The 114880-nt window shown below is 63.2% G+C and carries 102 protein-coding genes, 1 pseudogene and 1 riboswitch (1 of these 104 cut by a window edge); of the genes and pseudogenes, 49 read left to right on the top strand and 54 right to left on the bottom strand.

Annotated features, from left to right (window positions below; translation table 11 throughout):
- The 7 genes from ACREXZ_RS12275 to ACREXZ_RS12245 form a co-directional block, all read right to left on the bottom strand.
- A protein-coding gene (locus ACREXZ_RS12275) for an ABC transporter ATP-binding protein (protein WP_431764492.1) crosses the window boundary here: on the bottom strand, positions 1–519 show its 5' portion. Its footprint begins 213 nt before the window's first position; the window shows 519 of its 732 coding nt (coding positions 1–519); it begins with the start codon at positions 517–519; the stop codon falls past the left edge of the window.
- Between the two features lie 5 nt (positions 520–524).
- Positions 525–1310, bottom strand: a complete 786-nt coding sequence (locus ACREXZ_RS12270; RefSeq protein WP_431764344.1) for an ABC transporter ATP-binding protein — start codon at positions 1308–1310, stop codon at positions 525–527.
- Positions 1307–3256 carry an ABC transporter permease gene (locus ACREXZ_RS12265; protein WP_431764343.1) on the bottom strand — a complete coding sequence of 650 codons (1950 nt, stop codon included), beginning with the start codon at positions 3254–3256 and terminating at the stop codon, positions 1307–1309. Before ACREXZ_RS12265 ends, ACREXZ_RS12270 begins: the two co-directional genes overlap by 4 nt.
- A 131-nt stretch (positions 3257–3387) precedes the next feature.
- Positions 3388–3972 (bottom strand): amino acid synthesis family protein, encoded by a 585-nt coding sequence (locus tag ACREXZ_RS12260; protein WP_431764342.1) that lies wholly within the window; start codon positions 3970–3972, stop codon positions 3388–3390.
- Positions 3973–4022: 50 nt separating this feature from the next.
- A complete protein-coding gene (locus ACREXZ_RS12255) occupies positions 4023–4613 on the bottom strand; it encodes an amino acid synthesis family protein (RefSeq protein WP_431764341.1) in 591 nt (196 codons plus the stop codon).
- The gene (locus tag ACREXZ_RS12250; protein WP_431764340.1) at positions 4589–5602 is read right to left on the bottom strand and encodes a UPF0280 family protein; all 1014 of its coding nucleotides are present in this window, start codon (positions 5600–5602) and stop codon (positions 4589–4591) included. The genes ACREXZ_RS12255 and ACREXZ_RS12250 overlap by 25 nt, the downstream gene beginning before the upstream one ends.
- Positions 5603–5607: 5 nt before the next feature.
- Positions 5608–7194, bottom strand: a complete 1587-nt coding sequence (locus tag ACREXZ_RS12245; protein WP_431764339.1) for a 6-hydroxynicotinate reductase — start codon at positions 7192–7194, stop codon at positions 5608–5610.
- A 262-nt stretch (positions 7195–7456) separates the two neighbouring features.
- Between ACREXZ_RS12245 and fdxA the strand changes: the two genes are divergently transcribed.
- The 3 genes from fdxA to ACREXZ_RS12230 all read left to right on the top strand — a co-directional run bounded on the left by fdxA (position 7457) and on the right by ACREXZ_RS12230 (position 9739).
- The gene (fdxA, locus tag ACREXZ_RS12240) at positions 7457–7780 is read left to right on the top strand and encodes a ferredoxin FdxA (protein ID WP_431764338.1); all 324 of its coding nucleotides are present in this window, start codon (positions 7457–7459) and stop codon (positions 7778–7780) included.
- Between the two features lie 63 nt (positions 7781–7843).
- The gene (locus ACREXZ_RS12235) at positions 7844–8935 is read left to right on the top strand and encodes an NAD(P)/FAD-dependent oxidoreductase (RefSeq protein ID WP_431764337.1); all 1092 of its coding nucleotides are present in this window, start codon (positions 7844–7846) and stop codon (positions 8933–8935) included.
- A 90-nt stretch (positions 8936–9025) separates the two neighbouring features.
- Complete coding sequence (locus ACREXZ_RS12230; RefSeq protein ID WP_431764336.1) at positions 9026–9739, top strand: TetR/AcrR family transcriptional regulator; 714 nt, start codon at positions 9026–9028, stop codon at positions 9737–9739.
- Between the two features lie 16 nt (positions 9740–9755).
- Here ACREXZ_RS12230 and pcaC read toward each other — a convergent pair whose 3' ends face one another.
- From pcaC to ACREXZ_RS12205, 5 genes are all read right to left on the bottom strand, one after another.
- Positions 9756–10145 (bottom strand): 4-carboxymuconolactone decarboxylase, encoded by a 390-nt coding sequence (gene pcaC, locus ACREXZ_RS12225; protein WP_431764335.1) that lies wholly within the window; start codon positions 10143–10145, stop codon positions 9756–9758.
- Entirely contained in the window at positions 10142–10933 is a 792-nt protein-coding gene (gene pcaD / locus ACREXZ_RS12220; protein WP_431764334.1) for a 3-oxoadipate enol-lactonase, read from the bottom strand. The genes pcaC and pcaD overlap by 4 nt, the downstream gene beginning before the upstream one ends.
- Positions 10934–10937: 4 nt before the next feature.
- The gene (locus tag ACREXZ_RS12215) at positions 10938–12317 is read right to left on the bottom strand and encodes a 3-carboxy-cis,cis-muconate cycloisomerase (RefSeq protein WP_431764333.1); all 1380 of its coding nucleotides are present in this window, start codon (positions 12315–12317) and stop codon (positions 10938–10940) included.
- Between the two features lie 69 nt (positions 12318–12386).
- Positions 12387–13082, bottom strand: coding sequence for a 3-oxoacid CoA-transferase subunit B (locus tag ACREXZ_RS12210; protein ID WP_431764332.1), 696 nt, complete (start codon positions 13080–13082; stop codon positions 12387–12389).
- A gap of 16 nt (positions 13083–13098) precedes the next feature.
- Positions 13099–13794, bottom strand: coding sequence for a 3-oxoacid CoA-transferase subunit A (locus ACREXZ_RS12205; RefSeq protein WP_431764331.1), 696 nt, complete (start codon positions 13792–13794; stop codon positions 13099–13101).
- Positions 13795–14073: 279 nt separating this feature from the next.
- On the opposite strand from ACREXZ_RS12205, the gene ACREXZ_RS12200 reads away from it, so the two are divergent.
- Both ACREXZ_RS12200 and folE read left to right on the top strand, forming a co-directional pair.
- Entirely contained in the window at positions 14074–14997 is a 924-nt protein-coding gene (locus tag ACREXZ_RS12200) for a LysR family transcriptional regulator (RefSeq protein ID WP_431764330.1), read from the top strand.
- 114 nt (positions 14998–15111) lie between these two features.
- Positions 15112–15756, top strand: coding sequence for a GTP cyclohydrolase I FolE (folE, locus tag ACREXZ_RS12195; RefSeq protein WP_431764329.1), 645 nt, complete (start codon positions 15112–15114; stop codon positions 15754–15756).
- A gap of 45 nt (positions 15757–15801) precedes the next feature.
- Here the strand turns inward: folE and ACREXZ_RS12190 are convergent, their stop codons facing one another.
- The 5 genes from ACREXZ_RS12190 to ACREXZ_RS12170 form a co-directional block, all read right to left on the bottom strand.
- Positions 15802–16536 (bottom strand): spherulation-specific family 4 protein, encoded by a 735-nt coding sequence (locus ACREXZ_RS12190; protein ID WP_431764328.1) that lies wholly within the window; start codon positions 16534–16536, stop codon positions 15802–15804.
- 191 nt (positions 16537–16727) lie between these two features.
- A riboswitch (cyclic di-GMP riboswitch) is annotated at positions 16728–16809 on the bottom strand.
- A gap of 60 nt (positions 16810–16869) precedes the next feature.
- Positions 16870–17676, bottom strand: coding sequence for a DMT family transporter (locus tag ACREXZ_RS12185; protein WP_431764327.1), 807 nt, complete (start codon positions 17674–17676; stop codon positions 16870–16872).
- A gap of 95 nt (positions 17677–17771) precedes the next feature.
- On the bottom strand, positions 17772–18572 hold the full coding sequence (locus ACREXZ_RS12180) for an AraC family transcriptional regulator (RefSeq protein ID WP_431764491.1): 801 nt from the start codon (positions 18570–18572) through the stop codon (positions 17772–17774).
- Between the two features lie 79 nt (positions 18573–18651).
- Positions 18652–19581 carry a serine O-acetyltransferase EpsC gene (gene epsC / locus ACREXZ_RS12175; protein WP_431764326.1) on the bottom strand — a complete coding sequence of 310 codons (930 nt, stop codon included), beginning with the start codon at positions 19579–19581 and terminating at the stop codon, positions 18652–18654.
- 98 nt (positions 19582–19679) lie between these two features.
- Positions 19680–19913 (bottom strand): hypothetical protein, encoded by a 234-nt coding sequence (locus ACREXZ_RS12170; protein ID WP_431764325.1) that lies wholly within the window; start codon positions 19911–19913, stop codon positions 19680–19682.
- Positions 19914–20310: 397 nt separating this feature from the next.
- Between ACREXZ_RS12170 and ACREXZ_RS12165 the strand changes: the two genes are divergently transcribed.
- A complete protein-coding gene (locus tag ACREXZ_RS12165) occupies positions 20311–20700 on the top strand; it encodes a DUF3005 domain-containing protein (protein WP_431764324.1) in 390 nt (129 codons plus the stop codon).
- A 229-nt stretch (positions 20701–20929) separates the two neighbouring features.
- Positions 20930–21535, top strand: a complete 606-nt coding sequence (locus tag ACREXZ_RS12160; protein ID WP_431764323.1) for a short chain dehydrogenase — start codon at positions 20930–20932, stop codon at positions 21533–21535.
- A gap of 24 nt (positions 21536–21559) precedes the next feature.
- Here ACREXZ_RS12160 and ACREXZ_RS12155 read toward each other — a convergent pair whose 3' ends face one another.
- The 3 genes from ACREXZ_RS12155 to ACREXZ_RS12145 form a co-directional block, all read right to left on the bottom strand.
- Positions 21560–22501, bottom strand: a complete 942-nt coding sequence (locus ACREXZ_RS12155) for an SMP-30/gluconolactonase/LRE family protein (RefSeq protein WP_431764322.1) — start codon at positions 22499–22501, stop codon at positions 21560–21562.
- A 134-nt stretch (positions 22502–22635) separates the two neighbouring features.
- Entirely contained in the window at positions 22636–24216 is a 1581-nt protein-coding gene (locus ACREXZ_RS12150) for an aldehyde dehydrogenase (NADP(+)) (protein ID WP_431764321.1), read from the bottom strand.
- Positions 24217–24314: 98 nt separating this feature from the next.
- Positions 24315–25256 carry a dihydrodipicolinate synthase family protein gene (locus ACREXZ_RS12145; protein WP_431764320.1) on the bottom strand — a complete coding sequence of 314 codons (942 nt, stop codon included), beginning with the start codon at positions 25254–25256 and terminating at the stop codon, positions 24315–24317.
- A gap of 545 nt (positions 25257–25801) precedes the next feature.
- On the opposite strand from ACREXZ_RS12145, the gene ACREXZ_RS12140 reads away from it, so the two are divergent.
- Positions 25802–26512, top strand: coding sequence for a helix-turn-helix transcriptional regulator (locus tag ACREXZ_RS12140; protein ID WP_431764319.1), 711 nt, complete (start codon positions 25802–25804; stop codon positions 26510–26512).
- Here ACREXZ_RS12140 and ACREXZ_RS12135 read toward each other — a convergent pair.
- On the bottom strand, positions 26496–26807 hold the full coding sequence (locus tag ACREXZ_RS12135) for an XRE family transcriptional regulator (protein WP_431764318.1): 312 nt from the start codon (positions 26805–26807) through the stop codon (positions 26496–26498). The two genes, ACREXZ_RS12140 and ACREXZ_RS12135, sit on opposite strands and share 17 nt — an antisense overlap.
- 184 nt (positions 26808–26991) lie before the next feature.
- On the opposite strand from ACREXZ_RS12135, the gene ACREXZ_RS12130 reads away from it, so the two are divergent.
- The gene (locus tag ACREXZ_RS12130; RefSeq protein WP_431764317.1) at positions 26992–27585 is read left to right on the top strand and encodes an acyl-homoserine-lactone synthase; all 594 of its coding nucleotides are present in this window, start codon (positions 26992–26994) and stop codon (positions 27583–27585) included.
- 258 nt (positions 27586–27843) lie between these two features.
- Here the strand turns inward: ACREXZ_RS12130 and ACREXZ_RS12125 are convergent, their stop codons facing one another.
- A complete protein-coding gene (locus tag ACREXZ_RS12125; RefSeq protein ID WP_431764316.1) occupies positions 27844–28146 on the bottom strand; it encodes a hypothetical protein in 303 nt (100 codons plus the stop codon).
- Positions 28147–28231: 85 nt separating this feature from the next.
- Here ACREXZ_RS12125 and ACREXZ_RS12120 point away from each other — a divergent pair, with 85 nt between their 5' ends.
- On the top strand, positions 28232–28963 hold the full coding sequence (locus ACREXZ_RS12120) for an autoinducer binding domain-containing protein (RefSeq protein WP_431764315.1): 732 nt from the start codon (positions 28232–28234) through the stop codon (positions 28961–28963).
- A 166-nt stretch (positions 28964–29129) separates the two neighbouring features.
- Here the strand turns inward: ACREXZ_RS12120 and ACREXZ_RS12115 are convergent, their stop codons facing one another.
- Together ACREXZ_RS12115 and ACREXZ_RS12110 are read right to left on the bottom strand one after the other, a co-directional pair.
- Entirely contained in the window at positions 29130–30638 is a 1509-nt protein-coding gene (locus ACREXZ_RS12115) for an MFS transporter (RefSeq protein ID WP_431764490.1), read from the bottom strand.
- Between the two features lie 123 nt (positions 30639–30761).
- Positions 30762–31451: a FadR/GntR family transcriptional regulator gene (locus tag ACREXZ_RS12110; RefSeq protein WP_431764314.1), complete on the bottom strand. Its 690-nt coding sequence runs from the start codon at positions 31449–31451 to the stop codon at positions 30762–30764.
- A 267-nt stretch (positions 31452–31718) separates the two neighbouring features.
- On the opposite strand from ACREXZ_RS12110, the gene ACREXZ_RS12105 reads away from it, so the two are divergent.
- Entirely contained in the window at positions 31719–32204 is a 486-nt protein-coding gene (locus tag ACREXZ_RS12105; RefSeq protein WP_431764313.1) for a universal stress protein, read from the top strand.
- A gap of 225 nt (positions 32205–32429) precedes the next feature.
- Complete coding sequence (locus ACREXZ_RS12100; protein WP_431764312.1) at positions 32430–33743, top strand: SUMF1/EgtB/PvdO family nonheme iron enzyme; 1314 nt, start codon at positions 32430–32432, stop codon at positions 33741–33743.
- Between the two features lie 3 nt (positions 33744–33746).
- Here ACREXZ_RS12100 and ACREXZ_RS12095 read toward each other — a convergent pair whose 3' ends face one another.
- A complete protein-coding gene (locus tag ACREXZ_RS12095) occupies positions 33747–34301 on the bottom strand; it encodes a cytochrome b (RefSeq protein WP_431764311.1) in 555 nt (184 codons plus the stop codon).
- A gap of 549 nt (positions 34302–34850) precedes the next feature.
- Here ACREXZ_RS12095 and ACREXZ_RS12090 point away from each other — a divergent pair.
- The 3 genes and pseudogenes from ACREXZ_RS12090 to ACREXZ_RS12080 all read left to right on the top strand — a co-directional run.
- Entirely contained in the window at positions 34851–34979 is a 129-nt protein-coding gene (locus tag ACREXZ_RS12090; protein ID WP_431764310.1) for a hypothetical protein, read from the top strand.
- 65 nt (positions 34980–35044) lie between these two features.
- A complete protein-coding gene (locus ACREXZ_RS12085) occupies positions 35045–35434 on the top strand; it encodes a hypothetical protein (RefSeq protein WP_431764309.1) in 390 nt (129 codons plus the stop codon).
- 115 nt (positions 35435–35549) lie between these two features.
- Positions 35550–36108: pseudogene (locus ACREXZ_RS12080) on the top strand (SUMF1/EgtB/PvdO family nonheme iron enzyme); the annotation flags it as partial.
- A 140-nt stretch (positions 36109–36248) separates the two neighbouring features.
- Here the strand turns inward: ACREXZ_RS12080 and ACREXZ_RS12075 are convergent.
- The 3 genes from ACREXZ_RS12075 to sauS all read right to left on the bottom strand — a co-directional run bounded on the left by ACREXZ_RS12075 (position 36249) and on the right by sauS (position 40836).
- Positions 36249–37634 carry an MFS transporter gene (locus tag ACREXZ_RS12075; RefSeq protein ID WP_431764308.1) on the bottom strand — a complete coding sequence of 462 codons (1386 nt, stop codon included), beginning with the start codon at positions 37632–37634 and terminating at the stop codon, positions 36249–36251.
- 119 nt (positions 37635–37753) lie between these two features.
- The gene (locus ACREXZ_RS12070; protein ID WP_431764307.1) at positions 37754–39394 is read right to left on the bottom strand and encodes an AMP-binding protein; all 1641 of its coding nucleotides are present in this window, start codon (positions 39392–39394) and stop codon (positions 37754–37756) included.
- On the bottom strand, positions 39391–40836 hold the full coding sequence (gene sauS, locus ACREXZ_RS12065) for an acylating sulfoacetaldehyde dehydrogenase (protein ID WP_431764306.1): 1446 nt from the start codon (positions 40834–40836) through the stop codon (positions 39391–39393). The genes ACREXZ_RS12070 and sauS overlap by 4 nt, the downstream gene beginning before the upstream one ends.
- A 204-nt stretch (positions 40837–41040) precedes the next feature.
- Between sauS and ACREXZ_RS12060 the strand changes: the two genes are divergently transcribed.
- Entirely contained in the window at positions 41041–41805 is a 765-nt protein-coding gene (locus tag ACREXZ_RS12060) for an IclR family transcriptional regulator (RefSeq protein WP_431764305.1), read from the top strand.
- An 81-nt stretch (positions 41806–41886) separates the two neighbouring features.
- Here the strand turns inward: ACREXZ_RS12060 and ACREXZ_RS12055 are convergent, their stop codons facing one another.
- Positions 41887–43194 (bottom strand): MFS transporter, encoded by a 1308-nt coding sequence (locus tag ACREXZ_RS12055; protein ID WP_431764304.1) that lies wholly within the window; start codon positions 43192–43194, stop codon positions 41887–41889.
- Positions 43195–43358: 164 nt separating this feature from the next.
- On the bottom strand, positions 43359–45014 hold the full coding sequence (locus tag ACREXZ_RS12050; RefSeq protein ID WP_431764303.1) for a GMC family oxidoreductase: 1656 nt from the start codon (positions 45012–45014) through the stop codon (positions 43359–43361).
- A 206-nt stretch (positions 45015–45220) separates the two neighbouring features.
- On the opposite strand from ACREXZ_RS12050, the gene ACREXZ_RS12045 reads away from it, so the two are divergent.
- Together ACREXZ_RS12045 and ACREXZ_RS12040 are read left to right on the top strand one after the other, a co-directional pair.
- The gene (locus ACREXZ_RS12045) at positions 45221–46057 is read left to right on the top strand and encodes an IclR family transcriptional regulator (protein WP_431764302.1); all 837 of its coding nucleotides are present in this window, start codon (positions 45221–45223) and stop codon (positions 46055–46057) included.
- A gap of 228 nt (positions 46058–46285) precedes the next feature.
- The gene (locus ACREXZ_RS12040; RefSeq protein WP_431764489.1) at positions 46286–47038 is read left to right on the top strand and encodes an IclR family transcriptional regulator; all 753 of its coding nucleotides are present in this window, start codon (positions 46286–46288) and stop codon (positions 47036–47038) included.
- 21 nt (positions 47039–47059) lie between these two features.
- On the opposite strand, the gene ACREXZ_RS12035 is transcribed toward ACREXZ_RS12040, so the two are convergent.
- Positions 47060–48586 carry a PLP-dependent aminotransferase family protein gene (locus tag ACREXZ_RS12035; RefSeq protein WP_431764301.1) on the bottom strand — a complete coding sequence of 509 codons (1527 nt, stop codon included), beginning with the start codon at positions 48584–48586 and terminating at the stop codon, positions 47060–47062.
- Between the two features lie 252 nt (positions 48587–48838).
- Here ACREXZ_RS12035 and tauA point away from each other — a divergent pair, with 252 nt between their 5' ends.
- The 5 genes from tauA (at position 48839) to pta (ending at position 55199) form a co-directional block, all read left to right on the top strand.
- Positions 48839–49897 carry a taurine ABC transporter substrate-binding protein gene (gene tauA, locus ACREXZ_RS12030; protein ID WP_431764488.1) on the top strand — a complete coding sequence of 353 codons (1059 nt, stop codon included), beginning with the start codon at positions 48839–48841 and terminating at the stop codon, positions 49895–49897.
- 32 nt (positions 49898–49929) lie between these two features.
- Positions 49930–50745: a taurine ABC transporter ATP-binding protein gene (locus tag ACREXZ_RS12025; RefSeq protein WP_431764300.1), complete on the top strand. Its 816-nt coding sequence runs from the start codon at positions 49930–49932 to the stop codon at positions 50743–50745.
- On the top strand, positions 50738–51658 hold the full coding sequence (locus ACREXZ_RS12020) for an ABC transporter permease subunit (RefSeq protein ID WP_431764299.1): 921 nt from the start codon (positions 50738–50740) through the stop codon (positions 51656–51658). The genes ACREXZ_RS12025 and ACREXZ_RS12020 overlap by 8 nt, the downstream gene beginning before the upstream one ends.
- Before the next feature lie 541 nt (positions 51659–52199).
- Complete coding sequence (xsc, locus tag ACREXZ_RS12015; protein WP_431764298.1) at positions 52200–54032, top strand: sulfoacetaldehyde acetyltransferase; 1833 nt, start codon at positions 52200–52202, stop codon at positions 54030–54032.
- Between the two features lie 129 nt (positions 54033–54161).
- Positions 54162–55199 carry a phosphate acetyltransferase gene (gene pta, locus ACREXZ_RS12010; RefSeq protein WP_431764297.1) on the top strand — a complete coding sequence of 346 codons (1038 nt, stop codon included), beginning with the start codon at positions 54162–54164 and terminating at the stop codon, positions 55197–55199.
- 101 nt (positions 55200–55300) lie between these two features.
- Here pta and ACREXZ_RS12005 read toward each other — a convergent pair whose 3' ends face one another.
- From ACREXZ_RS12005 to ACREXZ_RS11990, 4 genes are all read right to left on the bottom strand, one after another.
- A complete protein-coding gene (locus tag ACREXZ_RS12005; protein WP_431764296.1) occupies positions 55301–57031 on the bottom strand; it encodes a cobaltochelatase CobT-related protein in 1731 nt (576 codons plus the stop codon).
- Positions 57028–58017: an AAA family ATPase gene (locus ACREXZ_RS12000; protein WP_431764295.1), complete on the bottom strand. Its 990-nt coding sequence runs from the start codon at positions 58015–58017 to the stop codon at positions 57028–57030. Before ACREXZ_RS12000 ends, ACREXZ_RS12005 begins: the two co-directional genes overlap by 4 nt.
- 158 nt (positions 58018–58175) lie before the next feature.
- Positions 58176–59591, bottom strand: a complete 1416-nt coding sequence (locus ACREXZ_RS11995) for an NAD(P)/FAD-dependent oxidoreductase (protein WP_431764294.1) — start codon at positions 59589–59591, stop codon at positions 58176–58178.
- An 18-nt stretch (positions 59592–59609) separates the two neighbouring features.
- Entirely contained in the window at positions 59610–60023 is a 414-nt protein-coding gene (locus tag ACREXZ_RS11990) for a nuclear transport factor 2 family protein (RefSeq protein ID WP_431764293.1), read from the bottom strand.
- Between the two features lie 387 nt (positions 60024–60410).
- On the opposite strand from ACREXZ_RS11990, the gene ACREXZ_RS11985 reads away from it, so the two are divergent.
- From ACREXZ_RS11985 to ACREXZ_RS11970, 4 genes are read left to right on the top strand one after another with little or no spacing between them, the layout of a single operon-like run.
- Positions 60411–60620: a DUF3311 domain-containing protein gene (locus ACREXZ_RS11985; RefSeq protein ID WP_431764292.1), complete on the top strand. Its 210-nt coding sequence runs from the start codon at positions 60411–60413 to the stop codon at positions 60618–60620.
- Positions 60621–60632: 12 nt separating this feature from the next.
- Positions 60633–62018 carry a sodium:solute symporter family protein gene (locus ACREXZ_RS11980; RefSeq protein ID WP_431764291.1) on the top strand — a complete coding sequence of 462 codons (1386 nt, stop codon included), beginning with the start codon at positions 60633–60635 and terminating at the stop codon, positions 62016–62018.
- Between the two features lie 24 nt (positions 62019–62042).
- On the top strand, positions 62043–63701 hold the full coding sequence (locus tag ACREXZ_RS11975) for an amidohydrolase (RefSeq protein ID WP_431764290.1): 1659 nt from the start codon (positions 62043–62045) through the stop codon (positions 63699–63701).
- Entirely contained in the window at positions 63698–64633 is a 936-nt protein-coding gene (locus tag ACREXZ_RS11970) for a CobW family GTP-binding protein (RefSeq protein ID WP_431764289.1), read from the top strand. Before ACREXZ_RS11975 ends, ACREXZ_RS11970 begins: the two co-directional genes overlap by 4 nt.
- Positions 64634–64671: 38 nt before the next feature.
- Here ACREXZ_RS11970 and ACREXZ_RS11965 read toward each other — a convergent pair whose 3' ends face one another.
- The 6 genes from ACREXZ_RS11965 to ACREXZ_RS11940 form a co-directional block, all read right to left on the bottom strand.
- Complete coding sequence (locus ACREXZ_RS11965) at positions 64672–65628, bottom strand: dimethyl sulfoxide reductase anchor subunit family protein (RefSeq protein ID WP_431764288.1); 957 nt, start codon at positions 65626–65628, stop codon at positions 64672–64674.
- 36 nt (positions 65629–65664) lie between these two features.
- Positions 65665–66420 (bottom strand): 4Fe-4S dicluster domain-containing protein, encoded by a 756-nt coding sequence (locus ACREXZ_RS11960; protein ID WP_431764287.1) that lies wholly within the window; start codon positions 66418–66420, stop codon positions 65665–65667.
- A gap of 13 nt (positions 66421–66433) precedes the next feature.
- Positions 66434–69382: a molybdopterin oxidoreductase family protein gene (locus tag ACREXZ_RS11955; RefSeq protein ID WP_431764286.1), complete on the bottom strand. Its 2949-nt coding sequence runs from the start codon at positions 69380–69382 to the stop codon at positions 66434–66436.
- Positions 69383–69716: 334 nt separating this feature from the next.
- Positions 69717–71102: a tetratricopeptide repeat protein gene (locus ACREXZ_RS11950; RefSeq protein ID WP_431764285.1), complete on the bottom strand. Its 1386-nt coding sequence runs from the start codon at positions 71100–71102 to the stop codon at positions 69717–69719.
- A gap of 67 nt (positions 71103–71169) precedes the next feature.
- Complete coding sequence (locus ACREXZ_RS11945) at positions 71170–72264, bottom strand: phosphoserine transaminase (protein ID WP_431764487.1); 1095 nt, start codon at positions 72262–72264, stop codon at positions 71170–71172.
- A gap of 390 nt (positions 72265–72654) precedes the next feature.
- On the bottom strand, positions 72655–73197 hold the full coding sequence (locus tag ACREXZ_RS11940) for a Spy/CpxP family protein refolding chaperone (RefSeq protein ID WP_431764284.1): 543 nt from the start codon (positions 73195–73197) through the stop codon (positions 72655–72657).
- A 1006-nt stretch (positions 73198–74203) separates the two neighbouring features.
- Between ACREXZ_RS11940 and ACREXZ_RS11935 the strand changes: the two genes are divergently transcribed.
- Both ACREXZ_RS11935 and ACREXZ_RS11930 read left to right on the top strand, forming a co-directional pair.
- Positions 74204–75853 (top strand): type III effector HrpK domain-containing protein, encoded by a 1650-nt coding sequence (locus ACREXZ_RS11935; protein ID WP_431764486.1) that lies wholly within the window; start codon positions 74204–74206, stop codon positions 75851–75853.
- Between the two features lie 23 nt (positions 75854–75876).
- Positions 75877–76344, top strand: coding sequence for a GNAT family N-acetyltransferase (locus tag ACREXZ_RS11930; protein WP_431764283.1), 468 nt, complete (start codon positions 75877–75879; stop codon positions 76342–76344).
- Positions 76345–76432: 88 nt separating this feature from the next.
- Here the strand turns inward: ACREXZ_RS11930 and ACREXZ_RS11925 are convergent, their stop codons facing one another.
- Complete coding sequence (locus ACREXZ_RS11925) at positions 76433–77338, bottom strand: LysR family transcriptional regulator (protein WP_431764282.1); 906 nt, start codon at positions 77336–77338, stop codon at positions 76433–76435.
- A 134-nt stretch (positions 77339–77472) separates the two neighbouring features.
- Between ACREXZ_RS11925 and ACREXZ_RS11920 the strand changes: the two genes are divergently transcribed.
- Both ACREXZ_RS11920 and ACREXZ_RS11915 read left to right on the top strand, forming a co-directional pair.
- Entirely contained in the window at positions 77473–78228 is a 756-nt protein-coding gene (locus tag ACREXZ_RS11920; RefSeq protein ID WP_431764281.1) for an SDR family oxidoreductase, read from the top strand.
- Positions 78229–78292: 64 nt separating this feature from the next.
- The gene (locus tag ACREXZ_RS11915) at positions 78293–79192 is read left to right on the top strand and encodes an SDR family oxidoreductase (protein ID WP_431764280.1); all 900 of its coding nucleotides are present in this window, start codon (positions 78293–78295) and stop codon (positions 79190–79192) included.
- Positions 79193–79254: 62 nt separating this feature from the next.
- On the opposite strand, the gene ACREXZ_RS11910 is transcribed toward ACREXZ_RS11915, so the two are convergent.
- Positions 79255–79911 (bottom strand): FadR/GntR family transcriptional regulator, encoded by a 657-nt coding sequence (locus ACREXZ_RS11910; RefSeq protein ID WP_431764279.1) that lies wholly within the window; start codon positions 79909–79911, stop codon positions 79255–79257.
- A gap of 189 nt (positions 79912–80100) precedes the next feature.
- Between ACREXZ_RS11910 and ACREXZ_RS11905 the strand changes: the two genes are divergently transcribed.
- The 4 genes from ACREXZ_RS11905 to ACREXZ_RS11890 are packed head-to-tail and all read left to right on the top strand — an operon-like array spanning position 80101 to position 85246.
- The gene (locus ACREXZ_RS11905) at positions 80101–81885 is read left to right on the top strand and encodes a gamma-glutamyltransferase family protein (protein WP_431764278.1); all 1785 of its coding nucleotides are present in this window, start codon (positions 80101–80103) and stop codon (positions 81883–81885) included.
- 36 nt (positions 81886–81921) lie between these two features.
- Entirely contained in the window at positions 81922–83331 is a 1410-nt protein-coding gene (locus tag ACREXZ_RS11900; RefSeq protein ID WP_431764277.1) for an MFS transporter, read from the top strand.
- Positions 83332–83375: 44 nt separating this feature from the next.
- Entirely contained in the window at positions 83376–83939 is a 564-nt protein-coding gene (locus ACREXZ_RS11895; RefSeq protein WP_431764276.1) for a GAF domain-containing protein, read from the top strand.
- Complete coding sequence (locus ACREXZ_RS11890; protein WP_431764275.1) at positions 83936–85246, top strand: MFS transporter; 1311 nt, start codon at positions 83936–83938, stop codon at positions 85244–85246. The genes ACREXZ_RS11895 and ACREXZ_RS11890 overlap by 4 nt, the downstream gene beginning before the upstream one ends.
- A gap of 144 nt (positions 85247–85390) precedes the next feature.
- Here ACREXZ_RS11890 and ACREXZ_RS11885 read toward each other — a convergent pair whose 3' ends face one another.
- The gene (locus tag ACREXZ_RS11885; RefSeq protein WP_431764274.1) at positions 85391–86812 is read right to left on the bottom strand and encodes a methyl-accepting chemotaxis protein; all 1422 of its coding nucleotides are present in this window, start codon (positions 86810–86812) and stop codon (positions 85391–85393) included.
- 244 nt (positions 86813–87056) lie between these two features.
- On the opposite strand from ACREXZ_RS11885, the gene ACREXZ_RS11880 reads away from it, so the two are divergent.
- Positions 87057–87314: a hypothetical protein gene (locus ACREXZ_RS11880; RefSeq protein ID WP_431764273.1), complete on the top strand. Its 258-nt coding sequence runs from the start codon at positions 87057–87059 to the stop codon at positions 87312–87314.
- Positions 87315–87397: 83 nt separating this feature from the next.
- Here the strand turns inward: ACREXZ_RS11880 and ACREXZ_RS11875 are convergent, their stop codons facing one another.
- The 3 genes from ACREXZ_RS11875 to ACREXZ_RS11865 form a co-directional block, all read right to left on the bottom strand.
- Positions 87398–88606, bottom strand: a complete 1209-nt coding sequence (locus tag ACREXZ_RS11875) for a hypothetical protein (protein ID WP_431764272.1) — start codon at positions 88604–88606, stop codon at positions 87398–87400.
- 78 nt (positions 88607–88684) lie between these two features.
- Positions 88685–90805, bottom strand: a complete 2121-nt coding sequence (locus tag ACREXZ_RS11870; protein WP_431764271.1) for an alpha-galactosidase D — start codon at positions 90803–90805, stop codon at positions 88685–88687.
- 93 nt (positions 90806–90898) lie between these two features.
- A complete protein-coding gene (locus tag ACREXZ_RS11865; protein WP_431764270.1) occupies positions 90899–93313 on the bottom strand; it encodes a glycoside hydrolase family 95 protein in 2415 nt (804 codons plus the stop codon).
- Positions 93314–94135: 822 nt separating this feature from the next.
- On the opposite strand from ACREXZ_RS11865, the gene ACREXZ_RS11860 reads away from it, so the two are divergent.
- From ACREXZ_RS11860 to ACREXZ_RS11850, 3 genes are read left to right on the top strand one after another with little or no spacing between them, the layout of a single operon-like run.
- Positions 94136–94636, top strand: a complete 501-nt coding sequence (locus ACREXZ_RS11860) for a sigma-70 family RNA polymerase sigma factor (RefSeq protein WP_431764269.1) — start codon at positions 94136–94138, stop codon at positions 94634–94636.
- Entirely contained in the window at positions 94633–95652 is a 1020-nt protein-coding gene (locus tag ACREXZ_RS11855; protein WP_431764268.1) for a FecR domain-containing protein, read from the top strand. Before ACREXZ_RS11860 ends, ACREXZ_RS11855 begins: the two co-directional genes overlap by 4 nt.
- A 5-nt stretch (positions 95653–95657) precedes the next feature.
- Positions 95658–98054 (top strand): TonB-dependent siderophore receptor, encoded by a 2397-nt coding sequence (locus ACREXZ_RS11850; protein ID WP_431764267.1) that lies wholly within the window; start codon positions 95658–95660, stop codon positions 98052–98054.
- A gap of 16 nt (positions 98055–98070) precedes the next feature.
- Here the strand turns inward: ACREXZ_RS11850 and ACREXZ_RS11845 are convergent, their stop codons facing one another.
- From ACREXZ_RS11845 to ACREXZ_RS11820, 6 genes are all read right to left on the bottom strand, one after another.
- Positions 98071–99117, bottom strand: a complete 1047-nt coding sequence (locus ACREXZ_RS11845; RefSeq protein WP_431764266.1) for a fimbrial protein — start codon at positions 99115–99117, stop codon at positions 98071–98073.
- A gap of 136 nt (positions 99118–99253) precedes the next feature.
- Positions 99254–101842: a fimbria/pilus outer membrane usher protein gene (locus tag ACREXZ_RS11840; RefSeq protein ID WP_431764265.1), complete on the bottom strand. Its 2589-nt coding sequence runs from the start codon at positions 101840–101842 to the stop codon at positions 99254–99256.
- 203 nt (positions 101843–102045) lie between these two features.
- A complete protein-coding gene (locus ACREXZ_RS11835) occupies positions 102046–102858 on the bottom strand; it encodes a fimbria/pilus periplasmic chaperone (RefSeq protein WP_431764264.1) in 813 nt (270 codons plus the stop codon).
- 51 nt (positions 102859–102909) lie between these two features.
- Positions 102910–103449, bottom strand: a complete 540-nt coding sequence (locus tag ACREXZ_RS11830) for a fimbrial protein (RefSeq protein WP_431764263.1) — start codon at positions 103447–103449, stop codon at positions 102910–102912.
- A gap of 440 nt (positions 103450–103889) precedes the next feature.
- Entirely contained in the window at positions 103890–104624 is a 735-nt protein-coding gene (locus ACREXZ_RS11825) for a response regulator transcription factor (protein ID WP_431764262.1), read from the bottom strand.
- A 114-nt stretch (positions 104625–104738) separates the two neighbouring features.
- Complete coding sequence (locus ACREXZ_RS11820; RefSeq protein ID WP_431764261.1) at positions 104739–105716, bottom strand: EAL domain-containing protein; 978 nt, start codon at positions 105714–105716, stop codon at positions 104739–104741.
- A gap of 282 nt (positions 105717–105998) precedes the next feature.
- On the opposite strand from ACREXZ_RS11820, the gene ACREXZ_RS11815 reads away from it, so the two are divergent.
- The 10 genes from ACREXZ_RS11815 to ACREXZ_RS11770 all read left to right on the top strand — a co-directional run bounded on the left by ACREXZ_RS11815 (position 105999) and on the right by ACREXZ_RS11770 (position 113271).
- Positions 105999–106709 carry an SDR family NAD(P)-dependent oxidoreductase gene (locus ACREXZ_RS11815; RefSeq protein WP_431764260.1) on the top strand — a complete coding sequence of 237 codons (711 nt, stop codon included), beginning with the start codon at positions 105999–106001 and terminating at the stop codon, positions 106707–106709.
- A gap of 77 nt (positions 106710–106786) precedes the next feature.
- The gene (locus tag ACREXZ_RS11810; RefSeq protein WP_431764259.1) at positions 106787–107023 is read left to right on the top strand and encodes a tautomerase family protein; all 237 of its coding nucleotides are present in this window, start codon (positions 106787–106789) and stop codon (positions 107021–107023) included.
- Positions 107024–107153: 130 nt separating this feature from the next.
- Positions 107154–108065: a LysR family transcriptional regulator gene (locus tag ACREXZ_RS11805; protein WP_431764258.1), complete on the top strand. Its 912-nt coding sequence runs from the start codon at positions 107154–107156 to the stop codon at positions 108063–108065.
- 125 nt (positions 108066–108190) lie between these two features.
- The gene (locus tag ACREXZ_RS11800; RefSeq protein WP_431764257.1) at positions 108191–108484 is read left to right on the top strand and encodes a YXWGXW repeat-containing protein; all 294 of its coding nucleotides are present in this window, start codon (positions 108191–108193) and stop codon (positions 108482–108484) included.
- Between the two features lie 310 nt (positions 108485–108794).
- Complete coding sequence (locus ACREXZ_RS11795) at positions 108795–109361, top strand: RNA polymerase sigma factor (RefSeq protein WP_431764256.1); 567 nt, start codon at positions 108795–108797, stop codon at positions 109359–109361.
- Positions 109358–109771 (top strand): hypothetical protein, encoded by a 414-nt coding sequence (locus ACREXZ_RS11790; protein WP_431764255.1) that lies wholly within the window; start codon positions 109358–109360, stop codon positions 109769–109771. The genes ACREXZ_RS11795 and ACREXZ_RS11790 overlap by 4 nt, the downstream gene beginning before the upstream one ends.
- Complete coding sequence (locus ACREXZ_RS11785; RefSeq protein WP_431764254.1) at positions 109768–110265, top strand: periplasmic heavy metal sensor; 498 nt, start codon at positions 109768–109770, stop codon at positions 110263–110265. Before ACREXZ_RS11790 ends, ACREXZ_RS11785 begins: the two co-directional genes overlap by 4 nt.
- A 111-nt stretch (positions 110266–110376) precedes the next feature.
- A complete protein-coding gene (locus tag ACREXZ_RS11780) occupies positions 110377–111810 on the top strand; it encodes a DUF1800 domain-containing protein (RefSeq protein WP_431764253.1) in 1434 nt (477 codons plus the stop codon).
- Between the two features lie 3 nt (positions 111811–111813).
- On the top strand, positions 111814–112962 hold the full coding sequence (locus tag ACREXZ_RS11775; RefSeq protein ID WP_431764252.1) for a DUF1501 domain-containing protein: 1149 nt from the start codon (positions 111814–111816) through the stop codon (positions 112960–112962).
- Positions 112963–113013: 51 nt separating this feature from the next.
- Entirely contained in the window at positions 113014–113271 is a 258-nt protein-coding gene (locus tag ACREXZ_RS11770) for a YXWGXW repeat-containing protein (RefSeq protein ID WP_431764251.1), read from the top strand.
- Between the two features lie 40 nt (positions 113272–113311).
- Here the strand turns inward: ACREXZ_RS11770 and ACREXZ_RS11765 are convergent, their stop codons facing one another.
- Positions 113312–114751 carry a PLP-dependent aminotransferase family protein gene (locus ACREXZ_RS11765; protein ID WP_431764250.1) on the bottom strand — a complete coding sequence of 480 codons (1440 nt, stop codon included), beginning with the start codon at positions 114749–114751 and terminating at the stop codon, positions 113312–113314.
- Positions 114752–114880: the final 129 nt, after the last annotated feature.

Genomic DNA, 114880 nt, shown 5'->3' with positions numbered 1-114880 from the left:
GCCTTCCGACGGTTCGTCGAGCAGCACGAGGTACGGATTGCCCATCAGCGTGCGCGACACGGTGAGCATCTGCTGCTCGCCGCCGCTCATCTGGCCGCCGGGGCGCCTCGGCATTTCGCCGAGATTCGGAAACAGGCGAAACAGTTTGTCGGGGGTCCATTGCGGCGCGCCGTCGCGCGGCGGCTGACGGCCCGTGTCGAGGTTTTCCAGCACAGTGAGATCGGAGAATACGCGCCGGTCTTCGGGCACGAAACCCATGCCCATCCGCGCGATGCGATACGGCGGAAACGCGCCGATGTCGGCACCGCGAAACGTCACGTGTCCTTCGCGGCGCGGCAGCAGACCCATCACGGCCTTCATCGTCGTCGACTTGCCGGCGCCATTGCGGCCCATCAGCGCGACCACTTCGCCACGCCCGACTTCGAGGTTCACGTCGAACAGGATGTGCGCGCGGCCGTAGAACGCGTTGAGACCGGACACTTTCAGCAGCGGCTCGGTGGTTGCGGCTATTGCGGTCATGGTGCTCATTGCAGCGCTCCCGATGCCAGCGGCGCATGCGGCTGGAACGTCTTGCCCGTGCCGAAGTACACCTCCTGCACGCGCACGTCGTTGCGGATCGATTCGGCATCGCCCTCGGCGATCAGCTTGCCGCGCGCGAGCACGATCATCTTGTCGGCGTACGCGAACACGACGTCCATGCTGTGCTCGGTGAACAGCACGCCGATGTTGCGCTCGATGACGAGGCGTTTGGTCAGTGCCATCAGCGCGTTGCGTTCCTGAGGTGCCATACCCGCGGTAGGCTCGTCCATCAGCAGCAGCTTCGGACGGTTCGCGAGCGCAATCGCGAGCTCGACACGCTTAACGTCCCCGTACGCGAGCACGCCGCATGAGCGATGCGCGTCCGCGGCCATGCCGACCTGTTCGAGCAGTTCGAGCGCTTCGTCCGCGAGCCACGATGCCGCCGGTTTCCACAGACCGAACAGCTTGCGTTCACGCGACACCAGCGCCATCTGCACGTTTTCGAGCACCGTCATCGAGTTGAACGTCGCAGCGATCTGGAACGTGCGGCCGACGCCGAGCCGCCAGATGTCGCGCGGCCGCATGCCGACCAGCTCGTGGCCGTCGAGCTGGATCGAGCCCGCCGACGGACGCAGTTGCCCGTTGACCATGTTGAAGCAGGTCGACTTACCCGCGCCGTTCGGCCCGAGCAGCGCAAGCAATTGACCGGCGGCGAGATCGAAACTCACATCGTCGACCGCGGTCAGTCCGCCGAACGATTTCGACAACCCCGCGACGCACAGCAGGCTCATAGCCCCTCCTTCATCGCAGCGGGTTGCGTATGCGCAGCGGCGTTCTTTGTATCAGCATCGTCGCTAGCGCCGAAGCGCTCACCAAAGCGCTCGCGCACGAAGCCGACGATCCCCTGCGGAAACGCGATCACGAGCAGCAGGATCGCGGCGCCGAGCAGCGCCTGCCAGTAATCGGTCTGGCGCGCGACGGTGTCCTGCAGCCACGTGAACACCGCGGCACCGACGACAGGACCGGTCAGCGTCTGCAGCCCGCCGAGCAGCACCATCACGAGGCCGTCGACCGACCGGCTCACGCTGATCACCTCCGGCGAGATCGTCCCCTTCGAAAACGCGTACAGCGAACCGGCGAGCCCGCAGAACAGCGACGCGACGACGAATGCGGCCCATTGCACGCGCTTCACGTCGATGCCGATCGCTTCCGCACGCAGCACCGAATCACGCGACGCGCGCATCGCGTAGCCGAGCGGCGAGAACAGCATTCGCCGTAGCAGCCACACCCCGATCGCCGCGCAGACGAGCGTCAGGTAGTAGTACGCGACTGGCGACGACAGCCAGTTCGACGGCCACAGTCCAAGCAGCCCGTTGCTGCCACCCGTCACATCGTCCCACTGGAACACGACCGACCAGACGATCTGCGCGAACGCGAGCGTCAGCATCGCGAGATAGACACCCGACAGCCGGACGCAGAACCAGCCAAACACAAGCGCGCCGCCAGCTGCGAGCAACGGACCGAGCAGTAGCGCCGCTTCCATCGGCAGCGCGAGCACCTTGAGGAACAGCGCGGCGCCATAGGCGCCGAGCCCGAAATACGCGGCATGGCCAAACGAATGCATGCCGCCCGGGCCCATGATGAAATGCAGGCTCGCCGCGAACAGCACCGCGATCAGGATTTCGACGAGCAGCACCGGCATGTATGGAAACGCGTTGGCCGCGAGCGGCGCGAGCGCAAGCACCGCAAGGACGAGCGCCGCAAGCCAGCGCAGCCGTTTGCCCGCGGGACGCAGCGGCGCTTCCGGCGCGGCCATCGCACGCACCGCCGCGCTCGCGCGGCCGAGCAGTCCCCACGGCCGCACGACGAGTACCACCGCCATCACGACGAATTCGGCGACCAGCGTGAAGCGGCTCAACGACAGATCGAGGCCAAAGATCGATACATGGCCGATGCCGATGCACAGCGCCTTGATCTCCGCGATCAGCAGCGCCGCAACGAACGCGCCCGGAATCGACCCCATCCCGCCCACGACGACGACCACGAATGCATTGCCGATCGTGTCGAGATCGAGCGACAGGTTCGCTGAAATCCTCGGCACCTGCAGCGCGCCGCCGAGCCCCGCGAGAAACGCGCCCGCGAAGAACACGCCGGTGAAGAGCCATGCCTGGTTGATACCGAGTGCGCCGAGCATCTCGCGGTCCTGCGTCGCGGCACGCACCAGCGTGCCCCAGCGCGTGCGCGTGAGTGCATACCAGAGCAACAACAACACGACCGGGCCGATCACGATCAGCGCGATGTCGTAGGTAGGCAGCGCGTGACCGAGCAACTGGACGGAGCCCGACAGATGCGGCGCGCGCGGACCGAAGAGGTCTTCAGGGCCCCACAACCAGAGCGTCGCGTCGCGAAAGATCAATACGAGTGCAAATGTCGCCAGCAGATGGAACAGCTCAGGTGCCTGATAGATCCGCCGCAGCACGACGAATTCGACGAGCGCGCCGAGCACCGCGACCGCGAGCGCGGCACCGAGCACCGACAGCCAGAACCCGCCGAACGTCGCGCCGAAACGGCTCGTCAGCGTGTACGCAACGTAGACGCCGATCATGTAGAACGAGCCATGCGCGAAGTTGACGATGCGCGTCACGCCGAAAATCAGCGACAGGCCCGCGGCGACGAGAAAAAGCGCAGACGCGTCGGCGAGTCCGTTGACGAGTTGTACCAGCAGATTCGAAAGCATCGGGTCCTCAGCTTGCCCGGACGTCGCACGGGTCCATCGATACTACGGGGCGGCGGTGATGGCGGTGTCTCACGGGCGCCGTATGCATCATCGCATCGCGGCGCACCGCAGGACACTACCAGCGAAATAAATCAGCGCAAACCGTCCTCGCCCTTGATCTCGCTTGCCTGCAGTCCGCCGATGCGCGGCAGCGGACGACCGCCCGTCGTCACCGCGACCGCGACGACGATCTCGTTCGCACGCGGCGCATCGGCGACGCGCGCTTCGATCGCATCGAAATGGCTGCGCACATACGCGGCGTCCTTATGGCCGAGCGGCACGTCGATCGCGGTGCCGAGCGTGCCCATCTTCTTCGCCGACGGCACCAGCGCCGCGCCCTTTTGCACGGCCGCGCGCAACGGCGTGCCGAGCTTCGGATGCAGGATCGCCGCTGCGTGCTCGAGCTCGCCGGCCTCGCCGACGATCGCGGCCTTGCCGTAACTCTGCGCGTCGCCGGGCGCGATGCCGAGCGCCTCGACGCAGCGCTTGCCGAGCAGTCCGCCGAGTTCTTCGCCAGCCTCGATCAGCGCGTCGAGCTGCGGCGCGTAGTGGCCCGCGTACGGGTTGTCGATCACCGCGATCGCGACCGCGCGGCGCACCGGCGGATCGATCGTCTGTCCCATCTCGATGCGTGTCTCGTCCACCTGCACGATCAGCTTGCGAAGCTTGATTGCCATGTTGCTCTCCGTGTGTTCTTTCGGTGTTTCATTACTGTGCTGTGTGTGCCTCAGCGCAGGCCGTCCTTGCCGGCGATCGCATCCTTCGACAGTCCGCCGACGCGCGCATGCACGCGCTGCCCCGTGCTCATCGCGAGGATGTAGACGACCTCGTCGGCAGCGGGCGCGCCGGGCACGCGTACTTCGATCGCGTCGAAATGACTGCGTACGTAGCTCGCGTTCACGTGCGTCATCGGCACGTCGAGCGCGGCGGATGGGGCACCGACTTTCTTCGTCGACGGCACGATCGCATTGGTCGGCACGCCGTGTTTTTCGAGCAGCTCGCGCATCGCGTAACCGCCCGGCACGTGCCACAGCGCACCGTGTTCCAGTTCGCCCGCCGAGCCCACGATGGCTCCTTTACCGTAGCCTTCGATCGCCGCGTGCGGCACCGCCATCGCTTCGAGCAGCCGGTTCGCGAGCGCGACGCCGATCGGTTTCAGCAGTTCCATCGCGTGGTCGATCTGCGGCTCGTAGCGGCCCGCGAACGGGTTGGTCATCACTGCGGCGAGCGTGCCGCGTCGCAGCGGATGCGCGGGCGGCGGCCCGAATTCATGAAAAATGTCTTCGACGTGCGTCAGCACGCGGCGTATTTCGAACACGACGCCTCCATTGGGTCGGGGGTGCGGGCCGGACGCGTATCGTCCGGTCTCACTTGAAATTTATCGAGTGCAGTGGGCGCGGCGATGCCGGTTGCGCGCGCACGTCGTTGCAGAAAAAGTGCCGCTCCAGCGATCGTGCCGTCGTCGCACAGACGCTGCGCAACGCGTGCGCCGCGTTCGAGCGCGAAGTCGATGAGCGGCGGCGGCAGCAACGGCACATCGACGGTCACCGGCAGTTCGCCGAGATCGCTGTCGTCGTTCAGCGACGACGCGGGGCGTCGCACGATGCCAGCGTGATCGAGATCGACCGCGTTCGCGACGATGGTCGCCGCGGCGTCCGCGTCCGCTGCGGTGCGCGCGAGTACGGTCGCACTGTCAGCGATGCCGAGGCTGAAGCTGCGGCCGCGCCAGCCGCTCGTCGCAATGCCGCGCACGGGCATCGATGCATCGAGTGTCAGGTGCGCATCGAGCGCGTGGGTTGTATTGCCATCGAATGCGGCAAGATCGGCGAATACGCCGACCCGGTAATGCTGGCCGTCGGTCAGATGCAGCGCGATGTCGCCGCCGTTGTTCACGAACGCGCGCGCGACGCCGGGCCGCGCGAACGCAGCGATCAGTTCGTCGGCGACGCTGCCCGCGACCGCGGCCATCGGTGTGATGTAGTGCGCGCGATGCGGATGGCACGCAGCCCACATGCGACGCGCAATCGGACCGCTGCACGGATTGTCTAGTGCCGTTGCGTCGGCGCACAACGGCCGGCGCAGCAGCGGCAGTTCGCCGACCAGTTCCGCAAGCACGCCGGCGAAACGCTGCCAGCATGCGTCGTGCGCGGCGCTTACCGCGTGCGCGTCGCCATCGGCACCAGCGATGATGTCGATCGGACCGTGCTGCAGATGCCAGCGACCATCGGCCAGACGCACGCGCGTCGCGCCGCTCGCCGCTGTTTCAACGGCGGCGGTAAGGACAGGCGTGATGATAGTCGCGTTCATCGTCGTCAACCAAGCATCGGCGAGATGCCGAGCGGCCATGGATTGTCCGGATGCCGTGCGAGCGTGCGGCGCGCGAGCGGCGCACCTTCGACGTGTTCCGGGCCGCGTGCGAGCACCGTTTCGATCGGCTGTATCGCGTCCATATGACCGCCGAGATCGCGATACGCGTCGAGCGTCATCGAGAATTCGATCGGCGCGACGATCGCGGGTGTCGGCACCGTGCCGAACGAGTGGTCCGGCATCCGCGCGACGTCAACCATCACGGTAATGCCGCCGCCAGGCCACACATACGCGGGCGCACCGCCGCACGTGACGTTGACGAGACGCTCCTTGATCGCGCGCGTGAGGCGCACCGGGTTTTCCGTCGCGCCCGCGCGCAGGCTGCCGCCCGCGCCGCCGATAAACAGCACCGTCGCCAGCGACGGCTCGCAGTTCTCGCCAATCCGCTCGACCGTGCTGCGCACTGCGTCAGGCATCTGCGCGATCTGCGGCACCAGGTTGGCGTCGAGTTCGTACCACTGCGCGTGTTCGCCGGTCGTCGACACCATCAGCACGCGCATGCCAGGCCGCGCGACCGCGGGATCGAATCCTTCGACGATTGCGAGCGGGTCCTGGATGTCGGTACCGCCCCAGCCGATGCCCGGATTCGCGACCTGAAAATAGCGGCCCGGCGTCGATTTGCGACCGCGAATCTTCAGTCCCGAACGGGTCATGCCGAGACAACGTCCCGCCTGATGCTCGGTCAGCACGCCGGTAATGTGATCGTCGACGACGACCACTTCGTCAACGTGACCGAACCATTGTTTCGCGAAGATGCCGATCGTCGCGGAGCCGCAGCCGACGCGCATGCGCCGCTCTTCCACCCCGTCGACCACCGGCGCCGCGCCCGCGCGGATCACGAGACTGGCGCCGCCGTCGATCGTCAATTCGACGGCTTTCTTGTTGCCGAGCGCTTCCATCATGTCGCAGGTGACGCGGCCTTCTTTCTTGCTGCCGCCGGTCAGATGGTGGACGCCGCCGAGGCTGAGCATCTGCGAGCCGTATTCGGCCGTGCTGACGTGCCCGACGATCTCGCCCTGGCAACGCACGTTCGACTGCTCCGGACCGAGAAAGCGGTCGGTGTCGATCTTCACCTTGAAACTGCAGTAGCTGAAGATGCCCTCGGTGACGACGGTCACCATGTCGACGTTGTCCTGCCGCGACGACACGATGAACGGCGCAGGCTTGTAGTCGGGATACGTCGACGATGCACCGACACCGGTCACGAAGAGCGGCGTGTCGACGGCTGTGCCGCCTTGCGCGTGCGTATCGAACTCGATCGCACCCGGCTCGTCCACCGACGCCGCGCGCGACACGAAACACACCGGGTCGACGCGAATCAGCCGGCCGTCCGCGTTCGCATAGCGGTCGCATGCGCCGGTACGCCCTTCGGAGATCTGGCACAACACGGGGCACGCGTTGCATTCGATCTTGTTGACCGCCATCCGCTCGCTGCGCGGCGCGGCTTTTTCGAGGACGGTGGGTCCCGGCGTCGTGGCGGTAGCGCCGTCGACGCGATCTGCACCGAAATCGACCTTCGTATGTTCAGTCATGGGTGGGGTTCCATACGACGACATTACATCAGGTCCTGCCCGGTGAAAAAATGCCTTGTTTCAGGGCACTTTCCTGTGACGCGCGACATTTTCAATTTTGAAAAATGTTGCGGTCACTCACCGTTCGTGTAGTATCCACTACACCAAACATGATTGAAATCTACTCGATCAAAATAGACTGCGCAACGTCTTTTCCCCCACACGTCTCAATGCTGCGCCGCGCCATCGTGCGCGTTCCGCACCGTGCTGAAGGAGTCTTGCCGTGACTCATGTCGTGACCGAAGCCTGCATCCGCTGCCGCTACACCGATTGCGTCGAAGTCTGTCCTGTGGACTGCTTTCATGCCGGGCCGAACATGCTGGTGATCGACCCCGACGAATGCATCGACTGCGCGGTCTGCATTGCGGAGTGTCCGGTCAATGCAATTTACGCCGAAGACGACCTGCCCGCTGGCCAGGAAGCTTTCGTCGAGCTGAATGCCGAACTCGCCGTCGTGTTCCCCACGCTGACGAAAGCCGGGCCACCGCTGCCCGACGCGGATGCGTGGAAGGACGTGACCGGCAAGCTGTCGCTGCTCGAGCGCTGAGCCCGGGCGAGCGACGTACTGCCTCACCGTTGTCGTTCCTTCCATTCACCAAAGGAGAAACCCATGAACGAGGTCGCCGACCGCCCGACCCAGCACGTCACCCCCGCCGAACCGCCAACGCCCATCGAGACCGACGCATTGATCGTCGGTGCCGGGCCGGTCGGCCTCTTTCAGGTGTTCGAGCTGGGCCTGCTGGAAATCCGCGCGCATGTCATCGATTCGCTGCCCGTCGTCGGCGGCCAGTGCGTGGAGCTGTACCCCGACAAACCGATCTACGACATTCCCGCTGTGCCGATCTGCACCGGCCAGGAACTCGCCGATAATCTGATGAAACAGATCGAGCCGTTCGGCGCGACGTTTCACCTGAGCCAGGAAGTGCAGATCGTCGAACGGCTCGACGACGGTCGCTTCTTCGTGCGCACGAGCAAGAACACCGAATTCATCGCGAAGACGATCTTCATCGCCGCGGGCGTCGGGTCGTTCCAGCCGCGCACGCTGAAGGTGGCCGGCATCGACAGGCATCACGGACGGCAACTGTTCTACCGGGTCCGCGACCCGGAACTCTTTCGCGACAAGGACATCGTGATCTGCGGCGGCGGCGATTCGGCACTCGACTGGGCGCTCAATCTCGTCGACATCGCGCAAAGCGTCGTGCTCGTGCACCGGCGCGACGAATTCCGCGCTGCGCCGGCATCGGTCGCGAAGATGCGCGCGCTGTGCGACGAAATGTCGATGCAATGCCTGATCGGTCAGATCAATGGTTTCGAGGATCGCGGTGACGCGCTGCACCGGCTCAAGGTCACGGGCGGCGACGGCGTCACGCGCACGCTCGAACTCGATCACCTGCTGGTGTTCTTCGGACTGTCGCCGCAGCTTGGGCCCATTGCGCAATGGGGGCTCGGCATCGAGCGCAAGCAGATCGGTGTCAACACCGAAAAGTTCGAGACGAACGTGCCCGGCATCTTCGCGGTGGGCGACATCAACACCTATCCGGGCAAGAAAAAACTGATCCTGTCGGGCTTCCACGAAGCGGCGCTCGCCGCATTCGGCGCGGCGCCCTACATCTTCCCGGACAAGAAGATCCACATGCAGTACACGACGACGAGCACGAAGCTGCACAAGGTGCTCGGCGTCGAAACGCCGGTGTTCGATTGACGCGCGCCTGGTTATGATGGCAGCGCACCGGCCGCGAACGAAGCCGGTGCGCTGTCGTCATCGTCATCCGATTTTCAAGCGAGGCTGCCCATGAGTCCCACTGCTGTCCGCAAGCCCGGCGCTACCGGCATCCGTGCGAAGCAGGCGCAGGACACGCGCGCGAAAATTCTGAAAGCCGCGATCAAGGTATTCGCGAAACAGGGTTATGCGAGCGGCCGCGTCGAGAGCATTTCGAAGGCCGCGCGCTCGCACGACCGGATGATCTACTACTACTTCGGCAGCAAGGAACAGCTCTTCATCGAAGTGCTGGAAACGATCTACACGCAGTTCAACGAAGCGGAAAGCCGCCTGAATCTCGATCTCGACGACCCGGTTCACGGCCTGTCGCAGATGGTCGAATTCGTCTGGCAGTATTACCTCGATCATCCGGAGTTCGTCACGCTGCTGTCGAGCGAGAACCTGCATCAGGGCAAGCACGCGAAAAAATCGTCGAAGCTGCGGGAAATCTCGGGCTATGCGATCTCGGTCGTGCAGAAGCTGCTCGACGCGGGCCGCGCGCAGGGCGTGTTCCGCGAGAACGTCGCGGCACGCGACGTGTACATCATGATCGCGTCGCTCGGCTACTTCTACAACGCGAACCAGTACACGCTAAGCGCGTTTCTCGGCGAAACGCTGATGGACAAGGCGGCGCTCGCGCACTGGCGCGAGACGATCAAGGAAACGGTGTTGCGAGCGGTGCTGCTGAATGTGCCGGTTGATACAACACCGACGGCGGCGGGCGCGGCGGGCAACGTGTCCGTCTGAACGCAGCGAGCTTGCGTCAGCCCTGTGCTGCGTCTTCTTCGCGGAACAGCTTGTCGGCGAGATGAAACGCCGAATTCGCGGCAGGCACGCCGCAGTAGATCGCGGTCTGCAGCAGCACTTCCTTGATCTCGTCGTGCGTGACGCCGTTGTTTTTCGCTGCACGCAGATGCAGCGCGAGCTCTTCATTGCGGTTCAGCGCGACCAGCATCGCGATCGTCAGCAGACTGCGCGTGTGACGCGGCAGGCCGTCGCGCGTCCAGATTTCGCCCCACGCGTAGCGCGTGATCAATTGCTGGAATTCGGTCGTCAGTTCGGTGCGGTTCGCGAGCGAGCGCTCGACGTGTGCGTCACCCAGTACCGCGCGCCGCACGTCGAGCCCGGCTTCGTAGCGTTCGTCTTCGTTCATCGCGGCTCCGTCAGGAAGTCGAGCAGCGCGGCGGTGAACGCGTCGGCCTGCTCGATGTTCGAAATGTGCGATGCGTCCAGTTCCAGATAACGCGAACCGGGGATCGCGTCGGCGAGTTCGCGCCCCTGCGCGGCGGTCGCGGCAAGATCGTGCGTGCCCGTGATCACGAGCGCGGGCGCGCGGATGCCCGGCGCTTCCGCGCGCAGATCGGTCGCGTCGATCGCCTCGCAGTTCAGCGCGTAGCCTTCGCGGTCGGTGTGCACGAACACGTCGCGCACGAAGCCGACCGCGCGCGGTTCGCGGGCCGCGAATGCTGGGGTGAACCAGCGCGCGAGCACGACGTCGGCGAGCCCGGTCATGCCTTCGCTGCGGGCCCGCGCGGCACGCGGCCCCCACACTTCCGGCGAGCCGATCTGTGCCGCGGTATTCGCGAGCACGACACGGTCGACCCGCGCACCGTGACGTGCGGCGAGCGCGATGCCCGTCAAACCGCCCATCGACACACCCGCGAAATGCGCGCGCGCGATCTTCAGCGTGTCCATCAGGCCGAGCACGTCGCCGGCGAGTTGCTCGATCGTGTAGGGCCCCTTCGGTGCCTCCGAATGACCGTGGCCACGCGTGTCGTAGCGCAGCACACGAAAGCGCTGCGCGAGTGCCGCGACCTGCGGCGTCCACAATGACAGATCGCTGCCGAGCGAATTGGACAGCACGATCCACGGCGCGCTGCCGTGGCGGTCGCCGTCGATCCGGTAATGAAGCTCGGTGCCGTTGACTGCGGCGTAGGGCATGCCGTTACTCCTCTGAGGACGTACGTGCTGCGTGTGCAGTGTGAAGGGCTAGCACGGCATCGACGTACGCGTGCGCCGAGCCGACGTAATTCGCGGGATCGAGCAACCGCTTCAACTCGTCCGGCGACAGGTGCTGTGCGATGTCGGGGTCGGCGCACAGCACGTCGAAGAGTGGCTGCCCGGTGCGCACCGCCGTCTTCGACGCGGCTTCGACGCGGCGATGCGCGTCGAGCCGCCCGATCCGGTCGCCGAGCGCGAGCATCACCGCTTCGCCGAGAATCAGCCCGTGTGTCGCGTCGAGATTTGCGGCGAGCCGCTCGCGATTCACGTCGAGCCCCACGACGATCTGCCCGATGTTCGCGAGCGCGCCGCCCGCGAGCCTCGCGAGGTCAGGCAACGCGTCCCATTCGGCCTGCCAGCCGCCGAGCGCGCGTTCGTGCTCCTGGACCATGCCGGCCAGCACCGTCGCGACGAGGCCGGGCGCGCGCGTCGCTGCAGTGAGTACCGCCGCGCAGCCGACAGGATTGCGCTTGTGCGGCATCGTCGACGAACCGCCCTTGCCGGCCGCGGCCGGTTCGGCCAGCTCGCCGATTTCGGTTTGCATCTGCAGCGAGATGTCGCGCGCGATCTTGCCGAGCGTGCCGATCAGCATGCCGAAGAACGACGCGGCATCCGCGATGCGATCGCGCTGTGTGTGCCACGGCAGCGCCGGCTCGGCGAGGCCGAGGTCCTCCGCAAGCGAACGCGTGACCGCCGGCGCGGCGTCGCGCAGGCTCGCGAGCGTGCCGGCCGCGCCACCGAACTGCAGCACCAGCGTCCGTTCACGCAGCGCATCGAGCCGGTCGCGATGACGCAGCAGCGCATCGAGCCATTGTGCGAACTTCAGTCCCAGTGTGATCGGCAGCGCCTGTTGCAGCCACGTGCGGCCGACAGCCGGTGTCGCACGATGCGTAGTCGCGAGCGCGGCCAGCGCCGCGCACGTCGACGCGAGCATCCCGTCGAGCAGATCGAACGTCGCGCGCAGTTGCAGCACGGTCGCGGTATCGATGATGTCCTGGCTCGTCGCGCCCCAATGCACGTACTTCGCAGCCTGCGCATCGGCGGCCTGCACGCGTGCGGTCAGCTGCTTGACGAGCGGAATCGCGAGATTGCCGCCAAGCGCCGCGTCGCGCACGAGCGCATCCGCATCAAGCTGGCCGGCCTGGCACGCGGCCTCGATCGGCGCGACGGCGGCCTGCGGAATCACGCGATGCGCAGCCGACGCACGCGCAAGCGCGGCTTCGACGTCGAGCATCCGCTGCAAGGTTGCGCGCGGCGACCAGATGTCGTTCATCGGCTGGGTGCCGCAGATAAGGCCGGTCAGACGGGCGCTGTCTTCGAGCATGGTGGCTTCTTCAGCGAAACGAAAGGAAACAGGGTGTTCGGCTCATTGTCTCCGAACGCGGCGCGCAGGTCACGTGGCGCGCGCCGCCTGCGTGCCCTGTGTTCCCTTTGTTCCCTTTGTTCCCTTTGTTCCATCAATCAGCGCGATCCCCGTGAGCTTCTGCAGCGCGGCAAAGTCGATGTCGGAGACGATCTCGCGCACGACGAGCCCGTCGCCCGTCACGTCGATCACCGCGAGGTCGGTGTAGATGCGGCCGACGCAGCGCACGCCCGTCACCGGGTACGAGCATTCGGCGACGATCTTGCTTTCGCCCTGCTTCGTCAGATGTTCCATCATCACATACACCTGCTTCGCGCCGATCGCGAGGTCCATCGCGCCGCCGACAGCGGGAATCGCATCGGGCGCGCCGGTGTGCCAGTTCGCGAGATCGCCGGACGCCGACACCTGGAACGCGCCGAGCACGCAGAAGTCGAGATGGCCGCCGCGCATCATCGCGAACGAATCCGCGTGATGGAAGAATGCGCCGCCGGTCAGCAGCGTGACGTGCTGCTTGCCGGCGTTGATCAGCTCGTCGTCCTCTTCGCCAGGCGCGGGCGCCGGGCCCATGCCGAGCAGACCGTTCTCGCTGTGCAGGAAAATTTCCTTGCCCGGATCGAGGTGATTCGCTACCAGCGTCGGCACGCCGATGCCGAGATTCACATACGCGCCTTCGGGGATATCCTGGGCGACGCGTTGCGCCATTTCATCGCGGGTCAGTTTTTTCATTGCGTGTGTCTCCGGCTCAGGCGGCCGCTTGCGCTGCTTGCACGACTACTTGCGGCACCGCAATCACGCGCTGCACGAAGATGCCAGGTGTGACGATGCTCTCGGGATCGAGCGCGCCGAGCGGCACGACCTCGGACACCTGCGCGATCGCGACCTTCGCCGCGCTCGCCATGATCGGCCCGAAGTTGCGCGCGGTCTTGCGATAGACGAGGTTGCCCCACCGATCGCCGCGATGCGCCTTGATCAACGCGAAATCCGCGTGCAGCGGCGACTCGAGTACGTAATGCCGGCCGTCGATCAAGCGCGTCTCCTTGCCTTCGGCGAGCTTCGTGCCGTAACCGGTCGGCGTGAAAAAACCGCCAATGCCTGCGCCCGCCGCGCGGATCCGCTCCGCGAGATTGCCTTGCGGTACGAGCTCGAGCTCGATTTCGCCGGCACGGTACAGCGCATCGAACACATACGAATCGGTCTGACGAGGAAACGAGCAGACGATCTTGCGCACGCGCTTCGCCTTCAGCAGCGCCGCGAGGCCGGTGTCGCCGTTGCCCGCGTTGTTGTTGACGATCGTGAGGTTGCGCGCGCCTTGCGCAATCAGCGCATCGATGAGTTCGGACGGCATCCCGGCCGTGCCGAATCCGCCGATCATCACGGTCGCGCCGTCATGCACGTCGGCCACCGCCGACTGCAGGGAATCGAAAATCTTGTCGATCATGCCGGATGTCCTGGTGGTGTCCTTGAATGACGCCGCGCGTCCATGAAACGCCGTATCGAAGCCGGTTGCGTCGCGACCTGAAAGTTCACTAGACGAACACTGATTCGTTTAGCGAACCTCCGATGTATTATCGGCGGCGTGGTTCGACGCTGTCAAGGCGACACGGTACGTGCTCCCAGCCTGCCCCGACTTTCCCCAATATACGCAATCGCGATTTCCGCGTTAGCGTGTATACGGTTTATCCATATCGCGATGCCGTCGCCAACCCGCCTGCCGCTCATGTCCGAACTCGATCTCAACCTGATTCCGTACCTCGTCGCGATGGAGGAAACGCGCAACGTGAGCCGCGCGGCGGAACGTCTCGGCGTGAGCCAGCCGCGTGTGAGCACGGCGCTTGGCCGGCTGCGCGATTACTTCGGCGATCCGCTGTTCGTGCGCACGTCGCGCGGGATGGAACCGACGCCGCGTGCGCTCGCGCTGATTCCCGCCGCGCGCGATGCGCTCAACCGCATCGAGAAAGGCATGCTCGACGCGCAGGCATTCGATCCCGCGACGAGCACGCACACGTTTTCGATCGCGCTGTCCGACGTCGGCGAAATCGTGTTTCTGCCGCGGCTGCTGCAACTGTTCGCGCAGCGTGCGCCGAACGCGAATCTGCGCTCGGTGTCGCTGCCGCCCGCGCATGTCGAGCGCGGGCTGGAGTCCGGCGACGTCGATCTGGCCGTCGGCTATTTCCCCGACCTCGGTGGCAACAACTTCTTCCAGCAGCGTCTGTTCACGCATCGTTTCATCTGCCTGATGCGCAGCGATCATCCACTCGCGCGCGCGCCCCTGACGCTCGCGCAGTTCATCGCATCGGGGCACGCCGTGGTGCGCGCGGAAGGACGCAGTCAGGAAGTGCTCGAAAAATTTCTCGAGAAGAAGCGCATCCATCGACGCGCGGTGCTCGAGACGCCGCATTTCATGAGCCTGCCGTTCATTCTCGCGCGCACCGAGCTGATCGCGACGGTGCCGCATGCGATCGGCTTCGCGTACGTGTCGGAACACGCGTCGATCACGCTCGTCGAACCGCCGCTCGAGTTGCCGCGCTTCGATCTGCGGCAGCACTGGCACCGCAAATATCACAACGATCCTCGTACAGGCTGGCTGCGTGGGGTCGTCAGCGAGCTGTTCAACGACGCGCTCGACGAGTGGCCGAAGTGAAGCAATGCGGCGGCGCACCCGCACGGACGGGCGACCGGACACGAAACATGGAACAATGACCCCCTGCAGCAAACCAGCAACCCGTGGTCCGCGACGATGCAACAGGAGCGAAGGATGACCAGCAAGGCCAGAAAAACGAAGGATGTGAAAGCCGCCGCGGCGCCCGTCCGCCCCACCCGAGAAGAAGCCGAAGACGCGGTCCGCACGCTGCTGCGCTGGGCGGGCGACGATCCTCTCCGCGAAGGACTGATCGATACGCCTGCACGCGTCGTGCGCTCTTACGAGGAATTCTTCGCGGGCTACGCGGTCGAGCCGCGCGACCTCCTCGCACGCACGTTTTCGGAGGTGGACGGCTACGACGAGATGATCGTGCTGAAAGACATCCGCTTCGAAAGCTATTGCGAACACCACATGGTGCCGATCATCGGACGCGCGCACGTCGCGTATCTGCCCGCGCATCGCGTGGTAGGGATCTCGAAGCTTGCGCGGCTCGTCGATGCATTCGCGAAGCGTCTGCAGATCCAGGAGAAGATGACCGTGCAGATCGCCGACACGCTGAACGAAGTGCTGCAACCGAAGGGCGTCGGCGTGATTCTCGAAGCGTCGCATCAGTGCATGTCGACGCGCGGCGTGCACAAGGCCGGCGTCGCGATGGTCACATCGCGAATGCTCGGCACGTTCCGCACCGATCCGTCGACGCGCCGAGAATTCCTGTCGATCGTCGGCACGCAGTCAACCGTCAACGCCGCGCATACCTGATATACCGGATCGCGCGCGTTAAGCCGTCGAGCGGTGCACGGCGGTTCAGCGCGCCGCCGCCTCTTCCTGAGCCCAGTATTTCGGCAGACCTTTGTACGGATTCGGCAACGTGCCCGACGTCACGTACACGCCGCCCGCGCCACGCCCGGCCGCACCCTGCACGAGCGCCGGTGCCTGCGCCGCGGTCGCGGCGATCACGATGTGAATGAAGCGGCTGCGCGGGTAGTTCGCCTGCCACGCAGCCGGTGCGTATTTCGCGTAGCGCTTCGCGGTGTCCTCGAACACGACGAAGCGGTCCGCGACCGGCAGGCTCGCGTAGAGCTCCGGAATGTCGGTGCCAGGATTGCAGGTCACCGACAGCGTCGCCGACATCCCCTTGATGTAGTTGTGCACCGACTGGTAGTACTGCACGTGCGCGGTCACGCTGTCGGACGTCATTTCGTCGATGAAGAAACCGTCGACGCGATAGAACGACAGGTACGTATTGATGTCCTTCACGACCGCCGACAGCGCGCGCTTGCCGTACACCGTCGACACATAGCCGATCACCTTGCCGCCGGCCGCATGTACGCGCGCGATCGCCGCGACGTAGTTCGCGTCCGCGGTCTTGCCGGGCCCGCTGTCGGGATTCAGGATCACGGTGGTCGGTACGCTATGGGCCGTCGAGGCGATAGTGCTCCAGGCGGCCAGGCCGCTGCCGTAGGGGTCGTAGTATGCGGGGACGACCAGTTCTTCCGCGTGTGCGTGCATGGGCATCGCGAGGATGCTCGACATGCACATCGCGCAGGCTATCAAGAATCGCTGCGCGAGCGAGCCTGGTCGTGGCGATACGGTCCCTCGTGCGGACTCCGTCTGCGCGAAAACGCGTGTCTGACACATGCCGCGTGTGAATCCGTTCATTGTCTTGCCTCCTGACAGGAGCGCGGCCACCCGCGTCCATCGATCGGCCCGCCATCGACCTTGCATCGATGACGGGCAACTGGCTGACTTCCGGTCACGGAAGTCCCTTTAGCTTTGCGTCGCCGGATCGCTCCGGGTTTGCCGGGTTACTTCTACGTCTACTTGTAGTTCTATACGCCCATCTCACGATTACGGCATAGGGCGTGAAAGACTTTAGCGGATCGCGTCGGCGTTCGGCGTTCGCGACCGGCTGCCGAGCGTCGCGAGCCACACCGCGCCCAGCACGCAGGCGACGCCCGCCAGTTGCGCGCCGGTAATCGGCTCGTGCAGCACGAGCGCCGCGAGCACGACTGCCGATACCGGCACGACCGCGGTCATCAGCCCCGCCTCTGCACCGCTGATGCGCGCGGCGCCCGCGTACCACAGCACGAATCCCGCGACGGTCGGCACGAGCGCGTAGTACACGACGCCCGCGAATGCACCCGCATCGAACGGCAGTGTCCACGGCTTTTCGAAGCACGCAGGAACAATCGCGACCGCGAGCCCGATGCCGGACATCAATGCGGACAGCGGCAACGCATCGACGGGTCGGCTGAGCTTGCGGTTCAACAGGATAAACAGCGACTCACAGACAACCGCCGCGAACACGAGCAGATTGCCGGCGAGCGACGTGGCACCGCGCGTGCCCGTCAGCGCGTCGAAGCGGACCGTGCAGGCGAGCACGCCCGCATCGGCGGCCGATGCGAACTTCATCCCGCTGATCAGAAACACCGTGTAGCCGACGCTGCCCGCCCCGGCTTGCGCGATCACGAGCCACACATCGCGACCGCGCAGCCGCGGCCAGCGCACGCGTTGCACACGCATCACGACGACAAACACAGGGAACGCGATCGCAAAGCGCAGCGCAGTCGCGGAAAACGGCGGCAAGCCGGCCGCAATCGTCTTGCTGACCACGACGGTACTGCCGACGCCGAGCATCGCGAGCGCGCAGAAGAGATAACCGAGGGAACGCGGATTCATGCTGCTGCTTCCTTTCGTAACGGATGAGCACGCAGCGTAGCGTTCGCGCGAACGCACGGTCTAGAACGAAATTGCAGCGGCAGCGGAGGAAGAAGCTAGCGGATCGCGGCCGCATACGCGGCGGGTGTCACGCCGAAGAGGCGCACGAATGCGCGCGTCATATGACTCTGGTCGGCGAATCCGGCCGTGGCCGCGACGCTCGCGAGCCCGTCACGCGATGCGATCAATCGGCGTGCAAGCCTGACGCGCTGCTGCAGCTGGTACGCGTGCGGCGGCAAACCGGTTTCGCGCGCGAATGCGCGCAACAGCTGGAAGCGGCTCATGCCCGCTTCGGCGGCGAGTTCGGCGAGCGTCAGTGCGGCGGTCGGGTCGTCGTCGATGCGGGCTCTCGCGCGTGCGACCGGCGTGTCGATGTCACGCGATGCGCGTTGCGCCAGCGTGGCCTGCGTCGTGTGATGGCGGCCGACGTGCGCGATCAGCGCGAACAGCGCTTCCTCGCACGCGAGTGTGCTGGAGGCATCTTCGACGGCGACCGCAAACAGATGCTCGAAGCGTGCCTTCAGCAACGGATCTCGCGCAACAGGCGCAGTCAGTTCGAACGGTCGCGCGGCCGAGCCGGTCAGTTCCGCGACCGCCCCAACCAGCAGCGATGGCTCGAAATACAGCATGCTCCACATGCGGCCGCGCTCGTCGAGCGGACTGCCGTCGTGGACTTCGCCAGGATTGACGGTGATGACGTCGTTCGCGCGCGCTTCGACGGGACCGCGTCCGCTTGCCGAACGCTGGCCGCCGCTCGAGATCACGCCGATACCGAAGCGGTCGTGTGAATGGCGCGGAAACGACTGCGTGGTTTGTGCGATCGTCGCTTCGATGCCCGCTATCGCGCAACGCGGCATGCGGATGCGGGCGGACTTCACTCGCGGCGCCACATGCACGTGATGCCGACTGCACCGTCAGCACGAATGCGCAACGCGCTCATCCGCGTTTGCCTTCGTCGCTGCGGTCGCCTTCGCGAATCTTGCCTTGCGACACGCTGCTACCCGGCGGCACGCTATGCGTGAGCCACACATTGCCGCCGATCACCGAGCCGCGCCCGATCGTCACTCGGCCGAGGATCGTCGCGCCTGCATAGATCACGACGTCGTCCTCGACGACCGGATGGCGCGCGTTGCCCTTCACCAGCGCGCCGTCGACGTCCGCCGCGAAACTCTTTGCGCCGAGCGTCACCGCCTGGTACACGCGCACGCGCTCGCCGATGATCGCCGTTTCGCCGATCACGACGCCGGTGCCGTGATCGATGAAGAAGCTCGGGCCGATCTGCGCGCCCGGGTGAATGTCGATGCCGGTCGCCGAATGCGCGATCTCGTTGATGAAGCGCGCGAGCAGCGGCACGCCGAGCCGGTGCAGCGCATGCGCGAGACGATGGTGCGTCATCGCGAGCACGCCGGGGTAGCAAAGCAGGATCTCGGTGATGTGCTGCGCGGCCGGATCGCCGGCGAACGCCGCCTGGATGTCGCTCACCAGCAGCGCGCGGATGTCGGCCAGCTGCCTGCCGAATTCGCGTGCGACCTCGAATGCGCGTGCGCTGAGCACATCGTCAGCGGTATCGGCATGCTCGGGCAGAAAACGCAGCGCACGGCGGATCTGTTCGGCGAGCAGGCGCAACGTGCTTTCGAGCGTATGACCGACGTAATAGTCGACGCTCTCGTCGGTCAGATCGGCCGCACCGTAGTGCGTCGGAAACAGCGCAGCGCGTAAGCCGACCACGATGGAGCACACCGCGTCGCGCGACGGCAATTCGCGGATGCCGCGCGGATGGCGCGTGCGATGCAGTTCCTCGCGCGACGCGCGAAGATCGGCGACGATCTGTTCGAGGCCCCAGTTATGTGAAGACGCGTTTGACATGGCGGACACGGCGCCGTGCGGCGGCACGGTTCAGAGTGAAGTGTCCCGAGAGATTACCGCGTTTTGCGGCGAGCCGCGTAGCGTCGGCCGTCGGCGGCTCAGATCGTCACGCTGCTCGCGTCGATCCAGCGCACGGCCCAGTCGCGCGCATGCGCGATTGCCGTGACTTCGTCGGGGAAGCGAAGATCGACAGGAAAGAAACGGTTGGCGACCAGCTCGCCGTCGCTGGAACGCGAGATCACCACGTAGGGTTGCCAACTGCCGTCGCCCGCACGCGCAGGCGCACAATTCAGCAAGTAGCCGCGATGTGTGAATGCAGCATCGAAGTGCATGAGTCACCCGCCCTGACTGCCTCGTATGATGGTTCGAAAGGCGCGCTGCTAGAGTGCATCGACCGCTCTGCGATAACCCGCGTTTCGCTGCTGTACCATGGGTTATCGTGAAGCTGACAGAGTGTCCGGTGCGCGCCGGCTCGTCGGAGTACGATCATACTCTGTCGAAAAGATTCGGCCATTAAAAAAGCAAAAATTTGACGTTTGGTTCATAGTGCGAACGCGTATCGATGGCCCCTTAGGTACACGCGTCTTCAACGCACGAGCGCACGCTTTTCATCGTGCGCTTTGGTCGATTACCCGGAACAGGTTTTGCTCCAGAGTTAACTCATTCGTCTTCGACGGCCGCGATCTGCCTGTGCGATCGGGCCGACGAATTTCAGAAGGAGGAACCGCGATGGACACGACACACAACGATCGCACGCACGACAGCACCGTCGCCACCGGCGGCAAGAATCGCGAAGCCGCGCGGCTCGCCGGACACGGCCCGATCGCCGCGGACGAAGTGATCGGCAGCGACGCGACACTCGACAACAGCGTCGCCGAGGCGCGCGACGGGTTCGCCGGTTTCGACAGCCGGCCCGGCGGCAACCACCTGATGCTTGCAGTGCTGCCGGGCTATCGCGTGATCGATCGCGGGATGATCGATCCGGATGTGGGCGCGGTGCGCGAGCACTGGTTCGACTCCCCCGATCCACTGGACGATGCGGATGCGCGCGGCCGTATTCACTACGCGCTGAATCACGTGCGGCCCGCGCGAATCATCGAACTGCAGCGTGTCAAATGAGCGCGCAACAATGGTGCGGTTAGCAAACATTGTTTGACTCGATCCGCGTGTTGCCCACCCCACGCGGATGCGCGCGACGCGCAGCGTTTCATTGCTCATGCGTCGCGCTTGATATGTACCAACCCGATTCGAAACTCCAGGTTTCGGCACTTCGACCCGATGCCCGCTTGTTCCGCCGTCCGCGTCCCGCGACAATCGGCTCGACCTCACACCCTTGCAGGAGCAGCAGATGAAAAAGATCGTCGTCATCGGTGCCACGGGCACGCTCGGCCGCGCGGTCGCCGCGGAACTGAAAGCGCGTCACGAAGTGATCGAAGTGGGTGCGACGCGCGGCGCGCATCGCGTGGACGGCACGGACCCAGCGAGCATCGAGCGGCTGTTCGCGGAGATCGGCCACGTCGACGGCATCGTGACGGCGACCGGCAAGGTCCACTTCGGTCCGCTGCCAGAGATGACCGTCGAGCAGTTCTGGACCGGCCTGCGCGACAAACTGATGGGCCAGATCAACTTCGTGCTCACCGCACAGCGTTACGTCAACGACGGCGGTTCGTTCACGCTGACGAGCGGCATTCTCGCCGACGAGCCGATCCGTGAAGGCGCGAGTGCGACGACCGTGAATCTTGCACTCGAAGGATTCGTGCGCGGCGCCGCGATCGAACTGCCGCGCGGCATCCGCGTCAATGTCGTGAGCCCGACGGTGCTCACCGAATCGATGGACGCATACGCTCCGTACTTCCGCGGCTTCGAGCCCGTCACCGCGCAGCGCGCGGCGCTCGCCTATCTGCGCAGCGTCGAAGGCGCGCAGACGGGGAAGGTGTACCGGGTCGGGTATTGAAAGATGTCTTCGTGAAGCGCGGCACTAGCCGCCCTGCACGCCCTGGGTATTCACGTAGAGCGCGTAGAGGCCGTGCGCGGCCGCCATGAACAGCCGATTGCGGTGGCGGCCGCCGAAGCACAGGTTAGCGCAGCGCTCGGGCAACGCGATGTGTCCGATCGCTTCGCCCTGTGCAGTGAACACGCGCACGCCGTCGAGTTCGTCGGTACCCATCCCCCAGCCACACCACAGATTGCCGTGGATGTCGACGCGAAAACCGTCCGGCGTGCCCGCGCCCGCGTCGATCAGCACGCGATCGTTCGACAGTGAGCGGCCATCGGCGGAGACGTCGAACGCGCGGATCTTGCGGCGCGGCTCGCCACGCGATTCGACCACGTACAGCACCGACTCGTCCGGCGAGAACGCGAGTCCGTTCGGACCGAGGACCGTATCGGCGACGACCGTCAGCTCGCCGGTCTGCCCGTCGATACGGTACACGCACGGCGTCAGCTCGGACGCGTGCTTCTCACCCTCGTAATAACTGTCGATGCCGAAGGTGGGATCGCTGAACCAGATCGACCCGTCGGACTTCACGACCACGTCGTTCGGCGAATTCAGCGACTTGCCGCGATAGCGGTCGGCGAGCACGGTGATCGTGCCGTCGTATTCGGTGCGCGTGACACGACGCGTCAGGTGCTCGCACGTGACGAGCCGCCCTTCGCGGTCGCGCGTATTGCCGTTCGCATTGTTCGACGGCCGGCGAAACGGCGTCACGGCACCGCTCTCCTCGTCCCAGCGCAGGATGCGGTTGTTCGGGATGTCGCTCCACAGCAGATAGCGGCCGTCGCCGAACCAGACTGGCCCCTCGGACCAGCGAGCGCCCTGATACAGGCATTCGACCGATGCGAGCGCGAGGCGCAGCGCATTGAAGCGGGGATCGAGAATACGGACGGCGGGATCGGGATAGCGTCGGCTGGCGTCGGTCATGGCGCGGGCAGGGGTCGAGGGTTTGGGGAAACGCAAGTGAAGCGCAAGGCACGCTCGTGCCTTGCGTCTCGGAGTTCAGGTTCGCCACGCGGCGGGCGCTTCACATTGCGTCGCGCCCGCCGCATGGGCCTGCATCACTGCTGGGCAAGTTTGCCGTCGCGCAGGCGCCACAGCTTCAGTGGATTGTCGTCGCGCAGCGCGTCAGGCAGCAGATCGGCCGGCAGGTCCTGATAGCAGACAGGCCGCAGGAACCGCTCGATCGCGGTCGCCCCCACCGACGTCGCGCGCGAATCTGACGTGGCCGGGTAAGGGCCGCCGTGCACCATTGCATAGGACACTTCGACGCCAGTCGGAAAACCGTTCGCGAGAATACGGCCTGCCTTGCGCTCGAGCACCGGCAGCAACTGCCGCGCGAGCGGATAGTCGTCGGCGTCCAGCTGCAGCGTTGCTGTCAACTGGCCTTCGACGTAGCGCGCGACCTGCAGCATGTCGTCGAACGTCGGGCAGATCACGATCAGCGACGTCGGCCCGAAGATTTCGTCCTCGAGCTGCGGCGTCGCGAGAAACTGCATCGCGCTGGTCGTGAACAGCGCGGGCAGCGCCGAGCACGATGCGTCGCTCGCCATGCCGCGCGCGACGCTCGTCACGCCGCGCTGTTCGCCGCGCTGCAGGACGCCGTCCTTGTACGCGCTCGCGATGCCCGCCGTGAGCATCGTCTGCGCGCTTTTCTTCGCGAGCGCCTGCGCGGCAGCGTCGATGAAGCGCTGCGTGTCCGCGCCTTCGAGTGCGATCACGAGGCCAGGGTTTGTACAGAACTGGCCGACCCCGAGCGTCACCGATTCGACGAAGCCCGCGGCGATTTCGTCGCCACGCTGCTTCAACGCAGCCGGCAACAGGAAGAACGGATTGACGCTGCTCATTTCGGCGAAGACCGGGATCGGCTCGCGGCGCTTCGCGGCGATGTCGACGAGCGCGAGGCCGCCGCGTCGCGAACCGGTGAAGCCGACCGACTTGATCGCGGGATGCGCGACGAGCGCTTCGCCGATCTCGTTGCCCGCGCCGATCAGCAGCGAGAAGACGCCTTCCGGCATACCGCAGTCGACGGCGGCTTTCTGGATCGCCCGGCCGACGAGTTCGGACGTGCCGAGATGCGCGGGATGCGCCTTGACGACGACCGGACAGCCGGCCGCGAGCGCCGACGCGGTATCGCCGCCGGCCACCGAGAACGCGAGCGGAAAATTGCTCGCGCCGAATACGGCCACCGGCCCGACCGGTATTTTCTGCAGCCGCAGATCGGGCCGCGGCAGCGGCTTGCGATCGGGCAGCGCGGAGTCGAGTGTTGCCGTCAGCCAGCGGCCTTCCCGCACGAGCGACGCGAACAGTTTCAGTTGACCGACTGTACGGCCGCGTTCGCCTTCGAGCCGCGCTTTCGGCAGCGCGGATTCGGCCTGCGCACGCTCGATCAGCGCGTCGCCGAGCGCGAGGATGTTTTCCGCAATCGATTCGAGAAAATGCGCGCGTGTGTCGAGTGAGGTCTGACGGTACGGGTCGAATGCACGGGCGGCCAGTTCGCACGCCTGGTCGACCTCGGCCGTGCCGCCCGCGCCGAAGGTCGGCTCGATCTCGGCGTTGCGGGTCGGATCGAACGCGCGCAGCGTGCCCCTGGTACCGCGCACCGCGGACGCGCCGATCAGCATGTCTCCGGTAATCTGCATGTTGCTGCTCCTGTGAAGCGCCGCGCCGCCGCGGTCGATGCCGCTGCGCGCCGCGCGAAAAAGAAAGGGGACCTGCGTCGCCTGTGCTCAGCGAATTCTCAGCGAATTGTGCGCTGTGCGGCGAGATGATGCTCGAACGCAAGCAGTGCCTGCGTCTCCATGTCGATCTTCGCATGATGCCCGGCTGGCGTCGAACTCAACAGCGGCAGCAACGGCCCCATGTCGGCGATCTTTGAAAACGTTACCGCGTCGTGCAGCACGCGGATCAGCGAGATCTTGTCGCGTAACGTTTCGAGCGGCATGAACGCGTCGTACAGACGCTGCGCTTGATCGCTCTGCCCCGTCTTGACCGCCCGCAGCAGCGCGGTCACCGCATGCGGCGCGATGCAGCCGGAACCCGTCGTCCACGCGGCGAGCCCGAAGTCCCGCAAGTGGACGAGCGCCGGCCGTTCGCCCATTCCCGAAATCACCCGCGATGGACTAACGCTTTGCAGCAGCCGGCGCAGGTAGTCGTCGTGTTCCGGATGCTCGCGCACGATCGCGTACTTCACAGCAATCAGCGTGCCCCGATCGACGAGCCGCGCGAGCGTGTCGACGTCGACATAGTCCTCGTGTTTTATGTACAGCGTGAGTGGGATGCCTGCGATATCCGCGATTCTCGTGAGACCGTCTTCGATCCCTTGCGGCGTCGTGAAACCGGCGAGCGGAAGGACCATTGCCGTGCGATACGAGGTTGTCGAGAGAATGCGCGCTTCGTCGAGCATCTTCCCGTAGTCCGGACCGATGGCGGGAATGACCCGGGTGTTGGGACCGGCGCTGTCGGCGAGGAGGTCGAGCAGTTCGCGGTACTCGCTCACCGGGACGTGGTACAGATTTGCGTTGCCGCCGTACAGCAGCGTGCGCACGCCCCCCGCCTCGATATGGCGGATCAGCTTGCGGTTTTGCTGCGCGTCGAGCGTGAAATCGGTGCGGCGGGCGAGAGGCGGCACGGCCATCACGGTGGCCGCGAATTCGCTTTCGGACAACGGGGAAATGTTCATGGCGTCGGAGATCAGCGTATCTGACGTCAAGCTAGCATCGGCATCTCAATGTTGTCAAACAACCAACGCAAAATCACGCGATTTCTGTATGACAACTGAACCGGCAATTTTGTCCGTCATTCGAAGTGCCAATCGGTATTCTCGACTTTCTTTGTGCTTTTATGTGATCTTTTGACAGTCTCGTTTGCAATCCACCGAGCCTCAGCACTATTGCCGCGTTATCTCTTTAACATGTCGCCGTTAAAACCTGGAATGCTGGATTTCCATTCACGGGAAGGTTGCCGGACAACAGACAGTGCAAAGGTTTGCGCGGTAAAGTACCGCACCGCAGCGAAAAAGTCTTTGGTCCGGCTTTGAGCTGGCACTTTTCGCATGTCCAATCCCGAATAACGAAGTGGTTATTCTATTTTCAACTATCAAGATAAAAAAATGATGATAAATTGCCACTGTGCAAGATGCAGTGACGCGACCCGTACCTGCATCGCCGGCAGCGCCGCCCGCTGCGATCCGAGAGAACCGACGTGTCGCTAAACTTTATCGAGCAGATGTCACCGGTGCTCAATACCCCGGACGAATCAGCATGGTTCGGTGCGGTAAGCAACCTCGCCGAAAAGTGGGGTTTCAACCAGATTTTTGTGGCGATCCTGCTACGACCGGGCAGCCGGTTCGAAGATGCGTTCATACGCAGCACGTATGCGCCGTCGTGGCGACGTATCTACGACGACAGGAAACTCTCGTATATCGACCCCGTCGTGTCCCATTGCTCGACACGTTCTGCGCCGCTCGCCTGGTCGCAGGAGCTATTCGCCACCGCCCCTGCGCCGCAGCAAGCGATGTTCGAGGAAGCGCGCTCACATGGCCTGCGCGTCGGCGTGACGCTGCCAATCCATGGACCCAAACAGGAATGGGGAGGGCTATCTTTCGTCAGTGATCGCACTCCGACCGACGATTTCTGGCGTCACGTCGATACCGCGCTACCCAACCTCATGCTACTGCGCGACCTGGTGATAGATACCAGCCAGCGACATCTGAAAGCGCATGCGCAACCGCTGATTCCGCAATTGACGCCCCGCGAACGCGAATGCCTCGCGTGGACCGCCCAAGGCAAGTCCACGTGGGAAATTTCACATATCCTGAACTGCTCGGAAGCCGTCGTGAACTTCCACGTCAAGAATATCCGGGCAAAGTTCGGCGTCAATTCACGGCGGGCAGCCGCCGTGATTGCGACGCAACTCGGACTTATTGACCCAGGCTGATCAGGGTTCTGGACTCCTGGCTGTAGAGCACCCGTTCGGCTCGCCCAAGATCTCCGTCGGAGATCGTCTTCGTAAAGTAGAGTCCGAGCAGGATTGAAACCGGTGCCGGAATTTCCGCACCTGATTCAAACCGGCTGCCGCGCGACTGGGTAACGCCGAAGCGCGCCCAGAAACGTCGCTGGCTCTCTTTTTTCTTTTTCCTGTACGCAATGATCAGTACGCGGTCGACAGCAGACGACACCTCGGGCGACCGTTCCTGAATACCCGCTTGCCAATGATTTTCCAGTAGTTCCATGGTGTATCTCTCGCTGTGGATAGTTTAGCTACCGTTTGCGGTTCATCAACCCGTTTGCCGGTTATCCCAATTTTGCTGGAGGGCGCGCGCGGCGACACCTACCCAAGTGAGTAGGTGCAATCTTTATCTGGAACGCATACGTTCTGCCCGTATCGGACGACCAATACGCTCAGGAGAGAACGCCGTGCAAACTACGATTCGGGTTGGAACGAGGCAAGAATTCGACAGCGAACACATTAACGAAATGTACCGGCTACGCGCCCGGGTCTTCAGTGGACGGTTAGGTTGGGATGTTCCAATCATCAACGGCATGGAGATCGACAGCTACGACGCGCTCGATCCCCACTACGTACTGGCTCAGGATGCAACAGGCCGCGTTCGGGGTTGTTGCCGCCTGATGCCGACGGAAGGTCCCAACATGCTGCGCGACACCTTCCCCCAGACACTGCACGGTGCGGCGGCGCCTGTCGGACGGCATATATGGGAACTCACCCGGCTCGCAGTCGATACAGAGGGCGAAGAACAGACCTACGGCTTCACCGATCTGACCATCCGTATGTTCCAGACCGCCATGACCTTCGCGCAGCGGATGGGGGTTACGAATTACGTGGTCGTGACGACAATGCCGATCGAACGAATGCTGCGCCGCGCTGGCGTCGAGATAGATCGTCTTGGGTCACCCGTGCAGCTCGGCGTGGAGCGCTCGGTCGCTCTGGACTGGGCGGTCAGCCCTCAAACGCTTGCGGCACTGTTCGGATCGATGGCGATTGCGGCCTGATTGCCGGGCTGGCAGCAACCTGAAGAAAATTCAGGCCAGCCGGAGCCGATCAACGTCAACCTGGTCAGGTAGGGGGCGCAACGCATGCTCGCCCCTCATCATTCGCCAATTCGATGGTACCGGAACGTGATGTTGGCGATCCGGCCTACCATCAGGGCCACTGCCAGCGCGGCGGCACCTGTCAGGAGCAGACCAATGTGTCGATTGCATCATCCCGCTTCGACCGGCACCAGATCGTGTAGCCGCACTCGAGCCTGTTCAGTAAGCAATGCGCCGCGCCGGGTCGATCAGGATGCACGGATCGCCGAGTTTGGGTAACCATGCCGACGCAACGGGCTCGCTGCGCACCCGCAGCGAATCCTCGACCCCAGCGGCATAACGGCAATTCGCGATCGTCGCAACGGTGTTCGTGCCGGGCATATCGCCGACCGCCCTGGTCAATTGCAGCAGTGCGGTCGCGATACCGACGCGCTCGCGCCCCGCGATCTCCTGCCCGTGCCTGCGGAGAAAGTAATCAAGCATCAAGCGCGGTATAGTTGCTCGCCTACGTTGCAGGTCCACGGTGCGCGTTCAGTCATGCAGAAAAGGCCACGCGGAGAGTGTAGGCGCTAGCCGCACGCCGCCGCGAATTCAGGGGAAGCCTCAGATGGAAATAACCGACAACCACGAGCTCATATCGACTGTCCTGGAAATTGGCGCGTTCGAAGATGCTGACATGCTCAGGCTGGCCCTCGTCCGCCTCGGTCGAAAGCTTGGTTTCGATTCCATGCTGTACGGTGGTCGGTTCGCGATCGACAGCGATCGAAATATCGAACAACGAGTTGAGTCAAACTATCATCCACGCTGGCGCGCGACATATGATCACGAAAATTACATTGCGCTAGATCCCGTTGTTGCCCATGCGATGCGCTCCCTTGTCCCATTGGTATGGTCTGACGCCGTCGGCGGTTCGCCCCAACAACAGGGATTCTGGGAGGAAGCGGCGAGTTACGGACTGAAGGCAGGCGTGTCTTTCTCCGTACAGACGAGAGAAGGCGATTTTGGAATATTGAGCCTGGCGCTGGATAAAAAAGGGCGAGACGCACAGGGACAAATCGCGGCTAATCTAATGTGGGGACCGCTGATTATCACGATGGCGCATGAAGCCATGCGCCGGATCGTCAAGGGGGCGCACCCGCAGTTGCGCCCCCGGCTGACACGACGCGAAGCAGAAGTACTCGGTTGGCTGGCAGCGGGCAAGTCGACCCTGGAAATCTCTGTGCTGCTCAGCATTTCAGAACATGGGGTTGTGTATCACGTGCGCAGTCTGCTCAAGAAGTTTGCAACGCGGACGCGTGGGCAAACTGTCATTAAGGCAATGTCGTTAGGGATGCTCTGACTTGATGGCGAGTCCCGGCCGGGCTGTCAGCATCGACCGGCGACAAGGGTGGATTGCCCGTCCCGCGATGCAGACGAACGAATACGACGCGCGCGCTTCAAACCGACGGCCGTAGCACCCTGACCTCCTTCGAACCGGCCAGCGCAAGCCAGCGATTGGAGGTACGTCAACTGCGCCGGAACGTGATGTGCGAAATGCGACGTACGGTCAGTGCCGCGGCAAGCGCCGCCACACCGGTCAACAGCACACCGATGTGTATCGATTGCACCAGCACGTGTCTTGCCGCCTCGACGAGCGCGGGGCCTTCAAGCCCTGCTCCTTTCAGTTCGACGAGCAGCGAACTGCGCAACGCAGGGTCGATCAGAATGCGCGGATCGCCGAGCTTCGGCAGCCACGCGGACACGATCGGCTCGCCGAGCACCTTCAATGCATCTTCCACGCCCGATGCGTACCGACGATTCACGATCGTCGCGACGATGCTCGTCCCGAGCATCCCGCCTACCATCCGCGTCGACTGCAGCAGCGCGGTCGTGATGCCGAAGCGTTCGCGTCCGGCGATCTCCTGCCCGAACACGTTCAGGTTGTTGAGGATAAAGCCGAGCCCGATGCCCACCGCACCCATCGCGAACTCGAGCCACAGATGCGGTGTGGCCGGCGTCGCGAACCCGATCCCAAGCGACGCGACGACGAGCAGCGAGAAACCGATCGACAGGATCAACGTCGGCTTCGGCAGATGGATCACGATGCGCGTGTTGATCAGGCTACCGATCGCGATGCAGGCCGCGATCGGTGTCGCGAGCAGCCCCGCCTGCTGCGGCGACAGACCGAAGCCGCCCTGCAGCAGCAGCGGCGCGAAGAAGATCAGCGAGAACATCACGAACCCGGACAGCAGCGACAGCGTGAACAGCGTCACCAGTTGCGCGTCGCGAAACAGGTCGAGCGGCACGATCGGATGCGTCGCGCGACGCTCGCAGACGAGCAGCGCCGCGGCACCCACCACGACCAGCGCGGCGAGCGCGAGATTGCCGTCGGTCAGACCGTCTTTCGGCACCGCTTCGATGAACGTCTGCAAACCGCCCAGCACGAGCGCGATGAGTGCCGCACCGGTCCAGTCGATCCGCACGTCGCCGGTCACGGCACGCCGGTGGGCCGGCAGATGCGCCCAGATGAAATACAGCGCCAGTGCGCCCACCGGCAGGTTGACGAGGAACGTCGAGCGCCAGCCGAAATGCTCGCTGAGCCAGCCGCCGAGCGACGGTCCCGCCGCGGTGCCGATGCCGTAGGCGGCCGCCATCACGACCTGCCAGCGCACGCGGGCGCGCGGGTCGGGGAACAGATCGGGAATCGACGCGAACGCGGTGCCGACCATCATGCCGCCACCCACGCCCTGCAGCCCGCGCGCGATCGCGAGGAACGGCATGCTCGTCGCGACGCCGCACAGCAGCGACGCCGCGGTGAACACGATCACCGCGGCAATCACGAAACGCTTGCGGCCGAAGAAGTCGCCGAGGCGCCCGAATACCGGCACTGTCACGATCGATGCGAGCAGATAGGCGCTTGCGATCCACGCGTAGTACTCGAAGCCGCGCAGCTCGGAAACGATCGACGGCAGCGCCGTGCTGACGACCGTCTGGTCGAGCGCGACCAGCATGTTGACGAGGCCGATGCCGAGCATGGCCAGCAGTGCGTCGCGAAAAGGCAGAGGGTGGGAAGCGTTCACGAAAGAAGACCTGAGCGCGAGAGGCGCAAAACGGAAAGTGCCATAAGGAAGAAAGTGCGGCGTGTACGGTGTTTGCGTTTACGAGCCGAACATCCGGTCGCGTGCGTTCTCGAGATGCGCGCGCATCGCATGCGCGGCCCTGGCCGCGTCACGGTCGCGAATCGCCTCCAGCACCGCGAGATGCTCGGTCTGCACGAGACGCTGCCGTTCGATCGTTTTCACCAGCGAAAGATTGCGCGACAGGTTCATGCTGAACACGATCTGCTCTTCGATGAACGACATCACGGTGACGAAGAAGGGATTCTTCGACGCGCGTACGACGGCGAGATGAAACGCGAAATCGTCCTGCGCACCGATGCCCTGCGTCTCGATGATCCGCTCGAGCTGGTCCCACGCGCGCTGGATCGCGACGATGTCGTCGGCCTCCGCGTGCTGCGCCGCGAGCGCAGCCGCGCCGGCTTCGGTGACGATGCGGAATTCGTAGCAGCGGCGGATGTCGGACAGCGTTTCGAGCGGTGCGAAGCGGCGCACGTCCGGGTCGGGGCGACGCGCGACGGTCGTACCGGAGCCGTGTCGCGTGACGATGATGCCGTCGGCGCGCAGTCGCGCGAGCGCCTCGCGCACGGTCGGCCGCGACGTCGCGAAGCGCTCGGCGAGTGCGTGCTCGGTCGGCAGGCGGGTGCCCTCGGGGTACTCGCCCTCGAGAATGCGGTTGAGAATGTCGCCGTAGATCTTGTCGGGTAGACCCAACGTTTTGCGCTCGTTCATCGTCGCGGGATCGGCTTGTCTGAATAGATCGGGATTGTAAGGCAAACCTTCGCGATCTTCGGTCAAAAAAGCGCTTGCGAAAACCCGCCGCCTGAAGGGAAAGCCGTATGGGGCGGGAGTCTCGACGTCATCAGACGGTCCCGCGAAATTTGCCAGGCAACCGCTTGACATCCTGTGAGGGTGCACAGATGTCGGCGATCATTTAAGCTGACCCACGACGTCGTCGACAAATGCCCTTTGCCCTTTTCCTCCGACGCGGAGACCTTCATGTACACACGTATCCTCGTAGCCGTCGACGGTAGCCATACTTCCCGCCGCGCGTTCGACGCGGCACTCACGCTCGCGGCTACGCCCGGCGCCGTGCTGCAACCGTTCTATGTGATCGAGAACACGCCGCTGTATTTCGAGGCGCCAGGCTACGACCCGTCGGTACTCCGCGGACAACTGGTCGAACAGGGCAACGAACTCGCCGCCGAACTCGGACAGACGATGCGCGAGCGCGGAGTCGCCGGCGAGCTCGTGACCGCCGAGGCTTCGTCGCTCGACGACGTCCCGACGCTCGTACTGAAGGCTGCCGACACCTTCGGCGCCGATCTGGTCGTGATGGGCACGCATGGGCGACGGGGGTTTCAGCGACTGATACTCGGTAGTGTCGCCGAGCGCTGCGTCCGTCAGTCGACGCTGCCCGTGCTGCTGATCCCATCGGCCGCGAGCCACGAAGACGAAGCGAAAACGGGCGGCACGACAGACTGATGTGCCGAAGCGCAATGCGGGACGCGGTTATTCGTCGGCGGAATTCAGCCGCACCTTGTCAGGATTTCAAAAGCGTGGATCGACCTACGCGGCAAGGGCATCCGCGTCGCCGATCTCGACGCGCTACGGCGCACGTAGCCCGCCGCACCGTGCATGTGTCGTGGCACGTCTCCGGCAAACACGGTAAAGTTCAAGACCGTCCCCCCTGCAAGGAGACCCGGCGACATGAAACGCGACCTCGCCTTCCAGCATCCGCTCGTTCAGCGCCTGATCGCCGCGCGCGACGTCACGGATGCGCTCTTCGCGATCGTCAAGCCCGAATTCCTCTACGAGCGGCCGATTCGCGAGCGTCACCGAATCGTCTTTTACATCGGCCACCTCGAAGCGTTCGACCGCAACCTGTTCGACGAACGATTGTGCACGCTGCCCGCGTTCGAGCCGGAGCTCGACACGCTGTTCGCGTTCGGCATCGACCCTGTCGACGGTGGCTTTCCGACCGACGAGCCCGCCGACTGGCCGACGCTCGACGTCGTGCGCGCGTACGGACAGCGCGCACGCGAGCAGATCGATCACGCGCTCGGCACGCTCGACTTCGCTCAGGACGACATGGCGACGAGTTCGCCCGCGCAACTGCTGAACGTCGCGATCGAACATCGGTTGATGCATGCGGAAACGCTCGCGTACATGCTGCATCAACTGCCGCTCGTACAGAAGATCGAGAACCCGTCGACCGTTGCGCCCGCTCAGGCGAGCGACGCCGGGCGCCGCCTCCTCGCGCCCGCGATGATCGCGATCCCCGCGGGCGTGGCCGTACTCGGCTTGACGAAAGAAAGCGGACAGTTCGGCTGGGATAACGAATTCGGCGAGCTGCGTGTCGACGTGCCCGCGTTCGAGATCGACCGGCACATGGTGACGAACGGCGAGTTCCGCGCGTTCATCGAGGCCGGCGGCTACCGCGAACGTGCGTGGTGGAGCGACAGGGACTGGGCCTGGAAAGAAGCCGAACCTGTCGCACATCCGGTGTGCTGGTCGCGCGACGATGCAGCCGACGGCGAACACGGCGGATGGCGACTGCGCACGATGTTCGACGATGTACCGCTGCCGCTCGACTGGCCCGTCTATGTGAGCCACGCGGAAGCGAACGCCTACGCACGCTGGGCGGGCAAGACGCTACCGACCGAAGCGCAATGGCAGCGCGCCGCCGACGGCGCACCGCACGGCGCATCGGGCAACTTCGATTTTCGTTCCTGGGACCCGCAGCCGGTCGACGCGCATCCAGACAACGTCAGCGCATTCGGCGTCGAAGGCCAGTTCGGCAACGGCTGGGAATGGACGTCGACGCTGTTCGCACCGCTGCCGGACTTCGAAGCATTTCCGTTCTATGTGGGCTACTCAGCGAACTTCTTCGACGACCAGCATTACGTGCTCAAAGGCGGCTCTGCGCGCACCGCGCAATGCATGTTGAGGCCCGCGTTCCGCAACTGGTTTCAGCCGCGGTACCAGCATGTGTATGCGGGGTTTAGATGTGTGCGGGTGTGAAGATCAAGGCAGCATGCGCTGCAATACCTGATCGCGCAAAACGAAGCGATGAAAGAGTGCCCCCAGGACATGCAGTCCGATCAGCGCCAGCAACACCCACGCCAGATAGCCATGAATGTCGCCCATTTCGTGACCGACTGGCGAACCGACCGACGAGATGGCCGGATACGGCAGCACACCGAATAGCCTGACCGACCATCCACGCGAAGACGCATTGGCCCACCCCAGCACGGGCACGACCACCAGCGCGAGATAAAGCAGACCGTGCGTGACGTGCGAAACAAAATTGTGGAACGGCGATAGCACGACCGGCACGGGTCGATGCGTGAGACGCCAGACGATTCTCAGCACCACCGCCGCAATCAGCGTTGCCCCCACCCCCAGATGCCACGCGATCAAACCGTCCGGCAGCGTGCCCTTGTGAATGTCCGGCATGGTCCAGCCGATGACGAACTGAGCGGCGATCAACACGACCACCAGCCAGTGAAGCAATTTGGCTACGCCATCATAGCCGGGAGTATGGCGTTGGAAAGTGGCTTCATTGGATTGCATTTTCATCGGAATTTTTTTACCGTCCTGGATCTGTTGATTGCGAGCAGCGTCGTGGCATCAGCCTGGCTGGACGCTGGACACATGCGCTAAAGATGCTACGGACCAGACCTTAAGACAAGCTGATGTCGCGCGAGCCATCTCGCGAACCATCTCTTGTCTCACGCAGACCCGAAAAGCGCAAGCCGGGTGCATCCCCCGCGTGCACCGGCCAGCGACGTCGCTTCGCAGTCCAAGTCTGCAACTGAATGTATCCGTCGGGCACAGCTTTACCGATACCCCATTCCGTGTACTCGCAAGCCGCCCATGAAGCGAGCGCTCAATCCGGCCGCATACAGCGGACCGAGAGATGCCGCCGCATTTTCATAGCCCGCTCAACGGGTTGCCCGCGAGCAATGCGGCAGCGCTTCAACTCATCACAGCACCGCGGCGCACGATCGCATTGCATTGCGCCCCCGCCGGTACGCGATGGCATCGACACGTCCTGTTACACACAAACACACCAGTAACGCGACCGCTCAGTAGAGTTCGGGTCACACGCCAACAGGGAGCATCGTCATGAAAAGAATTTTTGCACTGGTCGTTCTCGCGGCAATGCTCGGTAGCGCATTGGGCGGTTGCATCGTGGTCCCGGACGGCGGCGGTTATCACGACCACCACGATCACGACCACTACGACCATTACTGAGCGCACGCCGCACAAACCCGCGCGCAAGTCCGTCCACACTCAATCGTAGAACCCGGGAACAAGACATGAGCAATGCACGAAACCGCTGGCTGTCCATGGCGATCGTCACAGGTCTGGGGATAGGCGCATCGTCGGTCGCGCTGGCCCACGTCGATATTGGCGTGAACATCGGTGTGCCTGGCGACGCTTACGAGCCCGCCCCGGTGTATGCACCGCCTCCGCCTGTGTACGCGCCCGCTCCGCCCGTCGTAGTCGTCAGCCCAGGCTGGTATGGCGACCGCTATTACGACGGCCGCCGCTATTGGGAACGGCGCGAATGGGAAGAACATCATCGCGAACGCGAATGGCATGACGCTCGCGGTCCGCGCGGCGACTGGCGTGGTCACGACAACGGCCGGCATGACGATTGGCATGGCCATGGCGACGATCACGACCACGGTCACGGCGACCACTAACGCAGCACACGCAGCACCGGTCAACGACGGCGGCGCCGCGCGTGCCGCATCGAGCGCCAACCGGCCACGGCCGACCGTGTAACGCACGAAGTCACGCAGGCTGTCCGACTGTCGGCGAGACAGGGCCTGGAAAGAAGCCGAACATGTCGCACATCCGGTGTGCTGGTCGCGCGACGATGCAACCGACGGCGAACACGGCGGATGGCGACTGCGCACGATGTTCGACGACGTGCCGCTGCCGCTCGACTGGCCCGTCTATGTGAGCCACGCGGAAGCGAACGCCTACGCACGCTGGGCGGGCAAGACGCTACCGACCGAAGCGCAATGGCAGCGCGCCGCCGACGGCGCACCGCACGGCGCATCGGGCAACTTCGATTTTCGTTCCTGGGACTCGCAGCCGGTCGACGCGCATCCAGACAACGTCAGCGCATTCGGCGTCGAAGGCCAGTTCGGCAATGGCTGGGAATGGACGTCGACGCTGTTCGCACCGCTACCGGACTTCGAAGCGTTCCCGCTCTATCTCGGCTATTCGGCGAACTTCTTCGACGACCAGCATTACGTGCAAAGGCGGCTCCGCGCGCACCGCGCAGTACATGTTGAGGCCAGCGTTCCGCAACTGGTTTCAGCCGCGATACCAGCATGTGTATGCAGGGCTCCGGTGTGTGCGGGAGTGAGGAATCAAGCGATAGTCGACTCAGACACTCTGCCTGCCGTTTTACGCCGGGTGACGAACACAAGCGAACACAAGCGGGTCAGGCGAGCGTTCGCTTCTTGACCCAGAAGAACAATCGCTCCTCCGGTGGTTCTGGTGCATTCACTTGCGCCAACGCAACGGGCGGCGCAAGTGATGGCGCTCTAGCCGCACCGCCGCTCCCGCATGCACAAACGCAGCAGGCATGCGGTCACTCTGCGCGCCGGCACTGCGCTCGCGTTCCTCGTCGGCTTCGACCGTCTTGCTGGTATCGATGAAGAGCGCCGCTACCACACCGATCGCGAGCAGGCCTGCGGAGATATTAAACGGCACGTTGTAGCTGCCGGTCTTCTCGAGCAGATAGCCGAATACCAGCGGCGACACCATGCCCGCAACGCCGAAGCCCGTGTTCATCATGCCGCCAGCCGTGCCCGCATACTTGCCGGCAATGTCGAGCGGCAAAGTCCACAGCACAGGGTTGGTGATTTCGAGGAAGAAGAACGACGCGGATAGCAACAGCACAGCCATGAGGGGATTGGGCGCGGATACCATCGGCAGCAGAAAGGCCAGCGAGCCGCCCATACCCACCACGAGCACCGTACAGCGCGCAAAGCGCAGGCGCCCAGTGATCTTGTAGAGCCTGTCCGACACCACGCCGCCGAGCGTATCGCCGACCACACCCGCAAGCAGCGGCAGCGCAGTGAACAGCGCAAGCTGTTTGAGATCGAATCCGCGCGACTCCCTGAGGTATGACGGCAGCCAGGTCAGGTAGACCCACAGCAGCCATCCATAGCAGAAGTCGACGAACGTGACGAGCCACATCCGGCGGATCAGCCTGCGCCACGGCGTGGCGGCATGCTTCGCGCGATCGCAGTCGCCCGTGCGATAGCCGATTTCCGCGGTTTCCTCGGGTGTAATGCGCCGGCTCTGTTCCGGCGAATTCGTGAACACGAAGAGATAAAGCACCGTCCATGCGAGACTCGCTATACCGAGCAGGATGAACGCATCGCGCCAGCCGCCGGTGGCCACCACGGCCAGAACAAGCGGTGGCGTGACCGCACCACCCAGACGCGCAAAGCTATGTGTGATGCCTTGCGCAAAGCCACGCTCGCCGACCGGCATCCAGTAGGTGAATGCACGCGTGGCGGTCGGAAACGCGCCACCTTCACCGACACCGAGAGCGAAACGCAGCAGGACGAGCGTGGTGACACTGCCGGCGAAACCCGTCGCAAACGTGGCCACGCCCCAGATTAGCGACAATATCGTGAGTATCCGTTTCGGCCCGTACTTGTCCGCGAGCCAGCCACCGACAATCTGCATCGCGGCATAGGGATAAGCGAACGCCGAGAACACGAGACCGAGCTGAACGGTCGTCAAACCCATTTCGTGACGAATCAACGGTCCGGCCACGGCGATGTTTACGCGATCGATGTACGAGATGAAATACATCAGGCACATGACCGCGAGGATGATGTGGCGTGTTTTGACACGCCGGGTGCGCGTTTCCATGCTGTCTCCTATCTCTCTTATGTGTGCGTCCCGCTCGTCGGTGACCTGCCGATCCACATGACGGACCGTGACTACTGACGTTTATCTGCTCGCGTGTGCCGCCCGCAGACGGCACCGCGTCAGGTGGGCACCAGCTTGAGCCGCTGAACCTTGCCCGAAGGCCCACGCGGTAATTCGTCGACGAAGCGGAATTCCTTCGGTGTCTTGTAGCGCCCCAGTTCACGCAGGCAGTGCTCGCGCAGATCCGCCGGATCGGGTGCGCCATACCCTTCTCCCTGACGCGGCACCACGAAGGCGACGATGTCCTGGCCGTACGCCGAATCGGGCACACCCACCGCAGCCGCATCCAGCACGCCAGGATGTCTCAGCAGCGCTTCGTCGATTTCGCGCGGCGCGATGTTTTCGCCGCCCTTGATGATCAGTTCCTTTGCCCGGCCATTGATATAGAAGTAACCGTCGTCGTCGCGATAGCCGAGGTCGCCTGTGCGTAGCCAGCCGTCGACCGTGAACGTGGCGGACGTCTCTTCCGGCCGTTTGTAGTAGCCGCCCATCACCTGTGCACCGCGCAATACGAGCTCGCCGCATTCGTTGGGTGAGCAGTCGCGCCCGTCCCGATCGATCACCTTCGCTTCACCGCCCGAAGGCAGGCCGATGCTGCCGATGCGTCGACGGTCCGCGTCGTAGGGATTGCTGAAGGCCGGTGCAGCCGTTTCGGTCATGCCCATGGTTTCGATCACCCCGATACCGAAGCGCGCCTCGAACGCGCGATGGTGATCGACAGGCAGCGCTGCCGACGCGCTGCGGCAAAACTTCAGCGTCGACAGATCGAATGTGCAGGGTTCGGCAGCGTTCAGCAGATAGGCGACAATCGTCGGCACCACGTTGATCCACGTGCACGCATGACGCGCGACGTCGCGCCAGAACGTGCGAGCGGAGAAGCGCGGCGTGACGACTACGGAGCCGCCGTGAAACAGCGGTGCAAGCAACGTCACGACCAGGCCGTTGATGTGATAAAGCGGCAACGAGGCGAGCACGCGGTCATCGGAGGTCAGCCGGTGTTCGGCGGTGATGTTGCAGGCGTTCGCCATCAGGTTGCGATGGGTCAGCAAGACGCCTTTGGGCATACCCGTCGTACCCGACGTGTACATCAGCAACGCGACGTCGCCAGTCTCCGGCGCAGTGTCCGCAACGCGCCGCGTCGATTCGCATGTCGATGCCGGTGACGACACGGATCGGGCTGCTGCCTGCAGCGCGGTTTCCGCCAGCGCAGGCTCGCTTCTCGCGAACCCGGGCGCCGCAACATCGTCCACTTCCGTCTGGATGATCGCGATCTCGCGGGTCAAACCGTTTGCGCGCAAATCCGCAATGACCGTTTCGATCGCATCGCGTGTGTCGCGCCCAACGAAGATCATCCGCGTATCGGAGTGCTCGACGATATAGCGCATCTGCGACGGTTGGCACAGCAGGTTCAGCGGGTTGGCAACCAGCCCGCTGTACATCGCCGCGAGCAGCAGGCGTGCGGTCTGGATTCCATTGCCCATGAACACCGAGACGACATCGCCGCGGCGCAGGCCGGCTTCCCTGAAGCCCGACTCCAGCATGCGGCAGTCGTCCCGCAGTTCGCGAAACGTCATTGCGGTTGCACGCCGCCCGTCGAATGGCGACTGGTCGTCATCGAGTGCGGCCAGCAGGAAGGGTTTGTCCGCATACTGCGCGGCGCGCTCGTCGATCAGCGCGTGCATCGTCGCAGGCGCGGTCATTGACCATACCTTTTGAAGAAGTCGCCGAGCAGTTCATCCAGTTCCGGCACGCGCTCTTCAATCGGGTATGCCACCCGTGTGATGTTCAGGTAGTGGTGAAAGCCAAGGTTGTCCGAGAAGTTGTTGCGGCCCCAGGTACCGCAGCCCATCGACAGCGAGAACGGCAGGCCGTTGTCGAAATTGCCGCCGGTCGCGAGGCAATGCGCCTGGTTCACGATCACGCGCGCGACGGGCAACGTCACGCCCAGTTGGACCGCTTGCCCGGAATCGTTGGAATGCAGGCCGACCGAATGCCCGGCTCCCATGTAGGCATAGATGTCGTGGACCATGCTGGCCGCCGCATCGAAATCGGCTGCGCGGTAGACGGCAAGAACCGGGGCGAGTTTTTCACCGGAGAACGGATAGTCAGCACCGGCCCCGCACTCCTCCACCATCAGGAAGGCGGGATGACGCGCGGCAATCTCATCCAGACCCGCCACCTGCGCTATCACTTCGGCCGACTTCGCGGTGCACTGTACGGAGAGCTTGCCGTTGTCCCACATCGCGGCCTGCAAGCGGGCTTTCTGAGTGCCGTCGAGGAGGACGCCGCCGCAAGCGGCCAGTTCGGACAGCATCGGCTGATACACCGCGCTCTCGATCACGACACTGTTTTCGGACGAGCAGCTGGTCGCGTTATCGAAGGTCTTCGATCGAACAATCTTGCGCGCTGCATCACGCAGATCGGCAGACGCAGCGACGATCGAGGCGACGTTCCCCGCGCCCACGCCGAACGCCGGCGTACCGCTCGCATAGGCCATCCGTACGTTCGCCTGCGAGCCGGTCGCCACCACCAGATCGGCCTGCCGCATCAGCGCAGCGGTCGCCGCCTTGCTGATCGGCGCAGGCAGCATCTGCACCAGGTCCCGGTGCACACCCGCTTTGTCGAACTGCGCATGGATGAAGTCGATCAGCAACGCGCACGAAGCGTACCCCTTCGGCGAAGGTGCGACGACGACTGCATTGCCGCACTTGAGTGCATTGATGATCTTGTTGGCTGGAGTCGCCGCGGGATTCGTGGACGGCGTAATGGCCGCCACTACGCCAACCGCGCGTGCGATTTCCACAAGGCCGCGAGCCTTGTCCCCGGCGATCACGCCGGTGGTTTTCTGTCCATGCAGATCACGCAACAGGCCGAGGGTCTTGCGATGGTTCTTGCGGAATTTGTCCGCCACGTTGCCGAGGCCCGTATCGCGCACGGCGCGTTCGGCAAGCTGGCGGTTGCGTGCCGGCTCCATGATGGCCCACGCGGCGGCATCTGCCGCCGTGTCGAGAGCTTGCTGCCCCGAACACTCGAAGGCGCGCTGCGCAGCGCGGGCTCGAGCAACGAGCGACGCCACCATGTGCTCGGGTTCGCCGTCCACGCGCTCGTTCGCGATTTCGGCTCCTGTGGCCCTGACGTTCATACAGGTTTGCTCCGGATGGAATGATTGAATGCAGTTCCATCAATCTAGCCAGCCGCGTCTAACCCGGAGTCCCGTTTTCTGCGCTATCCATTGCGGCACGCCCGTCAGCATCCAGAAGTGCGGAATTCGGTACTTTCCATAGTCCCGAAAAGCAATGAAGTCGATGCAGAATCGATGGTGTGAACACGGCGGCGAGGAGACGGGATGTCGACTTCAAATCAGTCGAATGCAGCGGCAGTGCGCGCGTTTCGGGTACTCGAAATCCTTGCAGAAGCGGGCGTTCCGCTTTCCATGATGGATCTCGTGAACACGCTCGGACTGCCCAAGCAGACCGTGCACCGGATCCTCGTGCAATTGATGGACGCGTGGCTCGTGACGCGCGGCGCGGGCGACCGCCTCTACGAGTGTTCGCCACGCGTGCGCATGCTCGCCGTCAACGTGCTGATGCATGCGGGGCCGGCGGCAGCCCGCCATGTGCTGCTTGAGCAACTGGTGGCGAAAATCGGTGAGACCTGCAATCTGACGATGCTCTCGGGCAACGACGTCGTCTATGTAGACCGGGTCGAAACCGAATGGCCCCTACGCATGCATCTTCAGCCAGGCTCGCATGTGCCGCTGCACTGCTCGGCGAGCGGCAAGCTGCTGCTCAGCTTTCTTCCGAAGGAAAGGCGTGAACGGGTCATTGCAACGCTGCCGCTGCGCGGCTACTCGGAACGGACGATTACCAACCGCGACGCGTTGCGCAAGGAACTGAGCATGACGCGCCACCGGCTGCTGGCCATCAACAATCAGGAGCATTTGCAAGGGTTGATCGCCATCGCCGTACCCGTCATGCTGGACCGCAATCGCGCGTGTGCGGCGATCGCGGTTCAGGCGCCGGTCGGCCGGGTCACGCTCGACGATCTGCTCGCCTTCGTGCCCGACCTGCGCCACGCCGCGCAGGAGACCGCCAGGACATTCCGCACCTAAGGCATGCGGGCACAGCCAGGGCATCACAGGCAACCGTGCCGAAGCCACACACGACGTACGCCTCTCGCGAAACGCGGCGGATCATCGCGCCTGTGCGACTGCTCCGAAGATCCCAGTCTGCCTCTTCTCGATTGCGCGCACCGACCACGCCGACACCAGCGCGGCGAACAACACATACATGCACACCGTCCACGGCCTGCCACCGTTCATTTTTATCAGCACCGTCGCAATGATCGGCGTGAGCCCGCTCGCGAATATGCCGGAAAACTGATACACGAACGAGATGCCCGTATAGCGAACGTTGGCGTCGAACAGTTCAGCAAAGAGCGCGGCCTCGGGACCATACACCATTGCATAGAAAATACCGAAGGGGATGATGATCGCGAGCCAGATCATCAGCGTGTTCGCCGGCTGGCTTTCGATCAGCCAGAACGCGGGAAACACCGATAAGCCGCAGATCAGCGAACCCCAGCGGTAGACCCGCGCGCGGCCAAGCAGATCGGACAGCTTGCCGAACAGCGGGATGAAGAAGCACATCACGCCCGCCGCGATCATCACGCCAAGCAACGCATCGGTACGGCTCATCGCGACGTGCCCTGTCAGATAGCCGATCGAGAACACGGCGAAGACGTTGAAGAACACGCCATCGATATAACGCGCGCCCATGCCGAGCACCACGGCGCTCCGGTAACGCGTGATCATGTCGACAAACGGTATCTTCGCTTCACGCCGGTTGCGTTTGAGCGCAAGAAACTCCGGTGTTTCCATGACTTTGACGCGGATATAGAGGCCGATCAGGACGAGGCCCAGCGATGCGACGAACGCGACCCGCCAGCCCCACGCCAGAAAGGCCGTTTCGGATAGCAACCGGGAAAGCGCCGCGACCATGCCGGATGCGAGGCACAGGCCGATCGACAGGCCAATCTGCGGCAGGCTTGCATACAGGCCGCGCCGGTCAGGCGGCGCATATTCGTAGGCCATCAGGACCGCGCCACCCCATTCACCGCCCAGCCCAATGCCCTGCAACACTCGTAGCGACAGCAGCAGGATCGGCGCCCAGATACCGATTTGCGCATAGGTCGGGACAAAGGCGACGCCGGCCGTCGATATGCCCATGATCACGAGCGTCATGATCAACGCGGACTTGCGGCCGATCCGGTCGCCGAAATGGCCGAACAGGATGCCACCCAGCGGCCGTGTGACAAACCCCACGGCGAAGGTGGTGTAGGCGAGCAGCGTCGAAACGAGCGGATCGCTCGCGGGAAAGTAGAGCTTGTTGAAAACAATGCCGGCTACCACGCCGTAGAGAAAGAAGTCATACCATTCGACGGTTGCGCCGATCACACTGGCGAACGCGACGCGACGAACAGCACGGGGATCGATTGCCATAGCAGCTCCTCAATGGACGGCCGTGCCGCGCCTTGACACAACGCGGCCGGACGGTGACCCCAGTTGTCTCCTCCGGGGCGATTTACAGGCAGCACTCGAGCCGCCCATACACCGGGAGGCACGCGACTGCGTGTTGCGGCAGGCATAGCCCGCCGTGGTTTGCACTAGGCGGCCACTTCCGCTTGCGGCGTTACGGTCGTGCCCCGATCGGCGCAACGCGCGTCGTCGAGAATCATGTCCGACGCTTTTTCAGCCACCATCACGATCGGCACATTCGTATTGCCCGACACGAGCGTCGGCATGATCGAGCAATCGACCACGCGCAGGCCGCGCGTTCCATACACGCGCAGCCGCTCATCGACGACCGCCAGCGGATCGCCCGCCGGCCCCATCTTCGCGGTCCCCGACGGATGGAAAATCGTCTGCCCATATTCGCGGCAGAAATCCAGTAGCTCGTCGTCCGTTTGCGCGGAAGCACCTGGCCGCACCTCCCGCTTCATCAATGCGGCCATGGGTTCGGTAGCCGCGACGCTCCGCGCGAAGCGCACGCCGGCAATCGTCGTGCGCCGGTCAAGATCGGTGTCGAGATAGTTGGGCTGGATGGACGGTGCTTCACGCGCATCGGCCGCGCGAATGCGCACCGTCCCACGCGATTCGGGGCGCAACTGGCAGACGGAGTAGGTACAGCCAGAAAACGCGTGGACGTTGCCGCCGGCCGAGTCCGCCGACAACGTCGAGAAATGGAACTGGATATCGGGAGTTTTCGACTCCTCGGGCAATGCGCGGCAAAACATGCCGCCCTGGTTGATGCCGACCGCGAGCGGGCCACTGCGCAGCAGCGCCCATTGAAGTCCCATTTTCGCGCGACCCATCCATGATCGTAGTTGATCGTTGGTCGTGATCGGTCGGGTCACTTCATAGATCAGACGAACCTGCAGATGGTCTTGCAGGTTTTCGCCGACCCCCGCACGATTCGCCACCACGGGAATGCCGAATTCCCGCAGCAAGGCAGCCGGCCCCACGCCGGACAATTGCAGCAATTGCGGGGACTGCAGCGCGCCCGCAGTCAGAATCACCTCGCGATTCGCACGCACTTCCCGCGTCGCGCCATGTTGTGAATACTGCACGCCACTGGCGCGCGCCCCCTCGAAGAGGATCTTCGATGCCATCGCATCGGTTTCCACATGCAGGTTCGCTCTTTGCCGCGCAGGCTTCAGATAGGCGACGGCGGTCGAACAACGCAAACCGTGCCGGGTCGTCAGCTGATAGTAGCCGACCCCTTCCTGATCGCCGCTGTTGAAGTCGTCGACAGTTTCTATTCCTAACGAGTTAGATGCCGCAATGAAGGCGTCGACGAGTTCATGCCGCTGCTTGATGGTCGATGCCCACAGCGGGCCGTCGACTCCACGCGTAGGCGCTTCCCCCAGTTCGTTGTGCTCGAGACGCCGGAAATACGGCAGACACTCTTTCCAGCTCCAGCCACGATTGCCAAGCCTCGCCCACTGGTCGTAGTCATCGCTCTGGCCACGTACGTAGATCAGGCCGTTTATCGAACTCGATCCGCCCAGCGTGCGTCCGCGCGGCCAGTAGAGCCGGCGATTGTGCATGTTCGGATCGGGATCGGTATAGAAGCCCCAGTTGTAGACGGGGTGGAACATCGTCTTGCCGTAGCCGATAGGAATATGAATCCACATGAACCGGTCGGCCGGCCCGGCTTCCAGCAGACACACCGAATAGCGACCGCCTTCGGAAAGCCGGCTCGCCAGAACGCAACCCGCCGATCCTGCGCCGACGACGACAAAGTCGAATCGGTCTGCCATGTAATCCGTCTCCTGCATGTTGTATAAAAAACCGGTATGTTTTGGTCAAATTTATGTGCCATCCGTTTCCGGTTCAAGACTTTCCAGTTACCATCGGTCTATGTGAAACGAAAATAGACATTTTTGTTTCATTTTCAGAGACTGCCGACCGGTCCGCGCAACGTACGCGAAGCGCCCCGAACGCTTAACGACAGCAAGGAGGTGTAATGCAAGTACCCTGCCCCGCCCCGCGCAACGACACGCTTGCCGAGGACTCGCGGGCGCTACGCGCACTCTCCGTGCTCGAACAGCTCGCGGCGGCAGGACAGCCGTTCTCCCTGTCGCAGCTCTCGGTGCGGCTGCACATTCCCAAAGCGACCCTGATGCGGCTGATCGAATCGCTTGAAGCGCAGGGCTATGTGACGCACCTGCCCGATTCGCGCGGTACCGATCGTGGCATCACGCTGGGTCCGCGCGCGGCACAGCTCGCGCTGACCACGCTCGCCAACAACACGTTTGGGCGCGCCTGCCGCTCGCTGCTGCGCTCACTGGTGGAGGTGCTCGGCGAGACCTGCAATCTCACCGCGCTCGACCGCGACACCGTGCTGTATCTCGAGCGAGTGGAGACCACTGAACCATTACGCCTGCATCTGGAGCCCGGTACACGTGTCCCGCTGCACTGCACAGCTAGTGGCAAGCTGTTCCTTGCGCAGATGCCCCCGGCCGGACGCCGTCTCGTGCTCGCGCGGTTGAAGCTCGACCGCAAGACTCAGGGCACGCTCACCGAATTGAGTCTGCTCGAAGCGGAACTGGATCGCCTGGCCGCACGCGGCATTGGCATCGACAACGAAGAGTTCGTGCGAGGCATGGTGGCTGTTGCTGTGCCGGTGCGGGATGCAACCCACGGGCAGGTACTGGCGGCATTGGCGATTCACGCGCCTACCGCGCGAGCGAGTCTGAATGATCTGCTCAAGGCTGTACCCAGGCTCAAGGAATCCGCTTTGAAGATCGCCCCTTTGCTGGGTACAGCGAAGTCCGCAGTGCAACAGGAGAACGGATGCTGACGCGCTCCAGGAGATTGACGAGTGGACATCGACCCCGAAGTGCCTGATACGGCCAGCAAGATTGCTGACGCGAGACACCCAAAGGCATCGCCGGGCCGCATGCGTCATTCCGAAAAACGTGACAACTCCCCTCTGCATCCACCTCTGACCCCGGCGGCGGCCTCGAAAACCGGTATCCACAAAGCCAGGTTGTACAATGACGTCGATCCATTTTCCGGAACGGCCGACATGAATAAAGCAGATACCCCGACGCTGCGCGCGTTTGCGCTGCTGGAACACCTTGTCGGCACCGAAGGCCCCGTATCGCTCGCCGACATTGCGCAAGACGTCACGCTGCCCAAAGCATCGCTGCATCGCATGCTCGCTTCGCTCGAGGCGGGTGGCCTCGTGATCCGGGAGCCGGGCCATAAAAACGCCTATGTAATCGGGCCGCGGCTGGCGCAACTCGCGCTCGGGGTCGTGATGCATTCGGGAGGACGCCGTTTGCGGCATGCGATTCTCACGCGCCTCGTCGCGGATATCGGCGAGACCTGCAACCTCACGATGCTGCATGAAACGGAAGTGCTCTACCTCGACCGGATGGAAGCGCCGTGGCCGTTGCGCCTCGATCTCAAACCCGGTTCGCGGGTGCCCGCGTATTGCAGCGCGAGCGGCAAGCTGCTTCTGGCCATGCTGCCGCGCGAACAGCGCACGGCGCTTGTGCACGCCCTCAAACTCGAGCGGTTCACGCCGAATACCATCACGGATCCCGACCTGCTCGAAGCGGAACTCGATCGGACGTCGCACAAGCGCATTGCGATCGATAACGAGGAGTTTCTGGCCGGCATCGTTTGCGTGGCCGCGCCGGTAGTCGATGCGAACGGCACCTGTATCGCGGCAATCGCGGTCCATGCGCCGGTGTCGCGCGCACCGCTCTCGCGGACCCTGGAATTCGTTCCACGCCTTCAGGAAGCGGCCCAGGACCTCGCGAAGACGTTTTAACGCGTACTAACCCAGCCAGGCTCACGTCTTCGGCTGTTGCTCCCGCACGAGTTGAGCGAGGAGGCGCACGCCCGCCTCGATCTTTTCGAGCCTGATCGCCGAAAAGCCCATCCGGAAGCAGTTGTTTTGCTCCAGTCCGTTCATAAAGAAAACGCTGCCCAGTTCGATCAGGATGCCATGCGCCTCGGCATCGGCGGCAAGGCGCGTTGCGTCCAGCCAGGGGGGACCCTCGACCCAGCACGAAGCGCCACCGGTAATCGGAATATGGCGGGCCTCGGGCATGTGCGTGACGAGGGCTGCCATCAGCACCCCGGCGCGTTCCCGGTATGCATAGGCCAGCTTGCGTAGCAGCGCGTCATGATGTCCCAACGCGAGAAAGGTGGCGAACGCACGCTGGATGTACGCTGCCGGATGACGCACCATCAGCCGCCGCAACGCGCGCAACTCAAGCACCAGTTCGCGCGGACCGACGATATACCCCAGGCGCAGGCCGGGCGCAAAAGTCTTCGAGAGGCTGCCGATATAGATAACGCGATCCGCCGTATCCAGACTCTTTAGCGCCGGGTGCGGCGTGTCCGAGAAATTGTTCTCGCTTTCGTAGTCGTCTTCGATCAATACGAAGTCGTGCCGCTGCGCGAGCGCCAGTAATGCATGCCGGCGTTCGATCGGCATGGTGGCCGTTGTTGGACACTGGTGGCTCGGAGTCACGTAGACGTAGTCGCACTGGGCAAAGAGGCCAGCGTCCTCGACAGGACGCACACCTCCTGCATCGACCGGTAACGGCAGCAAGTGCGCATTACGGTTCGCGAAAATATTGCGGGCATCCGGATAGCCAGGGTTCTCGAATCCGACGGTGGTGTGCTCGCGAGCGAGCAGATCGGCGACGAGATAGAGCGCCTGCTGACAGCCGATCGTGATCACGATCTCGTCCGGCATCGCGAAGACGCCGCGCCGCGGCAGCACTCGCGTGCGGATCTGCTGGATCAGCGTGTCATCATCGCGCCCAATCAGGTCGGGCGCCCAGTTGCGGATCTCCATCACCGACAGCGCCTTCATACAGCATTCGCGCCAGTCGTTGGTCGGGAAAAGCGATTGGTCGAACTGCCCGTAGATGAACGGGTACTCGTAGTTTTGCCAGTTTCCCGGCTTGACGATATTGCGCTGGGCGGAGGGTGGCCGCTGGACCCGTTGGGCCCAGTCGGGTCGGGCGAGGGCTTCGTTGGCCGCGCGCGCAGGGACGGTCTGCACCGGCGAGAAACCGTGCCGCCCTTCCAGCATCGCAGGATTGACGAAGTGCCCGCTGCGCTCGCGCGATATCAGATACCCCTCTTCCACCAGTTGCTGGTATGCGAGCACGACCGTATTCCTCGCGACGCTCAACTGGTCCGCCAGTTCGCGGCTCGACGGCAACGCGATCTGCGGTGGCAACTGTCCGTCCAGAATCGCGGCGACCAGCATCTGCCGAATCTGCCCTTGCAGACTCATATTCGAGTCGGGCGAACGCTGAAAGCGCTGGGTCCAAAGAGCCGTCGAAGTACGGCTAGACATGCTTCCTCCTCAAATTCAATGCGCCGCGCCAGCCTCAATCCGGGTGCGCACGAAGCGAGCCGTCGTTCCGTGGGCCGCGCAGAGCGATTCCGGACCGGCGATGTGGACTCAACGATCGGCGGCGTCTGGCACTAGCTTCCTCCATTTTTGACTGACGATACTCGAATCATTCCGTTCACGGCGATCGGGACAAGCACCGGTCGTGGCCGACACGACTTCCATGCCCATAGACAGCCACTTCTGAGACCTATTATGAAACACCATAAAAACTCGATATCACGGCCGTGGTTCCAATGGACGGCGCGCAGCATCCTGTCGCTGGTGTTCGCCACAAGCGCGAGCCTCGTGGCGGCCCCCTCTCATGCCGAGGACAAGGAAATCACGATCGCCTACCAGCAGATCGTCGACCCGTGGGTGGTCGGCATCGCAAACGGATCGATTGAAAAGGCCACCGGCTACAAGATCAACTGGCGGCAGTTCGAGTCCGGCGCGAAAGTCGCGACCGCGTTGGCATCCGGCGACGTCAAGGTCGGTGTGATCGGCTCCAGCCCGCTCGCCGCCGCCGTCAGTCAAGGTGTCGACCTGCAGCTCTTCTGGATTCTCGACAACATCAACCAGGCGGAGGCGATGGTGGTGCGCAACGGCTCCGGCATAGCGAAACCGGCCGACCTGAAAGGCAAGACCATTGGCGTGCCGTTCGTTTCGACGACCCACTATCACACGATGTTCGCGCTCCAGCACTGGGGCATTAATCCGTCTGACCTGAAGATCCTCAATATGCAGCCCAATCAGATCGTCGCGGCATGGGAGCGCGGCGATATCGATGCGGCCTACGTCTGGAATCCCGCGCTCGCGGAACTGAAGAAAAGCGGCAAGGTGCTGATTACTTCGGGTGACCTCTCGAAGCTCGGCAAGCCCACCTTCGATGGGATTGCCGTCGATCGCAAATGGGGCGAGGACCATAAGGACTTTATGGCAAAGCTTGTCAAGGCGATTGCCGACGCCGACCAGCAATACCGGAGCAACCCGTCGCAATGGAATGCGGCGTCGCCGCAAGCCACGGCCATCTCGAAGATGATTGGCGGCAAGCCGGCAGACGTTCCGGAATCGCTGGCGCTCTATGCGTACCCCACGCTTCAGGAGCAGGTATCCGCGCAATGGCTTGGCGGCGGCAGTGCGAGTCGTGCAGCCCTCGCGCTGAAGGACACGTCAGAATTCCTGAAGAGCCAGAAGCAGATCGGCGCGGTTCTGCCCGACTACTCGAAATTCGTAACGCCGGCCTATGCCGAAGCGGCAGCGCAGCTCAAATGACGTAACCGGGATCTGTCAAATCAGGAGGCAACATGGAAAACATGACCGTCAGGAACGTGAGCGTGGTCTTTCCGGGGCGCCGCCCCGGAAAGACAGTCCAGGCACTTGACGACATCAACCTGACCATCCGTTCAGGTGACTTCGTCGTCGCGCTGGGCGCGTCGGGATGCGGGAAGACCACGCTTCTATCATTGATGGCGGGTTTCATCGCGCCGACTCAAGGTGAGTTGCTGCTCGGCGGCGAGCCGATCGCGGGGCCCGGTGCCGACCGTGGCGTGGTGTTCCAGAAGCATGCGCTCTTGCCGTGGCTCAACGTCATCGATAACGCGGAATTCGGTCTCAAACTTCAAGGCGTGCCGCGAGCGCGGCGGCGCGAGATCGCAGTGCGCAACCTCGCGCTCGTCGGCCTGCAGGATTTCCACAAGCACATGATCTATCAGCTCTCCGGCGGGATGCAGCAGCGTGTGGGGATCGCCCGCGCGCTGACCTGCGACCCCGCGATGCTGCTGATGGACGAACCCATGGCCGCGCTCGACGCGCTCACTCGCGAGACCATCCAGGAGTTGCTGCTCGACATCTGGAAAAAGACCAGCAAGATGTTTTTCTTCATCACCCACAGCGTCGAGGAAGCACTGTTCCTTGCAAGCCGCCTGATTGTGATGTCGCCGCGCCCCGGTCGCATTACGCACACCTACGAACTGGATTTCAATCGCCGCTTTCTCGAAACACGCGACGCACGGGCGATTAAATCGAGTCCCGATTTCATCGAGGTGCGCGAACGCGTACTCAACATCATTTACGGCGACGAGAAGATGCGCGGCGCCGAAGCCGAGGTGGCGCATGCCTGACTCGAAATCCGTTCATGCCGTCTTGCATGGCGACGCCACGTCAATGGATACCAACACGCCCATCCGTCCGCCCCACAAGCCAGGGCGCGGCCCTCGTGTGCTCGCAAAGAAGCCCGTCAAACCCGGCGATTCATTCGGCGTTCCGGGGCAAGGAAGCAGTGTCGCAACCAGCCTGTTGACGGTAGCCGCCTTCATCGGACTCTGGTTCGTCGCCACCAATCTGCACTGGATCAAGCCTCTGTTTCTGCCGTCGCCACAGACCGTCTACGCAAAGTTCATCGATGTCGCCACGGAAGGCTTCGCCAACTCGACGCTCGCGCAGCACACAGCCATCAGCCTGATGCGGGTGTTCGGCGCATTCGCGCTCGCGTGTCTGACCGCCATACCCATCGGGGTGATGATGGGCGTATCACGGTTCGCCCGCGGCGCTTTCGATCCGCCGATCGAGTTCTACCGGCCATTGCCTCCGCTCGCCTATCTGCCGCTCATCATCATCTGGTTTGGCATTGGCGAATTCTCGAAGATCCTTCTGATCTACCTCGCCATTTTCGCGCCGCTCGCGATCGCAGCGCGTGCCGGCGTGCGCTCTGTGTCGATCGAGCAGATCCATGCCGCGTATTCGATGGGCGCCTCGCGCACACAGGTGGTCCTCTACGTGATCCTCAAGTCCGCACTGCCGGAAATCTTCACCGGCATGCGCATCGGCATCGGCGTCGGCTGGACCACTCTGGTGGCCGCCGAGATGGTCGCGTCGACACGCGGACTCGGCTTCATGGTGCTCAACGCAGCGGAATTTCTGGCGAGCGATGTGGTCATCATGGGGATCATCGTGATCGGGTTCTTCGCGCTCTGCTTCGATCTGCTGATGCGGTATGTCGAGCGTGTGCTGGTTCCATGGAAAGGCAAGGTTTGAGGAAAAACGAATTTCCCGCACACCTCGATGAATGCCACTCGATCCATGTCGGGCGACCCGCGTCGCAAACTTCGCCTGCGTTCGAATCGCTGTGCCGCGGCCTCGCCCGGGAGCGCACCATGATTTTCAACTGACTCAACTGACCCGGGCCGTTCGGGGTCCTTCCCGTCCTCGCACCGCAAACAACGCGAAAAGCTCGACGCTGGCCTCAGCGACTCCCTCAAGCTGGTCCTACTCCTTTGCCGGCGCCTTCGGCAATATCGATCTCAACCACAGAACATTTCAGCGACCAACCGGGAAACGCACTCGCGTACGACCGACACGTGCGCCGTCTTCGACCGTTCGGCACAAAGCCATACGTATTGAGGCTGACAGAACCGCCCGGACGACCACATCATTTCACCCCTATTTTCGATACAAAATGTTCCGTTAATTTATAAATTCAGATTGACTGCACGGCAGAATCTGGCCTACATTTTGTGGAAGCAAATATTTTTCGGTACTTTTTGTACCATTTATCTCAATAGCTGGAGACACATCCATGAGCGAGCAAAACCCCTCCTCCCGTGACGCCAACGCTGTCGCCCATGCAGGCGGCCCACAGGCAATGACGCCTTCCGAAGCGTTCGTCGAGACCCTCGCGGCCAATGGTGTGACCGATATGTTCGGCATCATGGGTTCCGCGTTCATGGATGCGATGGACATCTTCGCGCCCGCCGGCATTCGCCTGATCCCCGTGGTGCACGAGCAAGGCGCCGGCCACATGGCTGACGGTTATGCGCGCGTTTCGGGGCGCCACGGCGTCGTGATCGGCCAGAACGGCCCGGGCATCAGCAACTGCGTCACCGCCATCGCGGCAGCCTACTGGGCGCATAGCCCCGTGGTGATCGTCACCCCGGAAGCGGGTACGACGGGCATCGGTCTGGGCGGCTTCCAGGAAGCCAGCCAACTGCCCATGTTCCAGGAGTTCACCAAATACCAGGGCCACGTGACCCACCCCGCGCGCATGGCGGAATTTACCGGCCGGTGCTTTGACCGGGCCATGGCGGAAATGGGCCCCGCCCAGCTCAATATCCCGCGCGATTACTTCTATGGTCAGATCAAGGTGGAAATCCCCCAGCCCCAGCGGCTCGACCGCGGCGCAGGCGGCGACCAGCGCCTGAACGAGGCAGCCGAACTGCTCGCGCAGGCAAAATTCCCCGTCATCATTTCCGGTGGCGGCGTCGTAATGGCCGATGCGATCGAGGAGTGCAAGGCGCTGGCCGAGCGTCTGGGTGCCCCGGTCGTCAACAGCTATCTGCACAACGACTCGTTCCCCGCCAGGCACCCGCTGTGGTGCGGGCCGCTCGGATATCAGGGCTCCAAGGCCGCGATGAAACTGCTGTCGCGCGCCGATGTCGTGATTGCGCTTGGCTCGCGTCTTGGACCCTTCGGCACGTTGCCGCAACACGGGTTGGAGTACTGGCCGGCAAACGCCAAAATCATCCAGATCGATGCCGACCACAAGATGCTGGGTCTCGTGAAGAAAATTTCGGTGGGCATCTGCGGCGACGCGAAAGCCACCGCCGTCGCGCTGACCCAGCGCCTCGCTGGACGCACCCTTGCCTGCGACGCCACACGCGAAGCGCGCGCCGACCAGATTGCCAGTGAGAAAGCGGCCTGGGAGAAGGAACTGGACGAGTGGACTCACGAGCGGGACCCCTACAGCCTCGACATGATCGAAGAGCAGCAACGCGAACGCACACCCGGCGGCGGGACCTACCTGCATCCGCGCCAGGTGCTGCGCGAGCTTGAAAAGGCGATGCCCGAAGACGTGATGGTCTCGACCGACATCGGCAACATCAACTCGGTGGCCAACAGCTACCTGCGCTTTAACAAGCCGCGCAGCTTCTTCGCGGCGATGAGTTGGGGCAACTGCGGCTACGCTTTTCCGACGATCATTGGCGCCAAGGTCGCCGCTCCCCACCGCCCGGCCGTTTCGTACGCAGGCGACGGCGCCTGGGGCATGAGCCTGATGGAAACCATGACCTGCGTGCGTCATAAGATTCCGGTGACCGCCGTGGTGTTTCATAACCGCCAGTGGGGCGCCGAGAAGAAGAATCAGGTCGACTTCTATAACCGCCGCTTTGTCGCAGACGAGCTCGATAACCAGAGCTTCGCGGAGATCGGTCGCGCAATGGGCGCCGAGAGCATCGTGGTCGACCGGCTGGAGGATGTCGGTCCCGCGCTCAGACGCGCCATCGACATGCAGATGAATCAAGGCAAGACCACCATCATCGAGATCATGTGCACCCGCGAACTGGGCGACCCGTTCCGCCGGGATGCGCTCTCGAAGCCCGTGCGCATGCTCGACAAGTACAAGGATTACGTCTGAGCACCCGGGCATGGACCTTCCATGCTCGCGGGCCGCGGAAATGGGCAACCCTGGGCAACCTCAGGCGACCCGTTTCCGGCCTCTTTGCTCCGCCCTTCGCCGCCTCTGCAACCGCAACCGACGATTCCCATGAAAGCAGTCAACCGCATCATCGAGCGCGCGCGTTCCTCGCCGATGCGCATCGTCTTGAGCGAGGCTGAGGATCAACGCGTGCTGCTGGCGGCGCAACGGGCTACCCGTGAAGGGATTGTCCGCATCCTGCTGGTGGGCGACGCTGCGCAGATCCGCAAGGCCGCTGCCAGCCAGAATATCGATCTGTCCGGCATGGAGCTGGTGGACCCCGCCACCTCGCCGCTCGCATCATCATATTCACGTGAACTGTTCGCGCTGCGCAGCAGGAAAGGCATGACCCAGGACGAAGCGCAGCGCGAGGTCGGCAAGCCCCTGTGCTTCGCCAACCTCATGGTGCGTCTGGGTCACGCCGACGGCTCGGTGGCGGGCGCCATCAACACCACCGCGGACGTGGTCCGCACCGCGATCCAGATTATCGGCGTCGCACCTTCGTTCAAGCTCGTTTCAAGCTTCTTCCTGATGATGCTGTGCGAGCCGTTTCATACGCTGAAGGGGGGGCTGATTTTTTCCGACTGTGCGCTGGTGGTCGAACCCGATGCCGGCGAGCTCGCCGAGATCGCGATCGCGGCGGCGGACAGCGCACGCGACCTGCTGATGGACGAGCCGCGTGTGGCCATGCTGTCGTTTTCGACCAGCGGCAGCGCCCACCATGCGGCAGTCGACAAAGTGGTCGATGCGACGCATCGGGTACAGGCGCGCCGCCCTGGTCTCGCGATCGACGGCGACGTGCAACTCGATGCGGCGATCGTCTCCGAGATCGCGCTGCGCAAGGTGAAGCACTCGCGGGTGGAGGGGCACGCCAATGTGCTGATTTTCCCGAGCCTCGAGGCTGGCAACATCGGCTACAAGCTGGCCGAGCGGATCGGTGGCGCGAAGGCAATCGGCCCCTTGCTGCAGGGCTTGCAAAAGCCAGCCAACGATCTGTCGCGCGGCTGCAGCGCGGACGATATCTATTACGTCATCGCCATCACGGCAGTCCAGGCGCAAGCCGCCCTGGCACGCGCCGATGCTCCTGTTGCCGCGCGTCATTCCTGATCGTTCAGAAGCGGCTGCCGCTGCTCGCGCTGACGGGTGTCGCGCTGATACTGAATGCGTTGCCGCATCTGGCTGGCTGAGGCACGACCCGAGGCGCACGCTTATCTGCGCGCGCCAATCCATCCAGTGAGTTCGGCGAACAGCGGCATATCGGGCAACACCGACAGATCGACCGCGAGACAACGCCGGTAATACGGGCTGAGATCGAGTCCGACGCCAAGGCCCAGCAATTCCACGTCGCGTGAGGCTTCGTTGCGCGCCACGACCTGTTGCAGGTGATGGTCGAGATAACAGGCGTCGTTGGCCTGGGCGGTCGCGCTGTCCATTGGGCTGCCGTCGGAGATCACCATCAGGATCCGCCGTGCCTCGGCGCGTGCGCGCAGCCGCGCACACGCCCAGTCGACCGCCTCGCCGTCCACCCCTTCGCGAAACAGGTCCGCCTTGAACAGCGCAGCGATGTCGGTGCGGGCGCGCCGCCAGCTCGTCGCCGCGTCTTTGAAAACGAGGTGGGAAATTTCATTGAGCCGGCCGGGATGACGGGGGCGACCGCTCGCCAGCCAGTCGAGCCGTGCGCGGCCGCCGTTCCAGGCACCGGTCGTGAAACCCAGGACCTCGGTCGCAACGCCGGCCTGATCGAGCGCGCGCGTCAGAACGTCCACCAGCATCGCCAACGGCTCGATGTGCGCCCGCATCGAGCCCGAGCAATCGATAAGGAAACTCACCACGCAGTCGGCCAGCGGCCGGTATCGTTCGAGCAGGAACAGACGCCGCTCCGCCGGCGAACTGACCAGTTGCGCGAGACGCCGGCCGTCGATGTGGCCGTGCTCTTCCCCGAACGACCAGCCATCGCGTCGGGAAACGGCAAGCGCGGACTTGAGCGCATACGCGAGTCGAGCCACGTTGATGCCCTGCGCGGCGATACGCTCGTCGAGCCGCTCGCGATATTCTCCAAGCAGTGCTTTCCGTATCGACGAGGCCGGCACCATTTCGCGGTCATAGCGCGTCGTATAGGCGCGATAGCCCTGGCCGGAGTCTTTAAGCGCCCGGCTTTCACCGGTGACTGCAACGCCTGTTTCGACCGGAGCCTCTGCATCGGCTTCGACATCGAGCCAGAGCGAGAACATCGTGCGTGCGGCTTCGTCGTCCTCGGGGTTCTCTCCGTCCTCTTCGGCACGCAGCGCACGCCCGGTGCTCACCCTCTCGCTCACGAAGCGCGCCATCTCGAGCGCGTGGGCCGCGAACGCGGGCTGCTCCGCGCGATGGCGCCGCAGCGCCGCGAGCGACGCCCCCAGCGTCGGCGTGATCGCTGCGCGCGTGGCCTCGATCAGACCTTCGGTTTCCTCGAGCACAGGCCAGCCGGAGAGGCGCGACCATGAAATCTGGGCCACCGTATAAAGCAGAATGCCCAGATGACTCTCCGCCAGCCCCGACCGATAGAAAGCGCGCGACCATGCGCTGAAGCGGTGCCGCAGATTCTGCGCGAGACCCGGCATACTGGCCGGCGCCAGCGCTTCGCAACGCAGTTGCTCGAGCAGTTCGAACACCAGTCGCGCGACCGGATCGGCGGGGCACATACTCGCGTGCAGATCCGCGTCGGAGTGCACGAAACGCAAAGCCGCACCATCCGCGGCACCACGCAGGGACGCGAGATCGTCCCCCTCCGGGTCGGTGCGCAGATGCGGCGCATGAAACGGCAACGGCCAAAGTCCACGGCATAGACGACCACCGCGGTAGTGCAGTGCGGCGTCTCCGGTGAGGGCGCGCGCGGCTGCCGCGCACAGGTTTTGACGCCGCTCCGCGCGGCGTGCCGCCTGCCGGTCCGCGGCCGTCATTGCGTCCCCGCTGACTGAGCCCCGCGGTCCACACCGGGTTCGAGTTCCCTGCCGAAGCAGCGCTGGAAGTACTCGGCCACGATGGGCCGTTCGGCCTCGTCGCACTTGTTGACGAAGGTCAGACGAAACGCCATCGCGGGATCATGGAAAATCTGGCAGTTCTCCGCCCAGTCGATGACGGTACGCGGCGACATCAACGTCGACAGGTCACCGGTGGCAAAACCTTTACGCGTCAGTTCCGCGACGCTCACCATCGACTCGATCAGCGCGCGGCCGGTATCGTCCGCAAGCTCGGGGACGCGCGCCAGCACGATGCCTGCCTCCTCGGCGCGCGGCAGGTAATTGAGCGTGGCGACGACATTCCACCGGTCCAGCTGCGCGTGGTTCAACATCTGCGTGCCGTGATACAGGCCGTTCAGATTGCCCAGGCCGACCGTATTGGTGGTGGCGAACAGTCGAAAGTACGGATGCGGATGGATCACGCGGCTCTGGTCGAGCAGCGTGAATTTGCCGTCGCGCTCCAGAATGCGCTGGATCACGAACATCACATCGGGACGACCCGCGTCGTATTCGTCGAAGATCAGCGCAACGGGCCGTTGCAGCGCCCAGGGCACGATACCCTCCTGGAACTCCGTCACCTGCAGGTCGTCGCGCACGACGATGGTGTCCTTGCCCACCAGATCGAGGCGGCTGATATGGCCGTCCAGATTCACGCGCACGCATGGCCAGTTCAGCCGCGCCGCGACCTGCTCGATGTGAGTCGATTTGCCCGTGCCGTGCAAGCCTTGCACCATCACCCGGCGATCGCGCGTGAAACCGGCGAGGATCGCCAGCGTCACTTCAGGATTGAAGCGATAGACCTCGTCGATTTCCGGAACGTGATCGTCACGTTCGCTGAAGGCCGGAACCATCAGGCCCGAGTCGATCCCAAACACGGTGCGAACCGGAACCATCCGGTCCGGCTTGACTGTCACGATATCGGTCACTCCGTCCTCCTCGGCGGTTTTCCGTGATCGCGGTGCCGATACTCGACGGTCCCCGGCTCACAGAAGAGCGTGTCACTCTTTCGGATCCCAAACGTGTACGCGAGAAGCCGCAAGTCCGGCTTCGCGTCGCGGCTCGCACGAGGAATGGCGGCGACCTGTCAGCGTTTCTCGTCACGGCGGAAGTAAAGCTGATACAACATGCGTTGCCCGACTCGCCGGAACGGAGCGAACGGATGGCCAGGCAACGGCGAAGTAAAAATAGGCAACGTCTGCTGTGCTCCCTTCCCGGCGATGCGTTCGGCGAGCCGGCGGCCGGCCTGCTGCGAATACGACACGCCGTTACCGCCGTAACCCAGCGCGTAATACACCGACTGCTTCTGATCCGGCTGGTATACGCGCGGCATCATGTCGTGACTGACATCCACCCAGCCCCACCATGAGTAGTCGATGGCGATGCCCCGCAAGGCGGGAAACTTGCGGCACATTCCCTCGACAAGCAGATCGTAGTGGCGGGAATTCGTCGCGTCGGCGCCAGTGATCGCGGAGCGGCTACCAATTTGCAGCCGGTTATCCGGCAAGAAGCGGTAGTAGAACCGCAACGTGCGGGTGTCGGTAAGCACCTGTGTCGTGCGAAAATTGCACGCGGCAATTTCCTGCTGCGTGAGCGGACGCGTCACCATCGAATTCGACAGGATCGGCATCACGCGGCTCGTTAGTGAGGGGTGCAGGCCGGGTGCCGTATAGGCGCCTGTTGCAATGCCGACCGCGCGCGCCCGCACGATGCCGCGCGGTGTCCTCAAATGGTGAATGCCATTGATGGTTTCCCATCCGAGCACCGGACTGGCAGGATGCACGCGGGCACCGGCCTCACGGGCGAGCCGCAGATAGCCGAACGCCAGCTTCAACGCGTGGATGCCGATCCCTTCGGGTTCGTGAAGCGCACCTGCCGCTTCGGCGTCGTTCACATACTCCCGTCGAAAGGTCTCCCGGTCGAGCAGTTCGGACGGGTAACCGAATACGTCTTTCCATACCCTGGCTTCGGCGGCGAGCTTTTCCATCATGCGTGGCCGATGCGCGATCAGGAAGTGGCCGCCCGGCTGCGGATCGCAGTCGATTTCGGCAACGAGTGCCTTGAAGTTCTCGAAGCCTTCCTGAATTTCGTCGTGCATTTTCAGCGCGACATCTTTGCCCCAGCGCGCGATCCATTGAGAACGCGACAGACGTCCCGACGCGTTCTGCCCCTGGCCACCGTTACGGCTGCTGCAGCCCCAGCTCATCTTGTTGGCCTCGAGAACGACCGCCTTGATGCCGTGCTCGCGCGCGAGACACAGCGCTGTCGCGAGCCCGGTATACCCAGCGCCGATGATCGCGACGTCTACGTCGATGTCCTCAGTGACCGGACCATCGTCGGCCGGTGGCGCACCGGCTGTCGCGACCCAGTAAGTCGGTGCATACTGCTTGCCCCAGCCCGGTCCCGGCGACACCAGCGGGTCGTACGCCGGGTCGTACCGCGTATCGTCGTCCCGGCCGGAAAGCACGTCTTGCGCGACTCGCCCGATTTCACTGTGCTCCATACGAAGCTCCCGATAGCATCAAACGTTCTGTTTCGGACGTTCCTTGCGAAACGCCCGCTTGACCGCGATGAGTCCGTCGCGAAACTCAAAGAGGTCGCAGCCTTCTGCCTCGATGCGCCAGCCTTCCGCATGGGTCCCCGTAAACACCCATTCGGACACGCCGCGATTGCCGATGACGTAGTGGTGGCCATTGCCCCAATGGGCATCGGGAAAGGCCTTGAATACCGCTGCGAATGCCGCGCGCGTCGCGTCGCGGCCGACAAAGCGCGTACCGGATACGTCCGGGCCACCCGCCGCATCGAACACACAGTCCTCAGTCATGAAGGTCATCAATGCGTCGGCGTCGTGACGGTTGAACGCATCCGAAAACGCGCTCAGCGTGTCGGCTGTGACTGTCGTAGCGTTGCGTAATGGCGCCTGGGTTGGGGACATTCCTTTTCTCCTCCTCGATGATTTCCGGTAAGCCGTGGGATGCCGTCGATGAACGACAAATGAGCGGCGATCCAGTGCGGAAATTGTAGACAGGGGGTTTGTCTGACGGGTAGGTCCAGTCCGCCGGTTTCGGTTGGTGCAGTGGGAGTGGTCAGCGCCTGTCCCGCACCTTCATGGTATGGACCGTGTACTTTCGCGGCTGGCGCGCGTTTGCAGCGTCTACTCAATTGGACTCATCGACTCCGCTCAACTGGCTCTATGACTCCATTCTTTTGTCCTGCAACACTAATGAAACAGGCTTTACCCGTCCGCATCGCCTGTCCGTGCGCAACCGCCAGAGACGACGGTCACGCGCGCCCATGACTTCAAGCCGCCCCGGGAGTTAACGTGCTCAAGTTTTTCATCGGAATCGGCATTCCCTACCTCGGCGTGATCGGCCTGCTTCCGTGGGTGGCTTCCGTCGACAGGTTCGTATTCGGCGTGCCGTTCATCTATGCGTGGATCTTCTCCTGGTTCATCCTCACCTCCGGCTGCCTGCTGATCTGCTGGCGCGTGTTCGACAGCCACCGCGACGATACTCACCCGCAAAACAGCTAAAGGAGCTTCTGGATGGCTACCGCCGTATTCCTCGGCTTCATCGCTCTCTCACTTTACCTGGCGGTCCGCTCGAACCTGGGCCGCGGTCCGCAAAGCGTGCACGACTTCTTCGTGGCGTCGCGGCAGTTCGGCGCGTATCTGGTGTTCTTTCTCGCCGCCGGCGAGATCTACAGCATCGGCACGATGGTCGGCTTCCCCGGGGGTATCTATGCCAGGGGACCGACGTACGGTGTCTGGTTCCTCGGCTATATCCTGCTGGCCTATCCAGTCGGCTACTTTCTCGGCCCGAAGATATGGCAGGCCGGCAAGCGATACAACGCGATCACACTGCCCGACCTGTTCAAGGGACATTTCCAGAGCCGGGCGCTCGAACTGATCGTCGCGGCCTCCGCGATCGTCTTCCTGCTTCCCTGGGGCGAGCTGCAGTTCACCGGACTTGTCGCGGCATTGGGCGGACTTGGCTGGCACTTCAAGCCGCTGTATCTGATCCTGATTTCGGCGTTGCTCGCGTTCACGTATATCGCGATTGCGGGCGTGCGGGCATCGGCTTATATCGCGGTGCTCAAGGACGTACTGATGGTCGTTGCGATCGTCGTGACGGGAATCGCGGTGTCGATGGAAATCGGCGTGACCGATGTCTTTCATGCGGCGAGCCTGCATGTGAGCAACCGGATGAATTCCCATCAGTTGACCTTCTCGATGAGCACGATGCTGTTCCAGTCGCTCGGGTTCTACGTCATGCCGTTCGCGGTGCAGAACTTCTTCACGGCGAAGAGTGCGAACACGATCCGCCGCACGCAGGTCGCCATGCCGCTCTATATGCTGATGTATCCGTTTCTCGTCGTTGCGTCGTACTATGCAATCAGCCAGAACCTGCATTTGAGTTCGCCGAACGAAGCGTTCTTCGCCGCCGCAATCCGCCTGCTGCCCGGCTGGCTGCTCGGACTGGTTGCGGCCGGCGCGTCGCTTTCCGGACTGCTCGTGCTTGCCGGCATCTGCCTCGCGATCGGCCCGATCGTCACGCGCAATCTGTTGCCGGACATGCCCGAGGCGAGGCAAAAGAAGAGCGCAAAAGTAGTGATCGTGCTGTACCTGGTCGTGTCGATCGTCATGACCCTGCTCACGCCGAATCTCATGCTCACACTCATCAACACGACCTATTACGGCGTGACGCAGTTCTTCCCCGGCGTGATCGTCATCCTGTTCGGACTGCGTGTGCGGGCCACCGCAATTGCGGCCGGCATGTTGACCGGCCAGCTCCTCGCGATCATCCTCTACGCGTTGCAGATCGACCTGGGCGGCTTCAATCTGGGACTTCTGTGCCTGGGCGTCAATCTGGCCGTGCTCACAGCCGTGAATCTCATTGCGAAACCAAGCCGCGCGCACGCATTGATCTGAGCCGGGTTAACCGAACTCCACCTCATGAACCAGACAGAACCAAAGAACCCAATACAGGTCTTCGTCGCAAAGAAAATCGTGACGATGAATCCCGCGCAGCCTCATGCAACACATGTCGCCATTCGCGACGGCAGGATCCTCTCAGTCGGCGACCTCAACGACGTGAAGCAATGGGGCGAGGCGGATATCGTCGACACCTTCAGGGACAAGGTACTGATGCCCGGCTTTGTCGAAGGGCATTGTCATCTGATGGAAGGCGCGATGTGGGATGCCGTCTATGTCGGCTATTACGATCGCCGGGGGCCCGACGGCCGGCGCTGGCCGGGACTGAAAACGCTGGATGCGGTGATTGCGCGCCTGCAATCCGCACAGACGGATATGGCGTCGCCTGACGCGCCGCTTCTCGCGTGGGGCTTCGATCCGATCTTCTTCGGCACCCGTCGCCTGACGGTGCGCGAACTGGACACGGTGTCGGCCACGCGGCCCATCGCTATCCTGCATGCGAGCGTGCACCTGATGAACGTCAATTCGGCAATGCTGTCTCGCGCCGGCATAGACGGCGAGACAGATATCGACGGCATCGACAAGGACCAGAACGGACAGCCAAGCGGTGAATTGCAGGAGTTCGCAGCCATGTTTCCGGTCTATCGGGTGATCGGCAGCGGCCTTTCCATCGCGGCGAGCGAAAACAGGGAGGCCATCTGGAATTTTGGCCGGGTTGCGCAGCTCGCCGGCGTCACGACGGCCACCGATCTCGTCAACGACTTCTCCGAACGCGGTAACCGCAACCTGCACGACATCACCGCGGACCCCGACTTTCCCGTGCGGATCGTGCCCGCCTTCGCACCGCAACGCAGCCCCGAAGGCGGAGCGCAGCGGGTGCTGGCCGCGATCAGGACCGCGACACCGAAACTGCACTTCGGGCCGGTCAAGTTCATCGTCGACGGTTCGATTCAGGGTTTTACCGCACGCCTGAAATGGCCCGGCTATCTGAACGGCAAGCCCAACGGTTTATGGCTGATTCCGCCAGACCAGTTCGTCGATGTGTTCACGCAGTTTCACGAAGCAGGCCTTCAGCTTCATGTGCACACTAACGGCAACGAGGCGACCGAGCTGGTACTGGATGCCTTCGAGCAGATTCTCACGCGCCATCCGCGCCGCGACCACCGGCATACGCTTCAGCATTGCCAGATGGCGGACGCGAGTCAGCTCGCGCGTGCAGCGAGCCTCGGCCTGTGCATCAATTTCTTCTCGAATCACCTCTACTACTGGGGCGACGCGCACTACACGCAGACGATGGGCGCCGATCGCGCGAATCGCATGAACGCGGCCGAATCGGCACGCCGCCTGGGCATTCCGTTCGCATTTCATTCCGACGCACCTATCACGCCGCTGAATCCCCTCTTCACCGCATGGTGTGCATCGCAACGCGAAACGTCATCGGGCCGCGTACTCGGTACGAACGAACGCGTACCGATTGCGGACGCGCTTCGTGCAATCACGCTTGGGGCCGCCTACACGCTCAAAATGGACCATCTGGTCGGCAGTATCGAAGTCGGCAAGTTCGCCGACTTTGCCGTGCTCGACGACGATCCAGCTGAGATCGCGCCGCACCGCCTCAAGAATCTGGAAGTCTGGGGCACCGTGCTCGGCGGCCGCATCTTTCAGGCGCCTGTGGGATGAATGCGATTCCGCTCGTCGTCATCGGCGGCTATCTCGGCGCGGGGAAGACGACGCTGCTCAACCATGTTCTAACCCACGCGGGCACGCGGCGCATCACGGTGTTCGTCAACGATTTCGGTTCAATCAATATCGACGCGTCACTGATCCGCGAGCGCACCGACGATGTCATCAATCTGGAGAACGGCTGCGTCTGCTGTTCGATCGGCGGCCGGCTGGTCGAGGCACTCCTCGCCGTGAGCTCGCGGGCCGATGCGCCCGATTTACTGATCATCGAAGCGAGCGGCGTCTCCGACCCTGCCCGGATCGCCCAGATCGGCTTGCTCGATCGTGCGTTCCGGCTCGACGGGATCGTCGTGCTCGTGGATGCGGAGCGCGTCGAGGAGACACTCGCCGATCCCTATGTCGGTGATATCGCGCACCGGCAGATCGCGGGCGCGACGGCCATCGTGCTGAACAAGATGGACCTGCTCGACACGTCGAGCAGAGATCGATTGATCGCACGTATTGCGGAACGGGCGAATACCCGCATCATGCTGCAAGCGACGCGCGGCGCGATACCGCTCGGCCTGATTTTCGATCAGCATGTGCTGCCCGCCCGGCGCGACCGCGCTGCGCCGCTGAGCGGCTCGCCCACTCCGCTGGACTTATGCAGTTTTTCATTTGTCACTGATGCGCGCCTGAACCGGAAGAGGCTCAAGGAAGCGCTTCAAGGTCTATCCGCGAAGCTGCTGCGGGCAAAAGGCTTCGTCCGTCTGGATGAGGACGGTGCACTGCGGGAGTTGCACGTCGTCGGCAGCCGCATTCTGATAACCGCTGCTACCGCAGGGCAAACTTCCGCGGGCTCTGTCATCGTCCTGATCGGCAGGTTCAACCGTGAAGACGAGTTCCGGGCGAGAGAAGCCCTTGGATCAGCGGAAATAGACTTGCCGTAGCGATGTTGCACCATCGATCAGTCAACGATGCAGCCCCTCTAGGATGCCTGCCGATAGTAGAGATTCTGTGGATGCCGCGCCTCGGCAAAGAAGAACCATCGTTCGGCGACGAGCCCCGCATACTGGATCAACGCGGCCGCGCACAGCAGCCACAGGGACACGACCGATGGCGCCGCACCGCCCAGCGCAATCAGCACGAAGGGCACGGCAAAGGCCGCAATGAGGAACGTCACCTTGATGCGTTGCAACGTCTGTACGGTCTGCCCATGAAAGAACTCGCGCAGATTGAAAGCGCCCGCGGTAAAGCCGCGGGATTTCTGCACCACATTCGGCCCCTTGATCCCCGTGGCACTCTGCACAGTCGATTTCGGACGCAACCGCGCATTGCGCCGCAGAGACGCGACGCGGCTTGCACCACCCGCCAGCGTCAGCACGCACGCGCAGCCTGCAAGCGCCGCGACAAGCGCGGGCGCAAGCCACGCCGCGCAGGCTGTCGCGAGCGTGAAGCCGGACGCGCAGCCGAGTAGCACGAAGTTCACCAGCGTCAGCGGCGTAGCCCATTCCTGCAGGAAGCGCAGGCACGCATAGATCATCGCGGTACACACGAACAGCGCCGCACCAGCAAGCACGCCAAGCGCGCCGATCGCAAGTGACCACGGCGAACTGAACCCGTGCGCGACACCGTACGCGAACGCGCAGCCAAGAAAAGCCGGCAGACACAGGCATTCGCGCGACAGCCACGATGTACGCCACATCGCAATCGCGCGCCACGCGCGCTCTGGATGTCCGAGATGAAAGAAGGACGCGAGCAGACCCAACGCGCCGAGCAGCACGGACAAAGCTGCGCCCACCACGAAAAACGTCTGCGACGGCAGAGCGCCCGCCGCGACCAGTCCGAACCTTGCGGCAAGCTCGACGCCGAAGAGCGCGATCAGCAAACCCTGTGCAGCACCGCTTAGCGTGGTCAGAAAAACGACTGAGAATGCGGGTTTCATGGTTACCTTGGCCAGATGCCTGAACAATGTCGCGCGTCAGACGCGCTTCGCCGCGCTCACGAGATTCAGCATCCCGTGCTCGAGCTGAGATTCGATCGGATTGAAGGGCGACGCCGGCGCGGCAGTGGCCTGCCCGTCGCCGGGCTCGCATGAACACGATGCGCTCCCGCAGCCACCCGTCTTTTGTCGCGGGAGGTAGTGATTCGCGGGGCGCGTGTTCCACTCCGGCATCAGCTGATAACCGCCGCGCTCGCGGATCGCCTTCGACACCACCGACTCCGGATCGTGAATATCGCCGAACAGCCGTGCCGACGTCGGGCACGCAAGCACGCACGCCGGTTTGCGATCGCGCTCGGGCAACGCTTCATTGTTGATGCGGTCCGAGCACAGCGTGCACTTGGTCATCTCCTTGCGCTGTTCGTCGATCTCGCGTGCGCCGTAGGGACAGGCCCACGCGCAATACTTGCAGCCGATACAGCGGTCGTAGTCGACCAGCACGAGCCCGTCTTCCTTGCGCTTGTAGCTCGCGCCGGTCGGACACACCGGCACGCATGGCGGGTCCTCGCAGTGCAGACACGACTTCGGAAAATGGATCGTGTCGGTCAACGGATACTCGCCCGCCTCGAACGTCTGCACGCGATTGAAGAACGTGCCCGACGGATCGGCGTCGTAGGGACGAAAATCCGCCAGGCTGCCCGCCTCGCCCGACGTGTTCCATTCCTTGCAACTCGTCACGCACGCATGGCATCCCACGCAGACATTCAGATCGATCACCAGCGCCATCTGGGTCATCGCACGCTCCTCGTCATCGGGTCTTTGCGGCGCCGCGCAGGCGCGCTACAAACTCGCCCCGCCCCGCGAAATAGGTCTGCACGATCCGTTGGATCACGCCCGTCGAGCCAGGCAACGCCGGCATCGGCGCGAACTGCGGCAACGTGTGGTCGGCGTCCGCTTCGGCCGGATAGACGCGCACGCGCACGTCGTACCATGCGGCCTGTCCGGTGATCGGGTCGGAGTTCGACATGCGCGACAGACCCGGCGGCGAAGCGCCCGGAGCGACGTCTTCCTTCGCGCCCGGCAACTCGTCGGTGATCAGATGGTTGAGCAGAAAGCCATGCTGCGATTCGTTTGCGCCGGGTCCGAGGTTCCACGCACCGGCCGCCTTGCCGATCGCGTTCCAGGTCCATACGGTGCCAGGCTCGACGGCTTCGCTAAAGCGCGCCATGCAGCGTACCTTGCCCCACTGCGACTCCACGTAGATCCAGGCACCGTCTTCGATGCCCTGCTTGCGCGCCATCAACGGATTCATGAGCAGAAAATTCTCGCCATGAATCTGCCGCAGCCATGCGTTTTGCGAATCCCACGAGTGATACATCGCCATCGGCCGCTGTGTGATGGCCGCAAGCGGGAATTGCTCGAGATCGGTGACGTCGAGTTCGAGCGGCGCATACCAGAACGGCAACGGATCGAAATAACGCTCAACGCGTGCGCGCAGGTGATCGGGCGGTTGACGGCCCTTCGACTTGCCTTGTGCCGCCAGCCGGAACTTCTGCATCACGTCCGAGTAAAGCTGGATCACAATCGGCTCACCGAATTTGCGAAAGCCTTTCTCTACCGCCCATTGCAAATAAGGTCCGTTGCAGCCGCGCATGTATTGCATCGATTCCGGCAGCGTGTAGTGAAACACGCAGTTGTGTTTTGCATACTCCTCCCACTGCCGCGGATTCGGTTCTCCGACGAGTGCCTTGTCGCCGTTCTCGCCACGCCAGCCGATCAGGAAACCGACACCCGAATCCGGCGCGGTCTGAAAGTTGACGATGAAGTCGGGATAGTCGCGAAACCTGCGGCCTCCCTCGGGCGTGGTGAAGGCCGGCAGTTTCAGCCGGCCGGCCAGTTCGATTAGCACTTCCTGGAACGGCTTGCAGCCCCCGGTTGGGGGGACGACCGGCACGCGCACCGAATCCGCCGGACCGTCGAACTCCGAGATGGGCCGGTCCAGCATCGACATCGCGTCGTGCCGCTCCAGATACGTGGTATCCGGCAGGATCAGATCCGCGAACGCGGTCATCTCCGACTGGAACGCATCGCACACGACGAGGAACGGAATCTTGTAGTCACCGTTTTCCTGTTTGTCCACGAGCATCTTGCGGACTTCGACGGTATTCATCGATGAATTCCATGCCATGTTGGCCATGAAGATCATCAACGTGTCGATCGGATAAGGATCGCCGCGCCATGCATTCGTAATCACGCTATGCATCAGCCCGTGAACGGCGAGCGGATATTCCCACGAGAATGCCTTGTCGATACGTACCGGCTCGCCGGCAGCATCGATGAAAAGGTCTTCGGGTGCGGCTGGCCAGCCAAGCGGCCCCGTCGCGAGCGGCGTGTTCGGCTTGACGGCATCGGGACTGTTCGGCGGTTTGGCCGATGGCGGCACGGCACGCGGATAGGGCGATTTGTGCCGGAAGCCGCCCGGCCGGTCGATCGTGCCCAGCAGCGACATCAACACCGCCAGCGCGCGAATCGACTGAAAGCCGTTCGAATGCGCGGCAAGTCCGCGCATTGCGTGAAATGCGATCGGGTTGCCGGTGACCGTGTCGTGTTGCTCGCCCCACGCATCGGTCCACTGGATCGGCAGCACGATCTTGTGATCGAGCGCCGTTTGCGCCATTTCGCGTGCGAGCCGGCGGATCGTGTCAGCCGCAATACCGGTGATACCGGCCGCCCACTCCGGCGTGCAATCGGCGACGCGTTCGCGCAGCAACGCGAACGATGGTGTGACCGGTGTGCCGTCGTCTAGCGTATAGCGCCCTGCCAGCGCGGGTGCCACACCGGGCGTGTGATGACGCACCGGGCGCTGGGTGTTCGTGTCCCACCACAGCCGGTTTTGCGGAAACAGCGGGTTGCCTTCCGGCAGGCTGGGATCGACGACGAAGAGGCCGAATGCATCGCTGTCCGCGTTCATGTCCAGCAGTTCGGCAGCGTTCGTGTAGCGCGTAACGAAGTCGTGATCGTAGGTGTCGGCTTCGAGCAGTTCGTGGATCAACGCCATGAACAATGCGCCGTCGGTGCCCGGGCGGATCGGCACCCATTCGTCGGCGATCGCGGCGTAGCCGGTGCGAACCGGATTGATCGCGATGAACCGGCCGCCCGCGCGCTTGAATTTCGATATGGCGATCTTCAGCGGATTCGAATGGTGATCCTCGGCGGTCCCGATCATGAAGAACAGCTTCGCGCGCTCGAGATCCGGTCCACCGAACTCCCAGAACGATCCGCCGATCGTATAGATCATGCCCGCCGCCATATTCGACGAGCAGAAGCCGCCATGCGCGGCGTAGTTGGGCGTGCCGAACTGCTTCGCGAAGAGACCCGTCAGCGCCTGCATCTGGTCGCGCCCAGTGAAAAGCGCGAACTTCTTCGGATCGGTGGCGCGAAGATGGGCGAGACGCTGTTCGAGCGTGTCGAATGCCACCTCCCACGACACTGGTTCGAACTGCGCACTGCCGCGCTCGGAACCGGGCTTGCGCATCAGAGGCTGGGTCAGGCGAGCGGGCGAATACTGCTTCATGATGCCCGACGAACCCTTGGCGCAGATCACCCCCTGGTTCAGCGGATGATCCGGGTTCCCGTCGATATAGCGGACTTCACCGTCTCGCAGATGCACGCGGATGCCGCATCGGCAGGCGCACATGTAACAGGTTGTCGTCTTGACTTCGAGCGTTTCATTCTGGGTGCGAGCGCGGTGCTCCATAACGCCTCCCTGACTAGGTACGCATCAGCGTATAGGGAGTTTACGCAAAAGAAAAATCACCACTCCGGACGGAAAATATCAGATCTCCCGATACTTCCGCACGCAATTGTTTTATCCGGTCGAGACTGACAAATCTCTTACTACTTATGCTGCGAACCGATGCAGCTGTGACTTTCGCCTTGAGATCTGCAGCCGGCACCGGATCCCGCAAAACCGCATACCGTCCGGCAATGGGTCCAACATGAAGTTAAGACTCCAGACCTCGTCCAACGCTCACCTTCCACCTTAAAATTTCTCGCCTGTTGCTTGATTCGACAGGGAGTGACGAAAACCGTCATCGTGCCTTCAGGGGCGATGCAGCCGCTCGTGCAAGCAGCAAATGGACTTCTCGCCTGATCCGCGAGACGGCCTCATTCTTGTACGGAAAGTCTTCATTCTCGCCGTGCACCAGCATGGTCGCGTTGACCTCGAACACGACGACCTCGCCTGCGGAAGTCAGCGAGCAGTCGATTCCGAAGTAATCGAGTCCGATCGCATTTCGAATGGCACGCAATGCCGATTTCTGTGGTGCCGCAAAAACACGCCACGGATCGTCGAGAAATGCCCTTTCCTCGTCCTGCATCCATTGAAAGTCCGCCATGGAGGTCGTCACATGGTGGACCTTCCACTTGTCGTCAATCGCGAGGTGATACGGAAGAATTTCGTCTCCCACGTAGATAAACCGGTACTTGCGGAAATAGCCGTCTTCAGACCGGTAGTCGATGAACGGCATCACGTAGTAATGCGGCTCGTCAACGCGACTCAGGAACAGGTCGAGCTGATCGCGATCCTCCACCTGCTCGAAGTTTTCGCCGCCATGCGTACCTGCCGGTCGAATCAGCAGCGGGAAAGACAGGACTAGCGACGCGGTGTTGTCCAGTGACTGCCGCAGTTCTTCTTTCGAAAACGAGCGCGTGGCGGGAACGACGCAACCCGGCGTTCCCATCAGACGCCTCGAAACCGACGCCCGGTCCGTACCGGCGATCAGTCGCGGGTGATTGACCACCGGTCTGCCGATACGCTCCGCGAGCGTTTCCACGGCTCCCAGGATTGCCCGGCTCTGGTCGACATCGGAAACGAGATTGACGACGACGTCTGTATGGCTACGCAGCCGGTCGACGTCGTACTCGACATCCTTCAGCACCGTGAAGATATGGCTTTCGAAGCGCGCCTGTTTAATCAGATAATCAGGCGGCGTATTGCCCGCGCCCGGTGCGAACATCCACAACACCCGGAATTCAGGCGGCGATGCGACAGCGGGCATCGTCCAGAACGGCTTCACTTCGACGGCGCGGCGATAAGTCACTGCGGCCTCGTCGACGAGTCCCAACGCCTGCTCGATATTGGCGACGCTGTGCAGGATTTGCCCGTCGTCGGGTTCGAGTTCGAGAACCCGCTTGTAGTGCATGAGGGCGACATGATTTCTGCCCTCGAACGAGTGCGCCAGCCCCAGCCTTCGATGCACTTCAGTGTCGTTGTGCGATTCGCTCGCGAGCGGATCGAGGAAACCGATCGCTTCGTCGAAGCGTCTTCCGAGAATCAACACGCGGGCAAGCTCGAGACACGCAATCCGGTTCGTCGGCTCAACCGAGACGACCCGCCGCAACAGAGGCTCCACGAGATCGAGGTGTCCGTCGCGGGAGTGAGTGGCCGCCTGTAACAAGAGAGTGTCGATGGTCATGGATAATCGGAAGCGTCATTCAAAGGGCGGCGAGCAACGTGGCCTGTGTATCTTGGAGCCGCGCCGCTCAGGCGTGTTGCAGACTGAATTCCATGAGTGCGTTCGTCAGAGTGTCGACGGCTTGCTCCGTCACAGCGTTGTATAGCGATGCGCGCAACCCACCGATGGAACGATGCCCCTCCAGTCCGACGATACCCTGCTCGCGAGCCGCCTCGATAAACGCATCGTCCAGCCGCGAATCAGCAAATTTAAAAGCCACATTCATTTGCGAGCGCCAGCGACGGTCCGCGTGAACGGTCACGTTGTCGCACAGAGCGTCCAGCGTGTCATACACGCGTCGCGCCTTTCTCTCGTTGATGCGTTGCATCGCGTGCAGACCGCCGACCTCGAAGCGCAGCCAGCGCGTAATCAACGTCAGCACATAGATGGCGAACACGGGCGGCGTGTTGTAGTTGGAACCGTGCGTTACGTGGGTGCGAAAGTCGAGGATCGTCGGCAAGCCGTCGGGGATCCGTTCGAGCAGCGACCGCCTGATTACCGCAACCGTCACGCCAGCGGGACCCAGGTTCTTCTGCGCGTGCGCATAGATCATCGAGTAGGTATCCGGCCGAAAGGGTTTCGACAGAAAATCGGAGGACATGTCCGCGATCAGCGGTACCGGCGGCGCCTCGGCGCAAACCGGAAATTGCAAACCTTCCACGGTCTCATTCGACACGTAATGCAGATAGGCCGCGGAGCCGGAAATATCCAGCTGGTCGAGCGCGGGCAACTGCCGGTAACCGGTCGCATGGCCGTCCCATGCCACGTTCATCGCGGTCACCCTGGCTGCCTCGGCGGTCGCCCGGCCGCTCCAGTAACCGGACGTCACGTACTCGGGCGGGGCAAATCCTTGCGCGGCAAAATTCATCGGGATCATCGCGAACTGCAGACTGCTGCCGCCCTGCTGGAAGGTAATGGCATAGTCGTCGGATATGCCCAGTAGCGCGCGCAAATTCTGTTCCGCTTCGTCCAGTATTGCGCGGAACCAGTCCGAGCGATGGCTCATGCCGAGTACGGAGATACCTGTTTCCGGCAATGCGGAGATCGCGACGCGCGTCTGCTCCAGCACCGTTTCAGGAAGCGCTCCGGGACCGCCGGAAAAATTCAGTTCATTGGACTTCACTGTGCCTCCTGGGCTAACCGTTGAGTGGTCGCTCATGTCATGCGCGACCACGCCCGTCGCAACTTCGAGTATGAGCAGCGGACCCTCGCGCATCTCGGCGCAGTGGAATCCTGCTATCGGGAAAGCCGACGATCTAAAGGTACGGGAGGGATGACTGCGAGCGCGCTGACGATGCGAAGACAGGTGGTGTCGAACGAAGCCTCATCTTCGAACGCAAGACAAACGAGCGGCTCGTACCCAGACGATCAGGCCACGTCGCACAACCCAAACGGGTACGGGAACGTGCACGCGCGATATGGCTGGTACGCACAGTGGATGTCGCGCATGGGGCGGCAGGAGCCGCGTCCCATGGCGATTTTTGCGGGATCGAAATGCTTCTGGACGCGCGCGTCAGCTGGATGCCGGAACGGGTGCGGAAGCCGCGCCCGCCGCTGCGGGTTTGCGCTCACGAGGCGTCATGTGTTGCTTCCCATGGGCGTGACTCTCTGCGTTGCGAAACAGCACATCCGCGGTCTTCTTCTGATCGTCGGATAGCGCTCCATACAACGCACTGAATGCCGTCGACAGCTTCTGCATATTTTCTGCCTGCAGTTGAGCCAAAGCCAGGTATGACTTCATCGCGTCATCCGCATTCATCGTCGCCAGCTTTTGCGCCCGGTCACGGAAGGCTTGATCGGTATCCCTTGCGTTATCACGCATGGTTTGTGCAAAGGCGTCCCACTGTTGCGTCTGCTGATCAGTGATTTTCAGTTTGGAACGCAGCGTGATGATCCGTTGTTCGACGTGATCCTCATGCTTTTGTGCACGAGCATTCGCGGCGGCTGCACTGGCAGGGGCGGCACTGCTTGCCGGTGTCTGCGCCCAGACCGGAGTGGTCGTCAACGCGAGAGCAATCATTGCGGGCGTGAGAACGCTACAAGCGAGATTTTTCATATGTGGGTACTCAGAACAAGATTATTCGAACGGGCAAAGGCGGCTGAAGAACAGGTCGGCCTGTATGCCGCGAGCCCTTACAGCCTCGAAGAAGGCGGCTGCGATCAATAGCCGGGAGCGTAATTGCCGGGAGGATAGTTGCCGGGGGGGTAGTTGTTGGGGTAATAACCCGCGCCTGGCGGGGGCGGCGGAGGTGGCTCCGAGTAGACCACGGCCGGTGGCGGCTGGACGGCATTTGCGATAGCGGCACCGGCAACCACCCCCAACAGGGCGCCGACGATCAGGCCGCCCGCACCACCACCACCGCCGTGGTCGCCACCGTGGCGGTCGCCGCCTCGATAGCCGCCTCCGCGATAGGCGGGGCGATCACCACGCCCTCCTCCGTTGCGCCAGTCGTGTTGTGCTTGCGCCGGTATCGCGGACACAGTTGCAGCGACCGCGCACAACGCAAGGATCATTCGACGATACGCCGCCTTTCGAGCGTACTGACTCATTTACTGCACCTCCGGTTAGTCGACAATTCTCAGACACATCTTGACCGTTCTTCGTTCAGCAACGGCGAACCCTTACGATTACCGATACGCCAAGACGTTACGATTGTGTCATAACCATCCGACATCGTTTTTCGCCATTTTCAGGGTCTGCTTTCGTCGCCCGCCGGTCGGCACCGCGGCCGGACACCTGGCTCTCTTCGCAAATCGCAACAGGTGTTCGGCCTGGCACCGTGGCCGTCCACCCGCGCCACGGACAATGCTTTCCATTCGACGTGGTATCTCGCCGCCGTCGCGGGATCGGAAACTCCCGCTTCACACCGGCGAATCCCATTCCACACAGCCAAGCACCATTACACGGAGCCACTGCTGTCATGAGCAACTTCTCAATCGCTTCCACTCCCGACTTGTCGTCCAGCATGTTGTCGGGTTTGAATTCCAACGGCCCCGATGCATCGCAGGGCGGCGAAGAGTCGAATTTCAATACCGAGCTTCAAACGCTGCTGGCCAACCTGATGGACAAGCAGATGCAGACGGGGATCACGCAGGCGGGCACGGGCGGTGCACCCCCCCCACCGACCGCAACGCCTGCTTCGACCACGAGCACGGGCAGCGCGGGCAGTACTTCCGGCAACACCTCCTATCCCGCGCTGGACAGCTACGCCGCGCAGAACGATCAGTCGGACCTCGGCAAATGGTCGGACCTTGCGGCAAGCAGTCAGGGAGTCTCGCTCGAACGGCCGATCGCGGCGCTGCAGATTCTGTCGGGACAGTCGGGCCCGGATGGGCAACCGCCGACGCCCGCGCAAAAGCAGGCTGCGATGCAGTTCGTCAACGACAATCCGTCGATGAAGAGCGCGATGCAGAACACCGGCGCGCTGAAGTCCGACGGCACCGTCGATCAGGGCAAAGCGAAGGACCTGCTGAAGTCGGTCAATACGAACCTCTCGCAGGCGGACAACAACGTCAAGGACTACATGAAGAAGCATCCCGGTGCGGATGCGGATTCGCTCAACAAGGTCCGGGCCGCCGCGTTGCTGCAGGCGTACAACCCGATCGCGGGCGAATCGACCGGCCACCAGGGCGGCAAAAACAACAACAACTACAGCGGCGGGAAAAACAGCGGCGGAATCACGTCGAAGCAGCAGGTCGACGACCTGCAGGACAACGCAGGCTTCAGTTCCGCGCTCAGGAGCGCCGCGCAGGCATGGTCGACGAGCGGCGCATTCGACGCGCTCGATCGCGCCGGCGACGACAAGGCGACCAGCAAGGCCGACGGTAAGATCAGCGACGACAATCTGTCGAGTTTCATCACGAGCGACGCACCGAGCAGCGCATCGAGTGACCAGAGCTTCCTCGAAGATGCGAGCCTGCAGAACATCACCGCGAATACCGACACGAGCAAACTGAACCAGGACATCTTTGCCAATCCGCAAAATTACACGCCGCAGCAAAAGGCGGCCGTCATGGTGCAGTTGATGCAGACGCTCGTGAACGTGCAGGCAGGCGGGTCGGACGGCCTGCGCAACGTCGACGCAACGGTGAGTGCGCTCACGAAGGACATCCAGACGCTCGCGAGCGATCCGTCAACCCAGGCCTACCTGCAGCAAGCGGTACCGCCCGCGATGCAGAACCTGAACAGCACGTTCGCGCAGGCGGGCGGCCTCACGGAGACCGGCGACGGCAGCGGTGCCGACGGCACTTCGGGGGCAACCGGTGCCGGCGGCCAGTCGCAATCGCCTTCGGATATCGCCAAACAGGTGCAGGACGGTTTGAAGGATGGCAAGACCGTTGCGCAGACCCTCGGCGATCTCGCGAAGGGAGACGGTTTCATGGGCCTCGGCGGCGACAGCGCCGCTGCCGAAGCCGCGGGGGCGGCAGGTGCAGCCGGCGGCGCGGAAGGGGCTGAAGGAGCGGCCGCAGGCGCGGAAGGCGCCATAGCAGGCGCAGAAGGCGGCGCGGCCGCAGCCGACGGCGTCATGGGCGCGGTGGCGGGCGGTCTCGCAGCGGCGGCTCCGGTGCTGGCAATCGGCGCGGGCATTGCCGGCATCGCGGGCATCGTGATGGCCATCGTTCAGGCGGTGCAGAAAAAGAACCACCAGAACGAGTTCGCCGACAACGTGAATCCGACGCTCAAGCAGTTCGGCATTCCGCTCCCGAGCTGATGAATCCTTAAGCGAGGTATACGATGCGCCGAGTGGTGTTCGATCGAAAGGATGAGGTCATGCGTTTCGTCGCGAGGCTGACGGGCGAAAGTCGCTACGACGGTTGCTCGACGATCGGGCTCGAAAAGGATGGCGAGATCGTTGCGGGCATCGTCTATCAAGGACACAACGGCCCGAACATCCTGATGCATTTTGCGGTCGAGGGCTCGCGCCATCTGATCTCTCCCGCCTTCGTCTGCGCCGCGTTCATGTACCCGTTCCAGGTATTGCAATGCAACCGCGTGACCGGCCTCGTGCGAACCGACAACGTCGGTGCCCAGGTGCTCGACGAGCATCTCGGTTTCGTGCGTGAAGGCGTGATGCGCGAAGGAGCGGGCGACCGCGAGGATTTCATCATGTATGGGATGCTGGAGCGCGAATGCCGGTTCCTGCGTGGGCGGTATTTCGCGGCGCTCCAGAGGGAACTGGGTCGGAGCGCGATCGCGGTCTGAACCGGGTCAGCACCTTTGCCCTCTTCTTCCAGTTTGCGCGTCCCGTTAGCGGGTGTCATCGCGCAACGGGCGGACGTCGCTAACCCTCTCAATACAACGGCTGCGTAAAGTGCTTGCTGAACTCCCCCGCGGCCCAATCGAGGAACGCGCGCACACGAGGCGACAACTGCCGGGGGCGTGAGTAAAGAAGCGACACCGGAGCGGACGGTGGTGGCGCGTCCTTCAGGATTTCAACCAGATCGCCGCGGCGCAGGTCGTCCTCGACGTGAAAGCGCGGTACCTGCGCGAGCCCCAGACCGAGACGAATGCCAGCCAGATAGCTCTCGGTGCCGGTGACCGTCAGCACGCCCCGCGGCGACACCGTGTGCACACCACTGCCCACCTGAAACTCCAGCGGCGTAACGAGGCCCGTCGTGATCGACCGCAGACCGACCATCCGATGTTCGTCCAGGTCGTCGATGCCGGCCGGTGTACCGAACTTCTCCAGATACCCCGGTGTGGCGCAGGTCAGCCGGTCCAGCGTCGCGACCTGCCGCGCCACCAGTTCGCTGTCGCGCAGCCGGCCGTAGCGCAGCGCGCAGTCCACTCCTTCCTGTACGAGATCGACCCAGCGATCGCTTTCGCTCATCGACAGTTCGATGTCGGGATAGCGCTCGAAGAAAGCGGGCAACCCAGGCAGCAGAAAGTGACGCGCCAGCGTGCCCTGCACCTCCACTCGAAGCAGCCCCTTCGGCTGCACGCCAAGGAACGCCCCTTCAGCATCCTCGACGTCGTCGAGGATGCGCACGCAACGCTGATGGAACGCCTCGCCGTCGAGCGTAGGACGCACGACGCGCGTGGTTCGCTGCAATAGCCGCACGCCCAGCTTGGTTTCCAGTTCCGCGATCACCTTGGTCGCGGTGGAGCGGGGAATCTCCATGTCGTTGGCCGCGAGCGTAAAGCTGCGCCGCTCCACGATCCGTACGAAAAGCCGCATTGCGTCAAACCGGTCCATGCCAGAGCCTCGCTTTTATTGTTCGCACCCAGGAAACAGCGACGTGCAGTTTAGCCAGATTATCTACCGCGAGATAACCCGCATAGTTGCATCACACCGCAACGCAGCGGCGTCAAATCAAGGAGAAAAGCACCATGAGCACCATCGGCACCATCGGCACCCAGCAGAAAGTCGCCATCGTCACCGGCGCATCGCGTGGTATCGGCGCCGCTATCGCCACCCGTCTCGCCGCCGAGGGTTTCACCGTCGTCATCAATTTTGCCGGTAAAGCGGCTGAAGCCGAGCAACTGGTCCGCGGCATCGAGAAATCCGGCGGCCGGGCTATTGCCGCCCAGGCGGACGTCAGCGACAAGGCTGCGGTCGCACGCCTGTTCGATGCCGCCGAAGCGGCCTACGGCGGCGTCGACGTACTGGTCAACAACGCCGGGATCATGAAGCTCGCGTCGATGGCCGAGAGCGACGACGCGCTGTTCGACAGCCAGGTCGCGATCAACCTGAAGGGCACGTTCAACACGTTGCGCGAAGCGGCCAGCCGCCTGCGCAACGGCGGACGCATCGTCAATCTGTCGACCAGCGTGGTCGGTCTGAAGCTCGAGACCTACGGCGTCTATGCCGCGACCAAGGCAGCGGTCGAAACCATGACGGCAATTCTCTCGAAGGAATTGCGTGGCCGCTCGATCACTGTCAATGCCGTCGCGCCCGGCCCGACTGCCACCGATCTGTTCCTGAACGGCAAATCGCCGGAGCTGATCGAGCGGATGTCGAAGATGAATCCGCTGGAACGTCTCGGCACCCCGGCCGACATCGCCAATGCGGTCGCGTTCCTCGCCGGTCCCGACGGCGGCTGGATCAACGGCCAGGTGCTGCGCAGCAACGGCGGGATGGTTTAAACCCCAGAACGATCCGTGCCCGTCTGCGGGCTCGACTCTACTCACATCATTGAAGAGAACCGTCATGAGAAAAATCATCATCGTCACCGGCGCTTCCAGCGGCTTCGGTCGCCTCAGTGCCGAAGCACTCGCCCGCGCGGGCCACACTGTCTACGCGTCGATGCGCAACACGACCGGACGCAACGCACCGGTCGTCGAACAGATGGCCGCCTGGTCGAAGGAGAACGCTGTCGATCTGCGCACCGTCGAGATGGACGTGCAGTCGCAGGATTCCGTCGATGCCGCGGTCGCGAACGTCATCGCCGATACCGGTCGTGTCGACGTGCTGATGCACAACGCGGGTCACATGGCGTTCGGGCCGGCAGAAGCATTCACGCCCGAGCAGTACGCGCATCTCTACGACGTCAACGTGCTCAGCACGCAGCGCGTGAACCGCGCGGTGCTGCCGCATATGCGTCAGCAAGGTCAGGGGCTGCTGGTGTGGGTTTCGAGCAGCAGTTCGGCGGGCGGCACGCCTCCGTACCTCGCGCCGTACTTCGCCGCCAAGGCCGCGATGGATGCGATCGCCGTGCAGTACGCACGCGAGCTGTCGCGCTGGGGCATCGAGACGTCGATCATCGTCCCGGGCGCCTTCACCAGCGGCACGAACCACTTCGCCCACGCGGGCGTGCCCGCCGACGCGGGTCGCGCGGGCGAGTACGACGCAGGTCCGTACGCGGGCTTCGGTGAACAGGTACAGAAGGCTTTCGCCGAGATCGTGCCGCCGGATGCCGATGTGGGTCTGGTGGCTGAAGCGATCGTCGATGTGGTGGCCAAGCCGTTCGGCAAGCGTCCGTTCCGCGTGCACATCGATCCGACGCAAGACGGCGCCGACCTGGGTTTCGCGGTGCTGGACCGGGTGCGTGCCGAGATGCTGCATCGGGTTGGGCTGTCGGATCTGCTGACGCCGCGGAATGTCGGTTGATGGGCGGGTCGATCGCGGACGAATGATTGATCCGCGATCGATTGCTGATTTTCTGGCCGGCCTCACCCCGCCTTCGCCGGCATCCGCCATTGCACGTTCAGCAGATGATCGCGCATGCGTGCCGCCGCTGTTTCGCCGTCGCGCTCCTTCATTGCGTTCACGATGGTCTGATGCTGTTGCGCGAAGTGTCGGCGCGTCTCCTGATCCGTGGTCCGTTCGCGCAGGTTCGGCGTCATGCGCATGCCATTGACCGCTTCCATCAGCGCGATGATCGCCGGGTTGCGCGTGGCCTGCGCGATCAGCAGATGAAAGCGATGGTCCCACTGCTGCCACTCGTAGTCGTCGCTGGCGATCGCATTGCGCTTCGCACACTTTTCCAGTTCGGCGAGATCGTCGGCGCTCGCCTTCCGTGCCGCGAGTTCGACGAGCGCCGGTTCGAGCACGAGGCGCATTTCGGCGATGTCGGCGGGACTCGAGCCCGCACGCAAACTGCGCAGCGACGACGCAAACTTCAACGGACGCGCACCAAGATAAGTGCCGCGCCCGACTCCACGCCACACGCGCCCGGACGCCTCCATCGTCGCCAGCGCGCCGCGCAGATCCCTTCGACCGATGCCGAGTGCCTCAGCGAGTTTTCGTTCGGGCGGTAACGCGTCGCCGTCTCTCAGGTTGTGCTGCGAGACGTAATCGAGCAGCTTCTCGAGGGTGGACTCTTCCATAACTTCACTCGAACCAATTTTAATTGGTTCATATCCTAGCAGAACGGCCGGTCGTCAACGCGGATTGCACTGCTTTTTATGGTGCAGTAATCTTTCCGCCATCCGATGCATCTGCTGGCAGATTGTTCAAACCAATAACGAATGGTTCGGACTCAAGCGCCAGCAACGGCCAACCTGGAACAACGGCATATGGCTTTCACGACACGACCGGAACTGATCGGTACCTTCGGCATGGTCGCTTCGACGCACTGGCTTGCCAGCGCGTCCGCGATGGCGGTTCTCGAAAAAGGCGGCAATGCGTTCGACGCGGCGGCGGCGGCAGGCTTCGTGCTGCAGATCGTCGAGCCGCATCTGAACGGACCAGGCGGCGAATTGCCGGTGGTGTTCTATAGCGCAGCAGAGGACCGCGTTCGCGTGCTGTGCGGGCAAGGCGTGACGCCGGCCGCGATGACGATCGCGCGCATGCAGGAGCTGGGACTCACCGTGATGCCCGGCACCGGGTTGCTGCCCGCTGTCGTGCCCGGCGCGTTCGGCGGCTGGATGACGATGCTGCGCGACTACGGCCAGTTGCCGCTCGAAGACGTGCTGAGCTACGCGATCGGCTACGCGGAGCACGGCTATCCGGTACTGCCTCGCATGGCAGCGTCGATCCTCGCCATCCAGGACTTCTTCAACACGGAATGGCACACGTCCGCCGAGCAATGGCTGCGCGACGGCGCAGCGCCGCGACCCAACCATCTGTTCGCGAACCCCGCCATCGCTGACACGTACCGCCGCATCCTGCGCGAGGCCAACACGTGCAGCGATCGCGCGGAACAGTGCGAACGCGCGCGCACGACGTTCTATCGAGGCTTCGTCGCCGACGCGATCGACCAGTATTTCCGCTCGACCGATGTGCTCGACACGTCGGGCCGGCGCAATCGCGGTCTGCTCGATGCAGACGATCTCGCGCGCTGGGAGCCGACTTACGAAGAGTCCGTTTCGTACGAATACGAAGGTTTCCGCGTCCACAAAACGGGACCTTGGGGACAAGGGCCGATGTTCCTGCAGCAACTCGCGTTGCTCAAGGGTTTCGATCTCGCGGCCATGGATCCGTTGGGACCGGACTTCGTGCACACGGTCATCGAATGTTCGAAGCTCGCGTTTGCCGACCGCGAGGTGTTCTACGGCGACCCGCGATTCTCCGACGTACCGATGGACGTCCTGTTGAGCGACGCCTACAACGACGCGCGCCGCCGCCAGATCGATCCGCGCCGCGCGTCGTTCGAGTTCCGGCCGGGCCATATCGGTGATAGCGAAGCGCGCGCGGCGCGCATTCTCGCCAACGCGGGCCGTCAGCAGCCCGGCGGCTTCGGCCAGGGCGAACCGACCTTTGCGCCGCTACCCGAACTGCGCGGCGACACGGTGCATCTCGACGTCGTCGACCGGTGGGGCAACATGGTGTCGGCAACGCCGTCGGGCGGCTGGCTACAGGCGTCGCCCGCGGTACCGGGACTCGGCTTCAACGTCACGACGCGCGGCCAGATGTTCTGGATGGAAGACGGCTTGCCGTCGTCGCTCGGTCCGGGACGGCGTCCGCGCACCACCCTGTCACCGACGCTCGTCACGCGCGACGGCAAGCCTTATGCCGCACTCGGCACGCCGGGCGGCGACCAGCAGGACCAGTGGTCGCTGCAGCTGTTCCTGCGGCACGTGCATGGCGGCATGAACCTGCAGGCCGCGGTCGATTCGCCGACGTTTCAGACCGCGCATTTCCCCGGCTCGTTTTATCCGCGCGAGATGCAGCTCGGCAAGATGTCAGCCGAAGGCACCTTCCCTCAAAGCACACTCGATGAACTGCGCGCACGCGGCCACGATCTCACGGTCGCCGAGCCGTGGTCGCTCGGCCGCGTGTGTGCCGTCGGAATCAGAAACGGCCTGATGCGCGGGGCGGCCACGCCGCGCCAGATGCAGGCCTATGCGATTGGGCGCTGACGCGAACCGCGTCGCCCGCTCTGGAGAATCTTCATTATGTCCGCTGTCGCTGCCCGTCTCGAACGGCTGCCGCTGTCCGGTTTTCATCGCAAACTGCTCGTGATCGGCGGGCTGGGCTATATGTTCGACGGCCTCGATTCGTCGTCACTGGCCTTTCTGCTCCCCGTCGTCAGCAAGATGTGGCAACTGACTAGCGCGCAGACCGGCCTCGTCGCGAGCAGTACCTACATCGGCTATTTCTTCGGCGCGTTTCTGTCCGGTGTGCTGGCCGACGTGATCGGCCGCCGCTCGATCATGATGAGCGCGCTCGCGATCTATTGCCTCGCGTCGCTCGGCAGCGCCACCGCGCACGACTGGCACACGTTCTTCGCGTGGCGTGTCGCCGCGGGCTTCGGCTCCGGTGCGGAGACCGTGGTGATCGCGCCGTTTCTCGCGGAGTTCGTGCCGCGGCGCTATCGCGGGATGTTCTGCGGCTCACTCGTGGGCTTCATGTCGTTCGGTTACCTGAGTTCGTCGATTCTCGGCTACACCGTCGTGCGTAATTTTCCGGACGGCTGGCGCTATCTCGCCGTCGTGACGTCGCTGCCGGTGGTGATGCTGCTCTGGTGGCGCCGCACCTTGCCCGAGTCGCCGCGCTGGATGGAAAGCCAGGGCCGCACGGTGGAGGCGGATCGCGTCGTGAGCGCGATCGAGTCATGGTATGCGCAGCGCGGCATCGCGCTGGCACCGCTCGCCGCCATCGGCAACATTCCCGCAGCGGCGCGCAGCAGCGGCAGCGCACTGCAAAACGTACTGACGTTATGGTCGCGGCGGCTCGCCGGCACCACAGCGGTCAGCTGGCTGATGTGGTTCTCGGTGGCGTTCGCGTATTACTCGTTCTTCTCGTGGATTCCCAGCCTGCTGCTCAAGGAAGGGCTGACGATGACAAAGAGCTTCGGCTTTTCGATCGCCATCTACGGCGCGCAGATTCCGGGCTATTTTTCGGCGGCATGGCTTAACGAACGGATCGGCCGCAAAGGCGTGGTCGCGTCGTACATGTCGTTGGGCGGCCTCGCGGCCATCATGCTGTCGCTGTCGCACACGGGTCCGGAGATCATCGCGGCGGGCATCTGTCTGTCGTTTTTCATGAACGGTGCGTTCGCGGGTGTCTATGCGTACACGCCGGAAATTTTCCCGACCTCCGTTCGCACGACGGGCACGGGTTCATCGTCGTCGTTCGGGCGGATCGGTTCGGTGAGCGCACCGATACTCGTCGGGCTCGTCTATCCGGCATTCGGCTTCTTCGGCGTGTTTGCTATGACGACCGCCGTGCTGCTGGCCGGCGCGTGCGTGGTCTTCTTCCTCGGCATCGAGACGCGCAACCGATCGCTAGAAGACATCGAAATCAACGGCGCAACCGCGAACGATGTGCGCGAGGGCCTCGCGCCTACGCATCTGCGCGGCTAACCGTTTTCGAATAGTCGTGTAACCAGGCACCCCCACGCTCAACCATGCAAGACACAGCAGACCACACGAATTCGCGCACGACACGTCCGTTGCTGATTCACGACCTGCAACGACTGGCGAGCGCGATGCGGCAACCCGATCAGCCGATCGCGCTCTTTCGCGCAGTCGAAGCCGTCGCCGCCGAGACGATCGGCTTTCGACTCTTCACGATCATGGCGTACGACGCACAGCAGCACGAAGTGGAACGCGTCTTCACCAACATGCCCGATGTCTACCCGACCGGGGGACGCAAGAAAAAACGCGACACCGCGTGGGCCACGCGAATCCTGCAGGAACTACGGCCGTTTCGCGGCGAGACGTCGAACGACATCCGCAACGCATTCGACGATCACACCGTGATGACCGCGATGGGCCTCGGCTCGATCCTCAACATTCCGATCGCGTACGACGGTCGATGCGTCGGCACGATGAACCTGACGCACGTCGAGCACTGGTACACGCACCGTCACGAAGACGCGGGCCTGCTGCTGGGCTCGTTTCTCGCTCCCGCGCTGCTCGAACGCATGCCGACGCAGGCAGGCGCGCATCCTCAGGAACCTCGACCATGAGTCAGACCCAGCAGCCGACGAGCCGCTGGCTGATCGTCTTCGCGCTCGGTTACCTCGCGCTGCTGGTCGACGGCGCGGACGTGATGATGTACGGACTCACGCTCACGCGCATCAAGAGCGAATTTGGCCTGACCAACGTCGAGGCGGGCGCGCTCGGCAGTCTGACGCTCGTTGGGATGGCAGTGGGCGGCATTCTCGGCGGATGGGCAAGCGATTCGTTCGGTCGTGTGCGCGTGGTCGTGTGGGCGCTCGCGCTGTTCTCGCTCGGTGCGGGTTTGCTGGGCTTCACTCACAGCTTCCTGCAGTTCGCCGTGGTTCGGCTGATCAGTTCGTTCGGCATCGGCTGCATGGTGCTCGTCACCACGCTCGTCGCCGAGTACGTGCCGACCGAACGGCGCTCATTAATACTGGGCATGCTGCAGACCGGGGTTTCAGCCGGCTATATCGTCGTCATCGCGCTGAGCAGCTGGATCCTCCCGCACTATGGCTGGCGCATGCTGTTTTACGTCGCGACGGTGCCGGTCGTGCTCGCGGTGGCAATTCATCGGTTCGTGCCTGAGCCGCCGGCCTGGCGGGCGAGCGCGACGGCTCGTGTGGAGAATACGCCGCGCGTCAAGCGCAGATGGCGCGATAACCGCTACACACTGATCTTCGCCGATCGCGAGGCGCGCACGATGTTCGTGCTGTGGGCACTCGCATCCGTCTTCGCGCTCTCCGGTTTCTACGGACTGAACAACTGGCTGCCGACCTACCTCGAGAAAGAACTGCACGTGCGCTTCGGCTCGATGGCCGGCTACATGATCGGCACCTACGTCGTCGCGTTCATCGGCAAGATCGCGGCGGGCTGGCTCGGCGACGCGTGGAGCCGGCGCGGTGTGTATGTGCTCGGCTGTATCGGCGCGGCGCTGTTTTTGCCGGTGATCATCTTCTTTCACACACGCGAAAACATCGTGTGGCTGATGCTTTTCTTCGGCTTTCTATATGGCGTTCCACTTGGCACGGTGGGCACGTTCATGTCCGAGAGTTTCGCCACACGCGTTCGAGGCACGGCCGTAGGCGGTTCGTATAACGTCGGCCGCTTCTGCTCGGGCGCGGCGCCTGTCGTGATCGGCTACCTTGCCACGCAGTTCTCGCTCGGCATGGGCTTTCTCGTGGTCGGCGCCGCGTTCTTTCTAAGCGGTGTCTGCGCGCTGTTCATTCCGGACCGCCTGTACGACACGAGTGCAAAAGACCCGGTCGTCGACAGCGCGCTGCCGCGGCGCGATGCGTCAACGGATGCAAGGCTGACTGAGGCACCGGGCGCCTGACGCCCTCCATGCAGTTTCAATCGGAAGATTCCCGCAACTTGCGAGGCGACCTGGCCCAGGAGGTCTTCGCTTGCCAGCCGCTTCGCCGTCGCCACCCTCGCCTGGCTGCTCACCGCAGTAAAACTTAACGCACCCAGCGCGCCGCTAACCGCGCTCGACGATAAACGCCGACATCGCAACCGACAACGTCCGCGCCTGCTCGCGCAAACTACCTGACGCCGACGCGACGCCTTTCACGTTCTCGACGTTGCCCGCAAGCGCAACGTCGATTTCCTCCACACCCTGGCTAAAACGATCCACGTCGCGACTCTGCGCTTCGCTCGCCGAACTGATGCGTTCGATCAGCCGCGCAACGTCCTCGACGTGCCCGACGACCAGTTGCATCGTATCGCCCGCACGCGTCGCAAGGACGGAACCCAGTTCAACCCGCTGCAGCGAATCCGCGATCAGTTGTTTGATCTCGCGCGCGGCGGTCGCGCTCCGTTGAGCCAGCGTGCGCACTTCACCGGCCACGACGGCGAAGCCTCGTCCCTCGTTGCCCGCGCGAGCCGCTTCGACCGACGCGTTCAATGCAAGGATATTGGTCTGAAACGCGATCCCTTCGATCGTCGCGATCATCTCGCCCATCCGATGCACCGCCTCGTCGATCTCGCTCATCTTGCTCACCACCTCGCCGACCGCTGCGCCGCTCTGCTGTGCAACCGCGGAGGTTTTCCGCGACAACGAGTTGGCCGTGGCCGCGTGGCCGGCGTTTTCCCGAATCCGCTGCGCGATTTGCCCCATGGCCCGATTCGTTGCCTTCAGGCCATCGGCTTGTGTACCGATCTGCTCCAGCAGCGTCTGGTTTCCAGTCGCGATGTGTTCCGACGACGAAGCCATCCGGTCGGTTGTATGGGTGATTTCGCGCAGCGCATTGTGAATCGCGTCGAGCGTCCCTTTGAAGGTGCGGCTGCTTGTGCCCTCGAGCGCCATCGGCGGAAGACGCAGGTCGAATTTCCCCGCTTCGCGTGACAGACTTTCGCCGAGCAGCGCCAGTTCGATGCCCGCTTGCGCGTCGGCCTTCATGTGCCGCGCGATGTAGATGAGCAGCCCGGCTTGCGCGACCACGTAGACAGCGTGGAGCAGCACGGTGGACAGCGCGGGCTGCGTGAAGCAATAGACGCTCAGCCCCGCGAGCTGCAGATAGTTGAACGTGAAATGATGCACCGCGATAACCACGGCGGCACATGCGATGGGTCGCCAGTCGCGATACGCGAGCAGGAACGACAGCAGCACGAAGATCCCGAAGTGCAGTTCAGTCAGCCCATGTGCCTGATGAATCTGCAGCGCGGCGAGCGTCATCAGGCTCGTCGCGAGAAAAAGCCGGGTAAACAACGCTCCCGGATGCCACCACACCAGCATCGACGCGACGACCGCGGTCGGCAGCCCGATCCATTGCACCGCTTGCCAGCTGTAGTCGCGCGTCGCCAGCACACAGGAGACGCCGAACAGGCACCAGACGACGACGATCATCAGCCGGTCCGCTTTCGCATAGATGGTACGTAACAACTCATTGCCCGCGTTCATGTCGGCCCTCGCTCTCTCTTATGTCTTTATCGTCAGGCAGATGATTTGCCTGCAATTTTTTGGCCCTGCCATTGATTGTTTACGGCATGGCTGTCCGCTGACTTTAGGGCATGGATTTCCCTTGCAGATCGTGAGTTCGTACGCTGCTTTGAGCAGCGCCATCACTTCATCATCGATAGCATGGAACAGTGCCTGCGGGGCGTGACCGATCTGGTCGAGCGGGTGAAGGGAATTTTCGACTGGTATGGAAACGGGTTCCGGACACCGGAATTCGCCGGTTGCCTCTTCGAACGCGCGCTGGCGGAATTCGGCACGACCTACCCCGAAGATTTCCGAAGTCGCGATCCGCTACCGAGAAAAAATCGTGGCCTGGATCGCCGACATTCTGCAAGAGGTCGTGCCCAAGCCTGCGGCCCAACGCCTGGCCGATGTGTGCATGATGCTGCTCGATGGCGCGACCGTCGAGGCGATGCTCGCGCAGACGACTGCGAAGGTCGAGTAAATCACCGGCCGCTTCCGTTTCTGAAGGACATACGCGATAACGTCAGGCAAGCGGTTCATTCCGCTTGCCTGACTTGAATCAGATCAGTTCGGCAACCACCACGGCAGTGCATTCACGCGCGGCCCGCAGGCCCGCGAGGTACCGAGACACGACGCAAGCGCCTGGTCCCCGAACCATTTCTGCGTGTCCAGGTTGTAGTGCACGCTGCCGTCTCCGCCACCCAGCGTACCGCCCTGAAAAATACCGAACCCCGGCGGCTGTCCGTTCCAGTCGGGCGACTTCGATGCATCGGCGAAGCTGAAGGTGTGAGGGTCCGCATCGACAAATCCCTCGAACACCTGTTGCATCGACTCGAGCGCGGCGGGGTTATAAGGCGCGACCGCACCCGTGACGTTGTCGTACGCGGTCGACAACGGCTTCACGATCATCACCGGGAATTTCGTGCCGACCGCCGCAAAGAAACTGCTGAAGAGATGCGCGTAGTTTTGCGGCGCGCGCTGGATCGTCGGCGCATTGCCCGAGGAATTCAGCGGCGCGGCTTCCGCCTCCCACTGATTCCACTGGAGTCCCAGGATGCGCGGCTTCTTGCCGGTCGCGAGAATCTGCTTCAGTCCGAGATACATCATGCGACGGGCGAACGGCGCAAGCGCGTAAGTCGGCGTTCTGGACGCGTCCAGCATCGGTTGCCACAGATTGACGCCATGCACGGTCCAGCCGCAGCAACCGCTGAATGCATCGTCCGCGGCGTCGACGCCCTGACTGCCCCAACCGATATGAATGATGTACAGATCGGGCAACGGCTCGCCCGCGTTGATCGCCGACTGCCACGCATACGCGGCGAAATTGGCGGCGTTTCCGCTGCCGCCGTAGTACCCGAGATTCATGTCGGACGACGTGCTGTCCGACCAGTTGGCCCACGTCACGTGATGGATCGAAGAAATGGGTTGGGTAAATGGCGCGCCTGTGCCATCCGCATTGCCGGCGATATTCCCCCACCCGTCGTTCTGGATACCCCATACGTTGGGGGCCGGCATCCCGCCCGCACCCGCACCCGACGCGCCGCTCAACACCAGATCGGGCGGCAGGCCGTTAAGGCCCGCACTATTGCTCTGCCCCATTACGAACAGGACCGCGACTTCGTCATGCCGGAAGCGCTGGCCGCGTTCGGCGGCTATCGTCGAGTCATTGGCATCGTTGCCCTGCGGAACCACCGTCTGCGCCCTAACCGATGTCTGCGCCAGACTCGCGGCCAACACCAACGGCAGGGCAATCCGCATCAAGAGATTCTTCATGCGTGTCTCCATGGATCGTTAAAGATCGCTTTATGGGGATGCCGCCTTTAACGGCGGCATCGCTTTACCGAAGATCGATTACTGCTTAACGGCCTGACCTAACCCGTCGATGTCGGGACCGTAGTTGCCGGAGATCACGGAGAACTTGATCGTGTTCACCCCTGCTTTCAGCGGCACCACCACCTGAACATCCGACAGGATCGGGAAGTCCCATGTACCCTCGCCCGGAAACTGGACGGGAACCAGCGGACCGCCGTTGACGCTGACGTTCAGTGCGCGAGGCGCACCGCCGCCGTCGTCCGCGCTGATATAAACGACGGGAACCGCGTATTGCCCATCGGACGACGCCATGACTCCATTGAACTGGAGGCTCGAATCCGCATTGGTCAGGTTGCCGACCTTGTTGCCACCGCTGCAGATATTGCATGCCGCGATGGACGCATCCTGAATGATGTTGGCCGAGCTTTCCGCTTCATACACAACGGGTGGCAACGCGGGCTGCGGAGCGGCGAGCACCGTCACCTTGTCGATTGCAGGCGCGCTACGGCCCTTGCCCGGCAGAACGAACGTCAACTGGTTGCTGCCCGGAATGAACGGCATGTACAGCGTGACGGTGCCTTGCGCATTTTTGGGCGTTACGGGCAGCACGATCGTCGTGAGCACGCTCTCATTGAGAATCAGCGGCACCTTCAACGCGGACGTTCCTGCGTTCCGGTAGTTGATGTCGATGTACCCACCCGTCGACGCGTTCAGCGTATATCGGGCAACCCCGTCCTCATGCGACATTGGCTTGGCCGTCTGGATCTTCGACGCGTCGTCCGTACCGACGATCGTCAGCATGACGGAGCCGCCGGCCGGTACATTGGCCACCGTGTAGCCGGACGTGTGCGAACCAAGATCCGTGTGCGCCCAGATATCCCGGACATCGGCCGCAGCGGCGGGATCCAGCCCAAGGTCTTTCCAGTTCACCGTGATCGATGCCGCGGTCCCGGTCGTGTTGAGCAGCACCACCGCGCGGCGGCCCTTGCCCGACAGCAGTTTGGCCCAGACGCCCAGACCGTTCTGCGGCACCGCGACCCGGATCGCCTGAAGGCCGCGCACGTCCTGATCGACGGCGAGAACCTCCGGATTGGTCAGGGTCGCCATCGTCGCCGCGCTGACCGGTACCGTTAAATCGAGACCCAGGATAAGCGGCGCACCGGAGATCGCCCACAGACTCATGTGCGTCTGGTCTTGCGCCGCTGTGAGACCAAACCCGGCAAGCATCATGTCCGCATCGTTATAGGCGCCCGTGTGCTGCGCTTCAGGGAACAGGTTGCCGTAGAAATTCTGGTTCACGATTCTCGAGAAGTCGGGCGTACTCTGATGGCCCGGCGTGCCGGTGTTATACGTGATGTCCTCGGTCGATCTCCACAGATCGGCAATTTGCCCCCAGTCGTACGACCGGCCCGTCTTGTCGACGTGAAAACTGTTCGGGTTGATGCTGTAGACAATGCGTCGATTGACAGCGGCGCCTGCACTGGCCAGCGCATCGCGCATCTTCTGAAAGCCTGCCACCTGATCGTCGAGCGTGCCATCTGGTGTGCACCAGTCGTACTTCACGTAATCGACGCCCCACGACGCAAACGTGTTGGCATCCTGGACTTCATGCCCGAGACTGCCCATCGGCGTAGTGTGGCCCGGGTACAGGTTGTTGCGTTGTGCGCAGGTTTCGAACGAAGGAACTTCGTAGATGCCGAACTTCAGGCCCCGCGCGTGAACATAGTCGGCCAGCGCCTTGATGCCGCTCGGAAAGCGCACGGGGTCGGCGACCAGGTTGCCTTGCGGATCTCGCGATGGTGCGAACCAGCAGTCGTCGACGTTGATATAGCTGTAGCCGGCCTTCATCAGCGCACCGTCTTTCTTCAGGCCGTCGGAGATCGTGTTCGCTGCCGTTTTCACCAGATCTTCCGTGATGTTGCAGCCATACGCATTCCACGAGGCCCAGCCCATGGGCGGCAACGCAATCGATCCTTGAGCCGCAACCTGCTGCGATGAAGCGCTTTGCGATGACGACGCGTCTGCCGAATTCGCCGTGGCCTTCAAAACGCTAGCGGCATTGGAGGAACCTGACTGATCGCCTCCGCATGCGGACAGACCGAACGCGATCATGACGCTCACGAAAAACAGAACCACCTGTGTACGACCCAGGATCTTCATGATTTTCCTTGGTGAGAAATGAAACCCGGACTTGGGGGTTAGCTGCTGTGCGGAATTTTCGCCACGGGCCGAGCGGCCCGTGGGTTAATACGTTCAAACCTGCTGCAGGTTGCCGTCGAATCTCACGGTATCGTTTGCTCGCATCGCGATGGCTTTCACACGGCTACCGTATTGCAGCGCCGTTCGCGTACCGCCGACGCTGGTGACCTTCACCGACGACAGCGCTCCGTGATTCCACTTGAGGTCCACCATAAAGCCGCCTTTCGCGCGCAATCCCTTGACGCTTCCGGTGCCCCATTGCGACGGCAATGCAGGCAGCACCGTGATGCGATCCATCCTGCTCTGCAGCAGCATTTCGAGTATGGCGGCTGGACCGCCGAAGTTCGCATCGATCTGGAACGCCGACGAGTTACTCGACAGCGCGTACGCATCGAACATGTTCGCGAACGTGCCGCTGACACCGTCATTGCCCTCCGAGTAGCGCAACAGCTTCGGAATCATCGAATAGCAGGTTGCGGCATCGTTGAAATGCGCCCAGCAGGCGATGCGCCATGCGAGACCCCAACCGAACGAATCGAAACCGCGCGCGAGCAGCAGCGCTTTCACGCCGGCGACGAGCTTCGGATCGCTGTCGAGCGTGATGCGCTCGCCTTCGAACCAGCCGATCAACGGCGACAGATGCCGATGTCCCGTCTCGCCGACGATGCTGTCATCCATCCATTCCTGAAGCTGCCCGGTGGTGGGACTCACTTTCGGCAAATAGAGCTGCGATTTCATCGTTGCGATGGTGCTTGCAAAAGCTGCGTCCATGCCGAGCAGCTGGCTCGCCGTGCCGTAGTTCGTGAACAGATCCCACACGAGTTCCTGCGCGAACGTAATGCCGAGCTGCTGATGCGGTCCCTGCTCCGGCGACCAGTCCTTGTCGTCGATGAGGAGCCCCGACACGGGGTCTCTGATCAGGCGCGCCTGCCAGAATTCGCATGCGGACTTCATCACCGGATAGATCCTCGCCAGATAGGCGCGGTCCAGCGTGAACTCGTAGTGATTCCACAGCGTGCGGCAATACCACGCGCTCGCGGGCGGACTCCAGTCCCAGCCGAGCGACCCATAGATGCCCGTCGAAATCTCCACCGTCCAGCCCGCGACCTTGCCGCTGGAATTGCTGTAATTCACGTTGGCGGCATCGTTGAAGTGATTCTTCGTCGACTGGACCCACGACGGCAGCTGCCCGGTCACGTAATCGACGAACGGTTGCTGGCACTCCGGCAGACCGGCCCGGTCGGCGAGCCAGTAGTTCATCTGGATGTTGATATCGGTGTGGTAATCGGCCATCCACGGCGGGTTGTTCGTGGTGCTCCACAAGCCTTGCAGATTCGCGGGCAACGAGCCGCGCGACGACGAAATCGTGAGGTAGCGTCCGAACTGCACGTACATCGCTTCGAGTTCGGGATCGGCCGCGGACGGATTCAGCTGACGCGTCAGCAGTCGCTCGGGAATCGTCAGCGCGTTCTGCGTGTCGCTCGACTTGCCGAGATCGAGATCCATCCGGCCGAAGAGCGCACGGTAGTCGCGCACGTGGCGCTCCAGCAGATCGCCGTAGCGTCGCGATGCGGCGTTCCTCGCATCGGCGGCGACCGCGTCGTGCGGATTGATACCGGTCAGATAGTTGTCGACATAGCGTCCGTTGTAGTCGGTACGCGCGGCGACGAAGATCGTGAGCCCCGGGCAATTCTGCAGCGTGATCTGCGCATTGGCCGCATTGAGCGACGCGACGCCCGCATCCGGAACGACCAGCGCGTAGGTCGAGTACAACTCTCCGCTGCCGCTCACCGCACCCGAAAACGACAGCGCCTGATTCGATTCGCCGATGGTTTGCGTACCCTGCCCGTCGAACAGCGAGACGGTGCCGTTATAGGTGCCGCCGTGAGACGAGAGGCGGATCACGATCACGTTGTCGGGGAAGCTGCTGAAAATCTCGCGCTTGTACGTTTTGCCACCGACGCTGTACTGCGTTCGCACGACCGAATTGCTGATGTCGAGCGAGCGCTGGTAATTCGTCGCGCCCGCGTGCGCGGGCAGATCGATATAGAGCCTGCCGAGCGACAGGTACGTGCCCATCCCGGTTGTCGTGTACGCGAGATCGACGACGTCTCTCGTGCCCGACCACAACGTGATTTCGTTCAGATAGAGCACTTCCTGTTCGCTCGCGCCGCCCGCCATCGCGCCCAGCCGCCCGTTCCCAACCGGCAGCCCCTGGAACTGGATGCTGGATTCGACGGCCGGCGTGTCGTACCTGAACAGCAATGCGCGATCGGCGGAGACGAGCGACTCCGACTGTGCGGAAGAGATGGCTGAATCGAAAGCTTCGGACTGGATTGCGGAGAGGTCGGTGGGCCTCGCGGCCGGAGAGAGAGTGGTTGCACCGGCCCGTCCAGCAACCGGGAGGATAGCCGCGACACCGCCCAGTTTCAGCAGCTTGCGACGCTTTTGATTGACGGAAATCTTCATCGTGTCTCCTGCTTCAAGGAATTATGCTAAATCCACCTATGAACATTTAGTTCAAATATGCACGGGTAAGGATTGGTCAGACACTAGGTTTTTCCCTTGGTAACGCATCGCAAATAGTGGGATGACTAATGTTGCAGAACGCATATAAATCGTCATAAAAATGGTTAATCCGAATTAAAATAATTAGGATTACATATATTTTTAAAGATGATTTTTTGTTGATACGGATGCCTTATTTCTTCATGTTTAATGCGATTCGACATGACGTTCGATCGAATTCCAGGACGACGCGAACGCGCATCGCATCGCCATCGCTTTTGTCCAGATCGGAATTCGAAACGGCCTGCCGATGCTGCTGCAATGCAACCTGGCCGATCGGGACGTGCACACAGTTCGGCCCATCTGCACACGGACACCCACTTCAACTTTCTCAACAAATCTCAAAAATCGCAGCAGCATGCTGCTGTCCGAGTGTTTCGATGCCGTCGCCATTTGTTCGACACGAAAGTTCACATTTCGCCCGACAGCCGTCTTTTTACCGCATCGTTTTAACGGCGCGGACCCCTGTCGCTGAGCGGGAACAGTGAGATAATCGGCAGTAAAAATCGCCTGACAAGTAGCGAGAACCGGTAGTTCTGTCACGCATGCCATCATCGGTAGTCGTTTAAAACACCGTTGGTCTGACAGACGTCTTACTAGGGGTTGCGGAGGGGGAACTTGTCTTTTCCGATCGGTGGACCACGGTTCGTCAATGTCGAGATGATCGCGACTGGCTAGCGGACCGATATCGGCGAAGACACGGGTGCGAGGACCGGAACGATCATGGGCAGGGAACCTACGCCGTTGCACAAGCTTTATGCGGAGCACCACGGCTGGCTCGTCGGCTGGCTGCGCAGACGACTGGGTAATTCGGATCAGGCAGCGGATCTCGCCCAGGATACCTTCGTCAAACTGGTCGTCGATCGCGAAACCCAACCGCTCGATCAGCCGCGAGCGTATCTGGCCACCATCGCCCGTCGACTGCTGATCGACCAGACGCGGCGCCACACGCTCGAGCGGGCTTACCTGGAAACGTTGGCGGCGCAGCCGGTCGGCCACGTTCCATCCGAAGAGGCCAAGGCGCTGGTGCTCGAAAGTCTCCGTCAGATCGACGCGATACTCCAGAAGCTCGCCGAACCGGTACGCGCCGCTTTTTTGCTGTCCCAGCTCGACGGCCTGACTTATGAAGAGATCGCTGGGCGACTCTCGGTTTCCACGCGGACCGTCAAACGATATATGGCCACCGCTTTCGAAGAATGCCTTTGCGCGATGTATGAAGTATGAGCAACGATAAACTCGACCCGCAGCTCTTCCGGCAGGCCGCGCAACTGCTTACGCGCCTTCACTCCGGATACGCCACCGACGCAGACCATGCAGCGTTTTCCCGCTGGCAGGCACAGAGCGACGCGCACCGGCGCGTCGGAGAACTTGCGCAACAGTTGCGCCACCAGTTCGAAGCCGTGCCGCAAGGGTTAAGCAGCGCGCTGCGGCACGACCAGGACGTTCTGAAAACCCGGCGACGGGTGGTCAAGACAATTTCGATGCTGGCGGTCGTCGGCCCGACCGCGTGGCTCGCGAGCCGGATGCCGTGGCAGGTCTGGAATGCCGGTTACCGGACCGCCACCGGCGCGCAGCGCGACGTCCAGCTTGCGGACGGCACGCATCTCATCCTGAATACCGACAGCGCGCTGGACGTCGTGACGAATGCGTCGACCCAGAAGGTGGTGCTGCACGAAGGCGAGGTGATGGTGCTTCGAGCGAGCACCGGGCAGGCGACGCATCGCGCGATAGCCGTGCAGACTGCCGAGGGATCGGTCGAGAGCACAGGTGCGCAGTTCAGCGTGCGCCAGTTGTCGGGACTGACGAAGGTCGCGGCATTCATCGGCGACGTCCTGCTGTCTCCCGCTTCAGGGACCTCGTCGCGGCTCAAGCAGGGGCAATGCTGCTCCTTCACGCGCGATGCCACTGCCGCGCCGCAAACCGTCAACGAGCACGATGCCCTCTGGACGCGCGGCCTGATCTACGCCGACAACATGCGCCTCGGCGACCTGGTCGCGGAGCTCTCACGCTATCGCAGCGGCGTACTGCGCTGTGCCGACGACGTCGCCGGTCTGCGCGTGTCGGGCCTGTACCAGGTATCGAACACCGACGCGACGCTCGCGTTGCTCGAGCGCGCCTACCCGGTACACATCCAGTCGATCACCCCGTACTGGACGGTCGTCGAAGCACGTGGCAGCGGGTCTCGGGCCGGCGATGCCGACGGCTCGCCGAAGCCGGTTGCCAGCCGACACGACACGTAGCCTCGATGAAGCTGTACCGTCGAAGTCGACTGGTCCATGCCGCCACGGAACGCCTGTCGTACGCTCGTGCGCGCCGGCTTCGCGAAGGCACAATCGGCCTGCTCCTCATGGCCTGCATGACCTTTGCGCACGCCGACACGCGGGCGACCGACACACGCGCGCTGACCTTCGACATTCCGGCCGGATCGCTCGACGGCGTCCTTGCGCGCTTTGCCACCGAGGCCGGCGTATCGCTGTCGTTCGCGCCGTCGGACGTGCAGGGTAAGCACAGCGAAGGCGTGCATGGGACCTATACGACGGCGGATGCGCTGACCGCGCTGCTGCACAATACCGGCCTGAGCAACGCGATAGAAACCGCGAGAGGCTATCAATTGTTGCTCTCTCCCGTCACGTCACCAGGCCCTCGTTCGCCGGACGCCATCACGGAGGCGATCGTGCTCCCCCCGGTCAAGGTGTCGGGCGCTGCGCATGGTGCAAATCAGGAATTCACGGCCACGTCGTCCTCGACAGTGACGCGTACCGCCACGCCGCTTTTCTATATCCCGCAATCGGTTACCGTCATCACGCCGGCACTGATGCAGAGTCAGCAGATCCAGTCGATCGACGACGCGCTGCGCGACGTCAGCGGCATCACCTTTTTCGCGTCGAGCGGGGTATCCGTGCAGATCGGCAGAGCACCGTTTATCCGCGGCTTCGCTGCTCCGGTGACGCTGAACGGCATGCTGACGCCTGACGCCAGCGAGACACTCAAACTGCCGATCGCGGCGTTGTCGGGTATCGAGGTGATCAAGGGCACGGACTCGATTGCCGGTGGCTCGGCACTGCCGAGCGGTGTGATCAATGTGAACACGAAGCAGCCGCAAAGCACGCCTGTCCACCAACTGACGTTGCAGGCAGGTTCGTACGGAGACTGGCTGAGTGCCATCGATCTTGCCGGCCCGATCGGCGATAGCCGGCAACTCACTTACCGGTTCGTCGTATCCGGGGAAAGTGCATCGAGAGACTTCTTCGGACAGGACGGTCAACGCAATTTCTATATCGCTCCGTCGGTCGCCTTCGACAACGGCAAGACACGGCTGGTCGTCGGCTTCGAACAACATGCATTCAACGGACCTCAGTTGCCCTACACGGTGCTCCTCCCGTCAGGCCCGCTGCCGGCGCACTCGCCACTGGTCGACCCTGCGAGTCGCTTTTACGGTAACGACACCGGGGTACATTACGACCTCACCCAACGTTTGGGTGGTGACGCACTGACTTTTCACAGTCAGGCGAGGTACGACGCGCAGAAGAGCTACGCCCCCAGCGCCTGGGACCTGCTCTCGGTCAATCCGATGCCGCCGCTGATGGGCTACTACGAGACCTTCCGATATCAATCTCAGGTCAGCAAAGTCAGTCTGGACAACAACCTGAAGGCCACGCTTTCCACCGGGCCCGTCAAGCACACATTGCTGTTCGGTATGACCTACAGCAGAACAGCCGAGACGCTCAATCAGGCCAGCGGCAACCTCATGAACAAGCCGATTCCCTGGCAAAATGCGCCACCGCCGGCGCTGTCGCCTTCAATCCCCGACCCCACTAGCGACACGACCACCATTGCAGAGACGTTTTATCTGCAGGACCAGATAGCGTGGAACTCCCTGCGCATTCTGGCCAGCATCAGCCGCGGCGCGCAGTGGGGCACCGGCCAGCAATACCAGAGCGCCTGGTCGCCGAGTGTCGGCATCCTTTATCAGTTCACGGATAGCGTGGCCGCGTATGCGAATGTTCAGCGAAGTTTTTACGCGCAACCTCTTCTCGATGCGGCGGGCCGCGTCACACCACCGGAAACCGGACGTTCCGCCGAAATCGGTCTGAAGTTCGACTCACCGGACGCCCGTTACTCCGGAACGATTGCGCTGTTCCGCATCGCCGAGTCCAATGTCGCGATATCTGATCCGACGAATCCCGATTTTTACGTAGTCATACCGTCAGGCTATGCCAGCCGGGGCATCGAGGTGGACGCGACGGGGCATCTGGTACCGGGCTGGAAACTATCCGCGAGCTACACGTATTCCGTGTTATCGAATCCGCCGGGCGTCGCCACCATCCAGGTGCCCAGACATGCCTTCAGCCTCTGGACAACCTACGATCTGCAATCGGAGCGCTGGCATGGATGGGGGGTGGGACTCGGCATCCGCGCACGATCGTCCTATGCGACTGAGGACAATGTTGGCGATGTCCTATCGATTGCCGGTCAGCTCCGTACCGACGCAAGCGTCTACTATCACGCGCGCACGTGGTCGATGACATTGGGCGTCAAGAACGTGTTCAATCGCCGGCTCTACGGCGACTATGCACAAAGTCAGTTTACCGAAGTGCAGCCGACGCGCCTGTTCTATCTCACCGGTGTCTACGATTTCTGAGCATCGGGATCAATCTTTATTGATACGTCATGGTGAAAGTCATCACCGTATTCGCCGTACCGGGCGTCACTGATGCGGCAGTCTGATAGTAAGCGGCCTTCAATGGAATCGTGTAGGAACCGCCCGTCGCAGCGTTGTATCCGCTCATCTGATATTGCACATCGAACTTGAGTGCGGCATTGCTGCTATCCATCAGTTTCAGTCCAATGCCGGCCGCAGTGGACCCGGTCAACGCAATCACGCCGTTGACCGTATCGGTCACACCGCCTGGCGCATCGAACCCGTACTGGATTTTCGTCATGCCCGCAGGACATCTGTCGAGCGCCACGTCGAAGCTCACGGGGTTCGTCGACGAGCCTTTGCCGGTGAAGGCGGACGCCTTGTATGAACCCATCGATACCGTCACGTTCGGCGTCGAACAGGCAAGCACCGTGACGATCGTGGGACTCACCCTGAACGACTTGTACGGGATATCGGTCCGCACGACAGCGGCTCCGCCCCCTGCCGGCCCGACAGTCACGGCCGCCTGAAAAAGAACGCCTCCAGACATAATGCCGGAGGCAATCGGTCCTGTCTTGACGAGAACCGCGGAAACCTGACCGCCATTCGTGATCGCTCCCTGCCCACCGCACGCGCTGCCATCCCACGGAGGTTGCGACGGGTTCGACCCGATCAGGCCCAGATCCCGAGGGGTTTGCCAGCCGCACGCATTGGCATATGCGCGGACACCGATCGCGACTCCGACGCCCGGTACGTTGGTATTGAAAACGGTGTACGTGACCCCGCCGCTGTTAAGGGTCACGCCGGATTTGCTCAACGACGGCAATGCCGCGAATCCGGTCCCCGTCAACGCCCCATTGCTCGAGTTGCAGCTGTAGTAGCGGGTGACTTGCGGCGTACTCATCCAGTTGCCGAGCATGGTCCCCACCACCGCGTCCCGCGGAACCGTTATCGCCTCGGGCATCGGAATCGAGAAGGTCTGCGCAGTGCCGGTACAGGTCGCCTGCGCCGATGCGTGACCGGACAGCATGAGCAGAATCATGCTCATCGCCACGCTGGCCATATGTCGCAAGCTGGTCCAGTTCATCCGCCATTCAAGCCATCGCATCTTCATCACCTACCTTCAGTATGTATTCCAGCGCCGTCGCAGCACCGCCAACGGTCGAACGCCAGGCCGATCGCCGTGGCCACGCTCCCGGTCATTGCACGCACATCGCGTCGACCGTCGTCCATGCACCAGTCCTGCTATCCGATGCAGGCAGGTCGAACGACAGCTTGCATTGCCGATCCACCGCGTCGCCCCATTTCACGTTGAACGCACTGTTGCTGCTTTTAAGCCCGCGAACGACGATGCGGCCCGCCTGTGCAACCGTGCCGACGTTGTTGCCGGCCGCATCCGTCACGTCCGCACCGAACGGCAGTGGTTTGCCATCGGCCGTGCTGGCGCGCACGATCACCGCGCGACCGCCGCCTTCGGTATCGAACTTGAGCCGCACGACAGCGCCCGCCGTTGGTGCCACACGTTGCGAGGTCGATTTCAGTTCGACACTGATCGGCAGTCCCTTCGGGTCGATCTCAATCTCGTTCGTCGAGAACGGTGTCAGGCTCGACACGATCGCGTGCCCCCAGTGGTCGACCCGCAGGCCGCTGCCGTTGGTCACGCGCGCGCCGTTTGCATCCTTCGCCTCGATGATCGCTATCGTCTCGCCCATGGCTGGCGAAAATGCGACGCCACCGCCGTAAGCCACGATGCCGCCCGCGAGACCCGCACCATATTGCGTATAGCCGGTGCTCTTCGAGACATTCCCGGTGACCGTCGCGACCGGTGACAAATACGAAACGTTGCCGCCAAGACTGGTGGCCGCGCTGCCGTTCCCGCTGGTATGTCCGATGTTCAGGCCATAGGACAGCGCGTTGTCGACGCCGAGCGCGCCAGCCATAGATGCCTGCGCGAGCACCGTGCCATTGGAGTCGTGCTGCACGCTCGTCGACGAATAGACCGTATGCGAGCCGATGTTCAACGGGATGCCCACGTTCAGCATCACCCGGTTGTCCCACTTGCGCTGCATCAGATCGTATTGACGCGAAACCGATAAGCCGTAGTTCACGCGCCGGAAGCTGTTGTTGCAGCCGGCCTGGAATTGCGTGTCCTGGCCCGAACGATTCCAGTACTCCTGGGTCGAGCCCGACAGGTAGAACGAGCCGAAGCCGGCAGGCAAGCCCTGATTCACCGTCACTTGCAGCTGGTCGCGCTGGATGCCGCGGGACATGACGTCGCTCATGCCGCGCGCCGCCAGATTGCGCAGCACCATTGCATCGTGCAGGCCCAGATAGCCGTTGCTCGAATAGCGGTACGCGGCCACCGTGATGTTGGTATCGGTCGGCGCGAGCAACTTGCTGTAGGACAGCCGCACGCTTTGACCGGTGCGGCCTGGCTGGTTCGGCAAGCGTGCGCTGGCCTCTGTGACGTCGAGACCGAACGCACCGAAATCCGTATTGAGCGCCGCGCCGATAACGCCGGCCACATAACCGTCGGCAGCGACGATCCCGCCGTAACCCGTCACCACGTTCGTGATGCCGCGCTGGACGGTGGCCTCGAACAGCTTGGGACTCGCATGCACCTGCTGGTCGCGATACTGCCCCACGGTCACGCTATAACGCATGATTCCTGGCCGCAATGCGTTCACCGCGGCCGCGTAGGGCACCTTCGACACATGCTTGCTGCCGTCGGCTTCGGTAATGGTAACTTCGAGGTTGCCGCCATAACCGGTCGGATAGAGATCGTCGATCTCGAACGGGCCGACCGCGACGTTCGTTTCGTAGATGATGTTGCCGTTCTGGCGGATCTGCACCAGCGCGTTGCTATTCGCAATGCCACGGATTGTCGGTGCATAGCCGCGCTGCGATTCCGGGTACATCCGGTCGTCCGTAGCCAGTTGCACGCCGCGAAACCCTACGCTGTCGAACAGCGTGCCTTCGGTGAAGGCATCCCCGATCACCAGTTGACTTTTGAGCCGCGCGACGGAGCGCTGCAAGCTGGTCTGTACGTCCTGGTAATGCGTACCGGTCTGTGCATCGTGAGTCAGACTACCGACGTGGCGGAAACGCCATGCACCCAGATTCATCCCGGCAGTCAATCCGACATAGCCTTGCGTGGACGACGGCCCCTGCGCCTCGGCGTGATAGACGTTCGCGTTATATTGCAGCAGCGCCGCCGGCACACCTTCATCCCAGTACCGGGGATCCACATAACCACGCGCGTGCCGGTTCATTGCCGCTTGCGGCACGCTGACATCGAGGCGTAGTTCGCCGCTGTCGAACGATGCCATGGCATCGGGGACGAGTTGCGGCAACAGTACGCACGCATTGCCTGAATCCGAACCGGTCTTGAGCGCCGTGCTCGCCTCGGCCGACAGCTTCGACAGATCCACGCCGATCCGCTCGAGCAATGCCTGGTCGAAGCATGGCTGCACATTGCCTGTGCCCGAACCGACCTGTTTGAGCGTGATGTCGGTGCGACCAAGCCACCCGCCATTGTTGACGTACAGATCCGCGCGAAACATACCTGGCATCACCGGGTTGCCCTTGTTGTAGCGACTCACGTCGATGTGCGGCGCGCCCCGTCGCTGCAGGAACAGATCGTTGAACTCCACTTCCGCGACTTGCGATGTACCCGATGTGCCCGATGTGCCTGCTGCAAACGCACCGACGTTCGTGAAGAAACACAGCGCGGCGAAGCTGCACCGGCGCAGTCGTGCAGAAAAGGGAAAGCAGAATTTCTGTCGCATCGTCGTAGTGGCGTGGCCGGGTTTTGGGCAAACCCTCCCCCTGCCGAATCCATGGCTCGAGCGTGAAGGTCCTTTCAAGAAAGGCCTGGGGTAAGCAGGCGCACAGCAAAAGGGGCGTCGTGTTACCGACGGCTATCGGTGGTACAGAGATCGGCGGTACAGAGTGGTACAGGTGATATTGGCAATGCGGGCGGTATGAAGCATCATTTCGATGAAGCAGCCGGGCCTTGCTGCAACGTGGCATCACCGCTCGCGGCGCCCCCAAAGTCGTTCAATGCGCTGTAATGCACACTTGCCCGCTCTGCTCCGGTCGCGTCGCCCTTTAGCGGGAACGTGACAGTTTCATGCGGCCCAACCATTCCGCCATCGTCGAAGATCGCGACCTTGCCGCCTGCACGCACCTCGATCAGGATGAGCGATACGTAGTACGGCGTCGGATTGGTCGCTTCCGCTGCCGGTTGATTGCCGGACTGCTTCAACCGCCAGTTGAGCTTTGCGGGTGCGTCGTCCGATCGTCCTTCAAGTCCTCGAGGACGGAAGAAAAGTTTGATGCGCGAGCGGAACGCGAGCTGGAGCCGGTTGACATCCGCTTCGTTCGCGGCTGGTTTGGGCGGCACTTCAAGCACGTTGAGCCAGAAGACGGACTCCCTGTCTTTGGGCAGCGGCTCTCCCGTGTAGATAATGCGCAGCGTCTGCCCCCTGGCTGGATCGATCCGTGCGATCGGCGGTGAAACGGTGAACGGCACGTTGCTTGCCGACGGCGCCGCCTTCGTGTCGCCCGTGTCGATCCACGATTGCACCAGCGCCGGCGATTTGCCCTCATTCGACAATTTCAATGTCGCCTCCGGCTCCTCAGCGTGATAGACAACGCGCGTACCCGCTATCACCACGGATGCATGTGCGTGACTGGCACCGGCAATCCAGACGACAGCGCTCCCGATGGCAATCAGGTTCTTGAAGGCGTTTCTAGAATTCATGGCGATGACTCCGCATGGGCACGCGGATCGTTGCGACATGAAGCGAACCCGTGGCCCACTGCACCGACCCTGTCGAATACCCGGCGAGACTTACTGGTAGGAAAGCGTGTACATCACCGTGGAGTTCGCCGCGCCGGCTGTTGCCGCGCCCGTCGCGACGTATTGCGCGTAGTAGTTCAGCGTTGCGCTGCCCGTCGTGATCGCGACCGGCTTAGAGTTCTGCGATGCATCCGCTGCGCCAGCCTTGATGTCCGAGAAATCCCCGTTCTGCAACCCGATCTCGACATTGGTTGCGCCGCCGGTTTTCAGAATCAGATGACCGGTCTGGAGATTGACCGTCGGACCTGGTTCGAAATACGTATGGACATTGCCCGTGGCCGGTGTGCAGGCCGTCAGCGAAATGCCGAACGGTGTGCGGCCCGCAGTTTGGCCGGCAGCGGCCAGTGAACTCGACGAAACGGTCGGAAGAGTGACGGTGAAGTCTCTGGCGTTGGAACCATTGCCGTTAATCGTGCAGGTCTGCGCGGTGACGTTGCCGTTGAAAGCAATCGTGCCGTCCGCGGCAGCGGCGACCTGCGACGCAACCGCAAAACCGACCAGAACGATGCTGCAAAGAAACCTGGTATTCATAGCAATTTAACTCCCACGTGGTTAATTCAGATTGCGAGATTAATTGAAGATAGATGACCTCTCCTGTCCAATAGTCTTCAACAGGCTGGCGTCCGTTCATGGCTATTTCTAGCCTGGTCACAGCCTGTTTTTAGATCACTTTGGATGTGTTAATCGTAGTGATTACCCACAATCAAATTAATAAAAATTGTCACGCCAATACATCTATTTAATTCGGATAATTATATTTAAATAGAGATATTTATTGACTACTCCATAGAGCCGCACACGGTGTGGTAACTGCTTGCTCCGGTCAGATCTCGGTCAGGTGGGACAACGGGATTTAAAGCGGGAAACGACAGATGAGGTGACGCAATCGGCGCGGGCGCGCCCTGACGCCAGGTATCGTGCCCTGGCGCCAGGCGTCAACGACTTCGAGATAACGCGATGAACGACAACCTTCAGGCGGCCTGCCTCTGACAATCGGCCTGCTCCGGTTTTTCAAGGTCCGTATTCCCGACGATCAACCGATACCCATGGGTATAAACCGAGTTCAGGCGCATGCCGTTTTCGGGATTGAGCGACAGTTTTCTGCGGATCCGCGATATGTGCGTGTCCATTGCTCTCGACGATCCATCGTACGCATGCCCCCAGGCCAGACCCGCGATGACGTCCCGCGAGATGACGCGCCCGACATTGCGAAACAGGATCGCCGCGAGGTCGAATTCCTTCTCCGTCAAATCGATTGCCTGATCGCGCACATAGATGACACGGCTCGTGAAATCCAGCCTGTACTGACCGACGACGAGTTCTTGCTGGAATTTCTTCGCCGAATTCTTCCGTCGCAGCAACGCACCGACGCGCGCCGCCAGCTCCCGGTGCCGGAACGGCTTCGTGACGTAATCGTCCGCGCCCGCCTCGAAAGCCTCGACGATATCGGCCTCGAGTATCCTGGAAGTAAAGAAAAGCACCGAAGGCTGGTTACCAAGATTGGCGCGGATCCAGCGCAGGATATCGAGCCCGCTCACGCCCGGCAGCTTCCAGTCGAGAATGATCAGATCGACCGGATTTCTCTGCAGGAAGCCGATGACTTTAGTACCGTCCGAGATTCTCGACAGTTCCACGCCGAGGTCCTGAAGTGCCAACGCCGCAGCGTCGGCATTCGTTGAATCGTCTTCTACCAATAAGACTTTCATTTGATTCTCTCGTATAAGACACGCTATTAGTTTTAAGGTCTCCGCGCGACGGTCATTGCAGGAGAGACCTATTCCCGGCACCGGACACGTTCCCGCAGGTATTACTTCAAGGCACTAGCAGCAAAGAACGTCTCTCGCCGCCATCACTTCACCTTCCTCGTTTCCACCCGCTCGACTGACGGGTTCACGCGAAGGAAACCCATCGCCAGGCCGACCAACGAAATACCCTTGCGCATACACCGCGGGATGCATCGCCAGCCAGTCCAGTTGCTCGCCGCTCTCGACACCTTCCACCACCGTTCGAAGCTGAAGGTCGGCAAGCATCCCGAACACGCCCCGCATCACGCGGGCCGTGCGACCTGGTTCGCAGGACGATTGGCAACACAAAAATTCGCGCGCCAACTTGACCGAATCGACATGCGCCGATGCGAGCACCGCCAGCGACGAATAACCCGTACCGAAGTCGTCGAGCGCGAGCCGTACGCCCATCGCCCGGATCGGCGACGTGAATTCGCGCGTCGCGACCAGCGCCAGCGTCTCTTCGCTTTCGAGGAGCTCCAGTTCCAGCGAGGACGGCTGCACGTCGTATCGGCGGGCGGCTCTATCGATCTCCGTTATCAGCCGGTCGTCGAGAAGCTGCGACGGCTGCACGTTGATCGCAACACGCGGAATGTCATGGCCCGCATCGCGCTGCGCGCGAAGTTCGCGGCAGGCGACATCGAGAACCAGCCGCGACATCCGATGTGCCACCGCATGGTCACGCAGCGCACGCTCGAACGCACCGGGAAACAGCAGCCCGTAGTGCGGGTGCTGCCACCTCAGCAGGCACTCGACGCTATCCAGTTCGCGCGACTGCGCATGGACGATCGGCTGGAACGCGACCCGAAACTCCCCTGCTTCCAGTCCCGCGTGTACCTGATCGACAAGTTCGGAGTCCGTTCGCTGCGCGACCTCTCCCGTAAGCTCTCCGTGACTCCGGACCATCGTTTGCATGACATCCTCTGTTTCATCTTGACCAGCCGGTAATCCTTCCCGACAACGATATGACTTGCTGTATATGGGTAGGACGTGCTGGTCGTCGAAAGGGGACACAAATCGTCAAAGATTTTTCGGCGGGACGGGGTTTCCCAGCCTGGGGGGTCATCGCGCGCGCGACGAGGCAGGCGGGGACGCCTTGCACAATCCGCCGCAACATCCGGCGTCCACCCCGCGCGCGATTTGTTCCTGCCGCGCATTAGTGTTTGTCCCCGCCGGGTATTCGAGCTCGGCGCCGACGCGACTACATTGGTCTTCATCGGCATCGCCGGGTCAGATGGCAAATCCATCACGTAACCCACCGGCGAGCGAGCCGAATCCAATCATTCGAGGTTCATCATGAGCACATCGCAAAAAGTCGTCATCGTCACGGGTGCGTCGCAAGGCATCGGTGCGGAACTGGTCAAGGCTTTCCGGCAACGCGACTATCGCGTGGTCGCGACAGCGCGCAGCATCGCACCGTCGGACGATCCGAACGTCGTCGCCGTCGCAGGCGACATCGCCGATCCGGCCACCGCGCGGCGTGTCGTGTCGGAAGCAGTCGAGCGTTTCGGCGGTGTCGATACACTGGTCAACAACGCGGGCGTCTTCGTCGCCAAGCCCTTCACGCGCTACACCGCCGAGGACTACGCCACGATCGTCGGCGTCAACGTCACAGGCTTCTTCAACATCACCCAGCTTGCCGTCGCCGAAATGGAGAAGCATTCGAGCGGCCACGTCGTCAGCATCTCGACGAGCCTCACCGATCACGCGGTCGACGGTGTGCCGTCGGTCCTCGCGTCGCTGACCAAGGGTGGTCTGAACTCGGCCACGAAGTCTCTCGCGATCGAGTATGCGAAGCGCGGCATTCGTGCGAACGCGGTGTCGCCGGGCATCATCAAGTCGCCGATGCATCCCGAAGAAACGCATGAAGCGCTCGGTGCGCTGCATCCGATGGGTCACATGGGCGAGATGAGCGATATCGTGAACGCGGTGCTGTACCTGGACTCGGCGCCTTTCGTGACGGGAGAAATCCTGCACGTCGACGGCGGCCAGAGCGCAGGCCACTAATCCTGCCGCACGCACGTGAGCGCCACCGGCCGGCGCTCCGTTTCAACCACGCAGCCATCATCGTCAAGGAGAACACCATGCCGATCGTCACGATCCAGATCACCCGCGAGGGCACGCAGCCCGGCATCGCCTCGGTCACCGCGAAAGAAAAGGCACAGCTGATCAAAGGGGCGAGCCAGCTGCTGCTCGACGTGCTGCACAAACCGCTCGAAGCCACCTTCGTCGTGATCGACGAAGTCGACACGGAGAACTGGGGCTGGGGCGGACTGCCGGTGAACGAGTACCGCAAGCAGCGCGCCTTGAAACCGGGCTGAACTCGCCGGCAAGACGCAGCCTGCTATGCTTCCCCGACACGATCCGCCGCACATATCGCGGGTATGGCGGCCGCGCGATGTGATGCGCGAGCGGTCGAATCCACCGGACCAGCCGGATAGTCGGGAAGCCATGCAGCGTCAATTCGAAGATCTCCTGCTCGGCAGCATCGAGCTGTTCTGTCTCGCCGCCGAAGCGGAGAGCTTCACGGTCGCCGCGACTGCAGCCAGCGTGACGCCCGCGGCCGTCAGCCGCGCGGTCGCGAAACTCGAACAGCGGCTCGGCGTGCGGCTGTTCGTGCGGACGACGCGGCAGATCCGGCTGACCGACGAAGGCCGTCGATACTTCGAGCAATGCCGGCAGGTGCTGGACCAGCTCGCCGATGCGGAACGCGAAGCGACCGGCCAGCAGGCGACCCCCACCGGCGTGCTGCGGATCAGCATGCCGACGCCGTACGGCCACTACCGCGTGCTGCCGCTGCTTGCGGAGTTCCGGACGCGTTATCCCGGCGTCGCGATCGAAACGCATCTGAGCAACCGCAACATCGACTTCGCTGACGAAGGCTTCGACCTCGCGATTCGCGGCCGCGCGCCGCGCGATTCCACTCTGATCGCGCGGAAGCTCGAAGACGCTGAACTCGTCGTCGTCGCGGCGCCCGCGTATCTGGGTCGCGCGGGCCGGCCGGAAACGCCCGACGACCTCGCCCAGCACGACTGCATCCACTTCGAGTTGCCGAGCAGCGGCCGCCCGGTCCCCTGGCTGTTCCGCTACGACGGCACAGAAACCGAAGTGCCGACCCGCGGCGTCTATGGATCGTCAGGCGACGTGCTCGCCGGCGTGACGCTCGCACGGCACGGCGCGGGTATTTTCCAGACCTACCGGTTCATCGTCGAGAAGGATCTCGCGGAACGCTCGCTCGAGGAGCTGCTCGTCCCCTACGGCGGCTGCTCGCGGCCGTTCGTGCTGCTGTATCCGCATAGCCGTCATCTGTCGTCGCGCGTGCGCAGCTTCGTCGACTTCCTGGTCGAGCGACTCGAGCAATAGCCCTGCCTCACTGCCCGGCATTTTTTTCATCTTCTGCGCGACGGATTTCCCGATGCTCCACGTTTAACGGGAAACCACGGAAAACGGCGCACATCCTGCGCCGCCCGTCCATTCACGGAGTGCAGATGAAATCCTTTGCCATCAAGCGGTTACTGATGGGTGCCGCAGTGGCGCTCGCGACGTCGGGCGCATTCGCGCAGGCCGTCATCGTTGCACCGCCGCCCCCACCGCGCGCCGAGCTGCTGCCCGCGCCGCGCGCCGGTTACGTGTGGGACCGCGGACACTGGCGCTGGGCCCGCGGTCGCTACGTGTGGGCGCCGGGCCACTGGCAGGTAGTGCGCGTCGGGTATCAGTGGGTGCCGGGACACTGGGCGCAGCGCGGACCGAACTGGTTCTGGGTCCAGGGGCATTGGGCATGAACGGCATCACGAAACGCTCACCCCAACGGAGACCCACACGATGAAACTCGCGAAACTGCTCGTAGCCGCGCTCGTCGCGGCAACGCTCGCCGGCTGCATCGTCGTGCCGGCGCGACCTGCGTATTACCGGCCGGCCCCGGTCGTCGTATATTGAGCGCGTCGAAACATGCAGGCGAGACCGCGTCTGCGTCGCGACGGACAGGGAGCCACGGCACGTGAACGATGTTCAACCCGCACGGGCGACACAGCCGGCGTACCACATGCCGCGCGGACGGCAGATGCCGTCGCGCGCGTCAACGGGCCGTGTGCGTTGAGCGGGCCCGACGCGCACGATCCCGACGCGGAGCTGGTCGAACGCGTCGGCAGACGGGACCCGGCAGCCGTGCGCACGATGGTGTCGCGCAAGCTGCCGCGCCTCGTCGCGCTCGCGACGCGGATGCTCGGCGACCGTATGGAAGCCGAGGACGTCGCGCAGGAAGTCTTCATGCGGATCTGGAAACACGCACCGAGCTGGCGGCCGGGCGAAGCCCGCTTCGACACCTGGCTGCACCGCGTCGCATTGAACCTCTGCTACGACCGGCTGCGCCGCCATCGCGAGGCGCCGGTCGACGACGTGCCCGAAGTCGCCGACCCGGACGCGGCACCCGACGTGCAGCTCGAAACACAGGCGAACGCCGCACGGGTGCGTGCTGCGCTCGCGACGCTGCCCGCGCGGCAGCGCGAAGCGCTGGTGCTCAACTATTATCAGGAGCTTTCCAATCTCGAGGCCGCCACGTCGATGGGCATTACGGTCGACGCACTCGAAAGCCTGCTGGCCCGCGCGCGCCGTAACCTGCGCGCGCAGCTGGACGGCGGCCGCAGCAAGGACACGCCATGACACCCGAGAGATTCCGAGCCATCGTCGACGCCTACGGCGCCGATTCCCGTCGCTGGCCTGCCGATGAACGGCACGCGGCCACCGAGTGGGCCGCGCAGCATCGCGACGAAGCCGATGCGCTGTGCACACAAGCCGCCGAACTCGACGCATGGATGTCGAGCGACGTCGTGCCGGCGTCGGACCCCGAACTGCAGCGGCGCATCGTCGCATCGGCACCCAAACCGAAGACGCCGCGCGCTCAGGTGTGGTGGTCCGGTGTCGCGTTCGCCGGCGTCGGTGCGATTGGCGGCCTCGCGGGCGCGCTCGCGGTGTCGTTCTTCGTGCTGTCGGGCACGCCCTCTGCGGCGTCCGACGCGTCGTATCTGACAACGAGCTTCGGCGGATCTGCCGCGGACTGGAGCAACGAATGAACAGCCGGTCGTGGAAAGTCATCCTGAGCGTATCGATCCTGCTCAACGTGTTTCTGCTCGGCGGCATCGCGGGCGGTGCGTACCGATGGTTCGCGACGCACGAAGGCGTTGCCGCAGTAGCCGGCGCGCAGAAAAATGCACTGCGTTTCGCCGCATCGGATTTATCGCCGCAGCGGCAGCAGGAATTCCTCCAGGCGCTGAAAGAAGCGCGCCGCAACGGCCGGATGTTCGCGCGCGACGCCCGCGAAGGTCGCCGCGACGTGCTGGAACTGCTCGCCCAACCGCAACTCGACCGGCCGGCGCTCGATGCCGCGCTCGCCCGCACGCGTGAAGCCGACAGCGCGCTGCGCGCACGTGTCGAAACGGGCGTCGCCGATTTCGCGGCAACGCTGACGCCGGATGAACGCCTGCATTTCGCACAGAGCCTGCGCGAACACGGCCAATGGCGGCTGCCGCCGGCACGACAACCGGCGCCAAAAGCGTCGAGCCAGTAACGCACGCGCTCGCTCGCATCGACAAAACAAAAACCTCCAATCCCGCGACGGATTTCCCGACGGCCTGCGTTTAACGTCCATACGCAAACACGCAAGCCGGAAGGAGCAGGTATGGTCATGACCCCTGCGGCAATCGCGCTGAACCGTTTCGGGCTCGGCGCGCGACCCGACGATACCCCGCCGCGCGATCCGCGCGCGTGGCTCGTCGAGCAGTTCGACGCATGGCAACCGATGCCGTCCGCGTGGGCGTCCCAGCCGACCAGCCTCGCGCTCGCCGCGGATGCCGTAGCACAACGGCAGCAGGCTGGCATCGGCGCGTCTGCTTCAATCCCGAGCGCATCGTCAAGCCCAGAGAATACGAACAACGTTCAAACCGCCCGTCGCGCGCTGATGCAGAAACTGCGCGGCGAAGCGCGCGACACCTATCGCGCGGCCGTCGATGCGCGGCTGTCGAGCGCACTCGTCACACCGACGCCGCTCGTCGAACGGCTCGTGCATTTCTGGGCGAATCACTTCGCCGTATCGGTCGACAAAGGGCAGGTCGCGATGTTCGCCGGCGCGTTCGAAGCCGAAGCGATCCGCCCGCACGTGCTCGGCCGCTTCGACGAGATGCTGGTCGCCGTCGAGCGTCATCCGGCGATGCAGATTTTTCTCGACCAGACGCGCTCGGTCGGTCCCGACAGCATGGCTGCGATGCGGGCCGCGCAACGCAACCCCGCAAGCAAGCGCGGACTCAACGAAAACCTCGCGCGCGAAATCATGGAGCTGCACACGCTCGGCGTGCGCAGCGGCTACACGCAGGACGACGTCACCGAGTTCGCCCGCGCGCTGACCGGCTGGAGCATCGCCGCCGCGCGCGGTCCGCGGCCCGACGCAGCGCCGCCCGGCAGCTTCGTGTTTCGCACGGCGCTGCACGAGCCGGGCACGCGCACGGTGCTCGGCCGCCAGTACGATCAGCCCGGCGAAGAGCAGGCGCTCGCGATCCTGAACGATCTCGCGCACTCGCACGCATGTGCGATGCACGTCGCTGACAAACTCACGCGTCACTTCGTCTCGGACGCGCCCCCACCCGCCGTCGTCGCGCGCGTCGCCAACGCGTTCGAGCGCAGCGGCGGCGATCTGCCGACGGTGTATCGCGTGCTCATCGAGTCGCCCGAGGCGTGGGCACCGGCACCGGCCAAATTCAAGACGCCGTGGGAATGGGCGGTGTCGTCGATGCGCGGGCTCGGCTGGCGCGACATCGGCAACCTGCAGGCCGCACCGCTGCTCACACAGCTCGGCGAACCGGTGTGGCGGCCGGGCTCCCCTGCCGGCTACGACGACATCGCCGCGAGCTGGGCCGCGCCCGACGCACTCGTGCGCCGCGTCGAACTCGCGCAGCGTCTCGCCGCCCGCACTGGCGACGCACTCGATCCGCACACGCTCGGCGATGCGTTGCTGCCGGGCTCGCTCAGCGACACGACACGCACCGCGGTCACGCGCGCCGAAAGCACGACGACCGCGCTCGCTCTGCTGCTCGTGTCGCCCGACTTCCAACGGAGATAGCTCATGATGTCCCGCCGCCGTTTCATCCGCTGCGCCGCCGCAGGGGCAGGCGCGATTCTCGTCTCGCCGCACATTGCATTCGCCGCCGCGCGCACCGAACGCCGCTTCGTCTTCGTGATCCAGCGCGGCGCGGCCGACGGCCTGAACATCGTCGTGCCGTATGCGGAGCCCGCGTACGCGACGCTGCGTGGTGCGCTTGCCGTCGACACATCCGCGACGACGAAACTCGACGGCACGTTCGCGCTGCATCCGTCGCTTGTCGAGACCGCAAAGATGTACGCCGCGCAGCAGGCGCTGTTCGTACACGCGGTCGCGTCGCCGTATCGCGACCGCTCGCACTTCGACGGCCAGAACGTCCTCGAAACCGGCGGCCTGCGTCCGTACAGCGTGAAGGACGGCTGGCTCAACCGGCTCGCGCAGCTGCTGCCGCCCGCACGCGATACGGCGATCGCGTTCGCACCTACCGTGCCGATGGCGCTACGCGGCGGCGCGAACGTCGCGTCGTACGCACCGTCCGCGCTGCCCGCCGCACCCGACGATCTGCTGATGCGTGTGTCGCAGCTCTACGACGAAGATGCGCAACTACGTCCGCTGTGGGAATCGGCGATGACCGCGCGTGGGCTCGCGAACGATGCAGGCGCGCGCCAGGATCCCGCGAGCGTCGGGCGGCTCGCGGCCGGTTTTCTCGCACGCGACGATGGTCCGCGCATCGCGATGATCGAGACCGGCGGCTGGGACACACACAGCGCGCAGAACCCGCGGCTCTCCGCTCAACTGAAAGCACTCGACACGATGGTCGCCGCGCTGCGCGATGGACTCGGCCCACATTGGGACAACACGACCGTGCTGGTCGCGACCGAGTTCGGCCGCATGGCGGCAGCGAACGGTACCGGCGGCACCGATCACGGCACGGGCTCGGTGGCGATGCTGATCGGCGGCGCGGTCGCGGGTGGTCGTGTACTCGCCGACTGGCCGGGTCTGCGCAACAGCGATCTCTACGAAGCGCGCGATCTGAAACCTACCGCCGCACTCGACGCGCTGATTGCCGGTGCCGCGAGCGAGAGCCTGCGGCTCGATCCGCACCGCACGGCTACCGCGCTGTTCGGCACGACGAATACGCCGCGCGCGACCGCCGGGCTCGTGCGGGCATAGGCGAATCGATCGCATGGCGCACACAACATCATTCAACCAGGGAGCGTAAAGATGAAGAGTCGATCAGGATGGGGAACGGTATCGCTGATATCGTCGGTGTCATTGATATCGTTAGCGTCACTCGTAACGGCGAGCTCGTTGTTGCTGAGCGCCTGCGTCGTCGAGCCGGTGCGGCCACCGCAACCCGAGCCACGCGTCGAAGTCGTGCCGGTCGCGCCTGCGACGGGATATCACTGGGTCAAGGGACATTACCGGTGGGAAGGCAATCACTGGGGATGGGTGGGGGGGCACTGGGCGCCGGGGTATTGATCTCGCGGTAGCGGGTGCGCTCATTTAGATTCATCACCAGCTACGCCGAATACATCCCCTCCGGCCCATTGCGCAGCGTCCGCGCGACGATCCGCAAACCGTCGCGCAGACTCTCGACCGTCCGCGCGCCGCTCATGCTGATCCGCACCGCATGCGGCGCCGAGCCGCGTCCAATGACGAAGCTGTCCGCGGTCTTCACGAGCACGCCGGCTTGCCGCAACGCCACCGCGAATTCCGCCGCGCGCCACGGCTCCGCAAGCGACAGCCACAGATGCGCGCTCGCCGGATCGGTGCGATACGGAATGCCCGCGAGTTCGTCCGCGGCAATCGTGTGCTGCGTGGCGATCCGTTCGCGCTGCAACGCGATCAGCCGCTCGATCTCGCCGCCGTCGATCCATCGCGTGACGATCTCCGCCGCGAGCGGCGCGGTCATCCAGCAGTCGCTGCGGATCACCGCGACGATCTTGCCAACCCAGTCCTGCGGCGCCTGCACGTAGCCGATCCGCAGCCCCGGCGCGACCGCCTTCGAAAACCCGCTGATCGCGATGCCGTGTTCCGGCAGCAGTGCGGCGATCGGTTGCGGCGGCCGCCCGAGCACCGCAGCCGGCACGAGGTCTTCGATCACCATCAGGTTGTGACGCAGCGCGATGTCGGCAATCGCGCGACGCCGTGCATCGGTCATCGTCGCGGTGGTCGGGTTGTGCAGCGTCGGCACGCAGAAGAGCGCACGCGGCGCGAGTAGTCCGCATGCGCGTTCGAGCGCGACCGGCACGAGCCCTTCGTCGTCGATCTCGATGCCGACCAGGTTGAGCCGCAGTTGCCGCGCGAGCGCGAGGATGCCCGGATAGCTGAGCGCCTCGGCGAAGATCGTGTCGCCGGGCCGCAGCACCGCGCGCAGCACGCACGCGAGCGCATGCTGCGCGCCCTGCGTGACGAGCACGCGCTCGGCTGGCCCCGCGCTGCCCATCTGCGCGAACCATCGGGCGCCGGCCTCGCGGTGCGAGCGACGCCCCGCTTCCGGCTGGTACAGCAGCAGTTCGCCGGCGAGCCGCTCGTCGGCGGCGATGTCGCGCAACGTCGCGCCAAGCGCACGCGCTTCCTGCGTCGAGACCGGTATGTTCTGGCCGAGATCGATCGGCCGCGGCGTGCCCGCGAGCGGCAGCGCGGTCGCTGTGTCGTCGGTGTGCCGCCCGGCGCGCGTATCGAATGAGGCGGCCGACGGCGTCGCACCACGATCGAATTCCGCCACATACGTGCCATCGCCGACACGGGCGATCGCGAGACCGCTGCGCTCCAGCTCGGCATACGCGCGGCTTACGGTGCCGGTCGTCACGTTGAGCTCCCGCGCGAGCACGCGATGCGCGGGCAGTTTCTCGCCAGGCGGCAGCTGACCGTTGCAGATGGCCTGCGCGTAGGCCTGCGAGATCGCACGGTATTTCGGCTCGTCGCCGCGCGTGAGCTTCGGCAGCCAGGTGTTCATCAGTGTCTCCTTATATCTTGCTTTTGATTCAGAATTCAGTGGGTAGCAAGCCATTAATGGTTTGCCACCAAGCCGGTTGGCAGCCGTGGCGCAGCTTGTGTCTCCTGCGAGTTTCAAGCTCCGTCGACA

Source organism: Paraburkholderia sp., assembly GCF_050742655.1.
In the GTDB taxonomy this organism is placed as follows: domain Bacteria; phylum Pseudomonadota; class Gammaproteobacteria; order Burkholderiales; family Burkholderiaceae; genus Paraburkholderia.
The sequence above is the reverse complement of the archived record's forward strand: the minus strand, read 5'-3'. Positions and strand labels throughout refer to the sequence as shown.

Bases quoted from the DNA above. Each gene is read 5' to 3' on its own strand.
- ACREXZ_RS12270 (WP_431764344.1), bottom strand. From the start codon at position 1,310: ATGAGCCTGCTGTGCGTCGCGGGGTTGTCGAAATCGTTCGGCGGACTG.
- ACREXZ_RS12265 (WP_431764343.1), bottom strand. From the start codon at position 3,256: ATGCTTTCGAATCTGCTGGTACAACTCGTCAACGGACTCGCCGACGCG.
- ACREXZ_RS12260 (WP_431764342.1), bottom strand. From the start codon at position 3,972: ATGGCAATCAAGCTTCGCAAGCTGATCGTGCAGGTGGACGAGACACGC.
- ACREXZ_RS12250 (WP_431764340.1), bottom strand. From the start codon at position 5,602: ATGAACGCGACTATCATCACGCCTGTCCTTACCGCCGCCGTTGAAACA.
- ACREXZ_RS12245 (WP_431764339.1), bottom strand. From the start codon at position 7,194: ATGACTGAACATACGAAGGTCGATTTCGGTGCAGATCGCGTCGACGGC.
- ACREXZ_RS12235 (WP_431764337.1), top strand. From the start codon at position 7,844: ATGAACGAGGTCGCCGACCGCCCGACCCAGCACGTCACCCCCGCCGAA.
- ACREXZ_RS12230 (WP_431764336.1), top strand. From the start codon at position 9,026: ATGAGTCCCACTGCTGTCCGCAAGCCCGGCGCTACCGGCATCCGTGCG.
- pcaC (WP_431764335.1), bottom strand. From the start codon at position 10,145: ATGAACGAAGACGAACGCTACGAAGCCGGGCTCGACGTGCGGCGCGCG.
- pcaD (WP_431764334.1), bottom strand. From the start codon at position 10,933: ATGCCCTACGCCGCAGTCAACGGCACCGAGCTTCATTACCGGATCGAC.
- ACREXZ_RS12215 (WP_431764333.1), bottom strand. From the start codon at position 12,317: ATGCTCGAAGACAGCGCCCGTCTGACCGGCCTTATCTGCGGCACCCAG.
- ACREXZ_RS12210 (WP_431764332.1), bottom strand. From the start codon at position 13,082: ATGAAAAAACTGACCCGCGATGAAATGGCGCAACGCGTCGCCCAGGAT.
- ACREXZ_RS12205 (WP_431764331.1), bottom strand. From the start codon at position 13,794: ATGATCGACAAGATTTTCGATTCCCTGCAGTCGGCGGTGGCCGACGTG.
- ACREXZ_RS12200 (WP_431764330.1), top strand. From the start codon at position 14,074: ATGTCCGAACTCGATCTCAACCTGATTCCGTACCTCGTCGCGATGGAG.
- folE (WP_431764329.1), top strand. From the start codon at position 15,112: ATGACCAGCAAGGCCAGAAAAACGAAGGATGTGAAAGCCGCCGCGGCG.
- ACREXZ_RS12190 (WP_431764328.1), bottom strand. From the start codon at position 16,536: ATGTGCATGTCGAGCATCCTCGCGATGCCCATGCACGCACACGCGGAA.
- ACREXZ_RS12185 (WP_431764327.1), bottom strand. From the start codon at position 17,676: ATGAATCCGCGTTCCCTCGGTTATCTCTTCTGCGCGCTCGCGATGCTC.
- ACREXZ_RS12180 (WP_431764491.1), bottom strand. From the start codon at position 18,572: ATGCCGCGTTGCGCGATAGCGGGCATCGAAGCGACGATCGCACAAACC.
- epsC (WP_431764326.1), bottom strand. From the start codon at position 19,581: ATGTCAAACGCGTCTTCACATAACTGGGGCCTCGAACAGATCGTCGCC.
- ACREXZ_RS12170 (WP_431764325.1), bottom strand. From the start codon at position 19,913: ATGCACTTCGATGCTGCATTCACACATCGCGGCTACTTGCTGAATTGT.
- ACREXZ_RS12165 (WP_431764324.1), top strand. From the start codon at position 20,311: ATGGACACGACACACAACGATCGCACGCACGACAGCACCGTCGCCACC.
- ACREXZ_RS12160 (WP_431764323.1), top strand. From the start codon at position 20,930: ATGAAAAAGATCGTCGTCATCGGTGCCACGGGCACGCTCGGCCGCGCG.
- ACREXZ_RS12155 (WP_431764322.1), bottom strand. From the start codon at position 22,501: ATGACCGACGCCAGCCGACGCTATCCCGATCCCGCCGTCCGTATTCTC.
- ACREXZ_RS12150 (WP_431764321.1), bottom strand. From the start codon at position 24,216: ATGCAGATTACCGGAGACATGCTGATCGGCGCGTCCGCGGTGCGCGGT.
- ACREXZ_RS12145 (WP_431764320.1), bottom strand. From the start codon at position 25,256: ATGAACATTTCCCCGTTGTCCGAAAGCGAATTCGCGGCCACCGTGATG.
- ACREXZ_RS12140 (WP_431764319.1), top strand. From the start codon at position 25,802: ATGTCACCGGTGCTCAATACCCCGGACGAATCAGCATGGTTCGGTGCG.
- ACREXZ_RS12135 (WP_431764318.1), bottom strand. From the start codon at position 26,807: ATGGAACTACTGGAAAATCATTGGCAAGCGGGTATTCAGGAACGGTCG.
- ACREXZ_RS12120 (WP_431764315.1), top strand. From the start codon at position 28,232: ATGGAAATAACCGACAACCACGAGCTCATATCGACTGTCCTGGAAATT.
- ACREXZ_RS12115 (WP_431764490.1), bottom strand. From the start codon at position 30,638: ATGCTCGGCATCGGCCTCGTCAACATGCTGGTCGCGCTCGACCAGACG.
- ACREXZ_RS12110 (WP_431764314.1), bottom strand. From the start codon at position 31,451: ATGAACGAGCGCAAAACGTTGGGTCTACCCGACAAGATCTACGGCGAC.
- ACREXZ_RS12105 (WP_431764313.1), top strand. From the start codon at position 31,719: ATGTACACACGTATCCTCGTAGCCGTCGACGGTAGCCATACTTCCCGC.
- ACREXZ_RS12100 (WP_431764312.1), top strand. From the start codon at position 32,430: ATGAAACGCGACCTCGCCTTCCAGCATCCGCTCGTTCAGCGCCTGATC.
- ACREXZ_RS12095 (WP_431764311.1), bottom strand. From the start codon at position 34,301: ATGAAAATGCAATCCAATGAAGCCACTTTCCAACGCCATACTCCCGGC.
- ACREXZ_RS12090 (WP_431764310.1), top strand. From the start codon at position 34,851: ATGAAAAGAATTTTTGCACTGGTCGTTCTCGCGGCAATGCTCGGTAGC.
- ACREXZ_RS12085 (WP_431764309.1), top strand. From the start codon at position 35,045: ATGAGCAATGCACGAAACCGCTGGCTGTCCATGGCGATCGTCACAGGT.
- ACREXZ_RS12075 (WP_431764308.1), bottom strand. From the start codon at position 37,634: ATGGAAACGCGCACCCGGCGTGTCAAAACACGCCACATCATCCTCGCG.
- ACREXZ_RS12070 (WP_431764307.1), bottom strand. From the start codon at position 39,394: ATGACCGCGCCTGCGACGATGCACGCGCTGATCGACGAGCGCGCCGCG.
- sauS (WP_431764306.1), bottom strand. From the start codon at position 40,836: ATGAACGTCAGGGCCACAGGAGCCGAAATCGCGAACGAGCGCGTGGAC.
- ACREXZ_RS12060 (WP_431764305.1), top strand. From the start codon at position 41,041: ATGTCGACTTCAAATCAGTCGAATGCAGCGGCAGTGCGCGCGTTTCGG.
- ACREXZ_RS12055 (WP_431764304.1), bottom strand. From the start codon at position 43,194: ATGGCAATCGATCCCCGTGCTGTTCGTCGCGTCGCGTTCGCCAGTGTG.
- ACREXZ_RS12050 (WP_431764303.1), bottom strand. From the start codon at position 45,014: ATGGCAGACCGATTCGACTTTGTCGTCGTCGGCGCAGGATCGGCGGGT.
- ACREXZ_RS12045 (WP_431764302.1), top strand. From the start codon at position 45,221: ATGCAAGTACCCTGCCCCGCCCCGCGCAACGACACGCTTGCCGAGGAC.
- ACREXZ_RS12040 (WP_431764489.1), top strand. From the start codon at position 46,286: ATGAATAAAGCAGATACCCCGACGCTGCGCGCGTTTGCGCTGCTGGAA.
- ACREXZ_RS12035 (WP_431764301.1), bottom strand. From the start codon at position 48,586: ATGTCTAGCCGTACTTCGACGGCTCTTTGGACCCAGCGCTTTCAGCGT.
- tauA (WP_431764488.1), top strand. From the start codon at position 48,839: ATGAAACACCATAAAAACTCGATATCACGGCCGTGGTTCCAATGGACG.
- ACREXZ_RS12025 (WP_431764300.1), top strand. From the start codon at position 49,930: ATGGAAAACATGACCGTCAGGAACGTGAGCGTGGTCTTTCCGGGGCGC.
- ACREXZ_RS12020 (WP_431764299.1), top strand. From the start codon at position 50,738: ATGCCTGACTCGAAATCCGTTCATGCCGTCTTGCATGGCGACGCCACG.
- xsc (WP_431764298.1), top strand. From the start codon at position 52,200: ATGAGCGAGCAAAACCCCTCCTCCCGTGACGCCAACGCTGTCGCCCAT.
- pta (WP_431764297.1), top strand. From the start codon at position 54,162: ATGAAAGCAGTCAACCGCATCATCGAGCGCGCGCGTTCCTCGCCGATG.
- ACREXZ_RS12005 (WP_431764296.1), bottom strand. From the start codon at position 57,031: ATGACGGCCGCGGACCGGCAGGCGGCACGCCGCGCGGAGCGGCGTCAA.
- ACREXZ_RS11995 (WP_431764294.1), bottom strand. From the start codon at position 59,591: ATGGAGCACAGTGAAATCGGGCGAGTCGCGCAAGACGTGCTTTCCGGC.
- ACREXZ_RS11990 (WP_431764293.1), bottom strand. From the start codon at position 60,023: ATGTCCCCAACCCAGGCGCCATTACGCAACGCTACGACAGTCACAGCC.
- ACREXZ_RS11980 (WP_431764291.1), top strand. From the start codon at position 60,633: ATGGCTACCGCCGTATTCCTCGGCTTCATCGCTCTCTCACTTTACCTG.
- ACREXZ_RS11975 (WP_431764290.1), top strand. From the start codon at position 62,043: ATGAACCAGACAGAACCAAAGAACCCAATACAGGTCTTCGTCGCAAAG.
- ACREXZ_RS11970 (WP_431764289.1), top strand. From the start codon at position 63,698: ATGAATGCGATTCCGCTCGTCGTCATCGGCGGCTATCTCGGCGCGGGG.
- ACREXZ_RS11965 (WP_431764288.1), bottom strand. From the start codon at position 65,628: ATGAAACCCGCATTCTCAGTCGTTTTTCTGACCACGCTAAGCGGTGCT.
- ACREXZ_RS11960 (WP_431764287.1), bottom strand. From the start codon at position 66,420: ATGACCCAGATGGCGCTGGTGATCGATCTGAATGTCTGCGTGGGATGC.
- ACREXZ_RS11955 (WP_431764286.1), bottom strand. From the start codon at position 69,382: ATGGAGCACCGCGCTCGCACCCAGAATGAAACGCTCGAAGTCAAGACG.
- ACREXZ_RS11950 (WP_431764285.1), bottom strand. From the start codon at position 71,102: ATGACCATCGACACTCTCTTGTTACAGGCGGCCACTCACTCCCGCGAC.
- ACREXZ_RS11940 (WP_431764284.1), bottom strand. From the start codon at position 73,197: ATGAAAAATCTCGCTTGTAGCGTTCTCACGCCCGCAATGATTGCTCTC.
- ACREXZ_RS11935 (WP_431764486.1), top strand. From the start codon at position 74,204: ATGGACAAGCAGATGCAGACGGGGATCACGCAGGCGGGCACGGGCGGT.
- ACREXZ_RS11930 (WP_431764283.1), top strand. From the start codon at position 75,877: ATGCGCCGAGTGGTGTTCGATCGAAAGGATGAGGTCATGCGTTTCGTC.
- ACREXZ_RS11925 (WP_431764282.1), bottom strand. From the start codon at position 77,338: ATGGACCGGTTTGACGCAATGCGGCTTTTCGTACGGATCGTGGAGCGG.
- ACREXZ_RS11920 (WP_431764281.1), top strand. From the start codon at position 77,473: ATGAGCACCATCGGCACCATCGGCACCCAGCAGAAAGTCGCCATCGTC.
- ACREXZ_RS11915 (WP_431764280.1), top strand. From the start codon at position 78,293: ATGAGAAAAATCATCATCGTCACCGGCGCTTCCAGCGGCTTCGGTCGC.
- ACREXZ_RS11910 (WP_431764279.1), bottom strand. From the start codon at position 79,911: ATGGAAGAGTCCACCCTCGAGAAGCTGCTCGATTACGTCTCGCAGCAC.
- ACREXZ_RS11905 (WP_431764278.1), top strand. From the start codon at position 80,101: ATGGCTTTCACGACACGACCGGAACTGATCGGTACCTTCGGCATGGTC.
- ACREXZ_RS11900 (WP_431764277.1), top strand. From the start codon at position 81,922: ATGTCCGCTGTCGCTGCCCGTCTCGAACGGCTGCCGCTGTCCGGTTTT.
- ACREXZ_RS11895 (WP_431764276.1), top strand. From the start codon at position 83,376: ATGCAAGACACAGCAGACCACACGAATTCGCGCACGACACGTCCGTTG.
- ACREXZ_RS11890 (WP_431764275.1), top strand. From the start codon at position 83,936: ATGAGTCAGACCCAGCAGCCGACGAGCCGCTGGCTGATCGTCTTCGCG.
- ACREXZ_RS11885 (WP_431764274.1), bottom strand. From the start codon at position 86,812: ATGAACGCGGGCAATGAGTTGTTACGTACCATCTATGCGAAAGCGGAC.
- ACREXZ_RS11880 (WP_431764273.1), top strand. From the start codon at position 87,057: ATGGAAACGGGTTCCGGACACCGGAATTCGCCGGTTGCCTCTTCGAAC.
- ACREXZ_RS11875 (WP_431764272.1), bottom strand. From the start codon at position 88,606: ATGAAGAATCTCTTGATGCGGATTGCCCTGCCGTTGGTGTTGGCCGCG.
- ACREXZ_RS11870 (WP_431764271.1), bottom strand. From the start codon at position 90,805: ATGAAGATCCTGGGTCGTACACAGGTGGTTCTGTTTTTCGTGAGCGTC.
- ACREXZ_RS11865 (WP_431764270.1), bottom strand. From the start codon at position 93,313: ATGAAGATTTCCGTCAATCAAAAGCGTCGCAAGCTGCTGAAACTGGGC.
- ACREXZ_RS11860 (WP_431764269.1), top strand. From the start codon at position 94,136: ATGGGCAGGGAACCTACGCCGTTGCACAAGCTTTATGCGGAGCACCAC.
- ACREXZ_RS11855 (WP_431764268.1), top strand. From the start codon at position 94,633: ATGAGCAACGATAAACTCGACCCGCAGCTCTTCCGGCAGGCCGCGCAA.
- ACREXZ_RS11850 (WP_431764267.1), top strand. From the start codon at position 95,658: ATGAAGCTGTACCGTCGAAGTCGACTGGTCCATGCCGCCACGGAACGC.
- ACREXZ_RS11845 (WP_431764266.1), bottom strand. From the start codon at position 99,117: ATGGCCAGCGTGGCGATGAGCATGATTCTGCTCATGCTGTCCGGTCAC.
- ACREXZ_RS11840 (WP_431764265.1), bottom strand. From the start codon at position 101,842: ATGCGACAGAAATTCTGCTTTCCCTTTTCTGCACGACTGCGCCGGTGC.
- ACREXZ_RS11835 (WP_431764264.1), bottom strand. From the start codon at position 102,858: ATGTCGCAACGATCCGCGTGCCCATGCGGAGTCATCGCCATGAATTCT.
- ACREXZ_RS11830 (WP_431764263.1), bottom strand. From the start codon at position 103,449: ATGAATACCAGGTTTCTTTGCAGCATCGTTCTGGTCGGTTTTGCGGTT.
- ACREXZ_RS11825 (WP_431764262.1), bottom strand. From the start codon at position 104,624: ATGAAAGTCTTATTGGTAGAAGACGATTCAACGAATGCCGACGCTGCG.
- ACREXZ_RS11815 (WP_431764260.1), top strand. From the start codon at position 105,999: ATGAGCACATCGCAAAAAGTCGTCATCGTCACGGGTGCGTCGCAAGGC.
- ACREXZ_RS11810 (WP_431764259.1), top strand. From the start codon at position 106,787: ATGCCGATCGTCACGATCCAGATCACCCGCGAGGGCACGCAGCCCGGC.
- ACREXZ_RS11805 (WP_431764258.1), top strand. From the start codon at position 107,154: ATGCAGCGTCAATTCGAAGATCTCCTGCTCGGCAGCATCGAGCTGTTC.
- ACREXZ_RS11800 (WP_431764257.1), top strand. From the start codon at position 108,191: ATGAAATCCTTTGCCATCAAGCGGTTACTGATGGGTGCCGCAGTGGCG.
- ACREXZ_RS11790 (WP_431764255.1), top strand. From the start codon at position 109,358: ATGACACCCGAGAGATTCCGAGCCATCGTCGACGCCTACGGCGCCGAT.
- ACREXZ_RS11785 (WP_431764254.1), top strand. From the start codon at position 109,768: ATGAACAGCCGGTCGTGGAAAGTCATCCTGAGCGTATCGATCCTGCTC.
- ACREXZ_RS11780 (WP_431764253.1), top strand. From the start codon at position 110,377: ATGGTCATGACCCCTGCGGCAATCGCGCTGAACCGTTTCGGGCTCGGC.
- ACREXZ_RS11775 (WP_431764252.1), top strand. From the start codon at position 111,814: ATGATGTCCCGCCGCCGTTTCATCCGCTGCGCCGCCGCAGGGGCAGGC.
- ACREXZ_RS11770 (WP_431764251.1), top strand. From the start codon at position 113,014: ATGAAGAGTCGATCAGGATGGGGAACGGTATCGCTGATATCGTCGGTG.
- ACREXZ_RS11765 (WP_431764250.1), bottom strand. From the start codon at position 114,751: ATGAACACCTGGCTGCCGAAGCTCACGCGCGGCGACGAGCCGAAATAC.